This window comes from Pseudomonas sp. SW-3 (assembly GCF_016615645.1).
Classification (GTDB): Bacteria; Pseudomonadota; Gammaproteobacteria; order Pseudomonadales; family Pseudomonadaceae; genus Aquipseudomonas; species Aquipseudomonas mandelii.
Window position 1 is genome coordinate 1,092,435 of record NZ_CP067098.1, and the last position, 114,549, is coordinate 1,206,983.

Annotated in this window: 101 protein-coding genes and 3 pseudogenes (2 of these 104 running past the window's edge); 47 read left to right on the forward strand and 57 right to left on the reverse strand. The window is 59.4% G+C overall.

Annotated features, from left to right (window positions below; genetic code table 11):
* Positions 1–907: the 3' portion of a histidinol-phosphate transaminase gene (gene hisC, locus JIO00_RS04775; RefSeq protein WP_169856353.1), read on the forward strand. Its footprint begins 146 nt before the window's first position; only the last 907 of its 1,053 coding nucleotides appear in the window; its start codon lies off the left edge, out of view; its stop codon occupies positions 905–907.
* 73 nt (positions 908–980) lie between these two features.
* Here the strand turns inward: hisC and JIO00_RS04780 are convergent, their stop codons facing one another.
* From JIO00_RS04780 to algW, 4 genes are all read right to left on the reverse strand, one after another.
* Positions 981–1,379, reverse strand: coding sequence for a hypothetical protein (locus tag JIO00_RS04780; RefSeq protein ID WP_200667753.1), 399 nt, complete (start codon positions 1,377–1,379; stop codon positions 981–983).
* A gap of 279 nt (positions 1,380–1,658) precedes the next feature.
* Positions 1,659–2,387, reverse strand: coding sequence for a DUF4198 domain-containing protein (locus JIO00_RS04785; protein WP_200667754.1), 729 nt, complete (start codon positions 2,385–2,387; stop codon positions 1,659–1,661).
* 12 nt (positions 2,388–2,399) lie between these two features.
* A complete protein-coding gene (locus tag JIO00_RS04790; protein WP_042932372.1) occupies positions 2,400–4,505 on the reverse strand; it encodes a TonB-dependent siderophore receptor in 2,106 nt (701 codons plus the stop codon).
* Positions 4,506–4,591: 86 nt separating this feature from the next.
* The gene (gene algW / locus JIO00_RS04795) at positions 4,592–5,752 is read right to left on the reverse strand and encodes a Do family serine endopeptidase AlgW (protein WP_010463285.1); all 1,161 of its coding nucleotides are present in this window, start codon (positions 5,750–5,752) and stop codon (positions 4,592–4,594) included.
* Positions 5,753–5,854: 102 nt separating this feature from the next.
* Here algW and JIO00_RS04800 point away from each other — a divergent pair, with 102 nt between their 5' ends.
* From JIO00_RS04800 to cysN, 4 genes are all read left to right on the forward strand, one after another.
* Positions 5,855–6,613, forward strand: coding sequence for a Nif3-like dinuclear metal center hexameric protein (locus JIO00_RS04800; RefSeq protein ID WP_145306953.1), 759 nt, complete (start codon positions 5,855–5,857; stop codon positions 6,611–6,613).
* A 247-nt stretch (positions 6,614–6,860) separates the two neighbouring features.
* Positions 6,861–7,778 (forward strand): sulfate adenylyltransferase subunit CysD, encoded by a 918-nt coding sequence (cysD, locus tag JIO00_RS04805; protein ID WP_010463281.1) that lies wholly within the window; start codon positions 6,861–6,863, stop codon positions 7,776–7,778.
* 104 nt (positions 7,779–7,882) lie between these two features.
* Positions 7,883–8,224: a four helix bundle protein gene (locus tag JIO00_RS04810; RefSeq protein WP_010463279.1), complete on the forward strand. Its 342-nt coding sequence runs from the start codon at positions 7,883–7,885 to the stop codon at positions 8,222–8,224.
* Positions 8,225–8,277: 53 nt separating this feature from the next.
* Positions 8,278–10,176 (forward strand): sulfate adenylyltransferase subunit CysN, encoded by a 1,899-nt coding sequence (cysN, locus tag JIO00_RS04815; RefSeq protein WP_010463277.1) that lies wholly within the window; start codon positions 8,278–8,280, stop codon positions 10,174–10,176.
* 179 nt (positions 10,177–10,355) lie between these two features.
* On the opposite strand, the gene JIO00_RS04820 is transcribed toward cysN, so the two are convergent.
* The 3 genes from JIO00_RS04820 to JIO00_RS04830 are packed head-to-tail and all read right to left on the reverse strand — an operon-like array spanning position 10,356 to position 13,757.
* The gene (locus JIO00_RS04820; protein WP_077747431.1) at positions 10,356–11,258 is read right to left on the reverse strand and encodes an acyltransferase; all 903 of its coding nucleotides are present in this window, start codon (positions 11,256–11,258) and stop codon (positions 10,356–10,358) included.
* Positions 11,259–13,358: a phosphate acetyltransferase gene (gene pta, locus JIO00_RS04825; RefSeq protein WP_010463273.1), complete on the reverse strand. Its 2,100-nt coding sequence runs from the start codon at positions 13,356–13,358 to the stop codon at positions 11,259–11,261.
* Positions 13,359–13,418: 60 nt separating this feature from the next.
* On the reverse strand, positions 13,419–13,757 hold the full coding sequence (locus JIO00_RS04830) for a DUF3565 domain-containing protein (protein ID WP_042932938.1): 339 nt from the start codon (positions 13,755–13,757) through the stop codon (positions 13,419–13,421).
* Here JIO00_RS04830 and JIO00_RS04835 point away from each other — a divergent pair.
* From JIO00_RS04835 to JIO00_RS04845, 3 genes are all read left to right on the forward strand, one after another.
* Positions 13,726–14,211 (forward strand): FKBP-type peptidyl-prolyl cis-trans isomerase, encoded by a 486-nt coding sequence (locus JIO00_RS04835; RefSeq protein WP_010463269.1) that lies wholly within the window; start codon positions 13,726–13,728, stop codon positions 14,209–14,211. The two genes, JIO00_RS04830 and JIO00_RS04835, sit on opposite strands and share 32 nt — an antisense overlap.
* A gap of 123 nt (positions 14,212–14,334) precedes the next feature.
* Positions 14,335–14,817, forward strand: a complete 483-nt coding sequence (locus JIO00_RS04840) for a glutathione peroxidase (protein ID WP_010463268.1) — start codon at positions 14,335–14,337, stop codon at positions 14,815–14,817.
* A gap of 187 nt (positions 14,818–15,004) precedes the next feature.
* Positions 15,005–16,108 (forward strand): NADH:flavin oxidoreductase, encoded by a 1,104-nt coding sequence (locus JIO00_RS04845; RefSeq protein WP_154911870.1) that lies wholly within the window; start codon positions 15,005–15,007, stop codon positions 16,106–16,108.
* A 116-nt stretch (positions 16,109–16,224) separates the two neighbouring features.
* On the opposite strand, the gene JIO00_RS04850 is transcribed toward JIO00_RS04845, so the two are convergent.
* Together JIO00_RS04850 and cysZ are read right to left on the reverse strand one after the other, a co-directional pair.
* A complete protein-coding gene (locus tag JIO00_RS04850) occupies positions 16,225–17,424 on the reverse strand; it encodes a glycosyltransferase family 4 protein (protein ID WP_200667755.1) in 1,200 nt (399 codons plus the stop codon).
* A 40-nt stretch (positions 17,425–17,464) separates the two neighbouring features.
* Positions 17,465–18,217 (reverse strand): sulfate transporter CysZ, encoded by a 753-nt coding sequence (gene cysZ / locus JIO00_RS04855; protein ID WP_010463261.1) that lies wholly within the window; start codon positions 18,215–18,217, stop codon positions 17,465–17,467.
* Positions 18,218–18,531: 314 nt separating this feature from the next.
* On the opposite strand from cysZ, the gene trxB reads away from it, so the two are divergent.
* The gene (gene trxB, locus JIO00_RS04860; protein WP_010463259.1) at positions 18,532–19,494 is read left to right on the forward strand and encodes a thioredoxin-disulfide reductase; all 963 of its coding nucleotides are present in this window, start codon (positions 18,532–18,534) and stop codon (positions 19,492–19,494) included.
* 94 nt (positions 19,495–19,588) lie between these two features.
* Here the strand turns inward: trxB and JIO00_RS04865 are convergent, their stop codons facing one another.
* From JIO00_RS04865 to JIO00_RS04915, 11 genes are all read right to left on the reverse strand, one after another.
* A complete protein-coding gene (locus JIO00_RS04865) occupies positions 19,589–20,872 on the reverse strand; it encodes an NAD(P)/FAD-dependent oxidoreductase (RefSeq protein ID WP_077747435.1) in 1,284 nt (427 codons plus the stop codon).
* 150 nt (positions 20,873–21,022) lie between these two features.
* Positions 21,023–21,856: a transporter substrate-binding domain-containing protein gene (locus JIO00_RS04870; RefSeq protein WP_154911868.1), complete on the reverse strand. Its 834-nt coding sequence runs from the start codon at positions 21,854–21,856 to the stop codon at positions 21,023–21,025.
* Positions 21,857–21,902: 46 nt separating this feature from the next.
* Complete coding sequence (locus JIO00_RS04875; RefSeq protein ID WP_010463253.1) at positions 21,903–22,631, reverse strand: amino acid ABC transporter ATP-binding protein; 729 nt, start codon at positions 22,629–22,631, stop codon at positions 21,903–21,905.
* Between the two features lie 69 nt (positions 22,632–22,700).
* Complete coding sequence (locus JIO00_RS04880) at positions 22,701–23,675, reverse strand: amino acid ABC transporter permease (protein ID WP_154911867.1); 975 nt, start codon at positions 23,673–23,675, stop codon at positions 22,701–22,703.
* A 128-nt stretch (positions 23,676–23,803) separates the two neighbouring features.
* Positions 23,804–25,054 (reverse strand): 2-aminoadipate transaminase, encoded by a 1,251-nt coding sequence (locus JIO00_RS04885; protein ID WP_154911866.1) that lies wholly within the window; start codon positions 25,052–25,054, stop codon positions 23,804–23,806.
* Between the two features lie 272 nt (positions 25,055–25,326).
* Positions 25,327–25,665 (reverse strand): HopJ type III effector protein, encoded by a 339-nt coding sequence (locus tag JIO00_RS04890; RefSeq protein WP_077750181.1) that lies wholly within the window; start codon positions 25,663–25,665, stop codon positions 25,327–25,329.
* Positions 25,658–25,954 carry a DUF1244 domain-containing protein gene (locus JIO00_RS04895; RefSeq protein WP_008150700.1) on the reverse strand — a complete coding sequence of 99 codons (297 nt, stop codon included), beginning with the start codon at positions 25,952–25,954 and terminating at the stop codon, positions 25,658–25,660. The genes JIO00_RS04890 and JIO00_RS04895 overlap by 8 nt, the downstream gene beginning before the upstream one ends.
* Positions 25,955–26,072: 118 nt before the next feature.
* Positions 26,073–26,444: a dihydroneopterin triphosphate 2'-epimerase gene (gene folX / locus JIO00_RS04900; protein WP_007970304.1), complete on the reverse strand. Its 372-nt coding sequence runs from the start codon at positions 26,442–26,444 to the stop codon at positions 26,073–26,075.
* Positions 26,445–26,446: 2 nt separating this feature from the next.
* The gene (folE, locus tag JIO00_RS04905; RefSeq protein WP_154911865.1) at positions 26,447–27,022 is read right to left on the reverse strand and encodes a GTP cyclohydrolase I FolE; all 576 of its coding nucleotides are present in this window, start codon (positions 27,020–27,022) and stop codon (positions 26,447–26,449) included.
* 22 nt (positions 27,023–27,044) lie between these two features.
* Positions 27,045–27,755, reverse strand: a complete 711-nt coding sequence (gene folM / locus JIO00_RS04910) for a dihydromonapterin reductase (protein WP_010463235.1) — start codon at positions 27,753–27,755, stop codon at positions 27,045–27,047.
* A gap of 81 nt (positions 27,756–27,836) precedes the next feature.
* A complete protein-coding gene (locus JIO00_RS04915; RefSeq protein ID WP_077750183.1) occupies positions 27,837–28,406 on the reverse strand; it encodes an antibiotic biosynthesis monooxygenase in 570 nt (189 codons plus the stop codon).
* A gap of 210 nt (positions 28,407–28,616) precedes the next feature.
* On the opposite strand from JIO00_RS04915, the gene JIO00_RS04920 reads away from it, so the two are divergent.
* Entirely contained in the window at positions 28,617–29,576 is a 960-nt protein-coding gene (locus tag JIO00_RS04920) for a MerR family transcriptional regulator (protein WP_102594611.1), read from the forward strand.
* 2 nt (positions 29,577–29,578) lie between these two features.
* On the opposite strand, the gene JIO00_RS04925 is transcribed toward JIO00_RS04920, so the two are convergent.
* Together JIO00_RS04925 and JIO00_RS04930 are read right to left on the reverse strand one after the other, a co-directional pair.
* A complete protein-coding gene (locus JIO00_RS04925; RefSeq protein ID WP_010463228.1) occupies positions 29,579–30,184 on the reverse strand; it encodes a hypothetical protein in 606 nt (201 codons plus the stop codon).
* 54 nt (positions 30,185–30,238) lie between these two features.
* Positions 30,239–30,718, reverse strand: coding sequence for a PAS domain-containing protein (locus JIO00_RS04930; protein ID WP_010463226.1), 480 nt, complete (start codon positions 30,716–30,718; stop codon positions 30,239–30,241).
* A gap of 99 nt (positions 30,719–30,817) precedes the next feature.
* Here JIO00_RS04930 and JIO00_RS04935 point away from each other — a divergent pair, with 99 nt between their 5' ends.
* Positions 30,818–31,273 (forward strand): flavodoxin, encoded by a 456-nt coding sequence (locus JIO00_RS04935; protein ID WP_083375008.1) that lies wholly within the window; start codon positions 30,818–30,820, stop codon positions 31,271–31,273.
* Here JIO00_RS04935 and JIO00_RS04940 read toward each other — a convergent pair.
* Positions 31,254–32,150 (reverse strand): LysR family transcriptional regulator, encoded by an 897-nt coding sequence (locus JIO00_RS04940; RefSeq protein ID WP_010463222.1) that lies wholly within the window; start codon positions 32,148–32,150, stop codon positions 31,254–31,256. The two genes, JIO00_RS04935 and JIO00_RS04940, sit on opposite strands and share 20 nt — an antisense overlap.
* Before the next feature lie 96 nt (positions 32,151–32,246).
* Here JIO00_RS04940 and JIO00_RS04945 point away from each other — a divergent pair, with 96 nt between their 5' ends.
* From JIO00_RS04945 to JIO00_RS04965, 5 genes are all read left to right on the forward strand, one after another.
* Positions 32,247–32,633 carry a CidA/LrgA family protein gene (locus JIO00_RS04945; protein WP_172792280.1) on the forward strand — a complete coding sequence of 129 codons (387 nt, stop codon included), beginning with the start codon at positions 32,247–32,249 and terminating at the stop codon, positions 32,631–32,633.
* Positions 32,623–33,309 (forward strand): LrgB family protein, encoded by a 687-nt coding sequence (locus tag JIO00_RS04950; RefSeq protein WP_010463218.1) that lies wholly within the window; start codon positions 32,623–32,625, stop codon positions 33,307–33,309. Before JIO00_RS04945 ends, JIO00_RS04950 begins: the two co-directional genes overlap by 11 nt.
* A gap of 131 nt (positions 33,310–33,440) precedes the next feature.
* The gene (locus JIO00_RS04955) at positions 33,441–34,223 is read left to right on the forward strand and encodes a class II aldolase/adducin family protein (RefSeq protein WP_010463216.1); all 783 of its coding nucleotides are present in this window, start codon (positions 33,441–33,443) and stop codon (positions 34,221–34,223) included.
* On the forward strand, positions 34,223–35,125 hold the full coding sequence (locus JIO00_RS04960; RefSeq protein WP_010463214.1) for an alpha/beta fold hydrolase: 903 nt from the start codon (positions 34,223–34,225) through the stop codon (positions 35,123–35,125). The genes JIO00_RS04955 and JIO00_RS04960 overlap by 1 nt, the downstream gene beginning before the upstream one ends.
* 111 nt (positions 35,126–35,236) lie before the next feature.
* A complete protein-coding gene (locus JIO00_RS04965) occupies positions 35,237–36,148 on the forward strand; it encodes an SDR family oxidoreductase (protein WP_010463212.1) in 912 nt (303 codons plus the stop codon).
* A gap of 41 nt (positions 36,149–36,189) precedes the next feature.
* On the opposite strand, the gene JIO00_RS04970 is transcribed toward JIO00_RS04965, so the two are convergent.
* Both JIO00_RS04970 and JIO00_RS04975 read right to left on the reverse strand, forming a co-directional pair.
* Positions 36,190–36,450 (reverse strand): bacteriocin immunity protein, encoded by a 261-nt coding sequence (locus JIO00_RS04970; protein WP_010463210.1) that lies wholly within the window; start codon positions 36,448–36,450, stop codon positions 36,190–36,192.
* 1 nt (position 36,451) lies between these two features.
* Entirely contained in the window at positions 36,452–38,758 is a 2,307-nt protein-coding gene (locus JIO00_RS04975) for an S-type pyocin domain-containing protein (RefSeq protein ID WP_234452938.1), read from the reverse strand.
* Positions 38,759–39,423: 665 nt separating this feature from the next.
* On the opposite strand from JIO00_RS04975, the gene JIO00_RS04980 reads away from it, so the two are divergent.
* The 4 genes from JIO00_RS04980 to JIO00_RS04995 all read left to right on the forward strand — a co-directional run bounded on the left by JIO00_RS04980 (position 39,424) and on the right by JIO00_RS04995 (position 49,190).
* Positions 39,424–41,217, forward strand: coding sequence for a DUF1302 domain-containing protein (locus tag JIO00_RS04980; protein WP_042932362.1), 1,794 nt, complete (start codon positions 39,424–39,426; stop codon positions 41,215–41,217).
* Positions 41,218–41,240: 23 nt separating this feature from the next.
* Complete coding sequence (locus JIO00_RS04985; protein ID WP_077750189.1) at positions 41,241–42,608, forward strand: DUF1329 domain-containing protein; 1,368 nt, start codon at positions 41,241–41,243, stop codon at positions 42,606–42,608.
* 140 nt (positions 42,609–42,748) lie between these two features.
* Positions 42,749–45,304 (forward strand): LuxR C-terminal-related transcriptional regulator, encoded by a 2,556-nt coding sequence (locus JIO00_RS04990; RefSeq protein WP_200667756.1) that lies wholly within the window; start codon positions 42,749–42,751, stop codon positions 45,302–45,304.
* Between the two features lie 388 nt (positions 45,305–45,692).
* Positions 45,693–49,190 (forward strand): dermonecrotic toxin domain-containing protein, encoded by a 3,498-nt coding sequence (locus tag JIO00_RS04995; protein WP_200667757.1) that lies wholly within the window; start codon positions 45,693–45,695, stop codon positions 49,188–49,190.
* 52 nt (positions 49,191–49,242) lie between these two features.
* On the opposite strand, the gene JIO00_RS05000 is transcribed toward JIO00_RS04995, so the two are convergent.
* Positions 49,243–50,046, reverse strand: coding sequence for an IclR family transcriptional regulator (locus JIO00_RS05000; protein ID WP_010463197.1), 804 nt, complete (start codon positions 50,044–50,046; stop codon positions 49,243–49,245).
* 165 nt (positions 50,047–50,211) lie between these two features.
* On the opposite strand from JIO00_RS05000, the gene hmgA reads away from it, so the two are divergent.
* The 3 genes from hmgA to maiA are packed head-to-tail and all read left to right on the forward strand — an operon-like array spanning position 50,212 to position 53,472.
* Complete coding sequence (gene hmgA / locus JIO00_RS05005; RefSeq protein WP_102594597.1) at positions 50,212–51,516, forward strand: homogentisate 1,2-dioxygenase; 1,305 nt, start codon at positions 50,212–50,214, stop codon at positions 51,514–51,516.
* Between the two features lie 3 nt (positions 51,517–51,519).
* A complete protein-coding gene (gene fahA, locus JIO00_RS05010) occupies positions 51,520–52,824 on the forward strand; it encodes a fumarylacetoacetase (RefSeq protein WP_083375002.1) in 1,305 nt (434 codons plus the stop codon).
* A 12-nt stretch (positions 52,825–52,836) separates the two neighbouring features.
* A complete protein-coding gene (maiA, locus tag JIO00_RS05015) occupies positions 52,837–53,472 on the forward strand; it encodes a maleylacetoacetate isomerase (protein WP_102594595.1) in 636 nt (211 codons plus the stop codon).
* 115 nt (positions 53,473–53,587) lie between these two features.
* Here maiA and JIO00_RS05020 read toward each other — a convergent pair whose 3' ends face one another.
* Positions 53,588–54,391 (reverse strand): SirB1 family protein, encoded by an 804-nt coding sequence (locus JIO00_RS05020; RefSeq protein ID WP_200667758.1) that lies wholly within the window; start codon positions 54,389–54,391, stop codon positions 53,588–53,590.
* Positions 54,392–54,574: 183 nt separating this feature from the next.
* Here JIO00_RS05020 and JIO00_RS05025 point away from each other — a divergent pair, with 183 nt between their 5' ends.
* Positions 54,575–55,594 carry a Glu/Leu/Phe/Val dehydrogenase family protein gene (locus tag JIO00_RS05025; RefSeq protein ID WP_010463187.1) on the forward strand — a complete coding sequence of 340 codons (1,020 nt, stop codon included), beginning with the start codon at positions 54,575–54,577 and terminating at the stop codon, positions 55,592–55,594.
* Positions 55,595–55,769: 175 nt separating this feature from the next.
* Here JIO00_RS05025 and JIO00_RS05030 read toward each other — a convergent pair.
* Positions 55,770–56,009, reverse strand: a pseudogene (locus tag JIO00_RS05030) (YebG family protein); the annotation flags it as partial.
* Between the two features lie 355 nt (positions 56,010–56,364).
* Between JIO00_RS05030 and JIO00_RS05035 the strand changes: the two are divergent.
* Positions 56,365–56,865 carry a phosphate-starvation-inducible protein PsiE gene (locus tag JIO00_RS05035; RefSeq protein ID WP_077750195.1) on the forward strand — a complete coding sequence of 167 codons (501 nt, stop codon included), beginning with the start codon at positions 56,365–56,367 and terminating at the stop codon, positions 56,863–56,865.
* On the opposite strand, the gene JIO00_RS05040 is transcribed toward JIO00_RS05035, so the two are convergent.
* The 3 genes and pseudogenes from JIO00_RS05040 to JIO00_RS05050 all read right to left on the reverse strand — a co-directional run bounded on the left by JIO00_RS05040 (position 56,862) and on the right by JIO00_RS05050 (position 60,135).
* Positions 56,862–57,179, reverse strand: a complete 318-nt coding sequence (locus JIO00_RS05040) for a DUF3509 domain-containing protein (RefSeq protein WP_010463182.1) — start codon at positions 57,177–57,179, stop codon at positions 56,862–56,864. The genes JIO00_RS05035 and JIO00_RS05040 overlap by 4 nt on opposite strands.
* A 216-nt stretch (positions 57,180–57,395) precedes the next feature.
* Positions 57,396–58,696, reverse strand: a pseudogene (locus JIO00_RS05045) (HAAAP family serine/threonine permease).
* Positions 58,697–58,758: 62 nt separating this feature from the next.
* On the reverse strand, positions 58,759–60,135 hold the full coding sequence (locus JIO00_RS05050) for an L-serine ammonia-lyase (RefSeq protein ID WP_077750196.1): 1,377 nt from the start codon (positions 60,133–60,135) through the stop codon (positions 58,759–58,761).
* 135 nt (positions 60,136–60,270) lie between these two features.
* Here JIO00_RS05050 and JIO00_RS05055 point away from each other — a divergent pair, with 135 nt between their 5' ends.
* From JIO00_RS05055 to JIO00_RS05090, 8 genes are all read left to right on the forward strand, one after another.
* The gene (locus JIO00_RS05055; RefSeq protein WP_010463175.1) at positions 60,271–61,218 is read left to right on the forward strand and encodes a LysR substrate-binding domain-containing protein; all 948 of its coding nucleotides are present in this window, start codon (positions 60,271–60,273) and stop codon (positions 61,216–61,218) included.
* Between the two features lie 213 nt (positions 61,219–61,431).
* Positions 61,432–61,839 carry an HPF/RaiA family ribosome-associated protein gene (locus tag JIO00_RS05060; RefSeq protein ID WP_010463173.1) on the forward strand — a complete coding sequence of 136 codons (408 nt, stop codon included), beginning with the start codon at positions 61,432–61,434 and terminating at the stop codon, positions 61,837–61,839.
* Positions 61,840–62,104: 265 nt separating this feature from the next.
* Positions 62,105–62,410 carry a DUF3649 domain-containing protein gene (locus JIO00_RS05065; protein ID WP_010463172.1) on the forward strand — a complete coding sequence of 102 codons (306 nt, stop codon included), beginning with the start codon at positions 62,105–62,107 and terminating at the stop codon, positions 62,408–62,410.
* Positions 62,407–63,987 carry a PepSY-associated TM helix domain-containing protein gene (locus JIO00_RS05070; protein WP_200667759.1) on the forward strand — a complete coding sequence of 527 codons (1,581 nt, stop codon included), beginning with the start codon at positions 62,407–62,409 and terminating at the stop codon, positions 63,985–63,987. Before JIO00_RS05065 ends, JIO00_RS05070 begins: the two co-directional genes overlap by 4 nt.
* Entirely contained in the window at positions 63,988–64,311 is a 324-nt protein-coding gene (locus tag JIO00_RS05075; protein WP_200667761.1) for a DUF3325 domain-containing protein, read from the forward strand.
* A complete protein-coding gene (locus JIO00_RS05080; RefSeq protein WP_010463165.1) occupies positions 64,311–64,874 on the forward strand; it encodes an RNA polymerase sigma factor in 564 nt (187 codons plus the stop codon). Before JIO00_RS05075 ends, JIO00_RS05080 begins: the two co-directional genes overlap by 1 nt.
* Entirely contained in the window at positions 64,871–65,860 is a 990-nt protein-coding gene (locus JIO00_RS05085; protein ID WP_172792287.1) for a FecR family protein, read from the forward strand. Before JIO00_RS05080 ends, JIO00_RS05085 begins: the two co-directional genes overlap by 4 nt.
* A 219-nt stretch (positions 65,861–66,079) precedes the next feature.
* The gene (locus tag JIO00_RS05090) at positions 66,080–68,509 is read left to right on the forward strand and encodes a TonB-dependent siderophore receptor (protein ID WP_083374968.1); all 2,430 of its coding nucleotides are present in this window, start codon (positions 66,080–66,082) and stop codon (positions 68,507–68,509) included.
* A gap of 118 nt (positions 68,510–68,627) precedes the next feature.
* On the opposite strand, the gene JIO00_RS05095 is transcribed toward JIO00_RS05090, so the two are convergent.
* Positions 68,628–69,509 carry an AraC family transcriptional regulator gene (locus tag JIO00_RS05095; protein WP_234452939.1) on the reverse strand — a complete coding sequence of 294 codons (882 nt, stop codon included), beginning with the start codon at positions 69,507–69,509 and terminating at the stop codon, positions 68,628–68,630.
* Between the two features lie 292 nt (positions 69,510–69,801).
* Here JIO00_RS05095 and JIO00_RS05100 point away from each other — a divergent pair, with 292 nt between their 5' ends.
* The gene (locus JIO00_RS05100) at positions 69,802–70,704 is read left to right on the forward strand and encodes a DMT family transporter (RefSeq protein ID WP_200667763.1); all 903 of its coding nucleotides are present in this window, start codon (positions 69,802–69,804) and stop codon (positions 70,702–70,704) included.
* A 21-nt stretch (positions 70,705–70,725) separates the two neighbouring features.
* Here the strand turns inward: JIO00_RS05100 and JIO00_RS05105 are convergent, their stop codons facing one another.
* The 4 genes from JIO00_RS05105 to JIO00_RS05120 all read right to left on the reverse strand — a co-directional run bounded on the left by JIO00_RS05105 (position 70,726) and on the right by JIO00_RS05120 (position 74,720).
* Positions 70,726–71,235 (reverse strand): DUF2165 family protein, encoded by a 510-nt coding sequence (locus tag JIO00_RS05105; protein ID WP_010463155.1) that lies wholly within the window; start codon positions 71,233–71,235, stop codon positions 70,726–70,728.
* Positions 71,236–71,377: 142 nt separating this feature from the next.
* Positions 71,378–72,352: a 2-hydroxyacid dehydrogenase gene (locus tag JIO00_RS05110; RefSeq protein WP_083374966.1), complete on the reverse strand. Its 975-nt coding sequence runs from the start codon at positions 72,350–72,352 to the stop codon at positions 71,378–71,380.
* A 697-nt stretch (positions 72,353–73,049) separates the two neighbouring features.
* Positions 73,050–73,427, reverse strand: a complete 378-nt coding sequence (locus JIO00_RS05115; protein WP_102595397.1) for a DUF6124 family protein — start codon at positions 73,425–73,427, stop codon at positions 73,050–73,052.
* A 324-nt stretch (positions 73,428–73,751) separates the two neighbouring features.
* Entirely contained in the window at positions 73,752–74,720 is a 969-nt protein-coding gene (locus JIO00_RS05120) for a LysR family transcriptional regulator (protein ID WP_077748258.1), read from the reverse strand.
* A gap of 270 nt (positions 74,721–74,990) precedes the next feature.
* Here JIO00_RS05120 and JIO00_RS05125 point away from each other — a divergent pair, with 270 nt between their 5' ends.
* The 4 genes from JIO00_RS05125 to JIO00_RS05140 all read left to right on the forward strand — a co-directional run bounded on the left by JIO00_RS05125 (position 74,991) and on the right by JIO00_RS05140 (position 79,934).
* On the forward strand, positions 74,991–76,502 hold the full coding sequence (locus tag JIO00_RS05125) for an efflux transporter outer membrane subunit (RefSeq protein WP_200667764.1): 1,512 nt from the start codon (positions 74,991–74,993) through the stop codon (positions 76,500–76,502).
* A gap of 175 nt (positions 76,503–76,677) precedes the next feature.
* Complete coding sequence (locus JIO00_RS05130; RefSeq protein ID WP_010463144.1) at positions 76,678–78,870, forward strand: FUSC family protein; 2,193 nt, start codon at positions 76,678–76,680, stop codon at positions 78,868–78,870.
* Positions 78,860–79,060 (forward strand): DUF1656 domain-containing protein, encoded by a 201-nt coding sequence (locus JIO00_RS05135; RefSeq protein ID WP_150798875.1) that lies wholly within the window; start codon positions 78,860–78,862, stop codon positions 79,058–79,060. The genes JIO00_RS05130 and JIO00_RS05135 overlap by 11 nt, the downstream gene beginning before the upstream one ends.
* A gap of 25 nt (positions 79,061–79,085) precedes the next feature.
* The gene (locus tag JIO00_RS05140) at positions 79,086–79,934 is read left to right on the forward strand and encodes an efflux RND transporter periplasmic adaptor subunit (RefSeq protein ID WP_010463139.1); all 849 of its coding nucleotides are present in this window, start codon (positions 79,086–79,088) and stop codon (positions 79,932–79,934) included.
* Between the two features lie 28 nt (positions 79,935–79,962).
* On the opposite strand, the gene JIO00_RS05145 is transcribed toward JIO00_RS05140, so the two are convergent.
* From JIO00_RS05145 to yaaA, 16 genes are all read right to left on the reverse strand, one after another.
* A complete protein-coding gene (locus JIO00_RS05145; protein ID WP_010463136.1) occupies positions 79,963–80,361 on the reverse strand; it encodes a hypothetical protein in 399 nt (132 codons plus the stop codon).
* A 122-nt stretch (positions 80,362–80,483) separates the two neighbouring features.
* A complete protein-coding gene (locus tag JIO00_RS05150) occupies positions 80,484–81,308 on the reverse strand; it encodes an SDR family oxidoreductase (protein WP_200667765.1) in 825 nt (274 codons plus the stop codon).
* Positions 81,309–81,341: 33 nt separating this feature from the next.
* Positions 81,342–81,806: a hypothetical protein gene (locus JIO00_RS05155; RefSeq protein WP_010463133.1), complete on the reverse strand. Its 465-nt coding sequence runs from the start codon at positions 81,804–81,806 to the stop codon at positions 81,342–81,344.
* A 201-nt stretch (positions 81,807–82,007) separates the two neighbouring features.
* Positions 82,008–83,459 carry a mannose-1-phosphate guanylyltransferase/mannose-6-phosphate isomerase gene (locus tag JIO00_RS05160; protein ID WP_200667766.1) on the reverse strand — a complete coding sequence of 484 codons (1,452 nt, stop codon included), beginning with the start codon at positions 83,457–83,459 and terminating at the stop codon, positions 82,008–82,010.
* A 214-nt stretch (positions 83,460–83,673) separates the two neighbouring features.
* The gene (locus tag JIO00_RS05165) at positions 83,674–84,327 is read right to left on the reverse strand and encodes an alginate O-acetyltransferase AlgF (protein ID WP_042932354.1); all 654 of its coding nucleotides are present in this window, start codon (positions 84,325–84,327) and stop codon (positions 83,674–83,676) included.
* 17 nt (positions 84,328–84,344) lie between these two features.
* Positions 84,345–85,520 (reverse strand): alginate O-acetyltransferase, encoded by a 1,176-nt coding sequence (locus JIO00_RS05170; protein ID WP_010463127.1) that lies wholly within the window; start codon positions 85,518–85,520, stop codon positions 84,345–84,347.
* A gap of 11 nt (positions 85,521–85,531) precedes the next feature.
* Positions 85,532–87,097 (reverse strand): MBOAT family O-acyltransferase, encoded by a 1,566-nt coding sequence (locus JIO00_RS05175; protein WP_077748261.1) that lies wholly within the window; start codon positions 87,095–87,097, stop codon positions 85,532–85,534.
* A 213-nt stretch (positions 87,098–87,310) separates the two neighbouring features.
* Complete coding sequence (locus tag JIO00_RS05180) at positions 87,311–88,444, reverse strand: mannuronate-specific alginate lyase (RefSeq protein WP_010463124.1); 1,134 nt, start codon at positions 88,442–88,444, stop codon at positions 87,311–87,313.
* Positions 88,445–88,455: 11 nt separating this feature from the next.
* Positions 88,456–89,916, reverse strand: a complete 1,461-nt coding sequence (locus tag JIO00_RS05185; RefSeq protein WP_083374962.1) for an alginate O-acetyltransferase — start codon at positions 89,914–89,916, stop codon at positions 88,456–88,458.
* 10 nt (positions 89,917–89,926) lie between these two features.
* Positions 89,927–91,516: a mannuronan 5-epimerase AlgG gene (algG, locus tag JIO00_RS05190; protein ID WP_102595392.1), complete on the reverse strand. Its 1,590-nt coding sequence runs from the start codon at positions 91,514–91,516 to the stop codon at positions 89,927–89,929.
* A 26-nt stretch (positions 91,517–91,542) separates the two neighbouring features.
* Positions 91,543–93,030 (reverse strand): alginate export family protein, encoded by a 1,488-nt coding sequence (locus JIO00_RS05195; RefSeq protein ID WP_010463117.1) that lies wholly within the window; start codon positions 93,028–93,030, stop codon positions 91,543–91,545.
* Positions 93,027–94,433: an alginate biosynthesis TPR repeat lipoprotein AlgK gene (algK, locus tag JIO00_RS05200; protein WP_010463115.1), complete on the reverse strand. Its 1,407-nt coding sequence runs from the start codon at positions 94,431–94,433 to the stop codon at positions 93,027–93,029. Before algK ends, JIO00_RS05195 begins: the two co-directional genes overlap by 4 nt.
* Positions 94,434–94,442: 9 nt before the next feature.
* Positions 94,443–95,612 (reverse strand): alginate biosynthesis protein Alg44, encoded by a 1,170-nt coding sequence (locus JIO00_RS05205; protein WP_077748266.1) that lies wholly within the window; start codon positions 95,610–95,612, stop codon positions 94,443–94,445.
* Positions 95,613–95,648: 36 nt separating this feature from the next.
* Entirely contained in the window at positions 95,649–97,130 is a 1,482-nt protein-coding gene (alg8, locus tag JIO00_RS05210; RefSeq protein ID WP_370654476.1) for a mannuronan synthase, read from the reverse strand.
* 227 nt (positions 97,131–97,357) lie between these two features.
* Positions 97,358–98,674, reverse strand: a complete 1,317-nt coding sequence (locus tag JIO00_RS05215; RefSeq protein ID WP_010463110.1) for a nucleotide sugar dehydrogenase — start codon at positions 98,672–98,674, stop codon at positions 97,358–97,360.
* 808 nt (positions 98,675–99,482) lie between these two features.
* Positions 99,483–100,262: a peroxide stress protein YaaA gene (gene yaaA / locus JIO00_RS05220; protein ID WP_010463107.1), complete on the reverse strand. Its 780-nt coding sequence runs from the start codon at positions 100,260–100,262 to the stop codon at positions 99,483–99,485.
* A gap of 265 nt (positions 100,263–100,527) precedes the next feature.
* Between yaaA and JIO00_RS05225 the strand changes: the two genes are divergently transcribed.
* The 6 genes from JIO00_RS05225 to JIO00_RS05250 all read left to right on the forward strand — a co-directional run bounded on the left by JIO00_RS05225 (position 100,528) and on the right by JIO00_RS05250 (position 105,883).
* A complete protein-coding gene (locus JIO00_RS05225; protein WP_042932353.1) occupies positions 100,528–101,652 on the forward strand; it encodes a polysaccharide deacetylase family protein in 1,125 nt (374 codons plus the stop codon).
* Positions 101,653–101,999: 347 nt separating this feature from the next.
* Positions 102,000–103,394 carry a PhoH family protein gene (locus JIO00_RS05230; RefSeq protein ID WP_145306896.1) on the forward strand — a complete coding sequence of 465 codons (1,395 nt, stop codon included), beginning with the start codon at positions 102,000–102,002 and terminating at the stop codon, positions 103,392–103,394.
* Positions 103,395–103,632: 238 nt separating this feature from the next.
* Positions 103,633–104,106, forward strand: a complete 474-nt coding sequence (gene moaC, locus JIO00_RS05235) for a cyclic pyranopterin monophosphate synthase MoaC (protein ID WP_059406245.1) — start codon at positions 103,633–103,635, stop codon at positions 104,104–104,106.
* The gene (gene moaD, locus JIO00_RS05240; protein WP_010463101.1) at positions 104,103–104,345 is read left to right on the forward strand and encodes a molybdopterin converting factor subunit 1; all 243 of its coding nucleotides are present in this window, start codon (positions 104,103–104,105) and stop codon (positions 104,343–104,345) included. The genes moaC and moaD overlap by 4 nt, the downstream gene beginning before the upstream one ends.
* Before the next feature lies 1 nt (position 104,346).
* Positions 104,347–104,799: a molybdopterin synthase catalytic subunit MoaE gene (gene moaE / locus JIO00_RS05245; protein WP_010463100.1), complete on the forward strand. Its 453-nt coding sequence runs from the start codon at positions 104,347–104,349 to the stop codon at positions 104,797–104,799.
* 307 nt (positions 104,800–105,106) lie between these two features.
* Positions 105,107–105,883: an ABC transporter substrate-binding protein gene (locus JIO00_RS05250; RefSeq protein ID WP_010463099.1), complete on the forward strand. Its 777-nt coding sequence runs from the start codon at positions 105,107–105,109 to the stop codon at positions 105,881–105,883.
* A gap of 75 nt (positions 105,884–105,958) precedes the next feature.
* Here the strand turns inward: JIO00_RS05250 and JIO00_RS05255 are convergent, their stop codons facing one another.
* From JIO00_RS05255 to JIO00_RS05275, 5 genes are all read right to left on the reverse strand, one after another.
* Positions 105,959–106,585 (reverse strand): helix-turn-helix transcriptional regulator, encoded by a 627-nt coding sequence (locus JIO00_RS05255; protein ID WP_010463098.1) that lies wholly within the window; start codon positions 106,583–106,585, stop codon positions 105,959–105,961.
* A gap of 90 nt (positions 106,586–106,675) precedes the next feature.
* Entirely contained in the window at positions 106,676–107,803 is a 1,128-nt protein-coding gene (locus tag JIO00_RS05260) for an NAD(P)/FAD-dependent oxidoreductase (RefSeq protein ID WP_154503182.1), read from the reverse strand.
* 148 nt (positions 107,804–107,951) lie between these two features.
* Complete coding sequence (locus JIO00_RS05265) at positions 107,952–108,899, reverse strand: ornithine cyclodeaminase family protein (RefSeq protein WP_200667767.1); 948 nt, start codon at positions 108,897–108,899, stop codon at positions 107,952–107,954.
* A 126-nt stretch (positions 108,900–109,025) separates the two neighbouring features.
* The gene (gene rhlB, locus JIO00_RS05270; RefSeq protein ID WP_042932351.1) at positions 109,026–110,513 is read right to left on the reverse strand and encodes an ATP-dependent RNA helicase RhlB; all 1,488 of its coding nucleotides are present in this window, start codon (positions 110,511–110,513) and stop codon (positions 109,026–109,028) included.
* Between the two features lie 85 nt (positions 110,514–110,598).
* Complete coding sequence (locus JIO00_RS05275; RefSeq protein WP_200667768.1) at positions 110,599–111,255, reverse strand: alpha/beta hydrolase; 657 nt, start codon at positions 111,253–111,255, stop codon at positions 110,599–110,601.
* 468 nt (positions 111,256–111,723) lie between these two features.
* Between JIO00_RS05275 and JIO00_RS05280 the strand changes: the two genes are divergently transcribed.
* The 3 genes and pseudogenes from JIO00_RS05280 to JIO00_RS05290 all read left to right on the forward strand — a co-directional run.
* A complete protein-coding gene (locus tag JIO00_RS05280) occupies positions 111,724–112,755 on the forward strand; it encodes an amino acid ABC transporter substrate-binding protein (RefSeq protein ID WP_010463093.1) in 1,032 nt (343 codons plus the stop codon).
* Positions 112,756–112,820: 65 nt separating this feature from the next.
* Positions 112,821–114,002, forward strand: a complete 1,182-nt coding sequence (locus JIO00_RS05285; protein ID WP_010463092.1) for an amino acid ABC transporter permease — start codon at positions 112,821–112,823, stop codon at positions 114,000–114,002.
* A gap of 10 nt (positions 114,003–114,012) precedes the next feature.
* Positions 114,013–114,549: pseudogene (locus JIO00_RS05290) on the forward strand (amino acid ABC transporter permease) (it continues 560 nt past the right edge of the window).

A 114,549-nucleotide genomic window follows, 5' to 3' on the forward strand; every position in this document is an offset into this window, starting at 1 on the left:
ACTCAACGACAACCTGCGTCTGTACCCGGACCCGAACAGCGATCTGCTGAAAAACGCCGTGGCTACGTATTACGGCGTGCAGACCAACCAGGTGTTCCTCGGCAACGGTTCCGATGAAGTCCTGGCGCACATCTTCCACGGCTTGCTGCAACACGACAAAGCAGTGCTGTTCCCGGACATCAGCTACAGCTTCTATCCGGTCTACTGCGGGTTGTATGGCATCCAGTTCGACGCGGTGCCGCTGGACGAGCAGTTCCAGATCAACCCGGCGGACTACGCCCGGCCAAACGGCGGGATCATCTTCCCGAACCCGAACGCACCGACCGGTTGCCTGCTGGCACTGGACGCGGTTGAGCAAATCCTCAAGGCCAGCCCGGATTCGGTGGTTGTGGTGGATGAGGCCTACATCGACTTCGGTGGCGAGACGGCGATCAGCCTGGTGGACCGTTATCCGAACCTGCTGGTGACTCAGACCTTGTCCAAATCCCGCTCGCTGGCCGGCCTGCGTGTGGGCCTGGCGGTGGGGCATCCGGATTTGATCGAGGCGCTGGAGCGGATCAAGAACAGCTTCAACTCCTATCCGCTGGATCGCCTGGCGAATGTCGGGGCGGCGGCGGCGTTCGAGGATCGCGAGTACTTCGACAAGACGTGCCGGTTGGTCATCGAGCATCGTGAGTGGGTGGTTGCGCAACTTGAAGCGAAGGGCTTTGAAGTGCTGCCGTCGGCGGCGAACTTCATTTTTGCCCGTCATCCAAAGCACGACGCGGCCGGGCTGGCGGCGAAATTGCGCGAGCAAGGCGTGATCGTCCGGCACTTCAAGCAAGAGAGGATTGCCCAGTTCCTGCGGATTTCCATCGGCACGCCGGAACAGAACCAGGCACTGATTGATGGTTTGGGGAATTTGTAAGACGTCGGTCGGTAATGGGGGCACTGATCGGGCTTGGAAGTAGGAGCCTGATCAGTGCCGTCGCTGTAACGGATCAGCTTTGTTGTACGTCAAACTCGCCGGTAACTGTCCGCGGCGATGAATCATCTGTGATGAACTCAAATTCACCTTTGGCCTTTGTCATGCCTTCAGTGAACGTCACTGTTATCGAACCGGTTTTAACATGGTGGCTGTTCGTACCGTCAAAGAGAACCCACTTAGGATCGTTCTCGTTGAAATCATCTGGGTATTGTTTTGTTACTTTTTGATTGTCGACGATTCCAGTCGGAAATCCGATAAAAATTGAAAGCGTGTTTTTTGTCCCGCGGATATATCCAGCAGGTTTTTCCCCCGCAAACTTGTGAAGTTTAACTTCGGCCGCACTAAAGTGAGGGTCAACACTGATTGTTGCATTAAAAGTACCTGAGTCCTTTTGAGATTTTTGTGTGGCCATGAATAAAGCTCCCTTCGGTCAAATTAAGAGAGGAAGACAAAAGTGTCATTCCTCCTGCGGTATTAACGTTAACGACGGGAGCTTTCGAAAGGTACTGTCATAAATGACAGTTCATTAGCTTTATTTGGAATAAGTTTCTGTTCTTGCATGTCAAATACTTCAGGTGTGGCAGGAAGATAGTTCTGGCCGCGAAGAACCCTGACGCGATGTAGCTGTTACGCCACGCCATCGTTCTCCACGGGCAAGTCGGACCGCCGCACCGTGCGCCCCTACAGAGGGTTACTCGTGATGCGGTTCGCCCAGAAACGTCAGCGAACTGAACACCCCCCGCGTCGCCACATCCGGATTGTCCTTCAGCACGATCTCCATCTGCGCCGAAATCACGTTCAACCCTTCATTACGCACCACCACCTGCGCACGCCCGTCCATATCTGTCTCGGTACTCAATGTATTCGGCGCACTTCGATAGTCGCCAATCAACTTCACCCCCGCCGCCGGCTTCCCATCCAATAACACCTGCACAGGCAGCAACTTGCCCGGTCCGACCGTCAGAGGATCAACCTCCGGCAGAATCAGCAGTTTCATCTGATCAAGCTTGGGTAACTTCGCACCAGGCTGATAAATCGCCAGGCTGTATTTGAACGTCTGTGTCGACTCGATGGCCCCCGGCACTTTGCTGCGTCCTTCGTTGATCCATTTTTTATCCGCCGTTTGCGACCACATGCCGTTGTCCAGCGCCACCGCCATCACGGCAGGCGGCTTCAGCGGTTGCAGACGTGCGTGATCGGCCAGGCGCTGGACGGTCACCGGGATCATTTTGCCGTTGACGTCATAAGCCCAGGCGCCGCTGATTTTTTGTGCCTTGAAGGCGTTGTCTTCGGCGCCGTGGCCGTAAATCACTTCGATGTTGCCGCGACGTTGTTCGGTCCAGAGGCCATGGGCCGAGACCTGGCCGGTAAACAACAGGCCGAGCAGCAGGCTTAGCAGTGCGGGTTTGAGGTTTTGCATGGGAACTTCCTTTTACAGATTGAGTGTGAGGCTGACGGTGAAATTGCGCGGCTCACCGGGGTTGACCCAGTAATTGCTGTAGGAGCGCTCGTAGTATTTCTCGTCGAAAAGGTTGTTCAGGTTCAGGCCGACAGTGACGTTTTTGCTGGCCTTGTAATGGGCCAGAAGGTCGACGGTGTGGTAGGACGGCAGCTCGAAATCGCTGCCGGATTCGCCTGAACGATCGCCGACGTAAGTGAACGCCGCGCCGACGTCGGAGCCTCGTAAATGGCCATCCTGAAATTCATAAACGCCCAGCAGGCTGCCGCTGCGCTTGGCGACGCCAAGGATTCGGCTGCCGGTGGGAATTACCTTGTCGCCCTCGGTGACCTCGGCGTCGATGTAGGCGAAGGCACCGATCACCCGCACGGCGTCGGTCACTTGCCCGGTGACTTGCAGGTCGAATCCCTGGCTGCGGGCCTTGCCCATGGCGCGGCTGGTGTCCGTGCCCGGGTCTAGTGCAAGGACGTTTTCCTTTTCAATATGGAAGGCGGCGAGGGTGGTGCTCAAGCGGTCGTCGAACAGCTCGCTCTTGATCCCGACTTCGTAACCGACGCCTTCTTCCGGGTCGAAGGATTGGCCGCCAGCGTCCAGGCCGTTGTTCGGCTTGAACGAGGTGGAGGCGTTGGCGAACAGCCCGACTTCGGGTGTCAGCTGATAAAGCAGGCCGGCCCGTTGGGTCAGTGCGTCGTGGCTCTGGCGGCTGGTGGCACCGCGGCTGTGATCGTCGATGCTTTGCTCGAAATGTTCGAAGCGTGCACCGAGCATGCCGCGCAGTTTGTCGGTGAAGACAATCTGGTCCTGGAGGTTCAGCGCCCGGCTTTCGACGTGTTCAAAAAGGTCGGTGCCGGAGCGCTTGCCGTTGGGTTTCGGCTGACCGTAGACGGGCTGATAAATGTCGATAGCGTAGGGGCCGCCGGCAATGGTCGTGACCCGTTCGTTCTTGCGGAAGTTTTCATACTCGCTGCCAATCAGCAGTTCGTGCTGCCAACTGCCGAGGTCGAACAGACCGCGCAATTCGAGTTGGGTGATGCTGTCGTGCCAGTTTGTGTCGCGCTCGCGATAGCGCCGATTCACAGTGTGGCCGTCGGCATTCAGCGGGCGACTTTCGGAAGCGTAGCCCCAGAGTTTGCCTTCCTTGTAATGGCTGGCCAGGCGCAGCTTCCAGTTGTCATTAAGATGGTGTTCGAGGGCTGCTTGCAGCAGGTTGTTGTGGTTGTCGATGTTGCCGTCATTGGGTTCGCCAAGGAACGTCGAACGGGACACGCCACTCCATTTGTTGTTCGGCGCGACGATGCCGCGATCGAACGTGGAGCTGTGACGGACGAATTCGCTCTCCACCAAGAGGCTGGTGTCCGGGTTCAGTTGCCAACTGAAGGAGGGCGCGACAAACACTCGCTGGCTGTCGACGTGATCGCGGAAGCTGTGGTTGTCCTCGACGGCCAGGTTGATTCGCGACAGCACGTTGGCTTCGTCATCCAGCGGCGTGTTGACGTCGAGGGCGGTGCGATAGCGGTCCCAACTGCCTGCGCTGGTTTGCAGGGTGGTGAATGCTTCGGGCTGGGGTTTCTTGGTGACGATGTTCACCGTGCCGCCCGGATCGCCGCGCCCGTAGAGACTGGCGGCGGGTCCTTTGAGTACTTCGATGCGCTCGATGTTAGCGACGTCCGGGGTACTCGGATAACCCCGGTTGGCGCTGAAGCCGTCCTTGTAGAATTCCGAGGTGGTAAAGCCGCGCACGCTGTATTCGTAAAGCGTCAGGCCACCGAAGTTGTTCTGCTTCGACACACCGCCAGCAAAATCCAGGGCGCGCTCGACACTGGTGCTGCCCAGGTCATTGAGCACACTGACGGGAATCACGCTGATGGATTGCGGGATGTCGCGGATCGCGGTATCGGTTTTGGTCGCGCTGGCAGACCGCGTGGCACGGTAGCCCTGGACCGGGCCGGTGGGCGATTCGTAGTCGGAGGTGACGCTGATGGCGTCCAGTTCGAGGGTGCCGGGCTCTTCGGCGAAGACCGGATCCACCAGCAGGCCGAGGGCAAGACCTGCCACGGAAGCCATTGTGCGAGACGACATGTTATGTTGTTCCAATAGTGATATTGAAACAATATAACATGCCTAATGAGAATGTCTGCTGTTAGCCAAAAATCCTCGGCCCAGGGTCAGTTTTCTTCTTTCTCTTTAACCGGCGCCGGCGGCGGACGCAGGCCGATTTCAGCCGTGAGCTTGAGCTCTTTGCCGTTGCGCATCACCTGAATGGTGACCTTGTCGGTCGGTTTGATCCGCGCAACCTGGTTCATCGAGCGCCGACCATCACCGGCCGGTTCGCCGTCGATGCTGAGGATCACGTCACCCAATTGCAGGCCAGCCTTCTGCGCCGGACCGTCACGGAAAATCCCTGCGACCACAATGCCCGGGCGCCCCGACAGACCAAACGACTCCGCCAGTTCCTGACTCAACGGTTGCACTTCGATGCCGAGCCAGCCGCGAATCACCTGCCCGTGTTCGATGATCGACTTCATCACTTCCATGGCCAGTTTGACCGGGATCGCAAAACCGATGCCTTGCGAGCCGCCGGACTTGGAGAAGATCGCCGTGTTGATGCCGGTCAGGTTGCCGTTGGCATCCACCAGTGCACCGCCGGAGTTGCCGGGGTTGATCGCAGCGTCGGTCTGGATGAAATCTTCGTAGTTGTTCAGGCCCAACTGGTTACGGCCAGTGGCGCTGATGATGCCCATGGTCACGGTCTGACCGACGCCGAACGGGTTGCCGATGGCCAGGGCGACGTCACCGATGCGGATGTTGTCGGAGCGACCGACGGTGATCGACGGCAGGTTTTTCAGGTCAATTTTCAGCACCGCGAGGTCGGTTTCCGGGTCGCTGCCGATGACGCGGGCCAGGGTTTCGCGACCATCCTTGAGCGCGACCACGATCTGGTCGGCGCCGCTGGTGACATGGTTATTGGTCAGCAAATAACCTTCCGGACTCATGATCACCCCGGAACCCAGGCTCGACTCCATGCGCTTCTGCTTGGGCGAGTTGTCGCCGAAGAAGCGCCGGAACTGCGGGTCTTCAAACAAGGGATGGTTCGGTTTGTTGATGACTTTGGTGGTGTACAGGTTCACCACCGACGGCGCGGCGATGGTGACCGCGTCGGCATAGGACACCGGACCTTGCTGCGTCGTGGTGGTTTGCGGGGCTTGCTGCAGGTTGACGTCGAGGCTCGGAAGCCCGACCCACTGCGGGTAACGCTGGATGATCAACAGAGCGATAAGCACGCCGGCCAACAGCGGCCAGCCGGAAAAACGCAGCGCCTTGAGCATTAAGCACGTCCTGAGAGGTTGCAGGCGGCATGAGACCGCCCATAATGTCGCGCATTATACGAGGCGCAGCTCGCCTCTGAACGGGATATTTAGGAGTCTTTTATGGCCGTCGCCTTGAGCACCCTGGTCGAAGAAGCCGACCGTTACCTAAACAGTGCCAGGATTGCCGATTACTGCCCCAACGGCTTGCAGGTCGAAGGTCGGCCGCAGGTGATGCGCATCGTAAGCGGCGTCACGGCAAGCCAGGCGTTGCTCGACGCCGCAGTCGAAGCTCAGGCCGATCTGGTGCTGGTGCATCACGGCTATTTCTGGAAAGGCGAGAATCCGTGCATCACCGGTATGAAGCAGCGTAGGTTGAAAACCCTGCTCAAGCACGACATCAGCCTGCTGTCCTATCACTTGCCGCTGGACCTGCACCCGGACGTCGGTAACAACGTGCAGCTGGCGCGTCAGCTCGACATCACGGTCGAAGGCCCGCTGGATCCGGACAATCTCAAGGTTGTCGGCCTCGTTGGCTCGTTGAGCGAACCGATGACGCCCCGTGATTTCGCTCGCCGAGTGCAGGAAGTCATGGGCCGCGAGCCGTTGCTGGTCGAAGGCAGCGATATGATCCGCCGGGTCGGCTGGTGCACCGGTGGCGGCCAGGGTTACATCGATCAGGCCGTGCTGGCTGGCGTCGACTTGTATATCAGCGGTGAGGCGTCCGAGCAGACCTTCCACAGCGCCCGGGAAAACGACATCAGCTTCATCGCCGCCGGCCATCACGCCACCGAGCGCTATGGCGTGCAGGCGCTGGGTGATTACCTGGCCCGGCGGTTTGCCCTTGAGCACATCTTCATCGATTGTCCGAATCCGATCTGATTACCACCAAAAATCAAATGTGGCAGTCTGCTGGCGATCGCTGCATCACATGCGACATTGATGTGACAGATACACCGCAATCGCGAGCAAGCTCGCTCCCACTGGGTCTTTGGTGCCCAAACGAGGGGGTATATTCATATACCCTTTCGATCTAGCTCGCGTCCTGATTAGAAGAGGACGCTGTGCTAGGATTCCTCGCTCGAACACGGCCCGCTGGCCGTCCATAAGATCGTTTTCGTGAGTAGCCATGGTCGACAAACTGACGCATCTGAAACAGCTGGAGGCCGAAAGCATCCACATCATCCGCGAGGTCGCCGCCGAGTTCGATAACCCGGTGATGCTGTACTCCGTTGGTAAAGACTCCGCCGTGATGCTGCACCTTGCGCGCAAGGCATTCTTCCCGGGCAAACTGCCATTCCCGGTGATGCACGTCGACACCCGGTGGAAGTTCAAGGAGATGTACGCGTTCCGCGACCGCATGGTCGAAGAACTCGGCCTTGACCTGCTGGTACACGTGAATCCCGATGGCGTCGCGCAGGGCATCAACCCGCTGACCCACGGCAGTGCCAAGCATACCGACATCATGAAAACCGAAGGCTTGAAACAAGCTCTCGACAAGTACGGCTTCGACGCCGCTTTCGGTGGCGCTCGCCGCGACGAGGAGAAGTCCCGTGCCAAAGAGCGCGTGTACTCCTTCCGTGACACCAAGCACCGCTGGGACCCGAAAAATCAGCGCCCGGAACTGTGGAACGTCTACAACGGCAACGTCAACAAGGGCGAATCCATTCGTGTGTTCCCGTTGTCGAACTGGACCGAACTGGACATCTGGCAGTACATCTACCTCGAAGGCATCCCGATCGTGCCGCTGTATTTCGCCGCTGAACGCGACGTCATCGAGATGAATGGCACCTGGATCATGATCGATGACGAACGCCTGCTCAATCACCTGAGCGACGAAGACAAGGCGCGCATCGTCAAGAAAAAAGTCCGTTTCCGCACGCTGGGTGACTACCCGCTGACCGGTGCGGTCGAGTCCGAGGCCACCAGCCTGACCGACATCATTCAGGAAATGCTCCTGACGCGAACTTCCGAACGCCAGGGCCGGGTCATCGATCACGATGGCGCAGGCTCGATGGAAGAAAAGAAACGTCAGGGGTACTTTTAAGCTTCGAGTTACAAGCGGCAAGCTGCAAGTTAAGGGCGGTATGCGTAATTTCGTAGTTTGGTGCTTGTGGCCGGTTGCTGCGAGCCGTTATCGGATGACTCGCAATGGATTTCGAGAAGCTGATTGTCTGGCAGAGAAGTAAGTGTTTGGCGGTAAGGATCTACAGGGAGTTTGCGAGATGTGGGGATTTTGGCTTCAAGGATCAAATTACCCGCTCCGCACTATCGGTGCCTTCCAATATTGCTGAAGGGATGGAGCGTTGTGGTGCCAAGGAAAAAGTACATTTTCTTTGGGTGGCAAAAGCCTCGTGTGGTGAGTTGCGCACTCAGATCCTCATCGGCCGTGATATTGCCTACATTACTGATCCTCTGGCTGACGATTGGATTAAAGAAACCCGCGAGCTTTCAAGAATGCTATGCGGCTTGATCAACAAAATTTCTGAGTAGCTGTACGCCGACAAGCTTGCCGCTTGAAGCTTACAGCTTGGAGCTCGAATGCAATGAGTCACGCATCTGATTTGATCAGCGAGGACATCCTCGCCTACCTGGGCCAGCACGAACGCAAGGAAATGCTGCGCTTTCTGACCTGTGGCAACGTCGACGACGGCAAGAGCACCCTGATCGGGCGCCTGCTGCACGACTCCAAGATGATCTACGAAGATCACCTGGAAGCCATCACCCGCGACTCGAAAAAAGTCGGCACCACCGGCGAAGACATCGACTTGGCGTTGCTGGTCGACGGCCTGCAGGCCGAGCGTGAGCAGGGCATCACCATCGATGTCGCCTACCGCTATTTCTCTACCGCCAAGCGTAAATTCATCATCGCCGACACCCCCGGCCATGAGCAGTACACCCGCAACATGGCCACCGGTGCGTCCACCTGTGACCTGGCGATCATCCTGGTCGACGCCCGCTACGGCGTGCAGACCCAGACCCGCCGCCACAGCTTCATCGCCTCGTTGCTCGGCATCAAGCACATCGTGGTCGCCATCAACAAGATGGACCTCAACGGCTTCGACGAAACCGTGTTCGAGTCGATCAAGGCCGATTACCTGAAGTTCGCCGAAGGCATCGCGTTCAAGCCGACCACCATGGCCTTCGTGCCGATGTCGGCATTGAAAGGCGACAACGTGGTGAACAAGTCCGAGCGCTCGCCGTGGTACACCGGCCAGTCGCTGATGGAGATTCTCGAGACCGTCGAGATCGCCAACGACCGCAACTACACCGACCTGCGTTTCCCGGTGCAGTACGTCAACCGTCCGAACCTGAACTTCCGTGGTTTCGCCGGCACTCTGGCCAGCGGCGTCGTGCACAAGGGCGACGAAGTCGTTGTGCTGCCGTCGGGTAAGAGCAGCCGCGTGAAATCCATCGTCACTTTCGAAGGTGAGCTGGAACACGCAGGTCCTGGTCAAGCGGTGACGCTGACCATGGAAGACGAGATCGACATCTCTCGCGGCGACTTGCTGGTGCACGCCGACAACCAGCCGCAAGTGACCGACGCCTTCGACGCCATGCTGGTGTGGATGGCCGAAGAGCCGATGCTGCCGGGCAAGAAATACGACATCAAGCGCGCCACGAGTTACGTGCCGGGTTCGATCACCAGCATCGTCAATCGTGTTGACGTGAACACCCTGGAAGAAGGTCCTGCCAGCTCGTTGAACCTGAACGAGATCGGTCGGGTCAAGGTCAGCCTCGACGCAGCCATCGCACTGGACGGTTACGCCAGCAACCGCACCACCGGTTCGTTCATCGTCATCGATCGGTTGACCAACGGCACCGTGGCCGCCGGCATGATCATCGCCCAGCCGTTGGCGCATGGCAGCAGCACGCACCACGGCAAACTGGCGCACGTGGCCACCGAAGAACGCGCCCAGCGTTTCGGTCAGCAACCGGCCACCGTGTTGTTCAGCGGCTTGTCGGGCGCGGGCAAAAGCACCTTGGCTTACGCGGTTGAACGCAAACTGTTCGACTTGGGTCGTGCGGTGTTTGTCCTTGATGGTCAGAACCTGCGTCACGACCTGAACAAAGGTCTGCCACAGGATCGCGCCGGGCGTACCGAAAACTGGCGTCGTGCCGCGCACGTTGCGCGTCAGTTCAACGAAGCCGGTCTGTTGACCCTGGCGGCCTTCGTGGCGCCGAGTGCTGAAGGTCGTGAGCAGGCTCGGGAACTGATCGGCAAGGAGCGTCTGCTGACGGTCTACGTCCAGGCCTCGCCGACGGTCTGCGCCGAGCGTGATCCGCAAGGCTTGTACGCGGCGGCGGGGGATAACATCCCGGGCGATTCCTTCCCGTATGACGTGCCGCTGGACGCCGACCTCATCGTCGACACCCAGTCGCTGTCGCTGGAAGAAAGCGTCAAGCAAGTGCTGGATCTGCTGCGTAAGCGTGGCGCGATCTAAGCGTTAGCCGTTAATAAAAAACCCGCCAATGAGTGATCATCGGCGGGTTTTTTTGTTTCTGTTCGGACGCCTTCGCGGCAAGCCTCGCTCCTACGGGTTTGTGTCGCGTCATAGGTTGCGATCACCCCAAATCCGTAGGAGCGAGGCTTGCCCGCGAAGAGGCCGGCACAGGCGCCTGATTACTTCGCCGGATACTCCCGATGCATCTGCCCAAGCAACGCATCCTTGTCTTCCCACAACTGATTGATCCAGCCCTGAAACTGCAACCGATACTCCCCATCCTGGTCGTAGTTCTTGCCAATGAACTGCGGCGGAATCTTCAGTTCCTGAAAGTGCACCACCACATCCTTCACATTCCCGCACAGCAGATCCCAGTAACCGGGACGCCCGGCCGGGTAGTGAATGGTCACGTTGACGATCGACTCAAGCTGTTCACCCATCGCATCCAGCACAAACGCAATGCCGCCAGCCTTGGGCTTGAGCAGGTACTTGAACGGTGATTTCTGCTGCGCATGCTTGCCTTCAGTGAACCGGGTGCCTTCGACGAAATTGAAAATCCCCACCGGGTTATGGCGGAACTTGTCGCAGGTTTTGCGGGTGGTTTCCAGGTCTTTGCCTTTCTTCTCCGGGTGCTTTTCCAGGTAGGCCTTGGAATAGCGCTTCATGAACGGAAAACCAAGCGCCCACCAGGCCAGGCCAATCACCGGCACCCAGATCAGTTCCTGTTTGAGGAAGAATTTCAGCGGCTGGATGCGCCGGTTGAGCACGTACTGCAACACCATGATGTCCACCCAGCTCTGGTGGTTGCTGGTGATCAGGTACGAGTGCTTATAGTCCAGTCCTTGCAGGCCACTGAGGTGCCAGCGGGTGCGGCAGACCAGGTTCATCCAGGCCTTGTTGTTGCTGATCCAGGCTTCATGGGTGTGGCTCATCAACCAGAGCGAGAAGCGCTGGGTGAGGGCAAAGGGCAACACCTTGATGATCGCCACGCAGAACAGAAACGAGCACAGCAGAATGGTATTTAACGCCAGCAACAACGATGCAATCACGCCGCGCACGGCGGCAGGTAGAAAAGCCAGCATTTAAAGATCCAAAGGTCGGTTGGCAGCTTGAATCGCGGTCAGCGCGATGGTGTACACGATGTCATCGACTTGCGCGCCGCGCGGCAGGTCGTTAACGGGTTTGCGCAGGCCTTGCAGCATCGGCCCGAGGCTGACGCAATCGGCACTGCGCTGTACGGCTTTGTGCGTGGTGTTGCCGGTGTTCAGGTCGGGGAACACGAACACCGTGGCGCGCCCGGCGACCTGGCTGTTCGGCGCCAGTTGCCGGGCCACGGTTTCGTTGGCGGCAGCGTCGTATTGCAACGGGCCGTCGATCAGCAGCGAATTCTGTTGTTCGTGGGCGAGCAGCGTCGCTTCGCGAACCTTTTCGACTTCTTCGCCGCTGGCCGATTCACCGCTGGAGTAGCTGATCATCGCCACGCGCGGGGTGATGCCGAATGCGGCTGCCGAGTCGGCGCTTTGCAGAGCGATCTCGGCCAGTTCGCTTGCGCTCGGGTGCGGGTTCATCACGCAGTCGCCGTAGACCAGCACTTCTTCGGGAAACAGCATGAAGAACACCGACGACACCAGCGTGCAGCCCGGCGCCGTCTTGATCAGCTGCAGGGCCGGGCGGATGGTGTTGGCGGTGGAGTGGATGACCCCGGAGACAAGACCGTCGACTTCATCCAGCGCCAGCATCATGGTGCCGATCACCACGGTGTCTTCCAGCTGTTGCTCGGCCATCGGTGCGTTGAGGCTTTTGCTTTTGCGCAGCGCAACCATCGGTTCGACGTAGCGCTCGCGAATCAGGTCCGGGTCGAGAATCTCCAGGCCCGGCGGCAGCTCGATGCCCTGGGCGCGGGCCACGGCTTCGACGTCTTCCGGTTTTGCCAGCAACACGCAACGGGCGATGCCGCGCGCCTGACAGATCGCCGCCGCTTGCACGGTCAGCGGCTCGCTGCCTTCGGGCAGGACGATGCGCTTGTTGGCGGCCTGGGCACGCTGGATCAGTTGATAACGGAACACCGCGGGCGACAGGCGCATTTCACGCGGAGTGCCGCAACGCTGGTGCAGCCAGTTGGCATCCAGATGACTGGCAACGAAGTCGGTGATGATCTCCGCACGCTCGCGGTCGTCGATCGGGATTTCCTTGTTCAGACCGTTCAACTGGTTGGCGGTGTCGTAGGAACCTGTGCTCACCGACAACACCGGCAAGCCCGCCTGCAATGCGCCACGGCACAGGTCCATGATGCGCGGATCGGGCAGGGTGTCGCTGGTCAGCAACAGGCCGGCCAACGGCACGCCATTCATGGCGGCGAGGCTGACGGCGAGGATGATGTCGTCGCGATCGCCGGGGGTCACCACCAGCACGCCGGGCTTGAGCAGCTCCACAGTGTTGCGCATGGTGCGGGCGCAGATGATGATTTTGGTCATGCGCCGGGTTTCGTAATCGCCGGCATTGAGAATCTGCGCGCCCATCAGGTCGGCGACGTCGCGGGTGCGCGGCGCGTTCAATTCCGGCTGGAAAGGAATGCAGCCGAGCAGGCGAAAATCACCGCTGCGCAGCAACGGCGAATGTTCCTTCAAGCGCGAAGCGAACGCCTCCATGCTTTCGTCGGTCTTGACCTTGTTGAGGATCACGCCGAGGACTTTCGGATCTTTGGGGCCTCCGAACAATTGCGCCTGCAATTCCACGCGGCCAGACAGTTCGGTCAGCACTTCGTTTTCCGGTGCCGAGACCAGGATCACTTCGGCGTCGAGGCTTTTTGCCAAGTGCAGATTCACCCGCGCGGCGTAACTGGCGCTGCGGGTCGGGACCATGCCTTCGACGATCAGCACGTCCTTGCCGACGGCCGCTTGCTGATAAAGGGTGATGATTTCTTCGAGCAGCTCATCCAGCTGACCGTCGCCAAGCATGCGCTCGACGTGAGCCAGACCGAGTGGCTGCGGCGGTTTCAAGCCGTGGGTGCGCGCCACCAGTTCGGTGGAGCGTTCCGGGCCGGTGTCACCCGGATGCGGCTGGGCGATCGGTTTGAAAAAGCCGACTTTGAGGCCGGCGCGCTCAAGGGTGCGCACCAGCCCGAGGCTGATGGAGGTCAGTCCCACACCAAAATCGGTGGGTGCGATAAAAAAAGTTTGCATGCGGATTCTCTAAGGGTGCATGGCAATGGCGATCATCTATAGCTGACGATCTACCGAAATTCAGTCGCCAAGGTTATCGCTAACCGAGGCTTGTGCGCACCAACCGCAATCAAAGGGCTGGCCTATTTTTTCAATACGTTGCGCGGGGTCCAGGACCCAGGCGCGAGATTGCCACGGCGGCTGGTGGCGCAGGTGCTGGGTGTGACCGCAGGAAAGCTCGGCCACCCAGTGCCCGTCCTCATCTTGATGGAAGCCTGTGACCGTCGAGCCTTTCGCCGTCATCCGTCTGTCCGGGTTGTGTTCGCTTTCGGGCGATTGCTTCGCTAAACTTGGCCATTCTTCATTCTTATGCAAAAGGTCTCGCCCCATGCTGATCGCCGCCAATAAGGCTGTCTCCATCGACTATACCCTGACCAACGACGCTGGTGAGGTCATCGACAGCTCCGCCGGCGGCGCGCCGCTGGTCTACCTGCAAGGCGCAGGTAACATCATCCCGGGCCTGGAAAAGGCACTGGAAGGCAAAGCAGTCGGCGACGAGCTGACCGTAGCCGTTGAACCTGAAGATGCCTATGGCGAATATGCTGCCGAACTGGTCAGCACCCTGAGCCGCAGCATGTTCGAAGGCGTCGACGAACTGGAAGTGGGCATGCAGTTCCACGCTTCCGCGCCGGACGGCCAGATGCAGATCGTTACCATCCGCGATCTGGACGGCGACGATGTCACCGTCGACGGCAACCACCCGTTGGCCGGTCAGCGCCTGAATTTCCAGGTCAAGATCATCGCCATCCGTGACGCCAGCCAGGAAGAAGTCGCTCATGGTCACGTCCATGGCGAAGGTGGCCATCACCACTGATTTTCTGCGCTAAGCTCAGAGAACTGGAGAGGCGCCCGAGGGGCGCCTTTTTAGTCCGCGGCTGTCCCTGGCGACATCGCCAAGTGGCTGTTTCGAGTAGAACACGGGAATCTGGAGTTCGTCATGAGTGCTTTTCACGACCTTAAATTGACAGCCCTGGATGGACAGGAGCTACCGCTGGCACCCCTCAAGGGGCACGTCGTGCTTGTGGTCAACGTCGCTTCCAAATGTGGCTTGACCCCACAATACGCGGCGCTGGAAAACCTCTACCAGCAATACAAGGACAAAGGCTTCAGCGTGCTGGGCCTGCCGTGCAACCAGTTTGCCGGGCAGGAACCGGGTACCGAGCAAGAGATCCAGGAATTCTGCAGCCTCAACTATGGCGTGACCTTTCCTTTGTCCAGCAAGCTGGAAGTCAACGGTCATGATCGTCATCAGCTGTACCGTCTGCTCGCGGGCGAGGGTGCGGAGTTTCCGGGGGACATCACCTGGAACTTCGAAAAATTCCTGCTGGGCAAGGACGGACGTGTGCTGGCGCGGTTCTCGCCGCGCACAGCGCCGGATGATCCGACGGTCATCCATGCGATTGAAAAAGCGCTGAGCTGAATAAAGAAACATCAAAAGATCGCAGTTTTCGGCAGCTCTTACGGGTGTTCACCTTCCCCGTAGGAGCTGCCGGAGGCTGCGATCTTTTGCTTTTGGATCTTAATCACCCAAATCAATAGTGCTGTTCAAGGTTTGCGACTCTCCATATTATCGCCGTCATAAAGTCATTTTCCCCGTGGAGCGTCCCATGCCCGTCAAAGCCCTGTTCAAACCGTTCCACCTCGGCAGCCTCGAACTGCCGACCCGCGTCGTCATGGCGCCGATGACCCGCTCCTTCTCCCCGGGCGGCGTACCCAATTCCAAAGTGATCGAGTACTACCGTCGTCGCGCCGCTGCCGGCGTCGGCCTGATCATCACCGAAGGCACCACCGTCGGGCACAAGGCCTCCAACGGCTACCCGAACGTGCCGCATTTCTACGGTGAGGCCGCGCTGGCCGGCTGGAAGAAAGTGGTCGACGCAGTCCACGCCGAGGGCGGCAAGATCGTTCCGCAGTTATGGCATGTGGGCAGCGTGCGCCGCATCGGCACCGAGCCGGATGCCAGCGTGCCGGGTTACGGTCCGTCGGAGAAATTGAAGGACGGTCAGGTCGTGGTTCACGGCATGACTGAACAAGATATCCAGGACGTGATCGCCGCGTTCGCCCAAGCCGCTAAAGACGCCCAAAGCATTGGCATGGACGGCGTGGAAATCCACGGCGCCCACGGTTACCTCGTGGACCAGTTTTTCTGGGAAGGCAGCAACCAGCGCACCGACGAATACGGCGGCAGCCTGGCCAACCGTTCGCGTTTTGCCATCGAATTGATTCAGGCTGTGCGTGCAGCCGTCGGCGAAGGCTTCCCGATCATCTTCCGTTTCTCGCAGTGGAAGCAGCAGGATTACACCGCGCGCCTGGTGCAAACACCGGAGGCGCTGGGGGAATTCCTCAAGCCGCTGTCCGACGCCGGCGTGGACATTTTCCACTGCTCGACGCGTCGGTTCTGGGAGCCGGAGTTCGACGGTTCCGAGCTGAACCTGGCCGGCTGGACCCGCAAGCTCACAGGCAAGCCGACCATCACAGTGGGCAGCGTTGGCCTGGATGGCGAGTTCCTGCAGTTCATGGTCAACACTGACAAGATCGCGCAGCCGGCCAGCCTGGAAAAACTGCTGGAGCGTTTGAACAACGACGAGTTCGATCTGGTGGCGGTAGGGCGTGCGCTGCTGGTCGACCCGGACTGGGCGCAGAAAGTGCGTGATGGTCGTGAGGAAGACATCCTGCCGTTCAGCCGTGAGGCGTTGATGACCCTGGTTTAAGCAGCGACTGGAAGGGCCTCTTCGCGAGCGGCTCGCTCCCACAGGTTTTGTGCATGACGCAGAACCTTTGTGGGAGCGAGCCCGCTTGCGAAGACGGATTCAATGTCACCCACCGGTCAGGATAAGGTCTGTGCCTCAGGCACCGCCAACTCCCCCACACAAGCCCCCCGCAACTGCCCCTCGAACTGCTCGATAATCGCCGCCCAGCCCTGACGACTCGCATGCTGGCGCGCATTGAGCCGCACGCAACGCAAGGTTTCGCGCTCCTCCAGCAACCACGTCGCAGCATCGCAGAACGCCTCTTCGTCCCCCGGCATCGCCAACACGCCGTTGTAGCCATGGCGAATGTGTTGAGCCGCAGCCGCCTGATCGTAGGCCACCACGCCCAATCCCGAGGCCAGCGCTTCAAGCACCACATTGCCGAAGGTTTCGGTCAGGCTCGGAAACAGAAATACGTCCGCTGACGCATAGTGACTGGCCAACGCTTCGCCTCGTTGTGAGCCGCAGAAAATCGCGTCAGGCAGCTCCTTCTCCAAAAAACCTCGCTGTGGCCCGTCGCCGACCACGATCAATTTCAGTTTGCGCTGTGGATAAGTGGCCTTCAGGCCGTCAAAACAGCGCTTGAGCAAGCCGAGATTTTTCTCCTGCGCCAGGCGTCCGACGTGGATGACCGCGATGTCTTTCTCGGCGAGCCCCCACTGTTCGCGTAAAGATTGCAGGCGTTTGACCGGATGAAACAATTGGCTGTCGACCCCTCGGGACAACAACGCCAGACGTTCGAAATGACGCCGTTCCAGTTCCAGTCGCTGGCTGATGCTGGGCACCAGAGTCAACGTCGAACGGTTGTGAAACCATCGCAGGTAATGAGTCAGCAAGCGCGACAGCAGGCCGAGCCCGTATTGATTGGAGTACTGCTGGAAATTGGTGTGAAAGCCGCTGACCACTGAAATCCCCAAACGCCGCGCCGCTCGCAACGCCGACAATCCCAGCGGCCCTTCCGTGGCGATGTAGAGCACGTCCGGACGATGACGTTTCCAGCGCCGCAGCAGCTTGTGCATCGACGACTGACCCCATTGCAAACCCGGATAGCCCGGCAATGGCCAGCCGCGACACAGCAACAGCTCATCGCTGCTGGCCGCCAGAAGATCGCAGCCCTGACGCGGCCGCACCAGTTCGACCTGATGCCCGCGCGCGCGCAAGCCATCGCACAAGCGGCCGAGGGTATTGGCCACGCCGTTGATTTCCGGTGGGAAGGTTTCGGTGATGAGGGTGATATGCAGAGCTGTCGTCATGACCCCAGTGTCGACTGGGGGCATGTCGTCATTGTGGCGTTTCGATGATGGATTTGTGACGGTGTCAGCGTTGGGTCACCAGATTCTCCGCGCCGCGCTCACGCACCCAGAACAGCGTCGCACCGGCCACAGCCGCCGGCATCATCAGGATGTTGACCACCGGAATCAGCAACACCAGGTACACGATCCCGCCAAAACTCATGCTCTGCCAGCGCTTCTCGCGCAGCCAGGCGAGCATTTCGTTCCAGCCCAGTTTGTGGTTGTCCGCCGGGTAGTCGATGTACTGGATCGCCATCATCCACACCCCGAACAGCAGCCACAGCGGCGCGGCGATGATGTTGACCACGGGGATGAACGAGAGAATGAACAACCCGATTGCCCGCGGCAGGAAGTAGCCGAGTTTGCGCATTTCCCGGGACAGAGTGCGCGGGATCATGGCGACCAGTTCACCCCAACTGAACGCCGGGAAGTCATCGGTGCCACGCACCACCACTTCGACCTTCTCCGCCAGGAAGCCGTTGAACGGCGCGGCGATGACGTTGGCGAGCATGGTGAAGGTGAAAAACACCATCAGAACCACCAGCACGACAAAAATCGGCCAGAGGACGTAACTGAGAAAACTCAGCCAGTCGGGCAGGGACGGCATCAGCGTATCGACCCACAGGCTGAATTGATGGCTGGCCAGGTAGATCAATCCGACGAACAGCACGAGGTTGATCACCAAGGGCAACAATACGAACAAACGCAGGCTGGGGCTCAAGACCAGCTTGAGGCCTTCGCGCAGGTATTGCGGGCCGGACAGAACGGGGGCGGGCATAACGTGCTCCGAGCAAAGGGTAAACGCGCCGACCTTACCGGCTTTGCCTGACAGGCGAAAGCGCGGCAGCGACATCGACATTAACTGTAACAAAGGCGCCTATAAATCCATCGTGACCGGATAGAGACCGCCTATGAGCTGGATTGTTAAACCGTATTTCCTTAATCTTCGCCCCCTCGATACGCTGCACCCATTCTTTTTACAGGACTGTCGAACCCGAGCCTTCCCCAAGGCTTTCAACAGTCCTTTTTTATTCCCGCCGGCAACCCGGCGTTCCGCGCCAGGTGTTCCGGGCCGGTCAACAGGAGCAGGTCATGTCTGAAGTCCGTCATTCGCGAGTGATTATTCTCGGTTCCGGCCCTGCCGGTTACAGTGCTGCGGTCTATGCCGCCCGTGCCAATCTCAAGCCACTGCTGATCACCGGCATGCAGGCCGGCGGTCAATTGACCACCACCACCGAAGTCGACAACTGGCCGGGCGACGTCCACGGCCTGACCGGCCCGGCGCTGATGGACCGCATGAAAGAGCACGCCGAGCGTTTTGAAACCGAGATCGTTTTCGATCACATCAATGCCGTGGACTTCGCTGCCAAGCCGTACACCCTGATCGGCGACAGCGCGACTTACACCTGCGATGCCCTGATCATCGCCACCGGCGCCAGCGCCCGTTACCTCGGCCTGCCTTCGGAAGAAGCGTTCATGGGCAAAGGCGTATCGGCCTGCGCAACCTGCGATGGTTTCTTCTACCGCAACAAGCCAGTGGCTGTGGTCGGCGGTGGCAACACCGCTGTTGAAGAAGCGCTGTACCTGGCCAACATCGCCAGCACCGTGACCCTGGTCCACCGTCGCGAAACTTTCCGCGCCGAGAAGATCCTGATCGACAAGCTCAATGCCCGCGTTGCCGAAGGCAAGATCATCCTGAAGCTGAACGCGAACCTGGACGAAGTCCTGGGCGACAACATGGGCGTCACCGGTGCTCGCCTGAAGAACAACGACGGCAGCTTCGACGAGCTGAAAGTCGACGGCGTGTTCATCGCCATCGGCCACACCCCGAACACTTCGCTGTTCGAAGGCCAGCTGACGTTGAAAGACGGCTACATGGTTGTGCAGGGCGGCCGCGACGGCAACGCAACGGCCACCAGCGTCGAAGGCATCTTCGCTGCCGGTGACGTGGCTGACCACGTTTACCGTCAGGCCATCACCTCGGCCGGCGCCGGTTGCATGGCGGCACTGGATGCCGAGCGTTACCTCGATGATCTGCAGAACGCCAAGTTCTGAAATCGTTGAAATGAAAAAACCGGCTTCGGCCGGTTTTTTTGTGCCCACAGCAAAAGCGTTCACCAGACCCCTGCAGGAGCGAGGCTTGTGTTGGTCAACCGCGAAACCGTTCCTGGACGAAGTCCATGACCTTCAGCGATTGATAGATCGCATTGGCGGCAACGCGCCCGAACGGCCCACCGTTCCAGTCCAGCAAGTACGGCTTGAACAGTTCATGCCGAGCAGTTTCCCCGCACACCGCTTCAGCAATCACCCTGCCGCCAATCGAACCGGTATTCAGTCCATGACCGCCAAATGAAGTGCACGCCCAGACACCTGGTTCCAGCCATCCCAGGTTGGGCATTTTGTTGGTGGAATACCCCATCAGACCGGACCAGGCCAATTCGATCCTGACCGGCGCCAGTTGCGGATACACCGACACCATGTCGGCCTTGAGCATGGCCGCCAGGGCTTTTTCATTCTGTTCGTGACGGGTCGTGATACGTCCGCCCCACAACAGGCGATCGCCTTCGACAATGCGGTAATAGTCCGAGGCGCGACGGTCATCGGAAAACGCGGCGCCTGACTCGAGAACGCTTTTGATCGAATCGCCCAGGTGTTCCGTCAGCACCACGTAGGTGGCAATCGGCAGGTAGGCGCGGCTGAGCTTTTGCAGCTCCGGCCCGCCGTAACCGCCGGCGCAGAACACCAGGTCCTGACAGCGCACGCTACCGTGAGCGGTCTGGACAATCTTGTCGGCCCCTTCGCGACGCCAGGTGAGCATTTTGGAGTGTTCGAAAATGCGACTGCCCGTCGCTTCAATGGCAAGGGCCAGGCCCAGGCAATAATTCAACGGGTGGAAATGCAGGGCGTTCGGGTCCTCCACACCCTGGAAATAACGTTGGGTGTGCGCCCGTTCGCGGACCTGGGCGGTGTCGAGGAAGTTGAGTTCGTAAGCGAAGTCGCGGCGCATTGTGTCGATGTGGTTTTTCACGCTGGCGCTGTCGTCGTAGCGCTTGACTCGGATTGTGCCGGCGGACGGATTGCAGCCGGTGAGGGCCAGTTCGGCGATGTTGCGGCGGACAAGCTCTACCCCTTCAACCGACATCTGGAACAGCGTTCTGGCGTTTTCCAGTCCCAGTTTTTTGCGGATCGCTCCAGACCCTTCGGCCCAGCCCGGCGAGACCACGCCGCCATTGCGGCCGGAGGCTCCCCACGCGACCTGATGGGCTTCGAGGATGATCACACGCTTGCCGCGCCGGATCAGTTCGAGGGCGGCGGTGAGGCCGGCGATGCCGGCACCGATGATGCAGACGTCGCAGGTTTCGTCGGTGTTCAATTCGGGCCTGGCCGCACGGGGCAGCGAGGTTTGGGAATACCAGGTGTTGGGGAAGGACATGGTCGATCCTTGATAAGTTGCCGGACATTCAAGCGAGGGCTGGCCTTTGTGGGAGCGAGCCTGCTCGCGATGGCGGTCGAACATTCAACATTAATGCTGAATTTGATGGCCTCATCGCGAGCAGGCTCGCTCCCTCAGGGGAGGGCAGTGTTACTTGATGGTCGAGTAGTCGACGCCGTACCACTTGTCCGACAGTTTGGTCAGCGTGCCGTCCTTGTGCATTGCGCCGATGATTTCACTCAGTTTCGCCTTCAGCTCCGGGTCACCCTTGTCGGTGGCAACGGCCAACGGTTCGTAGAACACCACGCCGTTGTCGACAGCGCGCAATGGGTAACCCTTCTTGACGGCCGCATCCAGCGTGCTGCGTTGGGTGAGGATGGCGTCCAGTCGAGCACCGTCGCCCAGGCGCAGATCGTCCAGCGGTCCGACGGAGCCGGCGTAGGTCTTCATTTTTTCGGTTTTAACGTCGTAGACGACGGGTGGCACGTCAGTGGTTTCGATGGCCAGTGCCTGGCTGAAATAGTCCTCGGACGTCGTGCCGCCCTCGACGCCGATGGTTTTGCCATTCAACGCCTTGTGGTCGGTGACCGTGGATTTGTTGTGCACCGCAAACACGTAGGGCACGTAGTAGTAGGTGCCGGGGAAGTCGAGAATCCGCGCACGGCTCTTGGTGGCGGTCATCGAGCCGACGGATACGTCCCAGCGGCCATTCCACTTGCCGGCGGTAATCACATCCCAGTCGGGCGTGATGAATTTGGCCTCGACGCCGAGACGCTTGGCGATCTCCTTGGACACGTCGATATCAAAACCGTCGATTTCATTCTTGTCGTTGATGAACCCCTGCGGGGGCCAGGTCGCCGAGGTGGCGACGGTCAACGTCTTGCTGCTCTCGATCTTGTCCAGAACGGCACCGGCGTTCGCGGCGCCGACGAACAACAGTGTCAAGGCGGCAGCAAGGGTGATTGCGGGTTTTTTACTGAGCATGTCCATCTCCACTTTTCGTTATTGTTATGCGGGGGTAAAGCGCTTCTCAGTGCCCGATGATCTGCGACAGGAATTTCTGTGCGCGTTCGGTCTGCGGGTTTTTGAAAAACTCGGCCGGGGTGGCTTGTTCGATCACCTGGCCCTGATCCATGAACAGCACTCGGTCGGCGACCTTGCTGGCAAAGCCCATTTCGTGGGTCACGCAAATCATCGTCATGCCGTCGGTGGCCAGCTCGCCCATCACGTCCAGCACCTCGTGGACCATTTCCGGGTCCAGCGCCGAGGTTGGTTCGTCGAACAGCATCACTTTGGGGTTCATGCACAGCGCCCGGGCAATGGCCACGCGCTGCTGCTGGCCGCCGGACAGTTGCGACGGATATTTGTGGGCATGCTCGGCAATCCGCACCCGCTCCAGATAGACCTGCGCGCGTTTTTTCGCCTCGGTGGCCGACACGCCTTGCACCAGTTGTGGGGCCAGAGTCAGGTTGTCCATCACGCTCAAGTGCGGGAACAGGTTGAAGCTTTGGAACACCATGCCGATTTCGCTGCGCACGGCGCTGACACTTTCCGCTTCACTGGTGAGCGTGATGCCGTTGACCTGAATGTGGCCCTTCTGGAAATTTTCCAGGTGGTTGATGCAGCGAATCATTGTCGATTTGCCCGAACCCGACGGGCCGCACACCACCAGGATTTCGCCGGTGGCGACGTTCAGGTCGACGTCGCGCAGGGCGTGAAAGTTGCCGTACCACTTGTTCAGGCCGGTGATTGAAATCATCGAGGGACTGGTCTGCGCAGCAGGGGCCAGGTCGCGTTGTTGGGCGGTATCGGTACGAGTCATCACGCATCAACCCCTTGCCACGGATCGATTGACCCGTTTTTCGATTCGCGCCTGGACCCGTTCCAGAATGAACGACAGGGCCCAGTAAATCATCGCGGCGGTGATCAGCATTTCCAGGTGGCGGAAGTCTGCGCGCCCCTGGGTCTTGGCCAGGTACATCAGTTCCCAGACACCGATCACCGACACCAGCGAACTGTCTTTGAGCATGGCGATGAACTGGTTGCCCGTGGGTGGAATGATCACCCGCAAGGCCTGCGGCATGATGACCCGGCTCAGGGTCTTGAACGGGCTGATGTTCAGCGCCCGCGAGGCTTCCCACTGGCCGACCGGAATGCTCTGGATGCCGGCCCGGAAAATCTCGGTCATGTAGGCGCCGTAACACAGGGACAGCGCGAGGATACCGGCAGGCACCGCATCGACCACGTAGCCCAGTTGCGGCAGACCCAGGTAAATCAGGTAGATCTGAATCAGCAACGGCACGCCGCGAAAGAACGAGGTGTAGAACGAGGCGAGGGCATTGGCCAGGCCGTTGTTCGACAGCTTGGCCACTGCGCCGACCAGCGCCAGCACAAAGGCCAGGACGATGGCCACTGCAGAGATGTACAAGGTGGTTGCAGCGCCCTGGATAATCAGGAAACCGATCTTGTCGAGGATGAAGCTGTAAGACAGGTCGAAGGTGTCGAAGAACGCCAGAAACAGGATCAGTAGTTCGATCCACACCACCGTAGTCTGCACTTTGAACTTCAGGCGCCCGAGGACGTGGAAGTTCAAGGTGCCCAGTACGGCAATGCCCAGCCCGATGGCGATGTTGCGCGCGGTCAGGCTGTCCGGGGCATTGCCCAGCAGCGGATGCAGAAAATGACTGAGGGCGCTGTTGCCCAGGTTCATCAGGTAGGCGCCGAGGAACAGCACCACGGCTACGCCGAGCAGGAAGTGAGGATCGTTAGACTTTTTCTTATAAATTATATTGTCGTGATACATGTCTGCCTCAGCTTGTCGGTGGTGATGTTCTCGCTAGGTAAAAGGGTCTTTGGTCAGTATTGCGACGTCGATTCCGGGACCACAAGCGAACTTAATTCGCTACGTCAGTCCCGGAACGCACTTCGCTGTCAGGACAGTCTTGCCAGGCACGCCTCGAGGATATCCAGCCCTTCCTCCAGCACCGTCGCCTCGGTGGTCAACGGCGCCAGCAGCCGAATGATGTGCCGTGATTTGCCGCTCGGCATCAACAGCAGACCCGCGTCACGCGCCAACGCCAGCAATTGTGTGAGCTGCGCCGAGGCGGGGGAGCCGTTGGCATGGGTCAACTCGATACCGCGCATCGCACCGACGCCGGTCAAACGACCCAGATACGGTGAAAGTTTGCTTGCGCGCCAGGACTCGTAACGGCTGACAATCGCTTCTTCCTGTTGCGACCCCCAGGCTTGCAGGTTGGCATCCGTCATTTCATCCAGCGTTGCCAATGCGGCGGCGCAGGCGATGGGGTTGCCGGAATAGGTGCCGCCCAGTCCACCTTTGGGCAAGGTGTCGAGCAGCGACTTGCGCCCGACTACCGCGCCCAGTGGCACGCCGCCGGCGATGCTTTTGCCCAGCAGGATCAGGTCCGGCTCGATGCCCAGGCGCGAAAAGGCAAAGCGCTCGCCGGTGCGGCCGAAGCCGGACTGGATTTCATCGGCGATCAGCAGAATATTTTTTTCATCGCAGAACGTGCGCAGCGCCTGTGCGAACTCGACATCCATCGCCAGAAATCCCGCTTCACCTTGAACCGGTTCGACGATAAAACAGGCCACGTCATTGACGTCGATTTCGACGCTGAACAGTCGATCCATCGCCTTCAGCGCTTCGGCGCAGGTCACGCCGTTGTCCTTGCTTGGAAAGGGCAGGTGATACACAGGCCCCGGCAGCGCGCCGACTTTCTGTTTGTACGGTGCGACTTTGCCGTTGAGGTTGAGGGTGGCGAGCGTGCGGCCATGGAAGGCACCGTCGAAGGCAATGACGGCTGTGCGACCGGTCGAGCCGCGGACGATCTTCAGGGCGTTTTCCGCCGCTTCTGCGCCGCTGTTGGTGAGCATGCCACTGACAGCGTAGTCCACCGGAATGAACGCCGACAGGCGATCCATCAGTTCGATGTAGGGCACATGCGGTGCGGCGTTGAACGCGTAGTGCGTCAGCCGCGTGGCTTGTTCGCGAATGGCCTCGACGATGCGCGGATGGCAATGGCCGAGGTTCAGTACGCCGATGCCGCCGACGAAGTCGATGTAGCGTTTGCCATCGGTGTCCCAGACCTCGGCGTTTTTGCCGTGGCTGAGCGTGACGGGATGAACGACGTTGATCGACTGGCTGATGGTTTCGCTGCTCATGGATGACCGACTCTGAAGAAGGGATGCTTCTTTTTATCTAAGCCGTGAGCAGTGGGTGGGGGCAAACGAAATAAAGTGGACGGGTCAATCTTAAAAGTCGGGATGTGTGCGAATAAGAGATGGGCAGGCAAAGCGTAACCTGTGGCGAGGGAGCTTGCTCCCGCTGGGTCGCGCAGCGGCCCCAAAAAAGAGGGACCGCTACGCAGTCCAGTGGGAGCAAGCTCCCTCGCCACAGGTTCTGTGTCGCTCGTGAAGTGTTTCGCGGACTTTGATTAACGGCGAGTCAGCGGCTGTTGGGTGAATTTCACGCCCGCCAGACCCTGCGCAATCAACGCACGAATGTTGCCGTGGTCGTTGCCTTCAGGCGTGGCCACGACCGAGCGGTAATGCTCGCCAAAGGCCAACAGCGCCTCTTCATCGGTCAGGCCTTCCAGCAGCGCCAGGCCCAGGGTCTTGCACGAACCTTCGTTCTGCCCGGCGGCGTTTTCCACGCCGCCGTTGTTGAAAGCCTGAGGCTGGTAGTCGTAACCCGTGGCGATGAACGCCAGGGTGTCGGCGAAAACATGCTCACCGCTCTTGAGGCTGGCGCGCAGGGTGTTCAAATCACTCATTGGGTTTTCCTTTGGCGAACGCCGCTTGTTGTTCGGCGTTGGCTTCTTGCTGGTATTGGGCTTTCCACTCGGCGTAAGGCATGCCGTAAACCACTTCGCGAGCGTCATCGAGGCTGACCTCGATCTGGCGTTCGTCGGCGGCGGCCTTGTACCACTTGGACAGGCAGTTGCGGCAGAAGCCCGAGAGGTTCATCAGGTCGATGTTCTGCACGTCCTTGCGGCTGTCCAGGTGGGCGACCAGCCGGCGAAAGGCGGCGGCTTCAAGTTCCAGGCGTTGTTGATCGGTCATGTGGGCCTCTGCGAGGCAGCTTCGAGCGGTAAGCTTCAAGCTGCAAGATGGGTTGCGATGGCTTGTAGCTTAACGCCTGAAGCTTGAAGCTTGAAGCTTGAAGCTTGAAGCTTGAAGCTTAGCGGCTTGCAGCGAGCGTAATCGACACCGACTCGGCGAATCGCAGGGCGTGGGGTTTGTCGACTTCAACTTCCGCGTACAACACCGACGCGTTGGCCATGACCAGATCGAGGATCTCCTGGGTCAGGCGTTCGAGCAGGGCGAAGCGATTGCCTTCCACGTGGGCGATGATCGCCTTGGTGATGGTCCGGTAATTCAGCGCGTGATCGATGTCGTTGTCACGCACCGCTTCCTGAGCGGCATACAGGATGGTCAGGTTGATCAGTACATCCTGCTTGTTGAGGATTTCATCCTCGTTGATCCCGATGAAGGTCCGCAGGCACAGGTCCTTGACCCGGATGCGTGCCATTCCTGGTTGAAGTTGTGGCATTGCTACTTGCTCCGTCCAATCAATTGCAGGAACTCCTGGCGGGTGGTGCTCGACTCGCGGAAGGCGCCGAGCATCACCGAGGTGTTCATGGTCGAATTCTGTTTCTCGACGCCGCGCATCATCATGCACATATGCCTGGCTTCGATGACCACCGCGACACCGGCCGCGTCAGTCACCTGTTGCACCGCATCGGCGATCTGTCGGGTGAGGTTTTCCTGTATCTGCAGGCGGCGGGCGAACATGTCCACCAGCCGCGCGATCTTCGACAGGCCCAGCACCTTGCCCGTCGGAATATAAGCCACATGGGCCTTGCCAATGAAGGGCAGCAGGTGATGTTCGCACAACGAATACAGTTCGATGTCGGCGACGATGATCATCTCGTCGGTGTCTGACGCAAACAGTGCGCCGTTGACGATCTCCTCGACACTCTGGTCGTAGCCGTGGCAGAGGTACTGCATGGCTTTGGCTGCGCGAACCGGGGTGTCTTGCAGTCCTTCGCGGTCGGGGTTTTCGCCGAGACCGATGAGAATTTCGCGATAGCTCTCGGACAGGGCTTTCTGGTGCAGGGATAACGTCATGGAACATCCTCGCGGGGGCTGCTTATTTGAGGTGCCGTCCGCCATTGACGGTCAGGGTCGTGCCAGTGACATAAGGGTTGTCGAGCAAATAACGCAGGCTCTGGTAGATCACTTCGCTGCCGGGTTCGATGCCCAGCGCGGACTTGGCCAGGGCCTTGGCGCGGTACGCCGCGTTGTCGTCGGGGTTGAACATTAGCAGGGCTGGCGCGATACCGTTGACCTTGATTGTCGGCGCGTATTTCGCGGCGAAGGACAGGGTGAGGCTGTCGAGCCCGGCTTTGCTGGCGCAGTAGCCAATGTGTTTGCTGCTGCCCTTGCGGGTCACGTCATCGCTGATGTGCACGATGTCGGCGGGGCTTGAGCGTTCGAGCAAGTCGGCACAGTGCAGGTTGATCAGGTAGGGCGCCAGCATGTGCACGCTGAACATGCGGGTGAAGGCCTCGGCGTCGGTGTCCGGGGTTTCGGCCAGCCATTCGGAAGCGTTGTGGACAATGGCTCGCAGGCTGTCGGTGTGGGTTTTCAGTTGGGTGATGAACGCGAGGATCCCCGCTTCAGTGGAGAAGTCGGCAAATACCGCGGTGGCGCCCAGGTCGCGCAATGTCTGCACGCCTGGGCGTTCGCTGCGGTAACTGAAGATCACCGGATGGCCGTCTTCGAGCAAACGCTGCGCACAGTGCAGGCCGACACGCTGGCCGGCACCGGTGATGAGGATCGGAGCTGCGGAAGAGGTCATGAACGGCTCGCGTCGCGGTAAGAGCAAAACTATACCAGCGCGCAGCGGCATTCACCTATTGCGGGGCTCCCACAAGGGGGATCAGTGGTTTTGGGGAGTGGGCTTGGCGGGCAACGGGCGTGCTGGCGTGCTGTTCAACCAGCTGGCCAGCAGGCGGGTCGATAGTGGAATGAAGAAGTAGACCATCAACGGCGTCAGGCACAAGGTGCTGATGAGCACGCGGGGCAGCAGGCTCATGTCGTCGAGCAACGGCCCCATTACAAAGTTGAACAGCAGGGAAACCGGAAAGAATGCCAGCCAGATTGCCACCGCCTGCTTCCAGCGGGGTGGGCGCTGGCCGACCGCGCCGAACCAGCCTTCAATGCCACTCACGCGATGTTCCGTCTTGTGCGCAAACAGATCGCTGCCGCGCGCCAGCCATGCGGTACGCGAAGCGGAATGCTCCCAGGCGTGCATGGTTTGCTCGTTGGCAAAGCGGAAAATAATCTGGAATTCGTTATCGCCGGGCGGCGGAGCGAGCACACCTGAGCCGAGATAACCGGGGAAGTCGGTGGCCAGTTGTTCGCCTTCGCGCAACCAGGCCATCAGGTCCTGATAACGCCCATCGGCGACGCGGCGCGCAACCATCAGCGTGACGGGTGAGGTAGACATGGTGAATCTCCGTATAACAGATGCGTCACTCCGGGTAAGAGTTTCGCCAGGCGCAGCGCCGGGGTGATGGGCTGCGTCTTGAGACAAGCAAGGATTATTCCTGATTCTGACGGATACGCCAGCGACATTCGTCGTTTATCAGTCTTGAACAAGCATGGGGTGGAAGAGTTAGAATGGGATCCAATTTTGCGCGCGGACTTCAATTGCCACATGCCTGTCCTGACTGAAGGTGTCCCAGATTTGCAGCGAGGAGCTGCACTGGAACAGGAAGAGCTGTTTCCCATCCGTGAAGTAGCGCGCCTGACGGGTATCAACCCCGTTACGTTGCGGGCATGGGAGCGACGATATGGCCTGATTCAGCCCACACGCACCGAAAGCGGGCATCGGCTGTACTCGATGGCGGATATCGAAAAGGTCCGCAGCATTCTCGGCTGGATTGATCGCGGCGTCGCGGTCAGCAAGGTCGGCAAGATACTGGCCAAGACCGAGCCGCTAAAAGCCCTGGCGAAAATCATTCCCGACGAACTCGTTCAAGCCGACTACGCCCAGTGGCAGCAGGAGGTTCAGGTGGCGGTGACGGCGTTTGACGAGGTTAAGCTGGAGCAAGTCTATGGACAGATTTTTTCCAGTTACCCCCTGACCGTGGTGTTCCAGGACATCCTGATGCCGATCTGGAAGCTGATGCTGCAGCGCCATCACGCGTTCGGTCAGACCAGCGAATGGCTGTTTCTGGATGGTTTCCTGCGTTCTCGCGTGTTGCAGCGCATGTTGCTGGTGCGCGTCATGCAGCCTCGACGCGTGATTGTCTGCGCCTTGGCCGATCAGGCTCATGAACTCGAAGTGCTGGTCACGGCGCTGTACCTGAGCAGTGTCGACTCGGCTATTCAACTGCTGTCGATCGGTCAGCCCTTCGACGAGTTGACCCTGGTTTGCGAGCGTATCAAGCCCACGGCACTGGTGCTGGTGTCCAACCACGCGCCGGCCCCCGAGTTGCCTCGACGTCTGAATCGACTGGCCTTGAGCCTGGATTGTCAGTTGCTGCTGGCTGGCGATGCGTCGGACCTGGCACAGGACAGCCTGGCCGGATCGTCGATCGGTTGTCTGGGAAATGAGGGGATGGTGATGCGTCAGCGTTTGAAACAGTTCCTGGCAGGAAACCTGGATACCTGAGATCAGATGTGCAGGGCGGGATGTGTCAGACGATGTTGCTGAAGGATGTACTGACGCAGACGTTCGGTCTCATCCTTGTCGCTCTGGCTTAATTCGTAAGCGTAGAAACCTTGCTCGGTTTCACGCTCGAAGGTGCCGCGCAATGCAATCCGCTCATAGCCTGACGGACTGAACCACAACGCGAAGTGTTTGGGCGGTTTGGTCTTGTTGCGAACTTCCAGCAAAACCCCTTTGAACGATATTTCATGCACCCACATCGTGCCGGGCTGGCCTTTGGCATTTTCCAGCGCCACCGGCTCTTCAAGCGTCAGGCGCCATGGTCGTACCATTGGCCCGTCTTCATAAATACTCGGCACGCCCAGACGCAAATGCAGCGCATGAAATTCGTCTTCCACCAGATGCAGCGGAAAGGTCATTTGCTGGTTTTCGAAGTTGGCCTGGATGGTGACTTGCTCATGGGCCGCCAGGCGCGTGAGCAAATCACGGATTTGCGATCCACCGTTGACGAGCAGACTCGACGTCGCATCCCGCACATTGAGCTGGGGGTTGTGTTGCATGGTCTGGATGAAATCCAGCTCATCCTGTGTCAGGAGTGCGTCGCGTTGCATGGCTTGCTCGAAAGGAATAGTTACAAAGTCATCGGTGATTGTAGTTAATGACCATTAATTCGCTGTTTTGTTTTTACCGTTCGTCGCTTTCAGCGCGGCAAGCTCGGCCTGCATCTCAGCCAATTGTGCTTCCAGTTGCGCAACTCGCTGCTGTGCCTTGACCTGCACCGTAACGTCTTTCTGCACGCCTACAAAATAAGTTTGCCCATCGCTTTCGTTCTTCACTGTAGAAAGGGACAGTTCATTCCAGAACGGGGTGCCGTCCTTTCGGTAGTTTCTTAGGATTTCCCGGCAGGAGCCGCCAAGGGTCAACGCTTTGCGAATCGCGGTGAGGGCTTCTTTTTGATCCCGGTCACCGGCCTGCAGGAAACGGCAATCCTGGTAAAGAATTTCTTCGCTGGTGTAACCCGTCAGCCGCTCGAACGCCGGGTTTACGTAAATCAGGATGTTGTCCTGGTCACCTTCCTTTTCGGCAATCACGATGCCGTCGTTGGAGGCGTTGATTACCATTTGCAACAGTTGAGCGTTGATCATCGGAGAATCCTTTCCGTATTGATAGGGATTTGCATTCTAAAAGATCAAACGAGCCCGTGCTGTTAATATCTGTGTCTTTTACAGCTTCAGGATCGATTGATGAAAGTTGCCATCATTTCCGGCTCGGTGTACGGCACGGCAGAAGAAGTTGCCCGCCACGCCGCCTCTCTTTTAAACGGCGCGGGTTTCGAAACCTGGCACAACCCGCGCGCGACACTGGCCGATGTCCAGGCCTTCGGCCCGGAAGCATTTCTGGCGGTGACGTCGACCACCGGCATGGGTGAATTGCCGGATAACCTGCAACCCCTGTATTCGATGATCCGTGACCATTTACCTGCTGCCTGGCGCGGTTTGCCGGGGGTGGTGATCGGCTTGGGCGATGCAAGTTACGGCGATACGTTCTGCGGCGGCGGCGAGCAGATGCGTGAGTTGTTCGCCGAACTGGGCCTGCGTGAAGTGCTGCCGATGTTGCGTCTGGACGCCAGCGAAAGTGTGACTCCGGAAACCGATGCCGAGCCTTGGCTGGCCGAGTTGATCAGGGTGCTGCGGAGCTGACCGGCCGCTCGCGCAGCAGGGCAAGCCAGGCTTGTGCAGCCTTCGACAAGTACGCACCCTGCCGCCAGATAAAGGCAATGTCCCAGCGTAACGAATCCGGGGCATTCAAGGTCAGGCGCACCACGCCTGGCCGCACCAGCCCACGCGCCACCACGCTGGGCAGCAGCACCACGCCTTGGCCGGCGGCCACCAGTGCGGCAAGAAAATCCGCCTGGCCGCTGCGCCCACCCTCCTTGGGTGTGAACCCTAGCTGATGACAAGCCTGCAGCAACCGGTCGTTGAGCACGAAGCTGCGCTGATACAGCAGAAACGGCGTATCGGCCAATTCCTCCAGTCCGATCACTGTCTTGGTCGCCAACGGATGATCGGCGGGCAGCAGCGCATCCAGCGGCTCATCGCAGAAAGGCTGAAAGGCGAACTGCGGATCCTTCGGCAACAGACTGCCACCGAGTTCGAGCTCACCACTCAACACCGCCTGTTCGATGTTCAGGCTACCGCCCTCCAGTAACTGAATGCTGATGTTCGGGTAGCGCCGCCGGTACTCGGCAAACAGCCCGGCGAACAGCGCGTCACTGCCCAGCAGCGGCAGTCCCAGACGCAATTCCCCGCGAGCCAGTTGGCTCAAATCGTCCAACTCACTGAGCAACTCGTTGCGCAGCCGCAGCATGCCTTCGGCCCGTTGCAGCACCACGCTGCCGGCGGCGGTCAGGCGCAGCTGCGACCCCAAACGTTCGAGCAACGGTGTGCCCAGACTTTGTTCCAGCTGAGCGACCTGCTTGCTCACCGCTGATTGGCTGATGTGCAGAGTCTTGGCGGCTTGGGTGAAACCCCCTTGGTGCATCACTTCGACGAAGCTGCGTAGCTGCTTGAATTCCATGCGCCTGATTCCAGATTGGAATAGAGCCGAGTCTAACAATTCGTTTCGGGGATAGCAGCCCGCTCCGTAAAATGAGCATCTGTGAGGACCGAAACCATGAATTCATCCATCTTCAAACGCCTGGCTCGATTGACCGCTGAACTGGCCGTGCTGCTCGGCATCTACCTGCTCGGCTGCGAAATTGCCGCGCGGTTGGCTTGGCCGATCCCGGGTGGCGTCATCGGCATGGCGCTGTTGCTGCTGGCTTTTGCGGTTGGCGGGATCAAACCGGCGGCGTTGCAAATGGGGGCCGGTCTGTTGATGGCCGAGATGCTGCTGTTTTTTATCCCGGCGCTGATGAGCCTGCTCGATTACGGCAGCCTGATGCGCGACGACGGTTGGCGGATTCTGCTGGTGATCGGCGTGAGTACGCTGATGGTGATGCTGGTCACCGCGTTTACCGTGGAAGGGGTGGTGCGGTTGCGGAGGTCCCATGAAGCTTGAGCTGATGCCGATGTTCTGGCTGGCCTTCACGCTGTCGGCCTATTTATTCAGTCGCTGGATCTACCGGCGCACCGGGCGTTATCTGCTGTCGCCGCTGATTCTGGTTCCGGCGCTGCTGCTGGCCCTCGCTGTGCCGCTGCATACCGCGTACTCGGAGTATTCGAGCAACACCCATTGGCTGATGTGGGTGCTGGGGCCGGTGACCGTCGCGTTCGCCGTGCCGATCTGGCAACAGCGGCAGATGCTGATGCGGTATTGGTCGGCGTTGTTGCTCGGAATGCTGGCGGGCAGTGCGGCGTCCATCGGCACCTCGTTCGGTCTGGCCAAGGCGCTGGCGCTGGACAGTTCGGTGACGATGTCGCTGGTGCCACGCTCCATCACCACGCCGTTTGCCATGCCGCTGGCTCACGACCTCGGTGGCGTGCCGGAACTGACGGCGGTGTTCGTGATGTTCACTGGCGTGTTCGGGGCGATGCTCGGCGGCATTCTGCTGAAGTGGCTGCCGTTGCGCAGCGCCCTTGCGCGCGGTGCGTTGTTTGGCGTCGGCGCGCACGGTGCCGGTGTCAGTCGGGCCCATGAAGTGGGCGGTGAGGAAGGCTCGGTTGCGGGGCTGGTCATGGTGCTGACAGGGCTTTTGAACCTGTTTGCCGCCCCCTTGTTGGCGGCGGTCCTTTGACATGGATCCAGTCTTTCTCCTGAACTGACTCGTTAGGCCACCAAGCTGGCTGCCAATGCAACTACGCGAAATCCGGGGGCGACTAGACTGCGGTAACGACAGTAAAACTATAAGAACAGGAGGTCCTTGCCGTGAAAGTTGCTCCCGTCCAATCCCCCCAGAGTGTCAAAGACCAGGTCAGTGCCGCCGAGTGGCAGACCCGCGTCGACCTGGCGGCCTGTTATCGTCTGGTGGCCTCCCATGGTTGGGACGATCTGATCTTTACGCATATCTCGGCCAAGGTGCCGGGCACCGAAGATTTCCTGATCAACCCGTTCGGGCTGATGTTTCACGAGATCACTGCGTCGAGTCTGGTCAAGGTCGATCAGGCCGGCAACAAGCTGATGGACAGCCCTTACGAAATCAACCCGGCGGGTTACACCATTCACAGCGCCGTGCATGAAGTGCGTCACGATGTGGTGTGCGTGTTGCACACTCACACCGCTGCGGGTGTGGCGGTGTCGGCACAGAAGCAGGGCATTCTGCCGATCAGTCAGCAGTCATTGTTTGTGCTGTCCAGCCTTGCGTATCACGCCTACGAAGGCGTTGCCCTGAACCATGAAGAGAAGGCGCGCCTGCAAGCCGACCTGGGTGAAAACAATTTCCTGATGCTGCACAACCACGGCCTGCTGACCTGTGGCAGCACCATCGCCGACACGTTCCTGATGATGTTCACCTTTCAGCGCGCCTGCGATATCCAGGTGCTGGCGCAGAATGGTGGCGCCGAGCTGATTGCTATCGAGCCGCAGATTCTGGCGGGCGCCAAGGCGATGATTGCCGGCGTGACCAAAAGTGCTCAAGGGATGGGCGGCGCGTTGGCCTGGCCGGCGTTGCTGCGCAAACTCGATCAACTAGACCCGGGTTATAAATTCTAATGGCACTTGCCGAGATCCCCCTGTGTGTCTGGCGAAAGCGCGGCCAGACGTTCGTATTCCGTGGCCAGACCATCCATTACTGGACGGCGGGGCAGGGTGAGCCGTTGCTGCTCATCCATGGTTTCCCGACCGCCAGTTGGGACTGGCATTACTTGTGGCAACCGCTGGCGCAGCGCTATCGGGTAATTGCCTGCGACATGCTCGGCTTCGGCGACTCGGCCAAACCGGTCAACCATGAATACAGCCTGTTGGAGCAGGCCGATCTGCAACAGGCGCTGCTCGCGCACCTGAACGTCGAACAGCCGGTGCATGTGTTGGCCCACGATTATGGCGACAGCGTGGCTCAGGAGTTGTTGGCCCGGCATTACGAGACGCGCGTCGATATCGCCAGTTGTGTTTTCCTCAACGGCGGCCTGTTTCCTGAAACCCATCGCCCGGTGTTGATGCAAAAACTGTTGCTCAGCCCTTTGGGCTGGATGATCGGGAGAGCTTTTACCCGCGACGGACTGGTGAAAAGTTTCCGGCAGATATTTGGTCCGCACACTCGACCCACCGAAAGCGAGATGGACGATTTCTGGGGCCTGATCGACAGCAATCACGGCCCGCGAATCATGCATAAGCTCATCGCTTATATTCCTGAGCGGCGTGTTCAGCGCGAGCGTTGGGTCAGCGCCATGCAGCGTGGCGAGGTTCCGCTGCGGGTCATCGATGGTGAAGTCGATCCGATTTCCGGTGCGCACATGGTCAAGCGCTATCGGGAACTGGTCCCCAACCCGGACACGGTGCTGCTGCCTGATATTGGCCATTACCCGCAGACTGAAGCGCCGGCACAGGTGCTCAAGCATTATCAGGCGTTTCGGGATCGGCTGATTTCTCCGCCGCGCAGGGCGGCCTGTTCCTGACTATCCCCCAGCCTTATCAAGCACTATTCAGCTTTACCTGTGTTTATTGTGACCAGCAGCCTGGTGCCTGACACTCGGACGTATTGTCCCTGGTCTGCTGGAGTTCCCCCCATGAATGAGTCTGTGCGCTTCGAAGATAAAGTTGTGATCGTCACGGGGGCCGGCGGTGGCCTGGGCCGGGCTCACGCGCTGCTGTTCGCCAAACAGGGCGCCAAAGTGCTGGTCAATGATCTCGGCGGCTCGGCGCAAGGGGAAGGCGCCAACGCCTCGGCAGCCGACCGCGTAGTGGCGGAAATTCGTGAGGCGGGCGGCATCGCCGAAGCCAACCACGACTCCGTTACCGATGGCGACAAAATCGTACAGCATGCCCTCGACGCCTTCGGCCGCATTGATGTCGTGGTCAATAACGCCGGGATCCTGCGCGACAAGACCTTCCACAAAATGGACGACGCCGACTGGGACCTGGTTTACCGCGTCCACGTCGAAGGCGCCTACAAAGTCACCCGCGCCGCCTGGCCGCACATGCGCGAGCAGAACTACGGCCGGGTGATCTTCACCGCATCGACCTCGGGCATCTACGGCAATTTCGGTCAGTCCAACTACGGTATGGCCAAGCTTGGCCTCTACGGCCTGACCCGCACACTCGCCATCGAAGGTCGCAAGAACAACATCCTGGTCAATGCCATCGCACCGACGGGTGGCACCCGCATGACTGAAGGCCTGATTCCGCCGCAAGTGTTCGAGCAACTCAAGCCGGAACTGGTGAGCCCGTTGGTGGTGTACCTGGCCAGTGAAAACTGCCAGGAAACGTCCGGGTTGTTTGAAGTCGGCGGCGGCTGGATGGGCAAGGTGCGCTGGGAACGCAGCCTGGGCGCCGGGTTTGATCCGCGGGTGGGCTTCTCGCCGGAGGATGTGGCGGCGCAGTGGGAGCAGATTTGTGATTTCGAAGGGGCGGCGCATCCGAAGGACAATATTGAGGCGCTTAAAGAGATGATGGGGAATTTGCAGAGGTATTCGATTTAAGAGTGTAAGGGGAGCAAGCATGAATGCTTGCTCCCTTATGTTTATTCTTCGGGTTTGAAGCCTGGTTTGCCATTTATGTTTCGCCAAGATTTAACTTTCGCAACGATAGCTTCGGGTGTTGATTCTTCGTCTGAATCTGCGTAGTAAATCAAGTCGGATCCGTCGGGGTGCTCTGTTAGTTCTTCAAACAAAAGTACTGCATCAATCTGTTCCTTCTCTGTCGGGTATTCTGATTGGCAGATTCTGGAAACGAACTTAAGGAATTCTGTTTCGGTGTAGTCGGAGAGGTCAAAGAGGCTCATGTCATTTATCTCCTTTGTGTATTTCTGAGTGTCGTTTCGGGGTGACGATTCGGATGTTGTCCATGTCAAATATCTCGCCATCTTTTGAAATTTGGTTCACATGGTGTAGCTCAAGTTTTACTTGGCCACCTAATCTGTCCGCTTTACGAGAAAAAGGGGCTCGGCCGTTACTCATTTCTTGAACATTGTTGGCTGTGAATTGTGTCGCCAACTCCAAATCGTCTGAAACCGCTCTCCAGAGCGCTTCCCTGAACGCTCTGAAATTCGAAAACTCCCGTCCCCGAAGTTTATCCGCAATCTGCTTGGGAATCGGTGCACCTCCCGACCGTGACCTCGTCCCTAGCCAGATTCCTGAAACGAACTCTCCATTCCCGCTGGCAATACCAGGATCCTGCCGTCGATCCCTGAGCAGGGTGAAGATCGGTGGAAGGCCTGAGTCGATCGGAAAGACGGTGATGAATCCGCCAAACCCGTAGCGATCCAGCTCTGGAAATGGATTCACTCGTCCGGTGTTGGGAGTGACAGTAGCGCCTTCATAGATCGGCAGATCTGTTTCGGTCAGCGGAAGATCAGTCGAGGGGTTTATGGGTTCCACCAACGGTGTCCAGGTGATGACTGGACCGTTGGCGACAGTGCTGCCCGATACGTAAACATTCTTGCCAGCATCAAAGTGGGCCAGATTCACCGGCACACTGGCGGGAACTGTCACGCCGTCTGTGGTGACAACGACGATCTCAACCCTATGACCTATTGACTTCGAGCCGAGGGTAACCGGCAGGTCGATTGTTCCCCCGGCGACTGCTTGTTCGTACAGATGGGCAGTTGGAACTGGCGAAAGTTCTGACAGCGGAACACTGACAGAAAACAGATCACCGTTACCTAGCCGTGATGGAGCGAAAAGGGCGGCGAATCCTACGAGAACTGGAGCGGCTGCTGTCGCAAGAGTTGCGGTGACAGCGGATACGGCTGTGCGAAGCGCGGTCTTTAACGCCAGAGAGGTCGCAGGGCTATTGCCGATAGTTCCGGTCGTGCCGGTAAACGCTGGGCCGAATGCTGCGGTCGAACCGACATTGGCAAACGTAGGGCTTTGCCACCTGGCCTCCGTTTCCTCTGACCCCAAGAGGCGGGCTTGCTCAAGTTTTCGTCGAGTCTCATCCTCTGCCGTCAGACGACCCTGTTGCCGCTCGCGCTCTTGCGCTTGCCTTTCCTTCAACTGCTGAACTATCAGATTCACCCGTTGAACGTGGCGTTGAGCCACGGCAGTAGCTGAATCAATGACTTTGAGGCGAGTCTCCAGACGCTGTCTTTCCGTCTCTAGCTGCCTTTGTATCTGCTCGATTTGCTGTTCCATTTCAGCTTGGAGACGAGCCTGTTCGGCTGCGAAATGCTGAGCAGCTGCTTTCGCATTAGCCTCAGCCTCGGCCAGGGCTGTATTCAATTCTGCAATACGTGCCTGTTCTTGAGCCTGAGCCTGAGCTTTCGCTTCAAGACGAGCCTGTTCCGCAGCGACCTGCTGCGCCGCTGCTTGCGCCGCAACCCGAGCTTGCTCAGTAGCCACCCGCCGCGCATTTTCCAATGCTGCAAGTCGCGCTTGTTCTCGAGCCCGAGCTGCTGCTTCCTCATTTACGCGCACCAACTCTGCAGCTGCTCGCTGGGCTTGCTCATTGGCCTGCACAGCACTGAGGAAGTTCTGCACATTGACGTTTTGCTGCCTGAGCAATTCGAGACCTTGAGCCAACAATCTTGCATCGTGGGCCGCCCGAAGAGACTGAAACAACGCCTGCATAGCAGCGCCGTCCGGTGTAGGCCTCTTTTCGATAGTTGTAGCCTTCTTCATGAATTCGTTGATGTGCCTGTTAAATGGATCTCCTCCATAAAAAGAATGGGCAATAGCTGTTTTATTGTGGAACTCGGCTGTTTTTCGAGCAGTGAGTCTGTTTCGTACATCCAGTTCGCGAATTATCGATTGTGCAGGTGGAAGTGGATCAGTTGGACCCTCAAGCCGAGTGGCGGCCAGTTCATTTTCAATGGTTTGCGGCAATTGGCTGGACTTGGTTTGATATTCTTGCTCCAGCGCTTGGGAGGTGGCTTTAATGGTATTGAGATTTTGGTAATAAACAGGTATTCCGTGCCCGTGTGGACCCGTTGTGACAATGTTTGATGTTAGAGGCGCGGGTGTCATGTGGTCCGGAGCAACGCCTATCGTATGGATGGGCGTGCGAATATCAAGAGAACCTGGCCTTGGAGGCTTTTGCATATTCATATCCTTTTGAATGTGCATATGGATGACGTGTTGCCAGTCAGCCATTAAAAAATGGTTGTCGGTTATTGCGTCGTGCCATTAAAAATTACAACAGAAGTAGAAAATCCGGGTCCGAGACTTGCGTCAGACCTTACATATAAAGCAGCGAGAAATTTCGATGAGGCAGGAATAAAGGCAGGATTGTCTTTTGCGTAAATAGATATTTCTTATGTTGTTATAGGAAATATCTTGTAGGAATGTCGCCCATAAAAAAGGCCGCTGCAAACGCAGCGGCCAAAGCAAGACGTTGGATCAAGGAGCTACAAATCAACGTCAGTGAACACAGGGCGATCAATCGAAAAAGCGTCGATTCATCTGGATTCTGTCGCCAATGGCGTGGACTGAACACACGCCATCGATTCGCGCTTTCTGGCGGTTTGCCGTGAAAGCCCGGCAAGAATAAGCCGTTGAGCTGAAAGGAAAAACAGCGATTCGCGACATGCACTGTTGCAGTCTGAGCAATAGTCCGACGCGCCACGTCCCCTGTAGCAGCTGCTGCCATGCATTCTGCTGATAGTCCCCCATCCAGCCCATCCATACCCGGCGCAAACCCCCGTCCCATCCGGCCATTCATCCTTTAGAGGTACACCACGAATACCTCCTTGGTGCGCTTATCGCTCCCAACGTGCGGCAGTAGGGTGGGGCCTTCTGTCACTCACCGGGGAAGACGCATGACAAAAACAACAATGCGCGCCATCTTCACACCGCAAGCGCTGGCCGCTGCGGTTGCCTTGGGCTGCTGTGCCCAGGCGCAGGCTGTTGCGTTCAACATTGGCGAAATCGAGGGTACGTTCGACTCCTCGCTGTCCGTCGGCGCGAGTTGGGGCATGCGCGATGCCGATAGATCTTTGGTGGGCACCGTCAACGGCGGGACCGGTCAGTCTTCGACCGGTGATGACGGCCGGCTGAACTTCAAGAAAGGCGAAACCTTCTCCAAGATCTTCAAGGGCCTGCACGACCTCGAATTGAAATACGGTGACACCGGCGTCTTCGTCCGTGGCAAGTACTGGTACGACTTCGAGCTGAAGGACGAAGACCGCGAGTTCAAGCCGATCAGCGACAGTGGCCGCAAGGAAGGCGCCAAGTCCTCCGGTGCGCAGATTCTCGATGCCTTCGTTTATCACAACTATTCCATCGCCGATCTGCCGGGCACCGTGCGTGCCGGCAAGCAGGTGGTGAGTTGGGGTGAAAGTACCTTCATCGGTAACTCGATCAACAGCATCAACCCGATTGACGTCTCAGCGTTCCGTCGGCCGGGCGCCGAGATCAAGGAAGGGCTGATTCCGGTGAACATGCTGTTCGCCTCCCAGGGCCTGACTGATCAGCTCTCGGTGGAAGGTTTCTATCAACTGGAGTGGGACCAGACCGTCGTCGACAACTGCGGCACCTTCTTCGGCAACGACGTGGTGGCGGATGGTTGCAACAACAATTACACCGTCGGCAGTCCGGCGATTGCACCCTTGGCGCCCTTGGCATCGGCTTTCGGTCAGCCACTCCAGGTGACCCGCGAGGGCGTGGTCGTTCCCCGGGGTGGCGACCGTGATGCGCGGGATTCCGGGCAGTGGGGCACAGCATTGCGCTGGCTCGGTGACGACACCGAGTACGGCCTGTATTTCATGAACTACCACAGCCGCACGCCGACGGTCGGCACCACCACGGCCGGCCTGTCGACACTGGCCAGCCTGCCGGGGATGGTGAGTGTGGCCAACCGTCTGGCGCCGGGCAGCGGTGCGGGGCTGGCGCAAAGCGTGATGCTGGGGCGCGGTCAGTACTACCTCGAATACCCGGAAGACATTCGCCTTTACGGCGCGAGCTTCTCCACTACCTTGCCGACCGGCACCGCGTGGAGCGGCGAGATCAGCTATCGGCCGAATGCACCCGTGCAGGTCAGCACCAACGACCTGACCCTGGCCTTGCTCAACCCGATTGCCGGTGGCGCTGCATCACCGATCGCCACCACCCCGGGCGCTGACAACAAAGGCTATCGCCGCAAGGAGATCACGCAGATCCAGAGCACCCTCACGCAATTCTACGATCAAGTGTGGGGTGCCCAGCGCTTGACCCTGGTCGGCGAAGCGGCGGTGGTTCACGTCGGTGGCCTGGAGTCGCGCAGCAACCTGCGTTACGGCCGCGACTCGGTGTACGGCCAGTATGGTTTCGGCGGCGATACCGACGGTTTCGTCACCTCGACCTCCTGGGGCTACCGTGCCCGGGCGATCCTCGATTACGCCAACGTGATCGGCGGGATCAACCTCAAACCCAACCTGTCCTGGTCCCATGACGTCGCGGGTTATGGCCCCAACGGGCTGTTCAACGAAGGCGCCAAGGCCGTCAGCGTCGGTGTCGATGCCGACTACCGCAACACCTATACCGCGAGCCTGAGTTACACCGATTTCTTCGGCGGTGACTACAACACCCTGGAAGACCGCGATTTCCTGGCACTGAGCTTCGGCGTGAACTTCTGATCTGGCTGAGAAGGATGAATTTGATGCGCAAGATGATTCTGCAATGCGGCGCCCTGGCCTTGAGCCTGCTGGCGGCCAACGTGATGGCGGCGGTGTCGCCGGACGAAGCGAACAAACTCGGTACTTCCCTCACGCCGCTCGGCGCCGAGAAGGCCGGTAACGCCGACGGTTCGATCCCGGCGTGGACCGGTGGCCTCCCGAAAAACGCCGGCGCGGTGGACAGCAAAGGCTTCCTGGCTGACCCGTTCGCCAGCGAAAAACCACTGTTCGTGATCACCCCCGCCAACGTCGACAAGTACAAGGACAAACTCTCGGAAGGCCAGGTGGCGATGTTCAAGCGCTACCCGGAAACGTACAAGATCCCGGTTTACCCGAGTCACCGCACCGTGGCCGTGCCACCGGAAATCTACGAGTCGGCCAAGCGCAGCGCGCTGAACGTGAACAGCATCAACGACGGTAACGGCCTGGCCAATTTCACCGGCAACCGCTACTACGCGTTCCCGATTCCGAAGAACGGCGTGGAAGTGTTGTGGAACCACATCACCCGTTATCACGGCGGTAACCTGCGACGCATCATTACCCAGGTGACGCCGCAGACCAACGGCAGCTACACGCCGATCCGCTTTGAGGAAGAGATCGCCGTTCCGCAATTGATGAAGGACCTGGACCCGGAAAAAGCCGCCAACGTGCTGACCTTTTTCAAGCAGTCGGTAACGGCGCCGGCGCGTCTGGCGGGGAACGTGCTGCTGGTGCACGAAACCCTCGATCAGGTGAAAGAACCGCGCCTGGCATGGATCTACAACGCCGGCCAACGTCGCGTGCGCCGCGCCCCGCAAGTCGCCTACGACGGGCCGGGCACTGCCGCTGACGGCCTGCGCACATCCGACAACTTCGACATGTTCTCCGGCGCGCCGGATCGCTATGACTGGAAACTGGTCGGCAAGAAGGAAATGTACATCCCCTACAACAGCTACAAACTCGACTCGCCAAGTCTCAAGTACGACGACATCATCAAGGCCGGCCACATCAACCAGGACCTGACCCGCTATGAGCTGCACCGGGTCTGGGAAGTGATCGGCACGGTCAAGCCGAACGAGCGGCACATTTACGCCAAACGCCACATGTACATCGACGAAGACAGCTGGCAAGTGGCGCTGGTGGATCACTATGACGGTCGCGGTCAACTGTGGCGAGTGGCCGAGGGTCACGCCCAGTATTACTACGATCACCAGACCCAGGCGTACACCCTGGAAGCGCTCTACGACATCATTGCCGGTCGATACATTGCGCTGGGGATGAAGAACGAAGAGAAGCACAGCTTTGAATTCGGCTTCGAAGCCAAGGCGGCGGACTACACGCCATCGGCGTTGCGTGCCGAGGGCGTCCGGTAAGGGCGTTGATACATTCGCAGTGCAGAAGGCGACCGGTGGGTCGCCTTTTTTATGGCTGCCAATCAGCGTTCTGAATACTTCTCAACAAGCGGGTTGGAGAGGGCTAGGGTTGCCGGACAATTATAAATAGGCACGCCGCAATGACCGCCATGACCCCGTGTCTTGACCGTTCTGGATTCCTGCCCCGTCTGTCCTCTCATCACCTGTCGCGTGATCGATTGACCGGTCCCTTGCTAGCGTCCACGTCCCGGGTGAAATTACTCTGCGCGCCCGCCGGCAGTGGCAAGACTGCGCTGCTCGCCGACTGCCTTTTACAGGCGCCGCCGCCATGCCGGGTGTGCTGGTTGCCGTTATCTGGCATAGCGATGAGCACGGTGGATTTTCGTCAGCGAGTGGCAGAAGCGCTGGGGCTGGCTTCGGCAGAAGAGCCGGCGATGCTCGGTGCGCTGGCTCGATTGCAGGTGCCGACCTGGCTGTTTCTCGATGACTATTGCCGCGTTCCGAACCCGGAACTCGATCAACTGCTGGATCGCATGCTGGCCGTCAGCAGCCCGGCGCTGACCTGGTGGCTGGGTGCCCGCCGTCGCCCGCAATGCAACTGGCCGCGGTTGCTGCTCGATGATGAATTGTACGAATGCGAGCGCGCCACGCTGGCCTTCAATCAAACGGAGATTGCCTCGCTGTTGCGCCACCTGACACCGGCCGATGCCAGCACCGCTGCCAGCAAGATTATCCAGCGCAGTGGCGGCTGGTGCGCCGGTGTACGCATTGCGCTGCTGCAAAAATGCGACTGGTCGCGCAACGACCCGCATCACAGCCGACCTGACACATTGCTCGATTACCTCGAGCACGAACTGTTTTCCGGCCTGACCCCGGAGTTGACGGAAGCCTGGCGGGTACTCGCGCATTTGCCACGCTTCAACGCTCGGCTGTGCGATCACCTGTTTGGCGCAGGGGAGGGCGCGCAATGCCTGAAGACGTTGCAGGATCTGGGGTGCTTTATCGAGCCCTGGCAGGACTCCGCTGACTGGCTGCAGATCTTCTCCCCACTCACGCAATTGATGCGCGATGAACAATGGCCGGCCGGACGTTCCTGGCATCGCCGTGCCTGTCAGTGGTTTGCCGCCGAGCAGGACTGGAAAGCTGCGTTCGAACAGGCCTTGCTGGCCGAAGAGTTCGAGGTCGCGGTCAGCCTGTTGCAGCATTTCAGTTTCGAGCATTTATTCGAGGAGCAGACCGTCGTGCTGTTGTTGCGGTTGTACGAGCAACAAGGTGACGCGCTGATGTACGGTTCGCCGCAACTGGTCGGGTTGATCACGGCGGCGTCGTTGTTTGCCGGGCGGTTTGAGCAAGCCGCCGATTGCATCGAGCAGTTGTCACGATTCATCCCGCAGCCCTCGGCGATTCTGCAGCGGCAACTGATCGCACGGTGGCAGGCGCAGCAGGGTTGGCTGCTGCATCTTCAAGGGCGGATGGACAGTTCAAGCGCGCATTTTCTCGATGCGCTGAACGTGCTCGGTCCTGACCTCTGGCCTGTGCGCTTGATGTGCCTGTCGGGTTTGACGCAACAGGCCCTGCTCAGGGGCGAGCTCGAAGTGGCACAAGCCATCAATCGCGATGCGTTGTGCCTGGCGCGTGCGCAAGGCTCGCTGGTTTTCGAAGGGCTGCTGGAACTTGATCATGCGCAATTGCTGGAGCAACGTGGTGCTCCTCAGCGAGCCGACCATTTGCTCGCCAACGTTCAGAACATGCTCACTCAACAGCAGCGGCTTGCCGAACCCCTGCTGGGGCGAATTGCCTTGCACCGTGGGCGCTTGAGTTTGTGCCAGGGCTTGGATACGCAGGCTGTTGCGTGTTTCGAAGCGGGGCTGTCTATCTGTATGCGCAACCACGACAAACGGGTGCTTTACGGTTTCCTCGGTTTGGCGCAGGTGGCGGCCAATCAGCGCGACTATGCCCAAGCATTTGTCTATCTGCGCGAGGCCGAGCGCTTGATGCAGCAACGGCAGATTCCCGACACCGTTTACCGCGGTGTGCTATTGCAGATCAGCAGTCAATTATGGCTACAGCAGGGGCGCCCGGAACTGGCCCATGAGGCGCTCAGTCGAGTACTGCGCCACTATCGTGGCCCGCATGCACGGCAGGCGCCTCCCGCGACCCTGATGTTGATCGCACGGATCGATTATCTGTTGGTGTTGGCAAAGGTCGACCTGCACCAGGCCAAAAACCCGCTGAGCCATTTCGCCGAGGCACTCGAACAATCGCAGCTCGCAGGCATGCTGGCGCTGGAGGTCGAATTGCTGTTCGGCGCAGCCGAAGTCGCGTGGCAGAACGGTGACAGCGTCGGTGCCCGAGATTGGTTGCGCAAAGGGTTGAATCTTTCTGAGCACCATGGGCTTCGCCAAGCGCTTGTTGAGTTGCAATTGCGAAAGCCTGATCTTCTGCCAGTACTGGATGATGGTTGGGATCGTTCGGAAAAAAATCTGCAGGTGAGTGAAGTCAATCCGCTCAGTCAGCGTGAAGTGGAGGTGCTCAAGCTGATTGCTCTGGGCAATTCGAATCAACAAATAGCCGAGCAGTTGTTTATCTCCTTGCATACGGTGAAAACACATGCACGGAGAATTCACGGGAAGTTGGGCGTGGAACGCCGGACTCAGGCGGTTGCGAAAGCCAAGAGTGTCGGTTTATTGGATTGAAGAGCGCAAAACTTTTTATTGAGGGGGGCGCCCACAGAGTGCGAATAGTCGGTTCTGTTTTACGTTGTTTTCAGGTTGGGAAAAATTGCACTGGGAGATGTTTCATCTTATATGTAAGGTCTGGTGTTTTAATGATTGATTGAAGGGTGGAGTGAGGCGGTTGTCACAGTGTAAAACTCAGCGGTGGCTGAGTGCGTCGCTTTGTTGTGAGGGGTACGGTTTCATCTATTTCGTTTTTTCTTTATGTGTCGCTTCTGTGTTTAAGTTGCTTGTACAAATGTTGAAAGATTTTTTGAGTTTTTAATAATAAGGCGATCTGTTTTAGTTTGGTCTCAAGTTAATCGGCAGCAACGTGCCGTTTTTTATGATCAAACTAACGAGATTTCTAATGCAAGACGAGCAAGCAACAAATGCAATGCTGGAACAAGTACGTGAAGCACGTAACAATTTACTCGAAGCACTCAGGAAAATTCCTTCGTTCAAGGCCGTTCTTCAGGTTGTCCTGACGACCGAATTTCAGAAGATGGATTCAGAGGGCTCTATAGCACGCCGTTTTGTAAATCTTCGTTCGGGTGCAAGTCCAACATCTGCGGAACCCACCGGCAACCTGCTAGATGTGTTTTTTGAGTGCTTAAAGCGCGGCAGGCCACCCCAATACACTGCTGATATATATGGGATGTATGAGCTGGATAAGATCGGCACAGAAACCTTCAGGCTGAAATATCTGGATGTGGCAAACGTTGGAAAAATGATCGCCGAACTGATGCAAAACCTGCCTGAGAAATGCAGTTCCGTATTAGGTGAATATTGGCGCGTATCCTCTCTGGTTGATAGTAAAAATCGTCCTTTACCGTCGCCTAAACAGGAGTTGCGCACTCTTCAGGCGCGACTTTTCTGGCGCGAACTGGACCTGGCGGCTAGCGAGAATCTGGTGTCCAAAGGCGACGTCGCGACCATCAATGGTTTAATCGGTTCGGGGCTGCCAAGTACCTGCTATGCCGTCTCGGTTGAAAAACAACAGGGGGTTTTTTCGACGCTGGCATCCACCTTTGTGATTTCTCTTTCTGGCGCTGTTGCAAATGAACTGAATCCAGCAGTCAGTCAAGAGGTTGTTCTTTATTCACCATTCGGTGGATTGGAAAAATTCGGCACCGTAAGTGACCTTCATAAAACGTTGCAACAGCGGTTATCCGATGCGTCAAACCGCACCGAACTTTTGCAGGGGCTGCCGGAGGACGAGCGAGCTCTGGTATCGAGTGTTCCAGCGATTCGCTACGCGAGAATCCTTGAAGATCTGTTTGAGCATTGCAATAACGGCGTGCTGGCGAGGCAAAGTCGTGATGTCATCTATCAAGTACGAAAATTAGTGACCGTCGGCGCGCATACCGAGGCGGCGTGGGTACCGCTGGATTCTGTTCTGTCCATGGATACATTTGTACGCTCTGAAAATGCGCGAAATGTGCTCTTGATCAAGGCGATGCTGGAGAACGCTCGGCCCGAGTGGTTTAAGAAGGCCTATGTCACCAATCAGCAGCTATATGTCGGTCTGGAGAAGAACTTGCTTGAAAGCCAGATTCAGCTTCATGAGTTGACCAAGGACGTGGTGACTCTTGCAGCTTATGCCCGACAGGCCGTGGAGGCGTTTATCTCGCCGGGAACCGACGAGCGAATCGATCCTGACACGGTGTTCGTGAATATTCAGCACTCGGTCAGGATGGCGAATGGCAAACGGGTAGAACACATTGAGCGGAAAACACTGACCCAAGCGTTCATGTATGGGGCACATGATCAGGCAGGGCGCTACACGATTACGCTGGAGAAAAACTATGACCTCGCCAGACTGACGCCTGAAAACATAATGCGAGCCATTGAAACGCTGGATCTGCGTCTGGCGTACAGCCCCGCACGGCAGCGAGTGTATGGCCAGCAGAACGTCAAGGAAGCGATGCGGGAAGTGTTGGGTCGAAAGACGGCTTTGACCCTGTTCGGCGCCATCTTGCAAAAACACGTCACCTCGACTGCGCAGGATATTGTTCAGCGTTACAACTTTGGTGATCCCTCTATTGAAGCGTCTGGGATTGCGTTAAGCGCTTTCTATAACTTTAAGCCCTTGAAGGATCTCATTGTCTACCGGAGGAAAGGAGGAGACTCGAATCTCAAAACGTACGTGCTCTATGCACCGGGCTCCCCGATGAATAAAGACTGGTACGAATTCTCCGATCTGGACAGTCTGCAACGGTATATAGGGTTGTGGGCCCTTGAAGAAGAGGGACGCACCTACCTTCGAACCCAAGTGCATGTGAGTGATCGGCATAACCTGGAACATGAAGTGTTCGGCAAGGAATGGCCGCGTGGTGAACCGAGGGAGAGGATTCAGGGCAGAGCATGGTGGGACCAGGTCAATCTTGTTGCCTGGGTTGAAAGTGAAATGTTAAAGGGCAGTATTCAAAGTGTCCTTGACTGGGAAGACGCGGAAGAAAAGGCCGTCACGCCCCATTGGTACCGAAACGCCCCTACGTCTGATCGCCGGCTGTTCAATCGATTGACCACGGACTTCAAGGCCATCTATAACGCGTCAAAAGACATATTTCATATTGAGGGCTTTCAAAAGTTTTCTCGTGAATTGGTCATGAACCGTTTGAATGAGTATCTGGGCCGGGCGGGCGATCGCCGAATCGATCCTGATCGAGTCATGGTGAAGTTTCATAAAGGCGCAATGACGCTGACACAGTTATTTATCAATTGGCATCTGTGGCGCAGCGATACGAATGTGTTCGAGAAAATCTTGCTGCCTGGATCGAATACGCTTAGAGACAGTATCCGGGTGTCTGAGTTCTGGTGGAAGGACACGGGCGAGCCAATGACTGAGCTGAATTCCAGTACGCTCAATCAGCTAATCGACTTGATGCCAGGCAAGCATTACAGCCATTATCTGAAATCAAACTTTCTATGGACGCCGGATATTGATCTGCGGGCAAACCTGTATCGGGAGCTCAAGAAAAACGAGATGTTCAGGGCGGCACTGACGCAAAAGCTCAATGGCACGTTGCCGTCGGCGCATTATGATTGGCTGATCGAGTCAATCAAGGGGCTGGATCGAGACACAAGGACGCCAGACGGTGTTTCACCCGGCAGTGAACCTGGCGAAGGGGTTTATGAATTCTGGCTTGAAGGTGCCCGCATAGCGAGGGGTTACGTTTTTGGTGAGGGGCATGTGAAGTTTGCCTATATCCCGAATTCGCCTGGCAAGTCCTTTATCTGGGTCGGTGATTTATCCAAGGCTATCCAGAACGATCGACTTTTGGGCGAGCATCTTCGGAGTCTGGCCGGTTTACGTGGGCAGGACAGGGTCGGCGCCTACATCAGCAAGTCCGGAGATCCGCAAGGTTCGCTGCCAGTACCGGGGTTGGGCGGAACCCATCCGGTCTACAACTTCAAGGCCGAGTACGAAAGTCTGATTAATCGAGCACTTGATGATCTGGATGTCCTGACCACCACGCCAGTCGAAGCGTTTTGGCAGGAGACCAAGATTCTTCTCGAAGTGGCATTGGATGTGATCTCGATCTTTGTCCCGCCGGTGGGATTCGCCGTCAGTGTGTTGAAGATCAGTCATTCGATCGTGCAAGGCATCATTGCATCCAGCCATGGGGATTCTGCAGGCGCCAATGCGCATTTTGCTGCCGCATGGCGTGGGGCAATCCTCATGTACCTGGGTAAGGTCGCTTCGGTAGGATCGGCGGCCTCTGCACTTGGTCTGCTGTCCACAATCAGGGATCTGACCGACGTGCTCTCGGCCGTCACGGGCGTTCCGGTTGGAATCAGTTATGTCACTGCGGTGGCTGTGCCGCACTGGACCCCCGAGAGTTCGACCCGCGTGATCGGTTGATGGTCGGGACCCACATCAAGGCGTTATCCAGAGCATAAATGATCGGAGCTGATCAGTTCCGATCTTCAGACATCGGCGGTGTCTCATACCCCATCCGCCAACTCACGGCCCGCGTCGCCGCCAGCAATCGCTGCGCCGCCGGGCCGTTTTCGTCAGCGTGAAACAGTGAGGTCGGGCCGACAATGGTCAAGACCGCCGCCACGTTCCCCACCGCGTTGAATACCGGTGCCGACAAGGCGTCCACCCCCGGCATCAATAACCCATGCACATGATGCAGGCCACGTTCGCGGATCTGTTCGCACAACTGCGCATACGCCTGATCATTCGCCAAGGCGTGGTCGGCAGTGTCTTTCAGTTCCTGATCGCGCAAGTCCACGGTTTCGCGCTTGGGTAGAAACGCGCCAAACACCAGGCCGGTGGACGAGCTGAGCAACGGCAGCACCGAACCCAATTGCGTCACCACCGTCACCGCACGCACCGCCGGTTCGATGTGCACCACGGTCGCGCCCTGATTGCCCCATACCGCCAGAAAGCAGGTTTCGTTCAGTTCATCGCGCAACTCGGCCAAGGGCAGGGCGGCGACTTTCAGCACGTCCATACTGTTGAGGGCGGCGAGGCCGACGCGCAAGGCTTCACGGCCCAGGCCGTAGTGGTTGGTTGCTGCGTTTTGTTCGGCAAAACCGCTGGCGATCAGCGCCTGCAAATAACGATGGACCTTGCTCGCTGGCATCTGCACGTGTTCGGCCAGGCGCGACAATGAGGTCGAGGGCGACAACTCGGCCAGGGCCTTGAGGATGTCGGTACCGACCTCGGCCGAGCGGACTTTCTGCTTATCGTTGTTGCGCGGCGTTTCCATGGAGGCGATGTGATCCCGGGACGAATGGGCGTCTTTATAGCTTGACGGTCAATACCAATCAAATTACGTTATGCGTAATCGAATTACGATAAAAATAACCCTGGCGTGCCGAGACCTCTGCAGCAGAGCGACAGGCCATTGCCTACTCCCTGTTCAGGAGGCTCCATGAACCTCGATTCAACGGCGCCAGCGCTGGCTTATCAGTCAGGCTTCGGCAACGAATTCAGCAGCGAAGCGTTGCCCGGCGCACTGCCCGTCGGCCAGAACTCCCCGCAAAAAGCCCCTTACGGACTCTACACAGAACTGTTCTCCGGCACCGCGTTCACCATGGCCCGCAGCGAAGCGCGACGCACCTGGATGTACCGCATCCAGCCGTCGGCCAATCACCCGGCGTTCGTCAAACTGGAGCGGCAACTGGCCGGTGGTCCGTTGGGGGAAGTGACTCCCAATCGCCTGCGCTGGAACCCGTTGGACATCCCGACCGAGCCGACCGACTTCATCGACGGGCTGGTGAGCATGGCCGCCAACTCGGGCGCGGAAAAACCCGCCGGGATCAGCATCTACAGCTACCGCGCCAACCGTTCCATGGAACGCGTGTTCTTCAATGCCGACGGTGAACTGTTGCTGGTGCCCGAGCAGGGTCGCCTGCGCATCGCCACCGAACTGGGCCTGCTGGACCTGGAGCCGCTGGAAATCGCCGTGCTGCCGCGCGGTCTGAAATTCCGCGTCGAATTGCTTGACCCGCACGCTCGCGGCTACATCGCTGAAAACCACGGCGCACCACTGCGCCTGCCGGATCTGGGGCCGATCGGCAGCAATGGTCTGGCCAACGCGCGAGACTTCCTGACCCCCGTCGCGCATTACGAAAACCTCAAGCAACCGACCACCCTGGTACAGAAATTCCTCGGCCAGTTGTGGGGCTGCGAGCTCGATCATTCACCACTGAACGTGGTCGCCTGGCACGGCAATAACGTGCCTTACAAATACGACCTGCGCCGTTTCAACACCATCGGCACGGTCAGTTTCGATCACCCGGATCCCTCGATCTTCACCGTCCTGACCTCGCCGACCAGCGTCCACGGTCTGGCCAATCTGGACTTCGTGATCTTCCCGCCACGCTGGATGGTGGCCGAGAAAACCTTCCGGCCACCGTGGTTCCACCGCAACCTGATGAACGAATTCATGGGCCTGATCAAGGGCGAGTACGACGCCAAGGCCGAAGGCTTCTTGCCCGGCGGCGCGTCGTTGCACAGTTGCATGAGTGCTCATGGCCCGGATGGCGAAACCTGCACCAAGGCAATCAACGCTGACTTGGCGCCGGCGAAAATCGACAACACCATGGCGTTCATGTTCGAGACCAGCCAGGTGCTGCGCCCGAGCCGTTTCGCCCTGGATTGCCCGCAACTGCAAACCAATTACGACGCCTGCTGGGCCTCGCTGCCCGCCACTTTCGACCCGACCCGGAGATAACCCATGACTCAGACTTCCATCACTCGTAGCTGGGTTTCTTCCGCCAACGGCCACGCTGATTTCCCACTGCAAAACCTGCCGCTGGGCGTGTTCAGCGTAAAAGGTTCGGCACCGCGCAGCGGTGTGGCCATTGGCGAACATATTTTTGATCTGGAAGCGGCACTGGATGCCGGCCTGTTCGACGGCCTGGCAAAAACCGCCGTAGAAGCCACCCGTGGCGGCCAGCTCAATGCGTTTTTCGAATTGGGCCGTGAGGCTCGCGTGGCGCTGCGCGAACGTCTGCTGGACCTGTTCGCTGAAGGCAGCACCCTGCACGGCAAGATCGAAGCCCAAGGCGCAAAACTGCTGCCACTGGCGGCGAATTGCGAGATGCACCTGCCGGCGAAAATCAACGATTACACCGACTTCTACGTCGGCATCGAGCACGCACAGAACGTCGGCAAACTGTTCCGTCCCGACAACCCTTTGCTGCCGAACTACAAGTACGTACCGATTGGTTATCACGGTCGTGCCTCGACCATTCGCCCCTCCGGCACCGACGTTCGCCGCCCGAAAGGCCAGACCTTGCCGGCCGGTCAGACCGAGCCGACCTTCGGCCCGTGCGCACGTCTGGATTACGAGCTGGAACTGGGCATCTGGATCGGCCCGGGCAATGAGATGGGCGACTCGATCGCCATTGGTGATGCGGCCGATCACATTGCCGGTTTCTGCCTGCTCAACGACTGGTCGGCGCGCGACATCCAGGCTTGGGAATACCAGCCGCTGGGGCCGTTCCTGTCAAAAAGCTTTATCACCAGCATCTCGCCGTGGGTAGTGACGGCCGAAGCGCTGGAGCCGTTCCGCCGTGCTCAGCCGGCACGTCCGGAAGGCGATCCACAGCCGCTGCCGTATCTGTTCGACAAGCGAGATCAAGCCGCAGGAGCGTTCGATATCGAGCTGGAAGTGCTGTTGCTCACCGAAGGCCTGCGCGAGCAAAAACTCCCGGCCCATCGCCTGACCCTCAGTAACACCAAACATATGTACTGGACCGTGGCGCAAATGGTCGCGCACCACAGCGTCAACGGCTGCCAGTTGCAGGCCGGTGACCTCTTTGGTTCGGGCACGTTGTCGGGGCCGGAAAGCGGTCAATTCGGCAGCTTGCTGGAAATCACCGAAGGCGGGAAAAAGCCGATCGAGCTGGCGTCGGGCGAGGTGCGCAAATTCCTAGAAGACGGCGACGAAATCATCCTGCGCGCCCGTTGCAGCCGCGACGGTTTTGCCTCCATCGGTTTCGGCGAATGCCGTGGCAAAGTGATCGCGGCGCGCTAAGAGGATCCGGTCATGGAGCTTTATACCTACTACCGTTCGACGTCGTCGTACCGGGTGCGCATCGCGTTGGCGCTCAAGGGCCTGGATTACCAGGCACTGCCGGTCAACCTGATCGCACCGCCAGGTGGCGAGCATCGGCAAGCGCCGTATCTGGCCATCAACCCACAAGGGCGCGTGCCGGCCTTGCGAACCGATGAAGGCGGCCTGTTGATCCAGTCGCCGGCGATCATCGAGTACCTGGAGGAACGTTATCCACAGGTGCCGTTGCTGTCCAAAGACCTGGCCGCGCGCGCTCATGAGCGTGGTGTTGCGGCGGTAATCGGCTGCGACGTGCATCCGCTGCATAACGTCAGCGTGCTCAACAAGCTGCGGCAGTTGGGCCACGATGAACCGCAGGTGGTGGAGTGGATCGGGCACTGGATCAGCCAGGGGCTGGCGACGGTGGAACAGTTGATCGGTGATGACGGTTACTGTTTTGGCAACGAACCGGGCTTGGCGGATGTGTACCTGATCCCGCAGCTCTATGCCGCCGAACGTTTCAATATTTCGCTTGAGGCGTATCCACGGATTCGCCGAGTGGCGGCGTTGGCAGCTACGCATCCGGCGTTCATCAAGGCCCACCCGGCGAACCAGCCAGACACCCCTTAAAGCCCCACGCGCCCCCCCTGTAGGAGCGAGGCTTGCCCGCGAAGAACGATAACGAGGTCGTGCTGACAGACCGAGGCGCCCGGTTCGCGGGCAAGCCTCGCTCCTACAGGGGGCGTTAGTGGACGATTGAGTTGGGCGGCAAATGCCCCAGTCGTTCAGTTAGGCGAATCCGCTGGATCGGGTCATCACTGAGCAGCAGCGCATGCTCCAGGTCGAAACGCTCGGCGTTCGGGCAGTCCAGCCGTTGATAGAGGCTGGCCCGGGCGAGGTAATCGGCGGCGTTGGCGTTGCCCAGTGCCAGCACGCGTTCAGCGTCGATCAAGGCGCCGATGTAGTCATCGTGGGCAAGGTGCAACTGACGCAGATTGCGTGACAGCCGTTGCAGCATCTGCACCGGGTCGGCGCTCAGCATGTGCTCGGCGTTGAGTTGCATGTTCGGGCCGTACTGGCGTTGCAGCAGTTCACGGCAATCATTGGGGTACAAGCGGCGGCCACCGCAGGGGTCCAGCAGATGATCGGCGCCCGGCACCCGCAGCAGGAAATGGCCGGGGAAATTGACCCCGACCAAAGGGATCTCCAGGCGCTTGGCCAACTCCAGTGCGATCAGCCCCAGGGATAACGGCTGGCCGCGCCTGAGTTCCAGCACTTTGTTGAGCAGGGCCACTTGCGGGCGCAACGGGGTGAAATCGTCCTGGGCGAACCCCAGGTCATTCATGCGACGCAGCAGCGGCTGGGCCAGTTCGCTCACCGGCAGCATCGGCAAGCCATGGCTGACCCGCTGTTGCAGGTCTCGGAAGTCTGCCAGCACCTTCTCGGCATCCACCTCTTTGTCATGTTCGGCCGCCATCCACAGCGCGGCCTCGAACAGCGCGGGTGGTGATCGTTGCAGGCAGTCAAAAAAACGTTGGCGCGGCGTCATCGAAATCTCCGGGCAATGACTCGTTTTAGCCCCGTCGCCGGCATTCGTCCAGTACCGCACACATGAGGTCGCAGGTTATGCCCGAAAGCCTGTAATGCAGCGCCGCTTATTCCGGTGCGCTTCTGCAAATTTTGGGCGCAAGCCTATACTGGCGACTACAAGAAGTGATTCGGGAGCCCGACGATGTTCGCTCTCATGCAAAGCACTCGCCTTGAATCGCTGCATCTGAGCGTCGACCCGGTCACCGGGTTGAAGGCGGTCATTGCCATTCATAGCAGCCGCCTGGGGCCTGCCCTGGGGGGATGTCGTTACCTTGCCTATCCCAGCGACGAGTCTGCGGTCGAGGATGCCATTCGCCTGGCGCAGGGAATGAGTTACAAAGCTGCGTTGGCCGGCCTGGCGCAGGGCGGCGGGGTGGCGGTAATTGTTCGACCGGTCCATGTGGAAAACCGCGCGGCGCTGTTCGAAGCCTTCGGCCGCTGCATCAATCAGCTCGACGGGCGCTACATCACGGCGATCGACAGCGGCACCTCGGTGGCGGACATGGATTGCATCGCCCAACAGACCCAACACGTCACCAGCACCACCTCGGCGGGCGACCCCGCGCCACACGCAGCGATGGGGGTGTTCACCGGCATCCGTGCCACCGCCATGGCCCGTCTGGGCAGCGATAACCTCGAAGGCCTGCGAGTGGCCATCCAGGGGCTGGGTAACGTCGGTTATGCCTTGGCCGAACAGCTGCATGCGGCCGGTGCCGAACTGCTGGTCAGCGACATTGATCATGGCAAGGTGCAATTGGCGATGGAGCAATTGGGCGCTCACCCGATCGCCAATGACGCGCTGCTCAGTACACCGTGCGACATTCTCGCGCCCTGCGGCCTGGGCGGTGTGCTCAACAGCCACAGCGTTACGCAACTGCGCTGCTCGGCAGTGGCCGGTTCTGCGAACAATCAGCTAACCCATCTGGAAGTCGCCGATCAACTGGAGCGGCGCGGCATTTTGTATGCGCCGGACTACGTGATCAATTCCGGCGGGCTGATCTACGTTTCACTCAAACACCGTGGCGAAGAGCTCACAACCATTACCGCCCACCTGTCGAAAATCGCCTCGCGGCTGACCGAAGTCTTCGCCCATGCCCAGGCGGAAAAACGCTCTCCGGCACGGGTGGCGGACGAGTTGGCGGAAAAAGTGCTGTACCGCTGAGCCATGCCTTTACTGCAGACATGAAAAAGGCCCTGAGCCATTGGACTCAGGGCCTATTCAATTCGGGCATTGTTTACTTCGGTGTCTTGGCGGCTTTGGCTGGCTTGGTCGGCGCAGCGGCTTCACCCTCTTCGACCGGTTCAACCTTTTCAACCACTTCAACCGGCGCATTCAGCAGTTCGGACAACGCGTCCGGCTGGCTCTTGAATGCCTTGGCAAATACATCGCGATTCTTCGCCATGTAGATCCCGGCTTCTTCCACTTGCTGTTCGGTCAGGGACGGAACGGCTTTCTGCAACACTTCAGCCAGCAATTCAGCCAGTTCGAGCATTTTGTCATGACGGTCAGCTTCGGCTTTATCCATGAACAAGCGCTCCAGATCTCGGCTGCTGCGGTATACCACTTCGACGGCCATTCACCACCTCACATGCCTTCACATTAGTTGTCTGTTTCGACCACTGTATTTATATACAGCGAAAAGGATAAGCGAATCCCTGCGCTTTGGGTAGTGGCTTTTTAATGTAGACCGAAATCAGCATTTTTCAGTTAAACCGTGTTGCTCCCTTCGCGGGCAAGCCTCGCTCCTACAGGTTGATGTGATCTGTAGGAGCGAGGCTTGCCCGCGAAGGGCCCGACGAGACACCAAAAAAGTGCCCCGTGGCAGCCCATCGCCATCTCACCCAACAGCCCCTGGCCTTTTTTCTGCATGCAGAACAACCGTCACGTCAAAACCGCATTATCCGCTCGAACCGAGCTAAGGAAGAATCATCGTGAAAATCAACTGGGCCGAGAACCTGCGGCAGAACGTGCATCAATTGGCAGAGTCTTTGGGCAACCTGTTCGTCGAGACCTTCCATTACCTGGCGCTGTTCGCCATCGGTGCAGTGACCGCGTGGGCGGCGGTGATGGAATTTCTGGGGATGATCGAAGAAGGACACATCAAGATCGATGACATCTTGCTGCTGTTCATCTACCTGGAACTGGGGGCGATGGTCGGGATTTACTTCAAGACCAACCACATGCCGGTACGTTTCCTGATCTACGTGGCGATCACGGCGCTGACGCGGCTGCTGATCTCCAACGTCTCGCACCACAATCCGCCGGACCTGGGGATCATCTACCTGTGCGGCGGGATTCTGCTGTTGGCGTTCGCGATCCTGGTGGTGCGTTACGCTTCGTCGCAATTCCCTTCGGTGAAGATCGAGCACCCGCAACGCAAGATCGGTACGGGTTCCGGTGAGCATCCAGACGTCGAGAAGGGCGAGATTTAAAGGCCCATGGTCGGGCGAGGCCGGGCTTTGGCCAAGGGTGGCGGCAGGTTGCGATTGTCGCCATCGGTCATGGCTTCGAGGATGGCCACGGCGCTGTGGCCCTGTTCAATGGCGATGCCGAACTGAATGCTTTGCACCAGGCGCTTGAGGCGCTTGGGGTCATTGCGCTGTTCGGCGCTGATCATCCGCTTGGCAACCACATGGCCGCTGTTGGAGAGGGTCAGCATGATGCTGCCGTCCAGACCTTGAATGCTCAGGTTGATCTGATAATCCGCTGCAAAGGCATCGGTAATGAGCTGAAAAGGGTTGTCCATGATGCGTCACCGCCTGATTGAACGTGCAGTTGTTGACCGGCCATGATCGGGTTGGTTCGCGTTACCGGACCATCGGCAAGCCGCTCGCTGAGGTTTTCAAAAGTCCTTTTGCCTCGCAGGTGATGTAGCAAGGGCCATGCCGGAAAAATTGTCGAACAATGATCGCGGCCAAAAAAAGGCGGGCACCTTGGCCCGCCTTCTTTTTGCCTGCCCGTTTCAGGGCATGAACGAGTAGATGATCGCAGACAGTGCAATCAAACCGATCAACACCACGAACACGTTCGACACTTGCCCGGAGTACTGGCGCAAGGCCGGCACGCGGCGGATGGCGTACATCGGCATCAGGAACAACAGGCACGCAATGATCGGCCCGCCGAGGGTTTCGATCATGCCGAGGATGCTCGGATTGAACGTCGCCACGGCCCAGCAACAGAGGATCATGAACAGCGCCGTGATGCGGTTCAGCCAGCTCGCCGACATCACCCGGCCACGGCCGCGCAGGCTTTTCACGATCAGGCCCTGAAAGCCTTCGCTGGCGCCGATGTAATGGCCGAGAAAGGACTTGGTGATTGCCACCAGCGCAATCAGCGGCGCGGCATAAGCGATGACCGGGGTCTGGAAGTGGTTGGCCAGGTACGACAGGATCGAGATGTTCTGCGCCTTCGCCGCCGCCAGGTCAGCCGGGGACAGTGCCAGCACGCAGCTGAAGCAGAAGAACATCACCGTCACCACCATCATCGCGTGGGCGATGGCGAGGATGCCGCTGCTCTTGCGTTCGGCCTGTTCGCCGTAACGCTGTTTCTGGTCAACGGCGAAAGCGGAAATGATCGGCGAATGGTTGAACGAGAACACCATCACCGGAATCGCCAGCCACAGGGTTTTGAAGAACAGCGGCAACGGCATGCCTTCGCTTGCGGTGGCGAAGAACGCGCCGTTCCAGTTCGGGATCAGGCTGACGCCGAGCAGCAGCACGCCGCGACGAACGGGTAAACCAACACGCTCATGCATTTGACGATGACGCCCTGGCCGCAGCGCACGATCGCCATCAGACCGAGAATCAACACCAGCGACAGAATCGCTCGCGGTGGGGGGGCGATGTGCAACTGATGCTCCATGAAGCTGCTCAAGGTGTTGGTCAGCGCCACGCTGTACACCAGCAGAATCGGGAAGATCGCGAAGAAATACAGCAGCGTGATCAGCTTGCCTGCACCGATGCCGAAGTGTTCTTCAACGACTTCGGTGATGTCCCCGGAACGGCCGGACAGCACGAAGCGGGTCAGGCCCCGGTGAGCGAAGTAGGTCATGGGGAATGCCAGCACTGCCAGGATCAGCAGTGGCCAGAAGCCACCCACGCCGGCGTTGATTGGCAGGAACAGCGTTCCGGCACCAATCGCCGTGCCATAGAGGCCGAGCATCCAGGTGGTGTCGTGTTTGCTCCAGCCCTTGTGGGTTATTTCGCTATTGCGTGTCAGGTCTACAGCGGGATTTTCGGCAGCAGGTGTACGTACATCGGTCATCGTTTGGCCTCGTTATTGTTCTTGCTCGGGCTCACGTGTTGCAGGCGGTCAGGGAATGCTCCTCAGCACTCCACCCAGCTCACTGCCAGGCCGCCCCGTGAAGTCTCTTTGTATTTGTCATGCATGTCGGCGCCGGTATCGCGCATGGTGCGGATCACCCGGTCCAGGGAAATGAAGTGTTTGCCGTCGCCGCGCAGGGCCATTTGCGTGGCATTGATGGCCTTCACCGCCGCGATGGCGTTGCGCTCGATGCACGGCACTTGCACCAGGCCGCCGACCGGATCGCAGGTCAGGCCGAGGTTGTGTTCCAGGCCGATTTCGGCGGCATTTTCCAGTTGCTCGGGCGTGGCGCCGAGCACGTCGGCCAGGCCGGCGGCGGCCATGGCGCAGGCGGAACCGACTTCACCCTGGCAGCCGACTTCGGCACCGGAGATCGACGCGTTTTTCTTGCAGAGAATGCCTACGGCCGCCGCGGCCAAAAAGAAGGCGACCACGTCATCGTCCGACGCGTCCGGGTTGAATTTCATGTAGTAGTGCAACACCGCCGGAATGATCCCTGCTGCGCCGTTGGTCGGTGCCGTGACCATGCGCCCGCCCGCCGCGTTTTCTTCGTTCACGGCGAGGGCGAACAGGTTCACCCACTCCATGGCCGACAGCGTGGAGGTGATGACATTCGGTTTGCCGATTTCCAGCAGGCTGCGGTGCAGTTTCGCCGCGCGGCGCGGAACATTCAGACCACCGGGCAGGATGCCTTCGTGACGCATGCCTTGCTCGACGCACTCACGCATCACCGACCAGATGTGCAGCAAGCCCTGACGGATCTCGGCTTCGCTGCGCCAGGCCAGTTCGTTGGCCATCATCAACTCGGAAACCCGCAAGCCGTGCTGGTTGCAGAGCTTGAGCAATTCGGCGGCGCTGGAGAAATCGTAGGGCAGCACCACATCGCTGGCCGGCGCAATGCCGGACTCGGCTTCCGCCGCTTCGATGATGAAACCGCCGCCGATCGAGTAGTACGTTTGCTCCGACAGCTCACCGGTTTCGCCGAAGGCTGTCAGCGACATGGCGTTGGGGTGGTAGGGCAGACTCTCATCGAGCAGCAGGAGATCGCGTTGCCAGTTGAAGGCAATGGTCTTGTTGCCGGCCAGAGTCAGTTCGCCGGTTTCGCGCAAGGTCTGGATTCGGCTGTCGATGGTGGTCGGATCGATGCTGTCCGGCCATTCGCCCATCAGGCCCATCACGCAGGCGCGGTCGGTCGCGTGGCCGACGCCGGTGGCGGAAAGGGAGCCGTACAGACGAATTTCTACCCGACGGACGGCGTCGAGCAAATTCTGGTCAATCAGTGCCTGGGCGAAGGTCGCGGCGGCGCGCATCGGGCCGACGGTGTGGGAACTGGACGGACCGATGCCGACTTTGAAGAGATCGAAAACACTGATAGCCATGCTAAAGCCTATACAAGCAATGGAAGAGAAATCGCTGCCATTTTTGTAGGACAAGCGCAATGTCGGCGATACTGCCGACCTCGGTCCTACATGACCAACGAAACTTCCTAAGACAGCCTTTAGCAGGACTAAACAATGAGTCGCCAATTGCACGCCCAGACTTACGTCTGGCTGCACGTGTTTTCCTGTGCCGCACGGCACTTGTCGTTCACCCGCTGCGCCGAAGAGCTGCACATCACGCCGGGTGCGGTCAGTCAGCAAATCCGCCAACTGGAAGAGCGGCTGGGCTTTCGCTTGTTTCACCGTCGTGCGCGCGGCGTGGAATTGAGCGCCGAGGGCCAGCGACTGGCCATCACCGTCAACGAGGCTTACGGCAGCATCGATGCGGAATTGCGACGACTGGACGCCGGAATGATCAGCGGAATTCTGCGGGTGCGTTCGATTCCATCGTTCCTGAGCAAGTGGCTGACCCCGCGCCTGCCACGTTTGCAGCAGCGCTTTCCGGACATTCAATTGCGCCTGGTGGCCGAGGACAGCAGCGTGCCGTTGCATGAAGGGGACTTCGACCTGGCGATCGACCTGAATGACGGCAGTTATCCCGGGTTGTTGTCCACAACCTTGCTCGACGAGCAGATCTTCCCGGTCTGCGCCCCGAGCCTGCTACGTGGCCGACCACCGCTGCATGGCCCGGCGGGCCTGGTGCACTTTCCGTTGCTGCACGACATCACCGCCTGGCGCGGCAGTTACGAGTACGCGGAATGGGAGTTCTACCTCAATGCCATCGGCTTCGAAGGCGCGGACGTGCGGCGCGGGCATACCTTCAATCGTAATCACCTGACCATCGAAGCGGCGATAGCCGGCATGGGCGTGGCGATTGCGCGGCGCACGTTGCTTAACGATGAACTGGAGCGGGGGACGTTGATTGTGCCGTTCGGGCTGGCGGTGCCCAATCACAAACGCTACGTGCTGCTGTATGCGCCAGGGGCGCTGAGCCATCCGGGCGTGCGTGCGGTGCATGACTGGCTGGTAGAAGAGGCGGGGATTTTCCGCAGTCTGCACCCCCTGGCGGAGCGACAGATGTGAGCAATTGTGACTGGGGAGAGAGGCGACCCAACTCCCGACCTTAACAGCGCTTTTGGTGGTTGTCCGACTTTTTTTGCGAATCCATATTTATCTTTTTTTAGGGGTTGAAATGTTCTTCGCGCAGACCGATTGTGTAAGTAAGAGGTCACGGTGATGACGCCCAAGGGCCAGCCGATGCGCCTCTCGCGAGCTAGCTGAAATAAGGGATGAACTATGCAAATCCAAGTCAACAGTGATAACCATATTCAAAGCAGCATCCGACTGGAGGAGTGGGTACGTACTACCATTGAGAGCACGCTCGAACGTTATGAAGAGGACCTGACACGCGTCGAGGTCCATCTGCGGGACGAGAATGGCGACAAGCCAGGTCCCCATGACATGCGCTGCCAACTGGAAGCGCGGCCAAAAGGCCACCAACCGATTTCTGTCACTCATAAAGCCGACACCCTGGAGCAAGCAATCGACGGTGCGGCGGAAAAACTCGAACATGCGCTTGAGCATCTGTTCGGCAAACTGCGGGGCAAACCACGTGCCGCTTTGGTGCCGTTCGAAAGACCCACTGCCGATGCGCTGCTGGAAGATGAATTTCTCGAGAACGAACAGGCTGCGCAAAACGGCTGAAGCTTGATCCACATTTAACCTTTCCGCTCTCCACCCTTAAAAACGGGCCTGCACATGCAGGCCCGTTTTCGTTTTGCCGATCAATCAACTGATCGTTCCCGAGCCCGCGGATCAGCGGCTCGGCACCCCTCGCATCGCAATCGGACTGTCCGGAACAGTCGATCTCATAGGAACTCTTTTGCGTATGAGAATATTTATCATTAATATTGCGGTCTTGTTGGCCCCATGACTTTCATGCGGCCTCACCTGGTTTCAAGGTCGAACCATGAAAGGCAAAACCCGCACGCTCCCCGTTCCTTATCGATTGGCCGTCACTTCCCGAGTGCTGGCCGCGGTGTTGGGCGGCTATATCGTCGCAGCGCTGGCCAGTGTCAGCTTGAGCTCATGGTTGCCGATGGCCCGGGCCGAAGCGGTGGTGACCGGGATGATGAGCTCTTTTCTGGCCTACCTGATCGCGGTGCTCTGGTGTTTTGCCTGTCGCAGTGCCTGGCGAGCCTGGTTCGGATTGATTGTGGCGAGCCTGCTGCTGGCGGCGGTGTCGGGGTTGGCTAATTGGATGGGCCACGCATGAAAGAGGGATTTCGTCAGGCGATGGCCTGGTTGCACACCTGGGCCGGGTTGACCTTCGGCTGGTTGTTGTTCGCGATTTTCCTGACCGGCACGCTCGCCTATTTCAAGGACGAGATCAGTCACTGGATGCAGCCCGAGATACCGGCGCGTGCGGTGACCTCCGAAGCCAGTCTGACGCTGGCGCAAAACTACCTCCAGCAACACGCGGCCGGCGCCTCGCGCTGGTTGATCGACCTGCCGAGTGCCCGGGAACCGGGTCTGTCAGTGCGCTGGCAACAGACCCCTGCCAAGCCCGGCGAGCGCGGGCAATTCACCGAGAAACTGCTCGACGCGCAAACCGGCAGCGAAGTGCAGGGCCGCGAATCGATGGGCGGCGATTTCTTCTATCGCTTCCACTTCCAGCTGCAAATGCCCTATCCGTGGGGCCGCTGGTTGTCGACCATCGCGGCCATGGTGATGTTCATCGGTTTGATCACCGGGATCATCACCCACAAGAAAATCTTCAAGGACTTCTTCACCTTCCGCCCGCGCAAAGGCCAGCGTTCCTGGCTGGACGGGCACAACGCGGTGGGCGTTCTGGTGTTGCCGTTTCACCTGATGATCACCTACAGCAGCCTGGTGATTTTCATGGCTATGGTGATGCCGGCGAGCATCCTGGCTTCGTACAAAGGCGATCCCCGCGCGTTTTACGCGGAGGTATTCCCGGCCTCCGGCACGCCCGAACTGGCCGGCAAACCGGCGGAACTGGCACCGATGGCGCCGTTGCTGGAGCGGGCGCGCGCGCAGTGGTCGGGCGGCCGGGCGGAACGGCTGACGGTGAACAATCCGGGGGATGCGAATGCTTCGATTGTCGTCTCAAGGGATGATGCAGACCGCGTGATTTATGACGCCAGCAGCGCGGTGACCTTCCACGGCGTGACCGGCCAGCAACTCAGCGCCACGCCACAGCAACCGGTGCCGATGGCCATCGCCGGCAGTTTCTATGGCTTGCACATGGGCCATTTCGCGAGCCCCGTGCTGCGCTGGCTGTACTTCATCTGCGGGTTGGCGAGCACGGCGATGATCGGAACCGGTCTGGTGATCTGGCTCGGCAAGCGTCAGCTCAAACATGTGAAAAGCGGCGTAATGCCCTTCGAACTGCGGCTGGTGGAAGTGCTGAACATTGCCAGCATGTCCGGGCTGGTGGTCGCGGTGGCGGCATTTTTCTGGGCCAATCGGTTGCTGCCGGTGGAGATGGCCACCCGGGCGGAGTGGGAAGTGAACAGCTTCTTCATCGTCTGGGGCTTGAGCGTGGTTCACGCAGTGTTCCGTTGTGGTCGCGCGGCATGGATCGAGCAATTGGCGTTGGCCGCGATGCTGTTCTGCGGGGTGCCGCTGTTGAACGCGCTGACCACGCCGTATCACTTGGGCGTGACGCTGGCTCAAGGTGACTGGACGCTCGCCGGGTTCGATCTGACCTGCCTGGGCAGTGGCCTGTTCCTGGCCTGGGCTGCCTGGAAAATGCAGCACACCCGGCAGACCGTTCGCGTCGCCAAAGAACGCGCCCGATTGATCATGCTTGAGCAAAAGGTGAACTGAATGCTGTTGGCCCTGCTGCTCTGCTACGGCGGTTTCACCGCGCTGTGTTTATCCATGGATCGGCATCACGGCGAACTGCTGGGGTGCCAGCCGTCTGCCCGGCGACGCAAAACGTTCAAGCTGGGCGGCTGGTTGCTGCTGGCAGTTTCGTTATGGGCGGCGGTGGCGAAAACCGGTTGGGGGCTCGGGTTGGTGGAGTGGTTTGCGGTGTTGATGCTCAGCGCCTTGATGCTGGTGTTGTTGATGCCTTATCGCCCGCGACTGGCCCTGGCGTTGGCTGGGTTGAGCCTGCTTGCCAGTCCCGTCGCAGTGTTTGCGCAGTGATGACCAGCGATCCCCCGGAATCCCGCGACGACGAATATCGCGGCGCCCGTGCGCATTTCCTTCAGGTGTTCCTGTCCCAGCGTTCGCAGATGGAAGCGCTGGTGAGCCGGCGTGTCGGCTGCCGCGCGACCGCCGCCGATCTGGTGCAGGACTTGTTTCTGCGTTTCTGGCGGCGTCCGCTGGTGCAGGTCGAGGAACTCAGCACTTACCTGCTGCGTTGCGCCGGCAACATCGCCATCGACCATTTGCGCAGCGAAGGCACGCGGGTGCGGGTCAACGAAGGCTGGATGCCGGATCAACCGGACAGCCAGGGCAGCGAACCACAAGCGGCGCTGGAGGCGGGCAACGACCTGCGTCACGTCGAAGCGGCGTTGCGCGCATTGCCGGAACGTACCCGGCAAATCTTTCTGCTCAACCGCATCCATGGCCGCAAATACGCGGAGATCGCCAAGGCCATGGGCCTGTCCCAAAGCGCCGTGGAAAAACATATGATGCGCGCCCTCGATGCCTGCAAGGCCAGTTTGCGGGAACCGCCAACGCGCACGCCAGGGAAAGCACCGTGAATCAACTCGACCGCGTCACCCCGACGCCCGCTCAAGAGCAGGCTGCACTCGCCTGGCTGAGCCTGTTGCACGACCAACCGAGCAGCGGCGATCAACTCACTTTCAGCCGCTGGCTCCAGGCCGATCCCGCCCACGCCGAGGCTTATGCCCAGGCGCAAGTGCTGTGGGAGTTGAGCGAAATGCCCGCACGAACCCTGGCCGATGAGGACGCTTTCGCCTTGCAGGGTTACCTCAATGCGATGAACCGATCCCGACGCACCGGCGTGCGGCGCTGGTCTGGCGCGCTGGCCATGGCCGCGTGCCTGGTGCTGATGATCGGCATCGGCGCGGGTTGGCAGCCGATGCGCTGGATCGATGATCTGGGGGCGGACTATGTGTCTGCGCCAGGTGAAATTCGCACCGTGACGCTGGCCGATCAGTCGCAAGTGACGCTGGACGCCGACAGCGCCATTGCCGTGGATTTCAGTGGCGGCGAGCGCCACGTTCAGCTGCGTCGCGGTGCCGGATTCTTCAGCGTGACCCACACGGGCGATCCGTTTGTGGTCGACGCTGAAAAGGGCCAGGCCCGGGTGCTCGGCACTCAGTTCGAAGTACGTTTGCAGCCCCATGGTGCGCAGGTCACGGTCCTGTCAGGACGGGTCGGCGTGACAGCGGACAGGCACGCCGAGCAGCAGATTCTGACCGCTGGCCAGCAAGTGGCGTATGGCGAAGGTTCGGCGCAAAAGCTGCGTGTGGTTGACAGTGAAGCGCAACTGGCCTGGCGTCAGGGTTGGCTCAATTACTACAAGGTCACCCTGGCCGATGTGGTGCAGGATCTGGGGCGTTATTACCCGGGGCGGATTGTGCTGCTCAACGATGAACTGGCCGCGCGGCGGGTCAGTGGCAGTTTTCCGAGCAAGGATCCGCAGGCGGTGTTGGGTTCGTTGCAGGGCGTTTTGGGGTTTGAGCAGACCAAGGTGATGGGGCATCTGATTATTTTGCGGTGAGGCTGCCGGCCCCATCGCGGGCAAGCCCGCCCCCCTACAGGTTCGCGCGATCCTTGTAGGAGCGAGGCTTGCCCGCGAAGGCGTCAGGCTTAACGCCACATCACCCCGCAAAAAAATTATTTTTCAAAATTATGATGAGGTAAACCCAACCCCCATCCGTGTAGTGACTGAAACTGCGAGTCATTCGCATCCCGTAGGTTCTACACAGGTCAATGAGCAATGAAGTCCAGGGCAAAACCGGGTTCGGTCAAACAGTGGTTGGGTGCTTCTGCACTGAGTATGTCGGCGTTGGCCTTGCTGCCTTCGAGCGTCGCATCGGCCGCTGAGGCGGGCAATACGCAGCCGCTTACGCCGTTCAGCTTCGCCATCGCTGCCAAACCGCTGCCCCAGGCCTTGAGCGACTTCAGCCGCGTCACCGGAATCAGCGTGGTCTACACCGATGAAGCGCCTTACGGGCTCACCGCCCCGGCGGTCAATGGCCCGTTGAGCGCCGAGCAGGCCCTGCAGCGTTTACTCAGCGGTTCGGGCCTCACCTTCCGCCGTAGCGATGCTCACACCCTGGTGCTTGAACCGCTGCCCAGCGCCGGCACATTGAATCTGGGCACCACCACCATCAACTCGGTGGCCGATCAGTCCATGAGCTATCAGCCGCCGCCCACCAGCTCGGTGATGCGCTCGTCGGCCTTGCTCCAGGACATCCCGCAGACCGTCAACGTCATTCCGGCCCAGGTCATTCGCGATCAGGCGCCGCGCAATCTGGATGATGCGCTGGCCAACGTCAGCGGCATCACTCAGGGCAACACGCTGGCGAGCACCCAGGACTCGGTGATGACCCGCGGTTTCGGCGACAACCGCAACGGCTCGATCATGCGCGACGGCATGCCGATCGTGCAGGGCCGCGGCATGAATGCGACCGTGGACCGGGTCGAAGTCCTCAAGGGACCGGCCTCGCTGCTGTACGGCATCCAGGACCCGGGCGGCGTGGTCAACATGGTCAGCAAGAAACCCGAGCTTGAGCAATACAACGCCCTGACACTGCGCGGTTCGACCTACGGCGACGGTAAAAACGGCAGCGGCGGTGGCCTCGACAGCACCGGCGCACTGGGTGATTCCGGCTTTGCTTACCGTATGGTGCTGGACCACGAAGACGAAGATTACTGGCGCAACTTCGGCACCCACCGCGATACGCTGGTGGCGCCGTCGCTGGCGTGGTTCGGCGAAAGCACCACGCTGTTGTTTTCCTACGAACACCGCGAGTTCCTGACCCCGTTCGACCGCGGCACGGTCATCGATCCGCGCACCAACCATCCGTTGGACATCTCGCGCAATGAACGCCTGGACGAGCCCTTCAACAACATGGAAGGCCGCTCGGACCTTTACCACTTCGAGGCCGATCACGAGCTCAACGACAATTGGAACGCTCATTTCGGCTACAGCTGGAACCGTGAAACCTACGACGCCAGCCAGGTGCGCGTCACCGCCATCGACACCCGACGCGGCACGCTGACCCGCAGCATGGACGGCACTCAAAACGCGATCAGCACCGACCGTTTCACCACCGCCAGCCTCGAAGGCAAGGTGAACGTGTTGGGTATGCAACACGACCTGGTGTTCGGCATCGATGACGAATACCGCAAGATCTACCGCGAAGACCTGATCCGCCAGAAAAGCCTGAGCACCTTCAGCTACGTCAACCCGGTCTATGGCCGCGAAGTCGCCGGCACCACGGTCAGCCCGGCGGACAGTGCGCAGACCGATGAACTGCGCAGCGATTCGATCTTCCTGCAGGACTCGATCCACCTCACCGATCAATGGATTTTCGTCGCAGGCGCACGCTTCCAGGAATACGACCAATACGCCGGCAAAGGCGTGCCGTTCCAGGCCAACACCGACAGCAACGGTCAGAAATGGGTGCCGCGCGCCGGTCTGGTCTATCGGTTCACCGATGAACTGTCGTTCTACGGCAGCTACACCGAATCGTTCAAACCCAACTCAACCATCGCGCCGTTGAGCGGCAGCAGCACCGTGCTCGACGGCAGCGTCGCGCCGGAAGAAGCCAAGTCGTGGGAAATCGGCGCCAAGCTCGACATGCCAGGGCGCGTGACCGGCAACGTCGCGCTGTTCGACATCAAGAAACGCAACGTGCTGGTGGCCAACTCCGAAGGCCCGGTGACGATTTACAGCGCCGCCGGCGAGGTACGCTCCCGGGGTCTTGAAGTGGATTTGAGCGGCCAGCTCAGCGACCGCTGGAGCCTGATCGGCAGCTATGCCTACACCGATGCCGAGGTCACCGAAGACCCGACCTACAAGGGCAAAAAACTGCAAAACGTCGCGAAGAACAGCGGCTCGCTGTCGGCGGTCTACGACTTCGGCACCATTGTGGGCGGCGATCAACTGCGGGTCGGCGCGGGCGCGCGGTATGTTGGCGAGCGGGCGGGTAACGCGGTCAACGATTTCGACCTGCCGAGCTACACCGTGGCCGATGCGTTCGCGACCTACGACACCAAAGTCGAAGGGCAGAAGGTCAAGTTTCAGCTCAACGTGAAGAACCTGTTTGACCGCACCTACTACACCTCGGCGGCGAGCCGGTTCTTTGTGTCGATGGGGGATTCGCGGCAGATCTCGTTGTCCAGCACACTGGAATTCTGATCGCAGACCGCGTAATCGTTCTTCGCGGGCAAGCCTCGCTCCTACACGTTTTACGTTGTCCTTGTAGGAGCGAGGCTTGCCCGCGAAGACGGCATGACGGGCGCTGCAAATGTCGGGACTAACGCAAAAACGCCTGCCGATACTCGCCGGGCGTTCCACCCAAAACCTGCCGAAACCGATTGGTGAAATGGCTCGCACTGGCAAAGCCGCACGCCAATGCAATCTCTCCCAAAGGCTGCGATGTCGAACGCAACAACTCCCGCGCCCGGCCCAGTCTGCGCGCCAACACATACTGATGCGGCGGTAAGCCAAAGCTCTCCCGAAACATCCTCGCAAAGTGATATTCCGACAGCGTACACAACGCCGCCAATTGCCCCAGGCTGATCGCCTCGGCCAATTGATTGTCGATGAACTCCACCAACTGCCGCCGCTGGTGCGCCGCCAATCCGCCTTTTAACCGCAAGCCCTCACGCATCCCGACCTGGCCGAGCAACACGTGGCTGAGCATTTCGTGAGCCAGGCTGCTGGTGAGCAGGCGCTCGCCGGGTTCGTCCCAGCTGAGGGTGAGCATCTGCCGAAAGCGTCGGGCCTGCGCTGGATCGTCAAGGAAAGTGGCTTCGCGCAATTGCAGTTCGCGAGGCTCGCGGTCCAGCAGCGTGACGCAGCCGAGGGCGAATTGTTCGGGGCTGAAATACACATGGGCGAGGCGAATGTCGCCGTTGATCACCCAGCCCGACTGATGCTCGGCCGGCAGGATGCACAGCTTGTCCGGGCCGCCCTTGGTGCCGGGCTGATCGCGGCGGAACGTGCCGGTGCCGCCGGCGATGTAGCACGACAGTGTGTGGTGGCTCGGCGCTTCGTAATCCTGGGCGTCGTGATGGTTGCTCCACAAGGCTGCAGCCATGCCGTCACCGAGCTCGGCGCTTTGCTCCAGACGAGCATTGGGCGAGCGGTTGAGGGCTTGAAAGACTTGCAGGGTATCAAGTGTCCTGTCTCTCAAATATTGTTCCTTTGTGACGGTGCCTGTTGCCGCCATGCTGCGTTGCCGCTCCTCGCCATAGCGGGCCATGACTCGTCGCGGCGCCTTGCCTGACAGCAACAGCCCCTCGTCACAAGAGGAACGTATTTGAGAGGCAGGACACTCGTGCGGGCATGATCGCTTCTCTCCGACGCCTTGCATCCTACTCCGTAGGCCCTGTGCTGCCAGCCTCTGCCACGACAAAAGCGCAAGTTTATGCAAGTGCGCCCACGCTGGGCGCAGGACACTGAGTTCCTATTGAGGAGCCTTAGTCATGAACCTTTCGCTGTATTTATTGACCGTGCTGATCTGGGGCACCACCTGGATTGCCTTGAAATGGCAGTTGGGTGTGGTGGCCATTCCCGTGTCGATCGTTTATCGCTTCGGCCTCGCGGCACTGGTGCTGTTCGTCCTGTTGCTGCTCAGCCGGCGCCTGCAAGTGATGAACCGTCGCGGGCATTTGATCTGTCTGGCACAGGGCTTGTGCCTGTTCTGCATCAATTTCATGTGTTTCCTGACGGCCAGTCAGTGGATTCCCAGCGGGCTGGTCGCCGTGGTGTTTTCCACGGCCACGTTGTGGAACGCACTCAATGCACGGGTGTTCTTCGGCCAGAAAATCGCCCGCAACGTTTTGATGGGCGGTGCGCTGGGCTTGGCCGGGCTTGGCCTGTTGTTCTGGCCTGAGTTGGCCGGCCACACCGCCAGCCCGGAAACCTTGCTCGGCCTGGGCCTGGCATTGCTCGGCACCCTGTGTTTCTCGGCCGGGAACATGCTCTCGAGCCTGCAACAGAAGGCCGGTTTGAAGCCGTTGACCACTAACGCCTGGGGCATGGCGTATGGCGCCGCGATGTTGTCGGTGTGGTGTCTGGTCAGGGGCATTCCGTTCGACATGGAATGGAACGCGCGTTATATCGGCTCGCTGCTGTACCTGGTGATTCCGGGTTCGGTCATCGGCTTCACCGCGTACTTGACGCTGGTCGGGCGTATGGGCCCGGAGCGAGCGGCCTATTGCACCGTGCTGTTCCCGGTCGTGGCGCTGAATGTCTCGGCGTTTGCCGAAGGCTATCAATGGACCGCGCCAGCATTGGTGGGGCTAGTGTTGGTGATGCTTGGCAACGTACTGGTGTTCCGCAAACCCAAGGCGCCGATAGCGCAAGGCAATGGCAAACTCGCCTGAATACGTCGGGGCCGAGTGCGCTTAACGCTCGGTCCGGAGTGCGACGAATATCAGCAGCGGAAGTATGAAGTCGACAATATGCCGGGCCCAGTCCTTGGCATTCCAGGTTTGTGATTCGTCCATGTTGAACCATTCAACGCCGATCACTTGCAGGCAAACGTAGTAGACAAATATGGCGATCAATAATCCGATGATTGAAAACTTCTTGGCCTCATGGAATTCCTCGGCCGGCGCATTCCTGTAATGGAAAAGGTAATAGGCACCAATCAGGCAGAAGGCCGTATAGATCACTTCAAGTGTAATGATGAACCAATAGATTCGGTGGTGGAGCATGGGTGAGGTGATTGCCCGGTAGTTCAGGTTGATGTTTTCCCGGGTGGTGTCCATGCTCAGAATATGACTGACGTACTCATAGTTGGATGCGTAGTCGGTGAAGTTGCTGTACATCACCAGCAGGCCAAAAAAGCTTATATAAGTCATTAGTGCCAGCTTGCTGTATCTGATGATCTTGTCGGTAGTAATACTGTTCAAGGCTAGAGTGCTCCATCACTGTTTTCCGTGGGTCGGATAAGTGGTGGTGAGTGTATAGCGCTTGAACTATTTTAGTGGGCTGACTGAATTGCAAGTTATGTAAGGAGCGGGCAGAGACTTTATAAGTCTCTGCCCGTTTTAGTTAGCCTTTCCACACTTGCGGGTTGACCAGGTCTTGCGGGCGCTCGCCCAGCAGTGCGCTGCGCAGGTTAGCCAACGCACGGTTGGCCATGGCCTCGCGGGTTTCATGGGTGGCGGAGCCGATGTGCGGCAACGTCACCGCGTTTTTCAGCTGGAACAACGGCGACTCGGCCAATGGTTCTTTCTCGTAGACGTCCAGCCCGGCGCCGCGAATGCGGTTGTTTTGCAGCGCTTCGATCAGGGCGGGCTCATCCACGACCGGACCGCGCGCGATGTTGACCAGGATGGCGCTCGGCTTCATCAGGGCCAGTTCGCGGTGGCTGATCAAGTGCCGGGTTTTCTCGCTGAGCGGTACCACCAGGCAAACGAAATCGGCTTCGGCCAGCAGTTCGTCAAGGCTGCGAAATTGCGCGCCGAGTTCTTGCTCCAGCTGAGTCTTGCGGCTGTTGCCGCTGTAGAGGATCGGCATGTTGAAGCCCAGTCGCCCGCGACGGGCAATGGCCGCACCGATGTTGCCCATGCCGACGATGCCCAGGGTTTTGCCGTGTACATCGCAGCCAAACAGCGGTGCGCCGACGGTGGCTTGCCATTGTCCGGCCTTGGTCCAGGCATCGAGCTCGGCGACGCGGCGGGCGCTGCTCATGAGCAGGGCGAAGGCCAGGTCGGCGGTGCTTTCGGTGAGGACATCCGGCGTGTTGGTCAGCATGATCCCGCGTTCGTTGAAGTAGGCGACGTCGTAGTTGTCGTAGCCGACGGAGACGCTGGAGACGACTTCGAGTCTGGCGGCGTTTTCCAGTTGTGCGCGGCCAAGTTTGCGGCCGACACCGATCAGGCCGTGGGCGTGGGGCAGCGCTTCGTTGAACTGGGCGTTGATGTCGCCGTTTTTCGGGTTGGGGACGATGACGTCGAAGTCTTGCTGGAGGCGCTCGACCATTTCCGGGGTGACGCGGCTGAAGGCGAGGACGGTCTTTTTCATGGGAGGAGGGCTCGTCGGGGCTTGGTGAATGCCAAGCACGCTAACATTCTTCCCCGTTGTTGCGCGAGTCCGCGGATTGCCCGGGAGTTTCTGTGGGCGCTGGCCTGTCAGCGATGGCGGCCTTCGGGCCGACCATGTTGTGGTTGACCGGGTACATATCCATTCCTGCGGTTACGGCGGCTGGCGGTTTCGCCCTTACGGCGACTCACTTTTTTTTCAAACGCCAAAAAAAAGTAAGCAAAAAAAGGCTCGCCCCAAACGTCCGGCCCCTCGCCTGGGCTCGGCGTTCCTTCGCTCCGGTATCCATCCGGGGACACTGCCCTCCGGTCTGCTTCGCGACGACCTACATGCAGCGTGTTCGACTGCGTCGAACGGCGCTGCGCGCCACTCCCCGGATGAACACCTCCACTCAGCCTCCCGACGGGGCGGGTGGATCAAGATCAAGAGCTGCAGGCGAGCTAACGCTCGGCCTGATGAGTGGTGAGAATCAAAAGCTGTACGCTGAGTTCTTGTAGGAGCGAGGCTTGCCCGCGAAGGCGGCCTGACAGCCGACCAATCTTTTTTGCAGGTACCCACCAATCCATTGTGGGAGCGAGCCTGCTCGCGAAGGCTGTTTAACATTCGACATTGAAGTCGTCTGACTCACCGCTTTCGCGAGCAGGCTCGCTCCCACAGGGAAACAGTTCACACCGGAGGATCAGCTATGTGGCGCAGGGTTGGGTACGGCGACGTTATCGAGCATCCGGTTTGCGGCCAGTTCAGCCAGCATGACGATCTGTTGAATGGCCATTGCCTTGTGCCGGTGCGGGCCTTCCAGATAGTCCGCGAAGTCGCTCGCCATCACGCTGGCCTGGGCCAATGACTCGCAGGTGTGGGCCAGCAGGTCTTCGTCTTTGATGTCCGGTGCGATCACAAACATGGTGCTGGGTTTGCGGATGGCTGGGGATTTGAGGGCGGCGGGGTTGAGGTAGTGATCCAACGCGCGTTCGGCGGCGTCGTTGAGTTTTTTGGAATCGAGGGATTCGTAAGGGGAAACGTCGTCGGTTTTCGGAGGGTTCGGTGTTTCTTTGATCATAAAAAGTTACTCGAAATGGGATTAATCGAGCTGCCATTTTCGTTTCCAAGCGAAGGGGTGGCAGCCATGCGCGGTTTGGAAAACCGATATCCCATCAAAACCGGCAGACCCGAAGGTCTCCCGCGCACAGCCGCCATAACAAGGAATTGCGGGCAGAAAAAAGCGCCGCAGTATGCCATGTGCTGTGATGGGAATCAGGTTTCCAAGCCTGGCCGCTGATTTTGCAGCGACCCACAAAGCCTACCCATTTCCCGTCTGACCCAACAACCGACAGAACCCGTCGGAAACATTCCCCAAAATCACTGCGTCTGTAGGACCGTGAAATCAGTTCGCCACCCGAGCCCCACCCAGACTCCCACTCAATTCATACGCCACCAATTCCGCCTGATGCGCCGCCAATATCTCCGGCAACGACCCGCGCAAGTACTCGACCCAGGTCTTGATCTTCGCGTCCAGGTACTGGCGCGACGGGTAGATCGCATACAGGTTCAGTTCCTGCGAGCGGTAGTTCGGCATTACTCGCACCAGCGTGCCGTTGCGCAGGCCTTCAATCGCCGCGTACACCGGCAACACGCCGACGCCCATGCCGCTGATGATTGCGGTTTTCATCGCGTCAGCCGAGTTCACCAGGAACGGCGAGCTGTTGATGGTGACCATTTCCTGGCCTTCCGGGCCGTCAAAAGTCCATTTCTCCAGCGGGATCACCGGGCTCACCAGGCGCAGGCACGCGTGGTTAAGCAAGTCGCTGGGCTTGTGCGCGCAGCCGTTGGCTTTCACATACGCCGGCGAGGCGCAGACGATGCTGTAGGTGATGCCCAGGCGCTGGGAGACGAACCCTGAGTCCGGCAGTTCGCTGGCGAGCACGATGGACACGTCGTACCCCTCGTCGAGCAGGTCCGGCACGCGGTTGGCCATGGTCAGGTCGAAGGTCACGTCGGGGTGGGTCTTGCGGTAGCGGGCGATGGCGTCGATCACGAAGTGCTGACCGATGCCGGTCATGGTGTGCACTTTGAGCTGCCCGGCCGGGCGCGCGTGGGCGTCGCTGGCCTCGGCTTCAGCCTCTTCGACGTAGGCCAGGATCTGCTCGCAGCGCAATAGATAGCGTTTGCCGGCCTCGGTCAGGGCGATGCGACGGGTGGTGCGGTTGAGCAGGCGGGTTTGCAGGTGGGCTTCCAGGTTGGAGACCGCGCGCGAGACGTTGGCCGTGGTGGTGTCCAGTTGCACGGCGGCGGCGGTGAAGCTGCCGGCCTCGGCCACGTAACTGAAGGCGCGCATGTTTTGCAAAGTGTCCATGGGGTGCTCTCGGGTGCGATGGCAAATTGTGACACAAGGTTTCAGAGTCTGAGACCCCGACCAAGGGATTATCGCGTTAACGGTAACAAAGATTCACAGGATTCCCAGCTTATCGCCGTACAGGCCGCCCCCTAGAATTGCGCCGGTCATTGTAGGAGCGAGGCTCGCCCGCGAAGGCGGCGTGACAGTCACCAACGATGTCGCCGCCTTCGCGGGTAAGCCTCGCTCCTACAGGACCTCGTACGCCCCTTCTCTCAGGAAATCGCAGCAGTGCCGCGTCGCATCAACAGAGCGCTTCAGACGCTCAGTGTTCTGGCTTTATCCCTGACCCTCGGCGGCTGCATCGGAACCGGAGGAATTGCCCCGCAGGGCAAGGCACTGGCGGCCAATTCACTGGCCACCGACGACGCCATCCAGAGCGCCGCGCAGGACGTTCACTGGCCCACCGCACAATGGTGGCAGGCCTATGGCGACCCGCAATTGAACCGCTGGATCGACCTCGCCGTACAAGGCAGCCCGACCATGGCCATGGCCGCCGCGCGGGTGCGGCAGGCCAGGTCCATGGCCGGCATCGCCGAGTCTGCCGAGTCGTTGCAGATTAATGGCGAATCCACCCTCAAGCGTCACAACTGGCCGACCGATCAGTTTTACGGGCCGGGCGAGTTGGCCAACACGACCACCTGGGACAACAACGCTGCACTGGGTTTCAGCTACGCCCTCGACCTTTGGGGCCGCGAAAGCAACGCCACCGAGCGCGCCGTGGACATGGCGCACATGACGGCCGCCGAAGCGCGTCTGGCGCAACTCGAATTGCAGAACAATATCGTGCGCGCCTACATCGAACTGTCGCTGCATTACGCGCAACGGGACATTGTCGAGGCGACCCTGAAACAGCAGCAGCAAATTCTCGATCTGGCGCAAAAACGCTTGAACGGCGGCATCGGCACCCATTTCGATGTCAGTCAGGCTGAAACGCCGCTGCCGGAAACCCATCGCCAGATCGACGCGCTGGACGAGGAAATCGCCCTGAGCCGTAACCAACTGGCCGCTCTGGCGGGGAAAGGTCCAGGCGAGGGCGCGCAGTTGCAACGGCCCACGCTGTCGTTGGCCGCGCCGCTGAAACTGCCGTCGTCATTGCCCGCGCAATTGCTCGGTCAACGTCCGGACGTGGTCGCCAGCCGCTGGCAAGTGGCGGCCCAGGCGCGGGGCATCGATGTCGCCCACGCCGGTTTCTACCCCAACGTCGATCTGGTCGGCAGCCTCGGCTACATGGCCACTGGCGGTGGGGCGATGGAGTTTTTGACCGGCAAGAAACTCAACTACAGCGTCGGCCCGGCGATCTCGTTGCCGATCTTCGACGGCGGGCGCTTGCGTTCGGAGCTGGGCGAAGCCTCGGCCGGGTATGACATCGCCGTGGCCAAGTACAACCAGACGCTGGTCAACGCGCTGAAAAACATCTCCGACCAGTTGATCCGCCGCGAGTCCATGGACAAGCAGCAAACCTTCGCCGCCGAGTCGGTGGCCGCTGCGCAGAAGACTTATGACATCGCGATGGTCGCCTGGCAGCGCGGGCTCACCGACTACCTCAACGTGCTCAATGCCCAAACCTTGTTGTTCAAGCAGCAGCAGGTCCAGCAGCAGGTTCAGGCCGCACGCCTGAGTGCCCACGCCGAATTGGTGACAGCGCTGGGTGGCGGGCTGGGTGCAGGAAATGATGTGCCGAAGGACAGCCAGACCCAGGCACCGAAAACCCCGGCCCTTTTAAAGAGCCTCTCGAATTGAACACGATGTTCCAGGTACATCCGCATTTGTGGCGAGGGAGCTCGCTCCCGCTTGAGTGCGCAGCACTCACAACATGTGAGGTGGCTGCCCGAATATTGGGGCCGCTACGCAGCCCGGCGCGAGCAAGCTCGCTCGCCACAGAATCTCTTTTGCCTCACGTGCTTCCAGGATACTCATGACTCCCTCGCCCGCACCTCTGCGCTGGCTGTATTCCCTTGAATGGCGCCGGGGTTTCTTCGACTGGGCACGCAGCGACGGCGTGACCTGGGTCTACATTTTCAAAGTGCTGTTCGCCGCGTTCCTCACCCTGTGGCTGGCGATGCGTCTGGAGTTGCCGCAACCGCGCACGGCGATGATCACCGTGTTCATCGTCATGCAACCGCAAAGCGGCCAGGTGTTCGCCAAGAGTTTTTACCGCTTTCTCGGCACGCTGGCCGGGTCAGCGGTGATGGTCGCGTTGATTGCCTTGTTCGCCCAGAACACCGAACTGTTCCTCGGCTCGCTGGCGATCTGGGTCGGCCTCTGCTCGGCCGGCGCGGCGCGTTATCGCAATTTTCGCGCCTACGGTTTCGTGCTCGCCGGGTACACCGCCGCGATGGTCGGTTTGCCCGCGTTGGCCCACCCGGACGGCGCGTTCATGGCCGCGGTCTGGCGGGTGTTGGAGATCTCGCTGGGGATTCTTTGCGCCACCGTGGTCAGCGCCGCGATCCTTCCGCAAACCGCCAGCGCGGCGATGCGCAACGCCTTGTATCAGCGCTTTGGTGTGTTCGCCTTGTTCGTTACCGATGGCTTGCGCGGTCGCAGCAAACCCGAGGCTTTCGAAGCCAGTAACGTGCGCTTTATTGCCGAGGCCGTCGGGCTGGAAGGGCTGCGTAGCGTCACCGTGTTCGAAGACCCGCACATGCGTCGACGCAACGGACGACTGAGTCGCTTGAACAGCGAATTCATGGGCATCACTACGCGCTTCAACGCCTTGCACCAATTGCTCGAACGCTTGCGCAGCAGCGGCGCTGACCACGTGGTGGCGGCGATCAAACCGGGGTTGCAGGACCTGGCGGAATTGCTCGATGGCTTCAGCGGTCGCGCCTTGACCAGCCCCGATGCCGCACGCCTGGCCAGCGCCTTGGCGACTTACAAGGAAAACTTGCCGGCGCGGGTTCGCAGCCTGCGGGCGACCTTTCAGGAAAGTGGTCCGAGCGACGCCGAGCAGCTCGATTTTCATACCGCCTACGAACTGCTCTATCGCTTCGTCGACGAGTTGCACAGTTATGCACAGACCCACGCTTCACTGGCCGATCACAGCCATGCGCGCGAGCAATGGGACGAACCGTTCACCCCGCAAACCAACTGGATGGCCTCGGCGGCGTCGGGGATACGGGCGGCGTTCATTCTGGTGGTGCTGGGCAGTTATTGGGTGGCGACGGCGTGGCCGAGCGGGGCGACCATGACGCTGATCGCTGCGGCTACCGTCGGTCTGTCTGCGGCGACACCGAACCCGAAACGCATGGCGTTCCAGATGGCCTGCGGCACATTCCTCGGGGCACTGATCGGCTTCGTCGAGATGTTTTTCATCTTCCCGTGGATCGACGGTTTTCCCTTGCTGTGCGTGATGCTCGCGCCGGTGATCGTGCTCGGTTCGTTCCTCACGTCGCGGCCGCAATATGCCGGTGTCGGCCTCGGGTTGCTGATCTTCTTCAGCACCGGTTCGGTGCCGGACAACCTCACCGTCTACAACCCTTACGCGTTCATCAACGACTACATCGCCATGGTGCTCGGCATGCTGGTGTGCGCGGCGGCCGGGGCGATCATTCTGCCGCCGAACAGCCGCTGGTTGTGGCGCCGGCTCGAGCAAGATTTGCGTGGGCAAGTGGTGTATGCGATCAGCGGCAAGCTCAAGGGCCTGGCTTCGAGTTTCGAAAGCCGCACCCGGGACTTGCTGCATCAGGCTTACGGCCTCGCGGTGGGTCAGCCGCAGGTGCAACGGGATTTGCTGCGCTGGATGTTCGTGGTGCTGGAAGTCGGCCACGCGATCATCGAGTTGCGCAAGGAACAGGCGATTCTGCCGGTGCATCCGGCCTACGCCGAATCCCAGCCGTGGCGCCAGGCAATCCGCGTGATGGGCCGCTCGCTGGTGCGGCTATTTCTGCAACCGAGCCCGAGCAATCTGGAGCGCGGCCTGATCGCGGTCGACCATGCCATCAGCCGCGTGCAAGCCACCGACGAACCGTTCGCGCCGCACTTCGATACCTCCGCGTTGCGGCGGGTGAAGAGCTATTTGCACTTCATCCGCACCTCGCTGCTGGACCCGCAATCACCGCTCGCCGCCTACGCCGGGACCCGGCCCCAAGGACTTGAACATGCCTCGTGAAATCGCCTTCCACGGTGTGTATATGCCCACCATGACGCTGATGTTTTTCATCGCCGCGGCGCTGGCCTGGGCGCTGGACCGGTTCCTGTCCGGGTTCGATCTGTACCGTTTCTTCTGGCACCCGGCGCTGCTGCGCCTGAGCCTGTTTACCTGTCTGTTCGGCGCTCTGGCGCTGACGATCTACCGTTGACTCTCTATTTCTGAAGAAGGCCCTGATGAAAAAGCTTTTCAGCCTGCTCGCCACGTTGCTGGTACTGGCCCTCGCGATATGGATCGGCCGGACCCTTTGGGTGCATTACATGGACACGCCGTGGACCCGCGACGGCCGGGTGCGCGCCGACATCATCAACGTTGCCGCCGACGTCACCGGGGAAGTGGTGGACGTGCCGGTGCGCGACAACCAGCAAGTGAAGAAGGGCGATCTGCTGATGCGCATCGACCCCGAGCACTACCGCATCGCGGTCAAACAGGCGCAGGCCCTGGTGGCCTCGCGCAAGTCGACGTGGGAGATGCGCAAGGTCAACGCCCATCGCCGCGCCGACATGGACGCCTTGGTGATATCGAAGGAAAACCGCGACGACGCCAGCAACATCGCCGACTCGGCCCTGGCCGATTACCAGCATGCCCAGGCACAACTGGAAGCGGCTGAACTGAACCTCAAACGCACCGAGGTCCGTGCTGCGGTGGACGGCTATGTCACCAACCTCAACGTGCATCGCGGTGACTACGCGCGCATCGGCGAAGCGAAAATGGCTGTGGTCGATATGAACTCATTCTGGGTGTATGGCTTCTTCGAAGAAACCAAACTGCCGCATGTGCGGGTGGGCGATAAGGCCGACATGCAGTTGATGAGCGGCGAGGTGTTGAAGGGGCATGTGGAAAGCATCTCCCGTGGCATCTACGACCGGGACAACCCGGAGAGCCGCGAGCTGATTGCGGATGTGAACCCGACGTTCAACTGGGTGCGCCTGGCGCAGCGAGTGCCGGTGCGGATTCACATTGATGAAGTGCCGGAAGGTGTTCTTTTGGCGGCGGGGATTACGTGCACGGTCGTGGTTAACTGACTCGGTCCGTCAGGCATAAGACAAAGGCTCAGCCCTTGCAAAACGTCTCATGCAAATGTCGCCAAACCACCTTGCCACCGGCCTGTTTCTCAAACACTACTGTCGAGCGGCGATCCGAGTGCAGGCCCGTCGCATCGGTCTGCTGCTCGCGATAACCCACCACCGCGCCACCGTCGTACAGTGCAATACCCCGCAACTCGCTGAGCTCGATCCTGAAGCCAAGCTTCTTCCCGCCGGCCAGCAAGAACAACTCGCTCAACGCTTCGAAATCCAGCACCCGGCCGAGGGGCGAGATCATGGAAAACTGTGGTGAAAACCGGCTCAGCAGTTGTTCAAGTGCCGAGTCGTCTCGTTCTTCGGCCAGCCATTGTTCGATGGCGACGTGGGCCTGGATGACTTCGTCGAAGTAGTCGGTGTAGTCGGTCATGGTTGTTTCCTGAGTTTTTGCAGCGTCTGGTCTGACGTCTTCGCGGGCAAGCCTGGGCAAATATTGCGAACGACGCGAGCCTGTAGGCGCGAGGCTTGCCCGCGAAAAACGATAACGCAGTCCTACAGTTGCCCCCTAAGCCCGAACCGCTTCATCAACCCCGCCTCCAGCAACCCTTTAGGCAGCAACCCCGCCAACAACGGCAACGCCCGGCTGCCGTTGCCCAGACGAATCAGGCGCGGAGGTTTGCGCTGCTGCACAGCCTTGAGCAAACCACCGGCAAACTCCTTGGCCGGGGTCGGTTTATCCTGAGAGGCCTTGGCCCGCGCACGAATACCTTCGCGCAAGGGAAACCACGGCGATTGCTCGGTGATTAACTGCTCCGCCTCATGCCCGGCATTCTTGGCGAAGCTGGATTCGATGGCGCCCGGCTGTACTTCCATCACATGGATACCGAACGGCGCCAGCTCCATGCGCAATGCATCGCTCAAGGCATGGACAGCGGCTTTCGAGGCGCAATACGCGCCGGCAAACGGTGTGACCAACACCCCGGAAACGCTGCCGATGTTTACCACGATCCCTTTGGCCCGACGCAACACCGGGAACAGCGCGCGGGTCACGCCAACAATCGCGAACACATTGGTTTCGAATTGGCGCTGCATCGCCGGCACACCGCCGTCGAGCAGCGGCCCCATGGCGCCATAGCCGGCGTTGTTGATCAGCACATCGAGGCCGCCATGTTGCTGGTTGATCCGCTCGCTCAACTGTTCCAGCGCCGCGCCGTCGTTGACGTCCAGCTGTATGGCCGTGAATCCGGCGGCGGCCAACGCGGCCACATCTTCAGCCTTGCGGGCGCTGGCCCAGACTTCGTATCCGGCCCCTTTGAACACATCGGCGAGGGCGCGGCCGATGCCGCTGGAACAACCGGTAATCAATGCAACGGGCATGGCGCGGTCCTTGTGCAAAAAGAAGTAGGGGGATCAGTCGGAGAAACTACCCTGCAAACGCTCGGCGCGAAACTCCAGGGTTTGCGGGCGATAGCCAGGGCGCAGCGGCGGCAGGGGCAAGCAGTCTTCCCAGGTGGCGCCGGCTTGCAATTCGCCGGGGCCGCGATAGCGCGGGGCGGTGTATTGATTGTCGGCCAGATTGACCGTATCGCCCGGCGCATACGCGGCGACACGCCAGCGCAACTCGGTCAGCGGCACGTCGTTGCCGTTGTTCATGGTCAGTTTCAACGGCCGGTCTGCCGGGCAGTGTTCCGGCGCGTAGGTGATGCGCAACTCCAGGCGCGCCAGTTGCTTGACCTCGCGGTTGTCCATCCAGATCACCCACGTGGCCACCAGACCCAGGCCGATGGCGGCCGCCACCGAGACGGGCAAGGCCTTGGCCGGGTAGCGCAGCAACAGGATCAGCCAGGTAATAACCAGCAAGACGCCGATGAACATGTTTGAACGCTCCTTGAACTCATGGCCACCATCCTACCGAAGGGCTGAGGGAATGGACATTGCGCGTTCCAATGGGATGCGGAGCATCCTGGGCTGAACTCCCACGCAGAGCGTGGTAACGAACAAAAAAGCCCCCGACCAACCCGCTGCGGATAGGGAAAACGCAGCGGACTGGACGGGGGCTTTTGTTTTACTGAACGCTTACTGCGCGATGGTTTTCACCGACACGCCGCGTTCGATCGGGGTGGAGCGACCGTAGATATCTTCGAACCGCTCGATATCGTCTTCACCCAGGTAGCTGCCCGATTGCACTTCGATGATCTCGAGTGGAATCTTGCCCGGGTTGCGCAGGCGGTGAACCGAGGCGATCGGGATGTAGGTCGACTGGTTCTCGCAGAGCAGGAACACGTTTTCGTCGCAGGTCACTTCCGCCGTGCCGCTGACCACGATCCAGTGTTCGGCGCGGTGATGGTGCATTTGCAGGGACAGGCACGCGCCCGGCTTGACCGAGATGTGCTTGACCTGGAAACGGCCGCCCATGTCCACCGAGTCGTAGGAGCCCCACGGACGATAGACTTCGCAGTGGTTCTGGGTCTCGCTGCCGCCCTGCTCGTTGAGGGTGTTGACCATCTGTTTCACGCCTTGGACCTTGTCCTTGTGGGCGATCATCATGGCGTCCTTGGTTTCGACGACCACGATGTTTTCCAGGCCGATCACCGACACCAGTTTGCCGTTGCCGTGGATCATGCAGTTCTTGCTGTCCTGAATGACCACGTCGCCTTTGGTGACGTTACCGTTGGCGTCTTTTTCGTTCACTTCCCACAGCGACGACCAGCAACCGACATCGCTCCAGCCGGCGGTCAGCGGTACGACGCAGGCGCGCTGGGTTTTTTCCATGACCGAGTAATCGATGGAATTGTCCGGGCAGCAGGCGAAAGTCGCCTCGTCGATGGTGACGGTGTCGGCATCCTGTTCGCTGCGTTCAAGCGTCAGCAGGCAGGTGTCGTAGATGTCTGGATCGTGTTTTTTCAGCTCTTCCAGGAAGCGGCTGGCACGGAACAGGAACATGCCGCTGTTCCAGAAGTAACCGCCGGACTGGACGAACTCGGTGGCGCGCTTGACGTCCGGTTTTTCGACGAAGTGCGAGACGCGGCTGACGCCTTCGGGTAGCAGGGAGTCAGCGGTCGATTTGATATAGCCGTAGCCGGTTTCCGGTTTGGTGGCCGGAACGCCGAACAGCACCATTTCGCCGTTTTCGGCAGCGACGGTGGCCAGGGCCAGCGCACGTTGCAAGGCTTTCTGGTCGTCCAGCACGTGGTCGGCCGGCAGCACCAGCATCAACTCGTCGCGACCTTCATTGACCAGCATCATCGCGGTCAGGGCCACGGCCGGCGCCGTGTTGCGGCCGAACGGTTCCATCAGGATGCGCTGGGTTTCCAGTTTACGGTTGCTCAGCTGCTCGTTGACGATGAAGCGGTGGTCTTTGTTGCAAACCACGATCGGGGTGTCCATGCCTTCAAACACCAGGCGTTCCAGGGTTTGCTGGAACAGCGTGTGTTCGCCGGTCAGGGCGAGGAACTGTTTAGGGAATTGCTTACGCGAAAGCGGCCAAAGACGTGAGCCGCTACCACCTGACAAGATCACCGGAATCATGTTGTTACTCCTTGAAAATCGTATGGGTCAGAGCTACTGCGTTCTGTCGTTTCACTCTTGTTCTTATTCCGTGTCCCGACTGGCACTGCGGTTCAATGTGGGAGCGAGCCTGCTCGCGAAGGCGGCGTATCAGTCGACATCAATGTTGAAAGTCAGACCGCTATCGCGAGCAGGCTCGATCCCACAAGGGAACAGCGTCAGTCAGGCAAAATGTTTAGCGCGTCGAAACCGGGCGTTTTACCCAGACTGGCGACAGGCTGCTGCCTTTACCGGTGACGTACAGCACGGCGGCTTCACCGCGTTCCAGGGCAACCGGTTTCACGTCGCCGACTTTGGTCGCGCCGTCGTACAGGGCCAGGCTGACTTTGACCGGGTTGATTTCACGTTCGCCACGGCCCTTGGCCGCTACGGATGGAACCACTTCGGTCTTGCCGTCAGCGGTTTTCAGGGTCAGGGCCTTGTCGCTGAGGTTCTGCACGCGAACCAGGGATTTCTGCTTGTTCTTGAACGGCGGCTCTTCGATCAGTTGCGGCGCGCCGCTGGCGTTGTTGACCAGGGTGTAATAGTGATCACCGGCCAGTTTCACCGGCAGGGTCTGGCTGCCGACCTTGGCGCTGTAGTCGCCGCCCGGCATGAAGCTGAAGTCGGTGCTGGACAGCGGCGCGACTTCGGCCAGGTTGGTGCTGCCGACGGTGGCGCTGACTTCAGCGTTACCGGCGTTGTAGACACGGACGAAGCTCGAACCTTTCGGTGCAGTCGGGCCGTAGAGTGCAGCGTCGCCAGCAAAGGCGGACATCGACAACACGCTCATGCCAGCAACAAGTGCGAAGGTCTTGGCGAGACGGCGAGGAGTAGTAGTGAAAGTCATGGTAGTACCTCTCTCTTTCAGTTTTGCGCCCGGTCGGGCGTCTCGGATTTAGTGTTTGCGGCTACGTTTTGTTGGCGGGCGCCGGCTTCTTTGAGCTCTGCGACCCACTGCGGGTCGGCGTCGCCTATTTCGTTGTTCACAGGCAGATAACGTTCAGGGAACTCCCAGATCAGCACCTGTGGCGGGCTGTTCTTGAAAGCATCACTTTTCAGGTAGCTGAGCATGGGCAGAATCGGGCCGTGGCCGTCTTCGGCGTAATTGACCACGTCGCTGTTCAGCGCTTGTTTCAGCGCCCCGACGAAGTTCCAGTTAGGGTTGGCGCTGTAGCTGGTGCCGATCAGGGCCACCGGCACTTCGGTGTTGGCGAACAGCGCGTCATCACCGGCAGGCTGGTCTTGCGCGACCACGGTGTTGCGCTTTTGCAACGGCTCGGTCTTCGGCATCAGGTTTTCGAACAGCGGGTCCAGCGGCAGGAACAACCGCAGGTCGCCCTTGTGCGTGACCTTCTCCGCAGGTTCGGTGACGAAGCGTTGCGGCTCGCCACTGAGCGGGGTTTTCTCGGCAATGGTTTTGGCCAGGGTCTCGGCGGCGATTTGCGCGCCTTCCGGGGTCCAGTGGGTGTCGGTGCGCAGGAACACTTGCTCGCCGTCCAGCTTGGCTTTGAGCATCGGGCCGAACAGGTCAGGCGCGATGATCTTGTTGGCTGCCACGCGAGCGTGGAAGTCTTCATAGAGGTTGGCGTGAATGCTCGAAGGTTTCACTGCGCCCAGGTGTTCCGGGTACAGGCGAGTCTTGGCCGGCACAATCGCCATCACCAGTTTCACGCCTTTGGCCTTGAGTTCCTGGCGTACGCCTTCTACGAGCGCGTAGTTGCCTTGCAGGTTCAACTCTTCGTTGACGATCGGGTTGAATTCTTCATCGCTGTACAGCCATTGATCGCGGCCGAGCACAACGCCCGGACGACCTTCGTTGAACAGTTTGAAATCCAGCGCGGCCCAAAGGTTGGTGCCCAGGCGCTTGATCGGGAACTCCTCGTCGTAGTGCGTTTCCACAGCCTTGGCCCAGCGGCCATTGAGCACCGTCGCATCGGCGTTGGTGCTGAAGCCGAAGAAGCTGCGCGTCGACCACAGGCCCAGCACCAGCAGGGTCACCATGAACAGGGCGATGTAGAAGATACGTAATGAGCGGGTCATGGTCAGATCCCTCAGAACTGGAAGTAAAGGAACGGCGAGAAGCTTTGCGCCGAGAGTTTGAAAATCGAGGCGATGAACAGCACCAGTACCAGCGTGCGCATCACGTAGCGGGACCAGTCCGCGGTCCAGTAGGCCGGTTGCACGGTGGCTTCAACGCCAACGGTGTAGCCAGGCTCGTGGATGCTGGTCGGGTTGTCGCCCGGTACGGCTTTGATCATTCCAGGCGTGGCAGCGGCCGGGCCATCGGCCTCGACGTTGACCACAGGCTTGGTCTTCTCAGGCGGCAGGTTGCTGTAGAAATCGCGGATGCCGAAGAACGCCAGGGTCATGTAAGCCACGACCAGGGTCGCCACTTGCAGGCCGGTGAGGCTGGCCGCGTTGAGTTCCGACAACGACCATTCGCCGAAGCTGAACATCGCGCCGTACATGCGACCGGCGACGTGCAGGTTTTCCGAACGGAAGATCACCCAGCCCATGACCACGAGCAGGAAAGTCAGGGCCCAGCGGATCGGGTTGATGCTGCGTGGCGAGGTGTTCAGGCCCAGGGCCTTTTCGATCGCCAGCCACATGCCGTGCCACGCACCCCAGATGATGTAGGTGATGTTCGCGCCGTGCCACAGACCACCGAGCAGCATGGTCAGGAACAGGTTGCGATAGGTCATCAGCGTGCCTTTACGGTTACCGCCGAGGGTGATGTACAGATAGTCACGCAACCAGGTCGACAGGCTGATGTGCCAGCGACGCCAGAACTCGGTGATCGACTGGCTGATGTACGGCTGCTTGAAGTTTTCCATGAAGCGGAAACCCATCATCAAGCCCAGGCCGATGGCCATGTCGCTGTAGCCGGAGAAGTCGAAATACAACTGCGCGGTGTAGGCGAGGGCGCCCAGCCAGGCGTCGCCCGTGGTCGGGTTCTGCAAGGCAAAGCAATGGTCGGCCACCACCGCGAGGGTGTCGGCGATAAAGACCTTCTTGATGAAACCCTGCATGAACCGCGTGGCACCTTCGGAGAACTTGTCGAGGGTGTGGGTGCGATTGTTGAACTGGTCGGCGAGGTCGCGAAAACGCAACACCGGGCCGGCGATCAAGTGCGGGAAGATCGCCACGAATGCGGCAAAGTCGATCAGATTGCGGGTCGCCGGGGTGTCTCCCCGATAGACGTCGATGATGTAGCTGATGGACTCGAAGATGTAGAACGAGATCCCGATCGGCAACAGCACGTGGGTCAGGATGAACGGCGACAGACCGACCGACGTCATCATCGCGTTGATGCTGTCGACGCCGAAGTTGGCGTACTTGAAGTAGCCGAGGATGCACAGGTCGACGGCCACGCCCAGCAGCAACCAGCGTTGTGCCGGTTTGGTCCGAACGCCTGCGGCACCGACTTTGAGGCCGATCCAGTAGTTCCACAACGTGACGGCTGCGAACAGCGCAAGGAAGTCCACACGCCACCAGGCATAGAACACGTAGCTGGCGAGCAGCAGCAGCAGGTTGCGATAGCGTATTCCGCTCAAGTAGTACATGCCGAGAAAGATCGGCAGGAACAAAAACAGGAACACGTTGGATGAAAATACCATCCCGGTCTCTCCATGTTTAACCAACAGTCAAGGGCCAACGGCCCCCCCAAACCCCCCATCAAAATCCAGAGGGCATTACTCAAATCTCAAACCTGACACTGACCCTCTGTAGGAGTGAGCCTGCTCGCGATGAGGGCGTGTCAGTCGACATGAATGTTGAATGTCAGGCCGCAATCGCGAGCAGGCTCACTCCTACAAGGTTTTGTGCTTTGGCTACGAACCTTTTTTGCCTTTCTCGTTGGCCGGGTCGTAGACCTTGGTCAGGTCACCCCCGAGGCGGAAGGTCTTGAACGGCTGCATCTCGTGTTTTTTCTCGAGCACATCCGGCGAGCAGGTGTAGAGCGTGCAGAACGGTTCGAGCCAGGCGAATTTCGAGTCGACCTTGAGGTCGGTCATGTCCTGTTCCTTGCCGTTCTTTTTCTCGAACTCGTCCGGGTCTTTAACCCCCGACAACACCCGGTCACCCAGGCGTTTCAGCGCGCCGTTGTTTTCCTGACGCAAGTCCACACCGTTGACCTGAGCGAAACTGGCGATCATCGCGAGCGGCGGCAGGGCGTAGTTGTGGTAGGCGAGGGCGCGTTGCTGGCGCTTGAGTTCGTTGGGCAGGAAGCCCTGGGCGTCAATCTGATTGGCGCCGACTTTGTATTCCTTCACTGCCCAGTCGAACAGGTCGCGACGGTTGGTGGCGATGGACGTTGCCATCACCGACCAGGCGGACCAGTACGAGTGGTTGTTGGTTTTTTCCAGCGGCAGGTTGTCCCAATCGCTGACCACCTGATCCGCCATTTTGCTGAACCAGGCTTCGATCAACTGCGACTCTTGCTGATGGTTGGCCAGCGGTTGCGAATCGGAGAACTTCAGGCGAATGTAAGCCGACGCCATGCTGCCCAATGCCCATTTGCGCATGGACTTGCCGGTGTGGTTGAAGTCCTTGGACATCAACGCATCGGACTTGGCCCAGGCGGTCAACCAATTCAGGGTGCATTCCAGTTGTTCCGGACGACCGTCACGCATGTACTGCATCACGCGCTTGCTGGTGCCGCGCTCCATCTTGGTGATGTCGGCGGTGGTGTCGCGGAAGGCTTTTTCCGAGGCCTCGTTCAGGGTCGAACGGGCCTTGTCGGAGCCTTCATACTTGCTGCGAAATTGCAGTGAGCCGGTGTACGGCGTCGGCATCGCATCACAGCCTTCGCTCTTGTCGCCGGTTTTGACTTTTTCAATCGGCGCGAAGTAACCCTGTGGCGGGCGCAGTGGCGCGGCGGCCTGGGTGGCGCCGGCGAACATCGCCAACGTCAGCAGGGAGGGCGCGAGTAACTTTTTCAAAGTTCGGGTTTGCATGCATGTCATAAGAGGTTGCCTCATTGCCCGGCTTGAGCGGTACGCTGCCCAGCGCCAGGGAATACATTGCGTTTGCAGATTTTCGCTTCGACTTTCTGTGGCGTGGCACCTGCTTCAGGGCCCTGGATTTCGACGGCCAGCACATTCTGCGTGGCCCAGTCTTCGTCCGTGCGCAACTCAAAGGCAAAGCGCCCGTCGGTGTCGGAAGTTTCCGGTTTTTCGATTTTGATGTCCTCGTGGCGACCGTTCATGTACCAGAGGGTGGCTTGCAAAGTTTTCACCGATGGATCGGCGAAGCGGATGTCGACCTGGTGACTGCCGTTTTGCAGGTTCAGGTTCTTGCTGTTGACCATTAATTCGTTCTTGCCCGGTTTCAACGTGGTGCTGCCGGTCATCTGTGCATCCTTTCCTTCGCAACCGTTGTCCAGCAGCGCCATCATCTGGCGGTAGATGGTTTCCTGGTCGAGGCGATAGAGCGGCGAGAATTCCCAGATCAGAATCTTCGGCGGCTTGGTCTGGAACTCTTCGCTGCCCAGGTACTGCAGCATCGAACCTTCTAGGCCACCGCCGGGGAACGCCACGTTGAGGATGTCGGCGCCGATGGCCTCTTCGAGGAAACCGGCGAAGTTGTAGTTCTTGCCACTGTGGCTGGTGCCGACCAGGGTGATCTCGGGATTGCCGGAGTCACTGAACAGGTCGCCGTCGGCCGCTTCGCCCTTGGGCTCGGTGGTGAACTGATCCATGTACTGGATCGCGTAGCTGGTGCCACAGAGTTGACCGGCCATGTTGTGTAATGTTCCGGTCTTGCCCATGCGACCCGACTTATGGCTCTCGAATTCGCGCTTGGGAATGTCAGCGAACTCAGGCAGTTGCTTGATTTTCTCGCCGACGATTTTCGCCGTGCGCTGGGCGCCATACGGCGTCCAGTGTTGGTCGCCGCGGAAGTAGAAGTCGTGGGCCGGCAGGGTGTCGGGCAGCGATTCGTTGGTCAGCGGCGACAGGTCCGGAACCACGTAGCCCATGGCGGCGAAACGACCGAGCATGGTCTTGTAGTTCTTCAGCGCCTTGTCGAAATCGTATTTGGCTTTTTCTTCCGGATTCAGTTTGTTGCGGTTCACCAGACCACGGGTGGGCTGGTAAACGATGACCAGTTCCACGCCTTTGCTCTTGAACGCATCGTGCAGCTCTTTCATGCGTTTGTAGCCGGCGGGGGTGGTGTCGAATTCGGTGCGCAAGTCTTCCTGGGTCCGGAACAGCCAGTCGCCCTGAGCCTGCACCAGCGTGGTGAAGTTCTGCTGATAACGCGTGGTGTAGTTCTTCGCGTCATGGGCTTCGGGGCACAGGTTGCAGCACGGTTCGGCGCTGAAGCTCGGCGGACTTACTTTACTGGCAGCTTCATCGGCACGGACGCCGGCGCTGGCCGCGAGAATGCCGGCGGTCAGGGCCGACAGGCTGAGTAATTTGATCAAGTGTGGGTGCATAAAATTATCCTCAGTCCTGCATTTCGGTCTGGCGTTCGACAGGGTCGATCAGCACGGCTTTCTGCTGGCGCACCAGCAGGTCGAGAATTTCATCCTGGCGCTCGCCAAGGATTCCGTTGAAGCTGATGCCGCTGGATTTGGTCGGGGCGAGCATGGATACGCGATACAACTCGACGCTCAGCGGCGAGTCGATGGACAGCGGTCCGCTGCCGTTGCCGGCCAGTTCGCCACCGACGATGATCAGCGACACCTGGGCGTCGAACGGGTCGAGCTTGATGTCCCGGTCGGTGTCGCTCAGGTCTTTGATGTGGCCGTAGACGCCGGTCAGGCCGTTGGCCATGGCGAGGTTTTCGTAGAGGCGGATGTTCACGCTGTTACGAATACGGATGCCGTGGCGGCGATTGCTGATCACCTTGTTGCCCCACAGCAGGTTGTCAGCACTCTCGTAGAGGGTGATGCCGTCGGTGTGGTTCTTGTAGATCTCGTTGTAGGCGATGACGTTGTTCACGCTGTTACGGTCAATCACCATGCCCGACAACTTGTTGTCGTAGCTGCGGTTGTTGAAGATGAAACTGTCGTTGACCTCACGGGAAATAATGATCCCGTGCTTCTTCTTGGTCCCGAATACGGTGTTGTCCGCGATGATCAGTCCGTGGGAACGGTCATGCGGGTCAATGCCGTAGACGATGTTGTCTTTGTAAGTGTTGCCCTTGACCACGAAGTCGCGGGTCTCGTAGCAGTAGAAGCCGTACCACATGTCCGAGAACTCGGAGCCGACGATCCAGCCGGTCGGTTCAGGACGCTTGAGCACCTTGGCCATGTTCGGCGTGTACTGGGAAATACTCACGCCGTAAGACTTACTGTTGGCGTAGCCGAAACTGGCGATCTTGCTGTTGGCGATGTAGGTCTGGGTGCCGCCCCAGGACAGCAGGAACGGACGGAATTCCTTCGGCGACTTGAAGGCCGCCGGGCCGTTTGCCTTCTCGCTCCAGCCAGTGATTTTGGTATCACGCACAAACAGCTGGCCGTCGTTGACCAGGAACGAACCGGACTCTTGGGACAGGCGCAGTTCCTGGGTCTGCTTGTCGATTTCCAGGATGCCTTTCTCACCTACCACGATCGGCAACTTCGCCAGGAACACACCCGGCGAGGTTTCGCTGAAGTACTGCTTGGGCAGTTTCTTGGCCAGATCCTTGAGGTTCATGTAGCCGTCGTCGACGAAGATCGCCTGTGGGATGCCGTGCTGACGCACCACCCACTCGGCCATCTTGTTATCGCCGCCGATGAAGTCCTTCAGGGCGTTCTCCTGCATCATCCGGCGCACGCTGATTTTGCCGGCCTTGGTGCGCACGACTTTCGCGGCGATGGCTTCGGCGGTGTAGCCGGAGGTGTCCGGCAGTTTCGGCGCAGCCAGTTCCAGCGGCTCGGTCGGCGCGCTGTTGACGGTGTAGGTCTTGGCCTGTTGCAGCCCCTTGGCAATGGTCGCCGGCTGCCCTTTCTGCGCGGGCGCTACCGGCTCCGCAGTGGCGAAGGCCGCCGAGCTGGCCAGCAGCATCGCGCCGGCCAGCAAGGTCAACGAGCCTCTCTTCGGACTGTTCATGTCAGGAACTCCCTTCGCGGTTCGCATCAGAAGCGCCAGATCACGTCGATAAACGCGCGGTGCATGTACGAGTCGACGCCTTTGCCATACGCATCGCCCGGCTTGAACACACCGCCACGCAAGCGCACGAGGGCCGAAGGCTCATCGATCGACTGACTCAGGGAGGCCGGCAGCAGGCCTTGCTTGAAGTACTTGGTGACGACCACGTCCATTTCCTGGCCGAGGTCTTTGTTGCCATCTTCCAGCGGCAGGGACGTGCTGGAGAGCACGGCGCCGGTCACGTCATCGGTGTCGTTCTGCACGGCGTTGATGCCGTTGCTGCCGACCGGCTTGTTGCCGTCGACACGCCAGAATTTGTGGTAGATCACGCTGGCGTCGTATTCGTCGTTGAGCATCCACGAACCGAACAGCGTAGCGGTCTGCATGTTGTTCATTTCGCCACGGAAGGCTTCGCCGAAACGGTGAACCCGCGAACGGGTACCGGTGTAGTTCGAGCGATTGCTTTCCAGGCCGTTCTGTTCGTAATCGGCGCTGGCGCGGGCATAGGCTGCACCGACTTGCCATTGCGGATCGAGGCGCAGACGCACGCCCAGGTCAGTGGCCCAGCCATCGACGTTGCCGCTGGTCTTGGCTTGTGCCGGCGGAGTGCCGTCGGCGTTCAGCGGATTGACCGTGTCGCGGTCGCCGCTCATGCCAGTGACGCTGCCCCAGTAATTGACGGTGTTGGTGTTGCGCCAGTTGTAGGCATCGCTGTCGGCGGTCAGGCCGATCCAGCTGATGTCGCCGTTCTCTTTCTTGTCCAGAGAATCGGCCGGAACACCAGGTTGCGGATAGTCAAGCTTGCCGTCATCGTGGGTGTGATGACCACGAATGCCGACCCAGTTGCCCGGCGTCCACTGATACGCCGCATCGGCGTAAGCGTGCAGGCGATCCTTGTCTTTCGGGGCCAGCTCGGTGAGGTCGGTGCGGTATTCGCTGAAGCGTTCGGCCACACCGGCGTTGGCACGCAACAGGGTGGTGTCGAAGGTCCAGTTCAGGGCTTCGATGTTGGTGTCGCGCCATTGGCCGTCGTCGTTGCGCAGGCGCTGGCGACCGAGCTTGAGGATCTCGCCAGGGTACGGCGTCAGGCCGCTGTAGCCGACCCAGAACTCGCGCATCGCCAGGTAGTTTTTCTTGCTCTTGCGATCACCGTTGTCGGTGGTCTGGGTGCCGTCGCTGTCGGACTGCTGCAGCGTGTCGGTCTCGATGATGTCGGTGGACGTCACGGCCTGACCCATGGCGTAGCCGCTCCACGCGCCGCTCTCGCCGTAGATCCATGGACGCAGGTCGAGGCCGACGCCGTTGACGTCGCCGCCGCTTGCGGTGCCCAGATCGGTGTCGTCTTGGGACTGGCCGGTGATTTTCACATCAAGGCCGTAGTTTTTGCTTTCAGTCAGGGCCGCCAGGGTCGGGCACGACCACAACAGGGCGAACGACAGGCCAATACCGGCCTTCACGAATGGATTCAGCTTCATAGGGATTCCTCGCCGTCTTCTTCTTGCAGGGCATGCAGTTCCAGCGTGTTCTGGCTCAAGGCACCACGAACGTCCTGTTCTTGTTTCAACAGGCGTTTGGCCTCGGCGAGCTGGGCAGGCGGCAGTTGGGCTTCGAGTGTTTGCGCAAGCTCGGTGGCTTGCGGGGTGTTCTGCGTCTTGGCCAATTGGCTGAAGACGTAAGCGTTAAGCGGGTCGGGCTTGGTGCCCTTGCCTTGGGAAAACAGTTGGGCAATGGCGAAGTCGGCGCTGTTCTGGCCGTTGCGCGCAGCCTTGAGCAGGTGGTCCAGCGCTTTCTGCGAATAGACCTGGCCCAGGTAACCGCGACGGTAGATCTGGCCGAGGTAGTAATCGGCGGCCACTTCTCGGTCGACGGCTTTCTTGAAGTGTTCTTCGGCAGCCTTCGCGTCGGCCGGCACCATTTTGCCTTCGTAATAGAGCTTGCCCAGCAACAGTTCGGCGCGCGGCTGGTCGGCGGCGCGGCCGTTGTCCAGATACTTCATCATCGTGTCGACGTCGCCCAGTTCCGGGAAGTCGTAGAGCAATTGTGCGAGGCTGACCCAGGAAGCGGGGTAGCCCGGAGCGATGCCTTCGAGCAGCGACTGAGCGGTTTTCTCGTCGGTCTTGCCCAGGCTCGCATCGCCCAATACGCGAGCCACACTGTCCACGCGTTGAGCGGTGACCGTGCCGCGAGCGTGAGCGGCTTGCATCTGCTTGATCAGCTCGGCCTGTTGCTCAGGCTTGGCCTGTTTCTGATAGACCGTGGCCAGTTCGACGTAGCAGATGTCGGTGGTGTTCAACGCCGCTTTGCAGATGGTTTCCACTTCGTCCAGGTGCTGGTCGTAAGTGCCCTGGGTGCGATAGAGCAGCACTTGAGCCAGGCCCGCTTCCGGTTTGCCCTCGGCGCGCCATTGGCTGATCTGCTGCTGGGCGTTGACGTTGGGGAAACTGTGCGGGTATTGCAGGTACAGCATCGCCAGCGGGATCAGGGTGTTGCCTTCGCCAGCGGCCGAGGCTTTTTTCAACAGGCCTTCGGCTTCGTGCTGTTCGGCTTCGGTGGAGCCGGGTTTGGCCACCAGCAGACGACCCAGGCGAGCCTGGGCCCGCGGCGAGACGCTGGCCGCGGCGCGATAAGTCGCCTCGGCCTGTTTGATCTGCGCCGGGTCACGGCTATCGACCTGGATATCGGCCAGGCCAACCTGTGCTTCGCTGTAGCCCAGGTCTGCCAGTTGCTGGTAATTCTGCGCCGCCAGCGCGGTGTCACCGCGCTTGAGGGCTTCGTTAGCCAGACGTTGGTCTGGAAGGCCGGCACAACCGGCCAGAGCAATTGCCATGGCCAGGGTCAGCGGGACCGGCAGGATTCTGAGTGGGCTAGTCACGGGCATGTCCTCTGCTTAAATACCGGCGGCCATGGCTTTGTCGATCAGCCAGTTCAGGTTCGGACCACGGGTGCTGTTCACTTCAACCGGGCGACCGGCGAACTTGCTGTCGAGTGGCTCGTCAGGCTGGATCAGCACGCGGATGTCCGAGGAAAGGTCGGCGCTTTTCAGGCTGGTGCTGCTGACGATCTTGCCGCTGCGGGTTTTGTCTTCACCGGCGATCTGGAAGCTGACCGTGTTGCCTGGCAGCACATCGCCGAACTGGCGATAGGAGAAGCGCGCTTCAACATTGGCTTCGCTGTTGCGCGGCACCAGTTGGAAGATCACGTCGCCTTTGCTGGCGTACTGACCGTCGGCGACCAGTTGCTGGGCCACGGTGCAATCGCACGGCGAGGTCAGGGTGCCGGTCATTTGCTTGCCGAACAGTTCTTCAACCTTGGCCGGTTGCAGTTGGTTGTCGTCCAGATGGCCCTTGAGTACGTCGAGCATGCTGGTGCTGAACGTTGCGAGCGGCGCGCCTTTGGCAGCAACGCCGTCAGCCTTGATCAGGCTCTGTACGGTGCCGTCGCGGGGCATGGTGATGTTCATGCCTGCCACGCTGACCAGGCCCGCCTGGGCGTGGCTGACGAAGTACATGCCGTACACCGACTTGAAGATGAAACCGAACGCTGCGAGGCCGACGATGAAAATCGCCAGGCTGAAGGTCACGGCGCGCAGACGACCGAACGCGGTCATGCCGTGGCCGCCGTCCTTCATCTTGCGCGCCTTGGTGAAGTTGTCGCGCTGCAGGGTGGCCAGCACTTCACCCATGCTGACGATGTCGCCGGCCAGGTGCGAGGTGATCAGGTGACGCAGGGTGGAAATATCCTGGGGTTCCAGGTTCTGGAACTGACAACCGATGCGGCCGGTCTGGCGGTCGACGGAGCGGATCAGCAATTCCACGTCCATGGCCAGACCGAGGTTATCGATGACGAATTGCAGGCGCGCCTTGTACACATCGCCGGTTTTCAGCGGCAGCTGACCGGCGTTGAAGGCCAGGCCGCCAGCGGAGAGGTCGATCACTCGAGCTTCTACCGGGGTCCGGTCGGGACCGAAGAAACGCAGCTTGGCCGGGATTTTCACTCGGGCGTGTTGGCGCTGGGCTTCTGACTCATGCACTACGTTGGCGTTGACGGCGGTATTCATAGGGGCGTTTTCCTGGTTAATTCAATAAGGGGGCGGTCAGACCATCATCAGCAGCACGGCAACAAAGATGCTGCCGGCGGAGAAGGTCATGGTCCGAGACGACCAGGTGTTGAACCAACGTTGAAAGCTGGCGAGGTCACGGGTCAGGGAAGTGGGCTGGCGAGTCCAGGACTGTTGGTCGAGGCGGAAGAACACGTAGATCTTCACCAGCGCGCCGACGATCTGGTTGTAATAGAGAATCGCCGGGTAGGCCGGGCCGATCCGGTGACCGGACAACGACAGCAGCACGGTCAGGATCAGGCGGGTAATGCCGATCCACAGCAGGTACACCAGGATGAACGCGGTGCCGTACTTGAAGCTGGCGATCAGCGCGACCGTCAAGCCCAGCAACGAGGTCCACATCGACACGCGCTGATCGAACAGCACCACCGAGGTGAACAGGCCGAGGCGTTTAACCCCCAGGCCCAGGGCGCGGGCGTTCTGGCGCAGGTTGTTGCCGTACCAGCGGAACATCAGTTTGCGACTGGCCTTGATGAAGCTTTTTTCCGGCGGATGCTCCACGGTGTGGATCGCGGCGTCCGGCACGTAGAACGTGTCGTAGCCCAGGCGCATCAGGCTGAACCAGCTCGACTTGTCGTCACCGGTCAGGAACTTGAAGCGGCCCAGGCGCCAGTGTTGCAGCGAGTCGCTTTCCACGTCGGCGATGAAGTCCGGGTTGGTGACCACGGTTGCGCGAAACACCGACATCCGGCCGGTCATGGTCAGTACGCGCTTGGACAAGGCCATCGAGCACATGTTGATGTGGCGCTGGGCGAATCGCAGTTTGTGCCATTCGCTCATGATGTAGCCGCCGCGCACTTCGCAGAACTCGTTGGTGGTCAGGCCGCCGACATTGCCGAACAGCTGGAACCACGGCACGGTCTTGAGCACGGTGCCCTCGGCGAGCACGGTGTCGCCATCGATCACTGCAACCACTGCGCGGTCGTCCGGCAGGTGGCGGGAGATGGCGCGGAAACCGTAGGCCAGGCCATCACGCTTGCCGGTGCCGGGAATGCGCACGAAGTCGAGCTTGACCCGATCCGGCGGATTCATCTTCGTCCAAAGGCTTTTCACCAGCTTTTCATCGGACATTTCGACGATGGAGCAGACCATGGTGGTCGGCAGGCCGCAGTCGATCGCTTCGCGAATGACGGAGGCGTAGACCTGGGCGGTGGTCAGCGCGTCGATACGGAAGCTGGTGACCATCAAGAAAACATGGGACGGGTTTGCCGCGTCACCCAGCTTGCGCACTTTGCGCCGCAGGTGCGGGTAGACCACGTACAGAAACAGCATCCCGCGCACAAAGTGCGTGGCGCCCATCGAGTAGCGCCAGATGCCGATGAAACCGATGAGGAAGATAAAATCCTTCGAATCGGAATCGAATGTGGACGCAGGCAACGCCATGGCGATGCCCATCAATAAACTTAGGTAAAACAGCCAACCGGCGGCCTGAAGTAGGCCGTGCTTTAGCCTGTGCATAATCTGCATCCGTCTCTATCTCGGGCGAGCCTGTGGGGTGGCCCGATGGGGTTAAGGCAGGCATAAAAAACCGTAGGAGCGAGGCTTGCCCGCGAACGCGGTGTGCCTGACACACCGCGTTGCCTGGTTCGCCGGCAAGCCTGGCTCCTACAGGAGCGAGGCGGTGTACCTGACACATCAAGTCGTCTGGTTCGCCGGCAAGCCTGGCTCCTACAGGGAACGGCTTGTTACCAGCAGATGCCTTCGGTACGACCGCTGACGCTGGTGGCTTTGGACATGAAGCCAACCAGGTCGACGACTTGCTTGCCGTGTGGAGCGTTCTGCGCCAGGGCGCGGAATTTCTCGTCACGGTTGCCGAGGATGATCACGTCGGAGTTGGCGATCACGTCGTCAAAGTCAGCGTTGAGCAAGGACGAGACGTGAGGGATCTTCGACTCGATGTAATCCTTGTTCGCGCCGTGGACACGGGCGTATTCGACGTTGCTGTCGTAGATGCTCAGGTCGTAGCCCTTGCCGATCAGCATTTCCGCCAGATCTACCAGCGGGCTTTCGCGCAGGTCATCGGTGCCGGCCTTGAAGCTCAGGCCCAGCAGGGCGACTTTGCGTTTGTCGTGGCTGGAAACGATGTCGAAGGCGTTCTGCACCTGGGACTCGTTACTGCGCATCAGCGAGTTCAGCAGCGGTGCTTCCACGTCCAGCGAGCCGGCGCGGTAGGTCAGGGCGCGAACGTCCTTCGGCAGGCAAGAGCCGCCGAACGCGAAGCCAGGACGCATGTAGTACTGGGACAGGTTCAGCGTCTTGTCCTGGCAGACCACCTCCATCACTTCACGGCCATCGACGCCGACAGCCTTGGCGATGTTGCCGATCTCGTTGGCGAAGGTCACCTTGGTGGCGTGCCACACGTTGCAGGTGTACTTGATCATCTCGGCGACAGCGATGTCCTTGCGGATGATCGGTGCGTCGAGCTCTTCGTACAGCGATTGCAGAACGTCGCCCGAGGCCTTGTCGAACTCGCCGATGACGGTCATTGGCGGCAGGTCGTAATCGGCGATCGCGGTGCTTTCACGCAGGAACTCAGGGTTCACTGCAACGCCGAAGTCGACACCGGCTTTCTTGCCGGAGCAGTCTTCGAGGATCGGGATGACAACGTTTGCGACAGTGCCCGGCAGCACGGTGCTGCGAACCACGATGGTGTGGCGGGTGGTCTTGTCGCGCAGGACAAAACCGATCTCGCGGCACACCGCTTCGATGTAGTTCAGTTCCAGGTCGCCGTTCTTCTTGCTCGGCGTACCGACGCAGATCATCGACAGGTCGGTGTCGCGAATCGCTTCGGCGAAGTTGGTCGTGCCGCGCAATTTGCCCGTCTCGATACCCTTCTTCAGCAGTTCGCCCAGACCCGGTTCAACGATCGGCGAACGGCCGGCGTTGATCATATCGATTTTGTCTTTGGCAACATCGACGCCAACGACGTCATGGCCCCGTGCAGACAGGCAACCGGCACATACTGCGCCGACGTAACCCAAACCAAATATGCTGATGCGCATCGCAATTACCTCTGTGTTTATCAAGCCATTACATGGCCGGAGTTAATGGTGTTCATCGTTATAGTGCACTCGCAAGTGCGGCCTTACGGGCGCCGCAGTGCCGCGTGCAGGCATACAAAGTTCCGAGTGTCTAAATAAGTGCACTCAAGATGTGCGCAACTAGGCCTTATTATTCTGATATGCCCTGTTATGCAGCCGATCTTCTAATCAGAGGACCGTGTGCAAAGGTCTTGCGCGCTCAATGCCAGGCAATAAGCCCGTAAATCAAGCGGTTGGGTGCTCAGGTGAGCACGTTTATAGGGGCGCAGCCTTGGCCTTGAAGGGGATATTGATAAGCGTATCTCCTGTCCTGTATGTGTTGCCCAAATTAGAGGTCCGGTCTGCAGAAGTTAATGTGACAACTTCGCTATGTGACGCTCTTCTCTGCGTAAGTTATCTCGTACATGCATCGAGAAAATCGTTACCGGTGGTATGAGCTACGCATTTGGACATAGTTCCGGCCCGCCCATCGCCGATTCTGAAATTTCTTGAAATATTGGGAAAGATGGCACTGCTCTCAGATTGATAGCACTTGCCGTTTGGCCCTTTATATATAGGCTTATTATCGAGTCAGATAGTTTTGTGCCACTACTGATAAAAAATTTCAGTGCCACTACTGAAAAAAAACATCAAAGTCGAGTGAAACTAAAGTTAGAAAATCAGGCGATGGATTTCTGGCGCCAATAAGTCGGCGAACAAGGCGGGGAATTGTTGGACGATCAGACGTCGACGCACGACGATTTTTTGCCGTCGTGCGCCGGTCAGGTGCTTACTCTGGCGCGTGATCGCGCAGGAACACCAGATGGTCCGGTTTAGACTGTTCGGCGCTGTAGCGATAGCCTTGAACGTCAAAGTTTTTGAGGTCTGCCGGGTCGTTGACGCGCTCTTCAATGACAAAACGACTCATCATTCCGCGCGCTTTTTTCGCGTAGAAGCTGATGATCTTGTATTGGCCGTTCTTAAGGTCCTTGAAGTCGGTATTAATAATGCGTGCGTTAAGGGCACTGCGTTTGACCGCCGAGAAGTACTCGTTGGAGGCCAGGTTCAACAACACGTCGTCGCCCTGATCGGCCAGGGCTTCGTTCAGCCATTCGCTGATCCGGGTGCCCCAGAACGCGTACAGGTCCTTGCCACGGGCATTCGCCAGTTTGGTGCCCATCTCCAGACGATACGGTTGCATCAGGTCCAGAGGACGCAGCAGGCCGTACAGGCCTGAGAGCATGCGCAAGTGCTGTTGCGCGTAATCGAAATCGGCTTCGCTGAAAGTTTGTGCGTTGAGGCCGGTGTAAACGTCACCCTTGAAGGCGAGCAATGCCTGCTTGGCGTTTTCCGGTGTGAACGCTGGCGTCCAGCTGCCGAAACGCGCGGCGTTGAGGCCGCCGATCTTGTCGGAGACGTGCATCAACTCACTGATCTGCGCGGGCGTCAGGTCGCGCAGTTGCATGATCAATTCCTGGGAGTGGTCCAGGTATTGCGGCTGGGTGAAGCGCTGGGTCGCCGGCGGTGTTTCGTAGTCGAGGGTCTTGGCGGGGGAAATCACCATCAGCATGAAGTCGTCTCCTTTAATCGTGGGGGCGATTCTAGGGGGTTGGACCGGTTGACTCCAGCTATCAAGTCCATAGGTGATCGGTGGTGTTGCACAAACCCTGCAGGAGCAAGGCTTGCCCGCGAAGGCGGTGTGCCAGTTACCGGTGATGCCAACTGACACACCGCCTTCGCGGGCAAGCCTCGCTCCTACGGGGGTCAGTGCGGCTGCGGGAATATGGGCAGGATCAGCTATAGTGCCGCGCGGGTTTTGTTATGGAGACATCCCATTGCGTATCGTTTTTCTATTATCGGCCTGGCTATTGAGCTTTGGTGCCATGGCGGCGCCGGGCGATGTGGCGACGCTTGATCGCAGCACCTGGCCGGAAAAGCTCAGCAGCCCGACGCTGTTCGACGTGGCATCACGCGCCGAAATCCTCATGTTTTCGCGGGTGCTGCTGGCGAGCGAGTCGCTGGATGAAGCGAGCCTGGCCCAGCGTCTGGGCCTGCGCAAGATTAATCTGGAGGCCGTCAACAACCTGCGCCAGCGCCTGTGGCAGCGACTGCTGACCAACTACAACTTCGCCCAGCAGAGCTGCGATCAGGATGCCTCCTTCTGTTTCCTCGTCGAGGACATGGACACCCTGCGCCAGCAAGCGGCCAAGTTTCAGGTCAGCGACGACAGCTATTACATCAAGTGGTCGGAGCCGAGCCGGTTGTTCCACGCCCAGTATCTGGATGAGCAACTGCGCAAGGCGGCCCTGTTTCCGCAGAGCAGCAGCGAAGTCGATCGTTTTGGTGACTATGAGCGCAACGGCGAAGAGATGCATGACCGGCTGTTTTTGCTGACGTTCGACAGCGCCGCCAATATCACGCCGGACAACACCGGCTGGGTCACCGAGTACCTGCGCAAGTCGAACATGAGCGGCACCTTCTTCGTCCTGGGCAAAGACATTCAGGCGCGTCTGGCCGAGCGCTCGGTGGCCAGTCTGCAAGCGACCTATTCAACGCAGTGCATTGGCGTGCAAGGCTGGGAGTTTCGCTCCCACAGCCACTGGCAGGACTGGCAGGACTCGGTGCGCCGCAGCGTCGAGCTGGTCAAAAGCAAACTGCCGGAGAATTACGTGCCGCTGTTCCGTCCGCCCGATGGCCAGCGTCGTTCTGACGCCGAAGGCTTCTTCAAGGCTCAGGGTTTGCAGGTGGCACTGTGGGACATCGATGCCCAGGATGGCGCCGGCAAGCTCAAGGGCAACCCGAGCGCCCAGCGCGTGTTGACGCTGATGCTGCTATGGCGACATGGGGTGATCAACTTCAATGTGAAGCAGGATGCGGTGAAAACGGCGATGCCCTGGCTCATCACGCAAACGGCGCAAAGCGGGATCGGTTGGGAGGACTGTCAGGACGCGTTTCGCTGAAACCGTAAAAAGCCCGGAATCATTGGGGAGGAGGGCGCGGCGGGGTGATTTTCGAGCAGATTTCGATGCAGGCGGACTTCCGACTTTAACGGGGTGATGGCCATCCGCCTAGTGCTATTGGTCACTCTGAAAAATAAACTTCAAAAAAACGTCAAAGTACTTTTTTCTGTCATGGGTTTTGGAGTATTACGAAGACAGACCGCCGAAACCTGCAACACAGGTGGCGTCTTCCAAGACCCTACTTGTTCGCAGTTCACTTGAATCCTCGCAGGTGAATTCGGTGGCCACTTCGAGGCGCAGCACTGTCACGGTATTGCGTCGAATGGCTCCCACAAAGGTGACCGAGTATGGATGATCACGGACGTAGTTCTTCCTCCAACCAGCCAATCCTTTATGTACTCGATACCAACGTATTGATTCACGATCCAAACGCCCTGCTTAATTTCGAAGAACACCACGTTGCCATCCCGATGACCGTGCTTGAGGAGCTGGACAAGCTCAAGAGCGGGCATCACAGCGTGGCCGCAGAATGCCGTCAGGCGATTCGCCTGATCGACAAGACCCTGGGCGATGCCAGCCCCGAAGACGTCGAGCTCGGTGTGCCGATCCAGCGCGGCAAGAGTGGGCCCAAGGGTTTGCTGTCAATTCTGATGAGCAAGCGTGCCGAACCGAACATCATTCTTCCCGAACACCTGAACGACAACATCATCATCAACCAGTTGATCGACCTGCACGCGCGCGAGCCGAAACTGCCCGTGGTGCTGGTCACCAAAGACATCAACATGCGCCTCAAGGCCCGGGCGTGCGGGATCGCGGCCGAGGACTACAGCACCGACCAACTGGTCGATGATGTGTCGCTGCTACCCAACGGTTATCACAACATGGACGGCTCCTTCTGGGACAGGGTGAGGAATGTCGAAACCCGTCAGGATCACGGTCGCACCTGGCATCAGGTGCAATTGATCGACAACCTGCCGGCCGTCCACATCAACGAGTTCATCATTGACGAACAGGGCTTCGTCGGCTGGATCAAGGAGATAGAGGAAGACCGGCTGCTGATCCTTGACCTGCACCAGGAACCGCTGCTGCACCAGGAAGCGTGGGGCCTTAAACCCCGTGACATCTATCAGAGCCTGGCGCTATACGCCTTGCTTGACCCGGACATCCACCTGGTCAACCTGTCGGGTGCTGCCGGCTCCGGTAAAACCATCCTGGCCCTGGCGGCGGCGATCGAGCAGACCATGGTCAGCAAGCGCTACCGCCGGATCATCGCGACGCGCAGCGTGCAGGGCCTGGACCAGGAAATCGGTTTCCTGCCCGGCACCGAAGCGGAAAAAATGGAGCCTTGGCTGGGCGCCATCACCGACAACCTTGAAGCCTTGCACATGGATGACGAAAACACCCATGGCAGCGTCGATTACATCCTCAGCAAAGTGCCGTTGCAGTTCAAATCCCTCAACTACATTCGAGGCCGCAGCTTCCAGCAGAGTCTGATCCTGATTGATGAATGCCAGAACCTGACACCGCACCAGATGAAAACCATCATCACCCGTGCCGGCGCCGGTTCCAAAGTGGTGTGCCTGGGCAACCTGGCGCAGATCGACACCCCTTACCTGTCCGCGACCAGCTCCGGATTGACATACCTGACCGAACGCTTCAAGGATTTCCCCAACGGTGTACACATCACCCTGCAAGGGGTGCCACGTTCGATTCTGGCCGAATACGCCGAAACGCATTTGTAACTACGTCACCAGAACCGGGCGGCCCCAAAAGCCGCCCGGTTTTTTTATGCCCAACACAAATCCCCTTGCAGGAGCGAGGCTTGCCCGCGAAGACGACCGCACATTCAACATCAATCTGTCTGACACGCCGCCTTCGCGGGCAAGCCTCGCTCCTGCAAGGGCCATTCATCCAATAATCAAACGTGCGGAAATTTGACCCACAGGTTTACAATCGACGCTCCTGATCAGGAGTAAACCTGTGCTGACTCATCTCGATTCCCAAGGTCGCGCCAATATGGTCGACGTCACCGAAAAAGCCGTGACGTTCCGTGAGGCAACCGCTCAAGCGCTGGTGCGCATGCTCCCCGAAACCCTGCAGATGATCGTCAGCGGCGGTCACCCCAAGGGTGATGTGTTCGCCGTGGCGCGCATCGCCGGCATTCAGGCTGCGAAGAAGACCAGCGATCTGATTCCCCTGTGCCATCCGCTGATGCTCACCGGCGTCAAGGTCGAGCTGAGTGCCGAAGGCGATGACACCGTGCGCATCGTCGCGCGCTGCAAGTTGTCCGGGCAGACTGGCGTCGAGATGGAAGCCCTGACCGCCGCCAGTGTCGCCGCGCTGACGATCTACGACATGTGCAAGGCCGTGGACCGTGGCATGACCATCGAAAGCGTGCGGCTGCTGGAAAAACTCGGTGGCAAGAGCGGCCATTTCCAGGCAGATCAACCATGAACGTCACCGTGAAGTTTTTTGCCCGCTACCGCGAAGCGCTTGGCGTGGACTCAATCAAGGTTGAAGGCGATTTCGCCACGGTCGACGACGTCCGTGCATTGCTGGCTCAGCGTGACGGTGCCGAGGTGCTGAGCGAGCAGAACTTGATGTGCGCCCGCAACGAGGACCTCTGCCAGCTCGACGAACCGGTGACTGACGGTGACGAAGTGGCGTTCTTTCCGACCGTGACCGGGGGCTGACATGGCGATTCGCGTGCAGTCCACGGCCTTCGATCCGGGTGCTGAAGTCAATGCCATGCACGCCGCCAATGTCGGCGTCGGGGCGGTGGTGAGTTTTGTCGGCTATGTGCGCGACTTCAATGACGGGCTCGATGTGTCCGGGATGTTTCTCGAGCACTATCCGGGCATGACCGAAAAGGCCCTCGGCAAAATCGCCCTGGAGGCTGAACAGCGCTGGCCGCTGCTCAAGCTTGAAGTGCTGCACCGGATCGGCGCCCTTGAACCGGGCGAACCGATCGTCTTCGTCGGCGCCGCCAGCGCCCATCGCCAGGCGGCGTTCGACGCCTGCGCCTTTGTCATGGACTACCTGAAAACCCGTGCGCCGTTCTGGAAGAAGGAAAACACCCGAGACGGACCGCGTTGGGTGGAAGGGCGTGACAGCGATCATACGGCGGCGGATCGCTGGAAGCAGTGATTCCTGCGGTGTCTGCCAGTATGCCTTCGCGGGCAAGCCTCGCTCCTACAGGTTTTGTGTCGTGCGCACATTTTGTGAACAACACAAAACCTGTAGGAGCGAGGCTTGCCCGCGAAGAGGCCATCAGCAACACCAAAAATCCCAATGACCCTCGCCCGACCACCGGCCGGCACATCTCCATTCTCCCCAATTGACGGCTAATACATAAAAGTCCAGTATGGAATTATAAGTACAAAAAAGGTATTTCCCCGTTTCCAGCTCTTTCTTCTGTCTTGCCAAACCAACAACAACCCGCGAGAGAACGAACATGAAGAAATTCCCCCTCATCACCGGTCTGGCGCTGAGCCTGTTCGCGTGCAGCACGCTGTTCGCCGCCGAAAAAACCCTGCGCATCGGCATCGAAGCCGCTTATCCGCCCTTCGCGTCGAAAACCGACAAGGGCGAGATCGTCGGTTTCGACTACGACATCGGCAATGCCCTGTGTGCGCAAATGAAGGTCAAGTGCGTGTGGGTCGAAGGCGAGTTCGACGGTCTGATTCCTTCCCTGAAAGTGAAAAAAATCGACATGGCGCTGTCGTCCATGACCATCAACGAAGACCGCAAGAAGTCGGTGGATTTCTCCCACAAGTACTACTTCACTTCATCGCGTCTGGTGATGAAGGAAGGCGCGTCCGTGGATGACCAATACGCCAGCCTCAAGGGCAAGACTGTCGGTGTACAGCGCGCCACCACCACCGACCGTTACGCCACCGAGGTGTTTGAACCGAAGGGCATCAACGTCAAGCGCTACGGCAACAACGAAGAAATCTACATGGACCTGGCAGCCGGTCGCCTCGACGCCATTTTTGCCGACACCATCCCGTTGAGTGACTTCCTGGCGATGCCGCGTGGCAAGGGCTATGCCTTTGTCGGGCCGGAGTTGAAGGATCCGAAGTACGTGGGCGAGGGTGCCGGGATTGCGGTGCGCAAGGGCAACACCGAGCTGGTGAGCCAGTTGAATACTGCCATTGATGGCATTCGTGCGAGTGGCGAGTATCAGAAGATTTCCGAGAAGTACTTCAAGGCTGACATCTACGGCGATTGATCAACCGCATCGCAGGAACGCTGCCGGGCGGCGTTCCTGCGATGGCGTCAGATCAGGCAACAACCACCTCAGGGCTCAGCCCTTCAATTCCTTCAAATGCTTGTAAACAGTCGCCCGCCCCATGTTCAGCACATTGGCCACATAGTTCGAAGCGCTTTTGCCCTTGAAGGCCCCTTCGGCGTGCAACGCCAGCACCAGTTCACGTTTGTGGTCGCGCGTCAGCAGGTTCAGGCTCAGCTGGCGTTCGCGCAGCCAGGCGTGCAGGAAGGTATTGATGCGCTCCTGCCAGTCATCACGAAACAGAGAGTCCGGCTGCGGAATCAGTTTGCTTGGTGACAGGAACAGGTCGAGCGCGGCCTTGGCATTTTCGAACAGCGAGATGTTCAGGTTGATGCACAGCACCGCCAGCGGGTGACCGTCGCTGTCGCGCAAGACACTGCTCAGGCTGCGAATCTTCTGGCCATCCCAATTGAGCTTTTCGTAGGGCCCGATGTTCCGTTCGCTGACATCGTCGCTGAGCATGTCCTCGAGTGCCGCGTCATCTCCCACTTCCCGCTTGGACAGATTGTTGGCGATGTAATCGATTTTTTGCGTGCGCAGATCGTGCAGCACCACCTCGGCATGAGGGAAGAACAACGTAGCGATCGCATCGGCGATCGCCCGGTAGTTGTCCATGGCCGGGTCTTTTTCAGGTGCGTTCATACGGTGGAACTCCAGGCAGCGTCAGCGCCCTGCAAAAAGGGCGCTGGAAGTTTGCCGCAATCGGGTCGACACGTCACCTGAGGACGAAAATCAACCCAGGCGGGCAGGGGAGAGCATCTCGGCGTCCAGGCCGAAACGGCTGAGCTGTTCGGGCAAGGCTTCACCGCGTACCAGCGCTGCGCTGGCCTGGCCCATGGCAGGTGATGTCTGGATGCCGTAGCCGCCTTGCGCCGCGACCCAGAACAGCCCTGGCACATGTTGATCGAAGCCGCAGATCAGGTCTCCGTCCGTTACGAAGCTGCGCAGACCGGCCCAGGTGCGGGTCGGACGGCGGATGGTCAGCGTGGTGGCTTCTTCTATCTGGTAGATGCCCATCGCGATGTCCAGCTCTTCGGGCTGCACGTCGTGCGGCTCCACCGGGTCGGCGTTGGCTGGCGAGCCGAGGAACATTCCGGCGTCGGGTTTCATGTAGAACGATTCGTCGAGGCTGACCAGCATCGGCCAATGGTGGATGTCCACGCCCTCGGGGCCGGCGAAGATGAACGCCGCGCGCCGCTTCGGTTGCAGGCCCAACGACTTGGCGCCAGCCAGCGAGCCGATCTTGTCGGCCCACGCGCCTGCCGCGTTGATGATGATCGGTGCGCTGAAAGTCTGGTTGTTGGTTTGAACCTGCCACATGCCTTCTGCATTGCGGGTCAGGCTCAGCACTTCGCTGTCGGTGTGGACTTCGCCTTTATTGCGACGGATACCGCGCAAGTAACCCTGGTGCAGGGCATCGGTGTCGATGTCGCTGGCAGTCGGGTCGTAGATCGCACCATGGACTTTTTCACGGCGCAGGATCGGCAGGCGCGCGCAGGCTTCGTCGGCACTGAGCAGTTGCATTTCCGCCACCGTGGCCTTGGCGCTCAGGTATTGATTGTTCAGTTCGGCCGGGTCGCCGGTGAAGTCCACGGTCATCTCGCCACGCGGAGTCAGCAGCGGGTGTTCGCAGAAACCGACTGGCGGGGCGTCGAAGAATTCGCGGCTGGCCTGGGTCAGCGCGCGAACCTGCGGTGTGCCATACGCGGCGGTGTAGAGCGCAGCGGAGCGTCCGGTGGAGTGATAAGCCGGATGGGATTCGCGTTCGAGCACAATCACCCGAGCATGCTGCGACAGCCAGAAACCGGTGGAAGCGCCGGCAATCCCGCCGCCGATGATGATGAAATCTGCCTGGCTCATGAACGTCTCCTGTCGAGCGCAAATGCCGAAATTGTGGAAGTCCCCTGTGGGAGCAAGCTTGCTCGCGATAGCGTTGGGTCAGTCGATACCAATGTTGACTGATTAACCGCTATCGCGAGCAGGCTCGCTCCCACAGGGGATTGTGGTGTCAGTGTTGTAGGCGGTAGATGGCATTGGCCAGTGCGATGTCTTCCAGGCCCAGGCCGATCGAACGAAAGAACACATGACGGTCGTAGTCGGGACGCGGGACCTTTTCGCTGAGCAAATCAGGCAGGTCGCCGACAATCAAGCACTTGTCCCAGCCATGTTGTTCCCCCGCAATCAGCATTTCGCCCGCCGAGCCCGGGGTAGTCAGACGATAGTCGCAGAACACCTGCATGTCATTGAGGCTCTGCGGCGGGACTTCATGGGCGCGCGGGGCGTTGGTGCTGATGGAGGTGATCAGCGCCGGTTTGCTCAGCTTCGAGGGATCGATCACCGGGCCGGCGGACGAGGTGCACAGCATGATCACGTCGGCATCTTCAATCGCCGCTTCGCGACTGTCGGCGATGGTCAGGCGTGGATCGAGGCGTTTCAGCTGTGCCAGCGTTTCAGGGTTCTTATCGCTCAGGCTCGGGGAATAGAGGCTGATGCTTTGCCAGTCACGCAGATCTTTAACGTAATGCAAATGCGCCTGAGCCACCTTGCCGCTACCGATAATCGCCAGGCGCTGCACCTTCAGCGGAGCGAGGGCATCGACGGCGACGGCGGTGGTCGCGGCCGTGCGTGCGGTGGTCAGTTCGCCGGCATCGCACAGCAGTAACGGTTGGCCGGTCTGCATCGACATCAACAATGTCCAGGCCGTCACCAGCGGACCTTGTTCGCGCACGATGTACGGCGAAGTCTTGACCCCGTAGACGCCGTCTTCAGCCAGCACGCCCAGATAGTTGATGAAGTCGCCGGCACCCTGAGGGAACTCCACCAGCTGTTGCGCCGGTTGCACCGCTAGCCCGGCCGCCAGGTCGCGAAACAGCTTGCGCAGGATCTGCGGCACGTCGACCTGCGCCAGCAGTTCACGGGCCTGGGGTTGGGTGATCACATAAGGCGTACTGGACATGGTCGGCTCCGGGCGCTGAAAGTAAACTAATTTGTCCATTATGGACTTTTAGTTGTATCGAGCAACATCGGGACGAAAAAAAAGCGCAGTCCGTTTCCGGCTGCGCCTCTTTCAGCAAGGGCCGAGTTACGGACGCTTGCGCTCAACCGCCCGAAGTAGATGCGTCGGCGGTGTTTCACAGCTGATTTTCCGACCCAGCAATGCCTCGATGGACGGTAGCTGGTAGGAGTCATCTTCACCGGCGAAGCTGATGGACACACCCTCTGCGCCAGCACGACCGGTACGGCCGATGCGGTGCACGTAGTCGTCCGGGACTTCCGGCAGGGTGAAGTTGATCACGTGGCTGATGCCGTCGATGTGGATGCCGCGACCGGCCACATCAGTGGCGACCAGTACGCGGATCTTGCCTTCGCGGAAACCTTCCAGGGTCTTGATGCGCTTGTGCTGCGGCACGTCGCCGGACAGTTGCGCGGCGTTGACGCCGTCACGCACCAGGCGCTCTTCAATGCGCCGCACTTCATCCTTGCGGTTGGCAAACACCATCACCCGCTCCCAGCCGTTGTCGTTGACCAGGTTGTAGAGCAGTTTGTATTTGTCGGCACCGGCGACGGCGTAGATGTGTTGCTCGACGTTTTCGCTGGCCACGTTCTGCGATTCGATCTCGACGATCGACGGGTCGGTGGTCCATTGCTTGGCGAGATTCATCACGTCTTCGGTGAAGGTTGCGGAGAACAGCAGCGTCTGACGTTCGTTCTTCGGCGGTGTCTGGCGAATGATCTGGCGCACTTGCGGGATGAAACCCATGTCGAGCATGCGGTCGGCTTCGTCCAGCACCATGACTTCGACCATGTCCAGATGCACGTCACCGCGCTGGTTGAAGTCGAGCAGGCGGCCCGGGGTGGCCACGAGGATGTCGCAGTGACGGGCTTCGAGGTGCTTGAGCTGCTTGTCGAAGTCCATGCCGCCGACAAACGTCATGACGTTGAGGCCGGTGTACTTGGTCAGGTCGGCGGCGTCCTTGGCGATCTGCACCACCAGCTCGCGGGTTGGCGCGATGATCAGCGCCCGCGGTTCACCCATGTAGCGTTCCTTGGGTGGCGGGGTTTCCAGCAGTTGCGTGATGATAGAAATCAGGAACGCGGCGGTTTTGCCAGTGCCGGTCTGGGCGCGACCGATGGCGTCTTTGCCCGCGAGGGTGAAGCCGAGCACTTGCGCCTGGATCGGCGTGCAGTACGGGAAGCCCAGGTCCTGGATGGCGTGCATCAATTCCGGGGCGAGTTTGAAATCGTGGAAACGGGTTTTGCCTTCCTGGGGTTCAACGGCGAAGTCTTCGAGTTTCCAGGGAATGACCGGCGCTTTCGGTTTCGGTTCGCGACGCGGTTTTGCCGGTTTCGGCGATTCGCTGCGCGGTGGCTCGGCGGCGACAATCTCGACAGGTGGGGCGGCCGGTGTGGTCACAGGCTCGTGTTTCGGTGCCGCTACGGTTGCGGTCCGGCCAGGCTGATTACCGTCGGTGCGGTGGCTGGGGATATGAGACGGAGCGCTGGGAACTGGCGCGAGCTGCTCAGTCTCGCTTTTACCGAACATTTTCTTGAGTGCTTTGAGCACGGTCATCTCATCAATTGGTTAAGGAATATACGCCGGCCAGTGTAATGCAAGAATCGGGCGCGGCGTAGTGGGATGGATCAATGGGTAGCTTTTAGCGTAAACGCTCGGCCAGCCAGACGCCGATGTCGCGAATTTCTTCGGGTAACACTTCGTGGCCCATTGGGTATTCCTGCCATGTCACGGTGACACCATGCTGCTTTAAAAACTCGTAGGCGGTGCGGCCCATCGAGTTTTGAACGACGTCATCGTACTGGCCATGCAACGACAGCACGGGAATGCGTTGCTGGCTGGCCGAAAGCTCCATTTCATCGCTGAAGGTCGGTGCGTAAGTCGAGAGGGCAAGTACGCCACCCAGCGGCCCCTGCCACTTCAGGAAAGCGGTGTGCAAGACCACGGCGCCACCCTGGGAAAAACCTGCCAGAAAGATACGCGAGGCGTCTATTCCGCTGGCGCGCTGCTCTTCAATCAAATCAAAGACTCGCTGCGCCGACGTTTCCAGCTGCTCACGACTGATCGCGCGCGCCGGGCTCATGGCCAATATGTCGTACCAGCTCGGCATCTCGTAACCGCCGTTGATGGTCACGGCGCGGGTCGGTGCCTGGGGCAGAACGAAGCGGGTGGTCAGCAGGGTTTCCTGCAAGGCTTCGGCAACCGGCAGAAAGTCGTAGCGGTCGGCGCCCAGGCCGTGCAGCCATATAACGCAGGCGTCTGGGGGCTTTACGGGTTGAAGAATCAAGGGCTCGGTCATGGTTGCTCCAATTTTGTGCGTGCGCTCTCATTAAGTGCGAGATGTGAGTGCGCGTCGGGTTGATCCGTTAAGAAGATGTCGCAAGGTTACAAGTTTTGCTATTGACCTGTCCCTTAACCGCATCGGCGAGCGGTCTGGTACGGGCTTTGCTATGTGAAAGCGGTGCAACCCATCTCGCGCCTTGCGGTAACACTATCAGTGTACTGCTGGCAGCGGGATAGCAAAGAATCCGGTGATGGATGTTCGCCAGTGGCCGCTACGGGCTTCGCGAACGTGAAAGGGCTACAGCCCGTTCGGCCGATTGGTGAGAAGTGAGTTGTCCATGATGTGGATTTTCTCTTACTAGACTCATAGCTAAGGTCTTTACGTCGGTTGACCCCAAAAAAAGCCAACACGGGTCGACTACGCCTCATAAGGGTGCGACTGGACTCACGCTCCGACACAACAAGAGCAAAACTGGAGGTTTGAATGAAGATGTTGAAATCCACCCTGGCCATCGTGACTGCAGCTGCAGTGCTCGGTGTCAGCGGGTTCGCTCAGGCGGGTGCAACCCTGGATGCAGTGCAGAAGAAAGGTTTCGTACAGTGCGGTGTCAGTGACGGTCTGCCGGGTTTCTCGGTTCCGGACTCCACTGGCAAGATCATCGGTATCGATGCTGACTTCTGCCGCGCTGTGGCCGCTGCCGTTTTCGGCGATGCGACCAAGGTCAAGTTCAGCCAGTTGAACGCCAAAGAGCGCTTCACCGCGCTGCAGTCCGGCGAAATTGACATTCTGTCGCGCAACACCACCATGACCAGCTCCCGTGACGCGGGCATGGGCCTGAAGTTCCCAGGCTTCATCACCTACTACGACGGCATTGGCTTCCTGGTAAATAGCAAGCTGGGCGTCAAGAGTGCCAAAGAGCTCGACGGTGCGACCATCTGCATCCAGGCCGGTACCACCACTGAGCTGAACGTTTCCGACTACTTCCGCGGCAACGGTCTGAAATACACCCCGATCACCTTCGACACCTCCGATGAAAGCGCCAAGTCGCTGGAATCCGGTCGTTGCGACGTACTGACCTCGGACAAGTCCCAACTGTTCGCTCAGCGCAGCAAGCTGGCTTCGCCGAAGGACTACGTGGTTCTGCCGGAAACCATTTCCAAGGAACCGCTGGGCCCGGTCGTGCGTAACGGCGACGACGAGTGGCTGGCCATTGTTCGCTGGGTAGGCTACGCCATGCTCAACGCTGAAGAGGCTGGTGTCACTTCGAAGAACGTCGAAGCCGAAGCCAAGTCCACCAAGAATCCGGACGTCGCACGTATGCTGGGTACCGACGGCGAGTACGGCAAAGACTTGAAAGTGAAGAAGGACTGGGTCGTCCAGATCGTCAAGCAAGTGGGCAACTATGGCGAAGTGTTCGAGAAAAACCTCGGCAAAGGCACTCCGCTGGAAATCGACCGCGGGCTGAACGCCTTGTGGAACGCTGGCGGCATTCAATACGCACCACCAGTGCGCTGATGGTTCTATCACCCGGTGGGCCAACCACCGGGTGATGTTCTGTTCCATTACATCCGGGGCACTTCATGCAAAATTCAATCGGCGCACCAAAGCAGAGGCTCAGCCTCAGCGATCCCAAAGTGCGTGCGTGGCTATTTCAGATCATCACCATTGTGGCGGTGGTCTCCATGGGCTGGTATCTGTTCGATAACACCCAGACCAACTTGCAACACCGGGGCATTACTTCCGGCTTCAGCTTTCTGGAGCGCAGTGCCGGTTTCGGCATCGCTCAAACCCTGATCGACTACACCGAATCGGACAGCTATGCCCGAGTGTTTGTCATCGGCCTGCTCAATACCCTGCTGGTGACCTTCATCGGGGTCATCCTGGCGACGCTCCTCGGTTTCATCGTCGGCGTTTCACGCCTGTCGAAGAACTGGATCATTGCCAAGCTGGCGACTGTTTATGTGGAAGTCTTCCGCAACATTCCGCCGCTGCTGCAAATCCTGTTCTGGTACTTCGCGGTGTTCCTGACCATGCCAGGGCCACGTAACAGCCATAACTTCGGCGACACCTTCTTCGTCAGCAGCCGCGGCCTGAACATGCCGGCCGCGTTGACGGCGGATGGTTTCTGGCCGTTTGTGGTCAGCATCGTCGTGGCCATTGTCGCCATCGTGCTGATGAGCCGCTGGGCGACCAAACGCTTCGAAGCGACCGGCGTACCGTTCCATAAATTCTGGGTCGGCCTGGCGCTGTTCCTGGTGATCCCGGCGCTGTGCGCATTGATCTTCGGCGCGCCAGTGCACTGGGAAATGCCGAAGCTGCAAGGTTTCAACTTCGTTGGTGGCTGGGTGCTGATCCCGGAACTGCTGGCGCTGACCCTGGCCCTGACCGTGTACACCGCGGCGTTCATCGCCGAGATCGTGCGTTCGGGTATCAAGTCGGTCAGCCACGGCCAGACCGAAGCGGCGCACTCGTTGGGCCTGCGCAACGGTCCGACCCTGCGCAAGGTGATCATCCCGCAAGCCATGCGTGTGATCATTCCACCGCTGACCAGCCAATACCTGAACCTGGCGAAGAACTCCTCGCTGGCGGCCGGTATCGGTTATCCGGAAATGGTGTCCTTGTTTGCCGGTACGGTGCTGAACCAGACCGGGCAGGCGATCGAGGTGATTGCCATCACCATGAGCGTGTACCTGGCGATCAGTATCAGCATTTCCCTGCTGATGAACTGGTACAACAAGCGCATTGCGCTGATCGAGCGGTAAGGAAAAGCGCATGAGTACTCATACTTTCAAACCCGACATGCCACCACCGAGCAAAGTCTTCGGGCCGATGGCGTGGATGCGCGCGAACATGTTCTCCAGCTGGCTGAACACCGCGCTGACCCTGTTCGCGTTCTACCTGATTTACCTGGTGGTGCCGCCGATCCTGCATTGGGCGATCCTGGACGCCAACTGGGTCGGCACGTCCCAGGCCGACTGCACCAAGGAAGGCGCCTGCTGGGTGTTCATCCAGCAGCGCTTCGGCCAGTTCATGTACGGCTATTACCCGCCGGTACTGCGTTGGCGCGTAGACCTGACCGTGTGGCTGGCAGTCATCGGCGTGGCACCGTTGTTCATCTCGCGCTTCCCGCGTAAAGCGGTTTACGGCCTGAGCTTCCTGGTGCTGTACCCGATCATTGCCTGGTGCCTGTTGCATGGCGGCGTTTTCGGCCTGACCCAGGTGGCGACCAGCCAATGGGGCGGCCTGATGCTGACCCTGGTGATCGCCACCGTCGGTATTGCCGGTGCGTTGCCGCTGGGGATCGTGCTG

Coding starts and splice junctions, on each gene's coding strand:
- JIO00_RS04780 (WP_200667753.1), bottom strand. CDS start 1,379: ATGGCCACACAAAAATCTCAAAAGGACTCAGGTACTTTTAATGCAACA.
- JIO00_RS04785 (WP_200667754.1), bottom strand. CDS start 2,387: ATGCAAAACCTCAAACCCGCACTGCTAAGCCTGCTGCTCGGCCTGTTG.
- JIO00_RS04790 (WP_042932372.1), bottom strand. CDS start 4,505: ATGTCGTCTCGCACAATGGCTTCCGTGGCAGGTCTTGCCCTCGGCCTG.
- algW (WP_010463285.1), bottom strand. CDS start 5,752: ATGCTCAAGGCGCTGCGTTTTTCCGGCTGGCCGCTGTTGGCCGGCGTG.
- JIO00_RS04800 (WP_145306953.1), top strand. CDS start 5,855: ATGGCCGTCGCCTTGAGCACCCTGGTCGAAGAAGCCGACCGTTACCTA.
- cysD (WP_010463281.1), top strand. CDS start 6,861: ATGGTCGACAAACTGACGCATCTGAAACAGCTGGAGGCCGAAAGCATC.
- JIO00_RS04810 (WP_010463279.1), top strand. CDS start 7,883: ATGGATTTCGAGAAGCTGATTGTCTGGCAGAGAAGTAAGTGTTTGGCG.
- cysN (WP_010463277.1), top strand. CDS start 8,278: ATGAGTCACGCATCTGATTTGATCAGCGAGGACATCCTCGCCTACCTG.
- JIO00_RS04820 (WP_077747431.1), bottom strand. CDS start 11,258: ATGCTGGCTTTTCTACCTGCCGCCGTGCGCGGCGTGATTGCATCGTTG.
- pta (WP_010463273.1), bottom strand. CDS start 13,358: ATGCAAACTTTTTTTATCGCACCCACCGATTTTGGTGTGGGACTGACC.
- JIO00_RS04835 (WP_010463269.1), top strand. CDS start 13,726: ATGCTGATCGCCGCCAATAAGGCTGTCTCCATCGACTATACCCTGACC.
- JIO00_RS04830 (WP_042932938.1), bottom strand. CDS start 13,757: ATGGAGACAGCCTTATTGGCGGCGATCAGCATGGGGCGAGACCTTTTG.
- JIO00_RS04840 (WP_010463268.1), top strand. CDS start 14,335: ATGAGTGCTTTTCACGACCTTAAATTGACAGCCCTGGATGGACAGGAG.
- JIO00_RS04845 (WP_154911870.1), top strand. CDS start 15,005: ATGCCCGTCAAAGCCCTGTTCAAACCGTTCCACCTCGGCAGCCTCGAA.
- JIO00_RS04850 (WP_200667755.1), bottom strand. CDS start 17,424: ATGCCCCCAGTCGACACTGGGGTCATGACGACAGCTCTGCATATCACC.
- cysZ (WP_010463261.1), bottom strand. CDS start 18,217: ATGCCCGCCCCCGTTCTGTCCGGCCCGCAATACCTGCGCGAAGGCCTC.
- trxB (WP_010463259.1), top strand. CDS start 18,532: ATGTCTGAAGTCCGTCATTCGCGAGTGATTATTCTCGGTTCCGGCCCT.
- JIO00_RS04865 (WP_077747435.1), bottom strand. CDS start 20,872: ATGTCCTTCCCCAACACCTGGTATTCCCAAACCTCGCTGCCCCGTGCG.
- JIO00_RS04870 (WP_154911868.1), bottom strand. CDS start 21,856: ATGCTCAGTAAAAAACCCGCAATCACCCTTGCTGCCGCCTTGACACTG.
- JIO00_RS04875 (WP_010463253.1), bottom strand. CDS start 22,631: ATGATTTCAATCACCGGCCTGAACAAGTGGTACGGCAACTTTCACGCC.
- JIO00_RS04880 (WP_154911867.1), bottom strand. CDS start 23,675: ATGTATCACGACAATATAATTTATAAGAAAAAGTCTAACGATCCTCAC.
- JIO00_RS04885 (WP_154911866.1), bottom strand. CDS start 25,054: ATGAGCAGCGAAACCATCAGCCAGTCGATCAACGTCGTTCATCCCGTC.
- JIO00_RS04890 (WP_077750181.1), bottom strand. CDS start 25,665: ATGAGTGATTTGAACACCCTGCGCGCCAGCCTCAAGAGCGGTGAGCAT.
- JIO00_RS04895 (WP_008150700.1), bottom strand. CDS start 25,954: ATGACCGATCAACAACGCCTGGAACTTGAAGCCGCCGCCTTTCGCCGG.
- folX (WP_007970304.1), bottom strand. CDS start 26,444: ATGCCACAACTTCAACCAGGAATGGCACGCATCCGGGTCAAGGACCTG.
- folE (WP_154911865.1), bottom strand. CDS start 27,022: ATGACGTTATCCCTGCACCAGAAAGCCCTGTCCGAGAGCTATCGCGAA.
- folM (WP_010463235.1), bottom strand. CDS start 27,755: ATGACCTCTTCCGCAGCTCCGATCCTCATCACCGGTGCCGGCCAGCGT.
- JIO00_RS04915 (WP_077750183.1), bottom strand. CDS start 28,406: ATGTCTACCTCACCCGTCACGCTGATGGTTGCGCGCCGCGTCGCCGAT.
- JIO00_RS04920 (WP_102594611.1), top strand. CDS start 28,617: ATGCCTGTCCTGACTGAAGGTGTCCCAGATTTGCAGCGAGGAGCTGCA.
- JIO00_RS04925 (WP_010463228.1), bottom strand. CDS start 30,184: ATGCAACGCGACGCACTCCTGACACAGGATGAGCTGGATTTCATCCAG.
- JIO00_RS04930 (WP_010463226.1), bottom strand. CDS start 30,718: ATGATCAACGCTCAACTGTTGCAAATGGTAATCAACGCCTCCAACGAC.
- JIO00_RS04935 (WP_083375008.1), top strand. CDS start 30,818: ATGAAAGTTGCCATCATTTCCGGCTCGGTGTACGGCACGGCAGAAGAA.
- JIO00_RS04940 (WP_010463222.1), bottom strand. CDS start 32,150: ATGGAATTCAAGCAGCTACGCAGCTTCGTCGAAGTGATGCACCAAGGG.
- JIO00_RS04945 (WP_172792280.1), top strand. CDS start 32,247: ATGAATTCATCCATCTTCAAACGCCTGGCTCGATTGACCGCTGAACTG.
- JIO00_RS04950 (WP_010463218.1), top strand. CDS start 32,623: ATGAAGCTTGAGCTGATGCCGATGTTCTGGCTGGCCTTCACGCTGTCG.
- JIO00_RS04960 (WP_010463214.1), top strand. CDS start 34,223: ATGGCACTTGCCGAGATCCCCCTGTGTGTCTGGCGAAAGCGCGGCCAG.
- JIO00_RS04965 (WP_010463212.1), top strand. CDS start 35,237: ATGAATGAGTCTGTGCGCTTCGAAGATAAAGTTGTGATCGTCACGGGG.
- JIO00_RS04970 (WP_010463210.1), bottom strand. CDS start 36,450: ATGAGCCTCTTTGACCTCTCCGACTACACCGAAACAGAATTCCTTAAG.
- JIO00_RS04975 (WP_234452938.1), bottom strand. CDS start 38,758: ATGGCTGACTGGCAACACGTCATCCATATGCACATTCAAAAGGATATG.
- JIO00_RS04980 (WP_042932362.1), top strand. CDS start 39,424: ATGACAAAAACAACAATGCGCGCCATCTTCACACCGCAAGCGCTGGCC.
- JIO00_RS04985 (WP_077750189.1), top strand. CDS start 41,241: ATGCGCAAGATGATTCTGCAATGCGGCGCCCTGGCCTTGAGCCTGCTG.
- JIO00_RS04990 (WP_200667756.1), top strand. CDS start 42,749: ATGACCGCCATGACCCCGTGTCTTGACCGTTCTGGATTCCTGCCCCGT.
- JIO00_RS04995 (WP_200667757.1), top strand. CDS start 45,693: ATGCAAGACGAGCAAGCAACAAATGCAATGCTGGAACAAGTACGTGAA.
- JIO00_RS05000 (WP_010463197.1), bottom strand. CDS start 50,046: ATGGAAACGCCGCGCAACAACGATAAGCAGAAAGTCCGCTCGGCCGAG.
- hmgA (WP_102594597.1), top strand. CDS start 50,212: ATGAACCTCGATTCAACGGCGCCAGCGCTGGCTTATCAGTCAGGCTTC.
- fahA (WP_083375002.1), top strand. CDS start 51,520: ATGACTCAGACTTCCATCACTCGTAGCTGGGTTTCTTCCGCCAACGGC.
- maiA (WP_102594595.1), top strand. CDS start 52,837: ATGGAGCTTTATACCTACTACCGTTCGACGTCGTCGTACCGGGTGCGC.
- JIO00_RS05020 (WP_200667758.1), bottom strand. CDS start 54,391: ATGACGCCGCGCCAACGTTTTTTTGACTGCCTGCAACGATCACCACCC.
- JIO00_RS05025 (WP_010463187.1), top strand. CDS start 54,575: ATGTTCGCTCTCATGCAAAGCACTCGCCTTGAATCGCTGCATCTGAGC.
- JIO00_RS05040 (WP_010463182.1), bottom strand. CDS start 57,179: ATGGACAACCCTTTTCAGCTCATTACCGATGCCTTTGCAGCGGATTAT.
- JIO00_RS05050 (WP_077750196.1), bottom strand. CDS start 60,135: ATGGCTATCAGTGTTTTCGATCTCTTCAAAGTCGGCATCGGTCCGTCC.
- JIO00_RS05055 (WP_010463175.1), top strand. CDS start 60,271: ATGAGTCGCCAATTGCACGCCCAGACTTACGTCTGGCTGCACGTGTTT.
- JIO00_RS05060 (WP_010463173.1), top strand. CDS start 61,432: ATGCAAATCCAAGTCAACAGTGATAACCATATTCAAAGCAGCATCCGA.
- JIO00_RS05065 (WP_010463172.1), top strand. CDS start 62,105: ATGAAAGGCAAAACCCGCACGCTCCCCGTTCCTTATCGATTGGCCGTC.
- JIO00_RS05070 (WP_200667759.1), top strand. CDS start 62,407: ATGAAAGAGGGATTTCGTCAGGCGATGGCCTGGTTGCACACCTGGGCC.
- JIO00_RS05075 (WP_200667761.1), top strand. CDS start 63,988: ATGCTGTTGGCCCTGCTGCTCTGCTACGGCGGTTTCACCGCGCTGTGT.
- JIO00_RS05080 (WP_010463165.1), top strand. CDS start 64,311: ATGACCAGCGATCCCCCGGAATCCCGCGACGACGAATATCGCGGCGCC.
- JIO00_RS05090 (WP_083374968.1), top strand. CDS start 66,080: ATGAAGTCCAGGGCAAAACCGGGTTCGGTCAAACAGTGGTTGGGTGCT.
- JIO00_RS05100 (WP_200667763.1), top strand. CDS start 69,802: ATGAACCTTTCGCTGTATTTATTGACCGTGCTGATCTGGGGCACCACC.
- JIO00_RS05110 (WP_083374966.1), bottom strand. CDS start 72,352: ATGAAAAAGACCGTCCTCGCCTTCAGCCGCGTCACCCCGGAAATGGTC.
- JIO00_RS05115 (WP_102595397.1), bottom strand. CDS start 73,427: ATGATCAAAGAAACACCGAACCCTCCGAAAACCGACGACGTTTCCCCT.
- JIO00_RS05120 (WP_077748258.1), bottom strand. CDS start 74,720: ATGGACACTTTGCAAAACATGCGCGCCTTCAGTTACGTGGCCGAGGCC.
- JIO00_RS05130 (WP_010463144.1), top strand. CDS start 76,678: ATGACTCCCTCGCCCGCACCTCTGCGCTGGCTGTATTCCCTTGAATGG.
- JIO00_RS05135 (WP_150798875.1), top strand. CDS start 78,860: ATGCCTCGTGAAATCGCCTTCCACGGTGTGTATATGCCCACCATGACG.
- JIO00_RS05140 (WP_010463139.1), top strand. CDS start 79,086: ATGAAAAAGCTTTTCAGCCTGCTCGCCACGTTGCTGGTACTGGCCCTC.
- JIO00_RS05145 (WP_010463136.1), bottom strand. CDS start 80,361: ATGACCGACTACACCGACTACTTCGACGAAGTCATCCAGGCCCACGTC.
- JIO00_RS05150 (WP_200667765.1), bottom strand. CDS start 81,308: ATGCCCGTTGCATTGATTACCGGTTGTTCCAGCGGCATCGGCCGCGCC.
- JIO00_RS05155 (WP_010463133.1), bottom strand. CDS start 81,806: ATGTTCATCGGCGTCTTGCTGGTTATTACCTGGCTGATCCTGTTGCTG.
- JIO00_RS05160 (WP_200667766.1), bottom strand. CDS start 83,459: ATGATTCCGGTGATCTTGTCAGGTGGTAGCGGCTCACGTCTTTGGCCG.
- JIO00_RS05165 (WP_042932354.1), bottom strand. CDS start 84,327: ATGACTTTCACTACTACTCCTCGCCGTCTCGCCAAGACCTTCGCACTT.
- JIO00_RS05170 (WP_010463127.1), bottom strand. CDS start 85,520: ATGACCCGCTCATTACGTATCTTCTACATCGCCCTGTTCATGGTGACC.
- JIO00_RS05175 (WP_077748261.1), bottom strand. CDS start 87,097: ATGGTATTTTCATCCAACGTGTTCCTGTTTTTGTTCCTGCCGATCTTT.
- JIO00_RS05180 (WP_010463124.1), bottom strand. CDS start 88,444: ATGACATGCATGCAAACCCGAACTTTGAAAAAGTTACTCGCGCCCTCC.
- JIO00_RS05185 (WP_083374962.1), bottom strand. CDS start 89,916: ATGCACCCACACTTGATCAAATTACTCAGCCTGTCGGCCCTGACCGCC.
- algG (WP_102595392.1), bottom strand. CDS start 91,516: ATGAACAGTCCGAAGAGAGGCTCGTTGACCTTGCTGGCCGGCGCGATG.
- JIO00_RS05195 (WP_010463117.1), bottom strand. CDS start 93,030: ATGAAGCTGAATCCATTCGTGAAGGCCGGTATTGGCCTGTCGTTCGCC.
- algK (WP_010463115.1), bottom strand. CDS start 94,433: ATGCCCGTGACTAGCCCACTCAGAATCCTGCCGGTCCCGCTGACCCTG.
- JIO00_RS05205 (WP_077748266.1), bottom strand. CDS start 95,612: ATGAATACCGCCGTCAACGCCAACGTAGTGCATGAGTCAGAAGCCCAG.
- alg8 (WP_370654476.1), bottom strand. CDS start 97,130: ATGCACAGGCTAAAGCACGGCCTACTTCAGGCCGCCGGTTGGCTGTTT.
- JIO00_RS05215 (WP_010463110.1), bottom strand. CDS start 98,674: ATGCGCATCAGCATATTTGGTTTGGGTTACGTCGGCGCAGTATGTGCC.
- yaaA (WP_010463107.1), bottom strand. CDS start 100,262: ATGCTGATGGTGATTTCCCCCGCCAAGACCCTCGACTACGAAACACCG.
- JIO00_RS05230 (WP_145306896.1), top strand. CDS start 102,000: ATGGATGATCACGGACGTAGTTCTTCCTCCAACCAGCCAATCCTTTAT.
- moaD (WP_010463101.1), top strand. CDS start 104,103: ATGAACGTCACCGTGAAGTTTTTTGCCCGCTACCGCGAAGCGCTTGGC.
- moaE (WP_010463100.1), top strand. CDS start 104,347: ATGGCGATTCGCGTGCAGTCCACGGCCTTCGATCCGGGTGCTGAAGTC.
- JIO00_RS05250 (WP_010463099.1), top strand. CDS start 105,107: ATGAAGAAATTCCCCCTCATCACCGGTCTGGCGCTGAGCCTGTTCGCG.
- JIO00_RS05255 (WP_010463098.1), bottom strand. CDS start 106,585: ATGAACGCACCTGAAAAAGACCCGGCCATGGACAACTACCGGGCGATC.
- JIO00_RS05260 (WP_154503182.1), bottom strand. CDS start 107,803: ATGAGCCAGGCAGATTTCATCATCATCGGCGGCGGGATTGCCGGCGCT.
- JIO00_RS05265 (WP_200667767.1), bottom strand. CDS start 108,899: ATGTCCAGTACGCCTTATGTGATCACCCAACCCCAGGCCCGTGAACTG.
- rhlB (WP_042932351.1), bottom strand. CDS start 110,513: ATGACCGTGCTCAAAGCACTCAAGAAAATGTTCGGTAAAAGCGAGACT.
- JIO00_RS05275 (WP_200667768.1), bottom strand. CDS start 111,255: ATGACCGAGCCCTTGATTCTTCAACCCGTAAAGCCCCCAGACGCCTGC.
- JIO00_RS05280 (WP_010463093.1), top strand. CDS start 111,724: ATGAAGATGTTGAAATCCACCCTGGCCATCGTGACTGCAGCTGCAGTG.
- JIO00_RS05285 (WP_010463092.1), top strand. CDS start 112,821: ATGCAAAATTCAATCGGCGCACCAAAGCAGAGGCTCAGCCTCAGCGAT.